Raw genomic sequence first — 112,389 nt, forward strand, 5'->3', positions numbered from 1 at the left:
CGCGATCGGGACGGCGGAGGCCGCCTATTTCGACATGATCAATGCGCGCGGCGGCATCAACGGACGCAAGATCCGCTTCATCACCCGCGACGACAATTCCGATCCGGCGGCCGCACTGGAGCTGACCCGCAATCTGGTGGAGCAGGACGACGTCCATCTCATGTTCGGCTCGTTCGGCACGCCCGGGAATCTCGCCACGCGCCGGTATCTGAACGAGAAGAAGATCCCGCAGCTTTTCCTCGCCTCTGGCGACGAGGAGCTGAGCCAGGCCAAGGCGTTTCCCTGGACCATGGGCTGGCAGCCGTCGTTCCGGTCGGAGGGGCGCATCTACGCCAACTACATCCAGGCCTATTATCCCAGGAAGAAGATCGTCGTGCTCTGGCAGAACGACCAGTTCGGGCGCATGCTCTACAAGGGCATCCAGGAAGGTCTCGGCGACCTCAACCGTCTCGTCCTCGTCGACATCGCCTTCGACATCAACGACGAGCATCTCGAAGGGCACGTCTCGATCCTGAAGCGCGCGGGCGCCGATATCTTCGTCTTTCTCGGCGTGCCGTCGACGGCGTCCAAGGTGATCAAGCTGGCGGCGTCGCTCAAATGGCGTCCGGTCTTCATCGTGAACGATGCCTCCGCCTCGATCGCCAATGCGATGGCGCCGGCGGGCCTGGAAAACTCGGCCGGCGTGATCTCGGCCGCCTTCCTGAAGGATCCGAGCGATCCCGCATGGAAAGACGATCCCGCCATGAAGGACTGGTTCGCCTTCATGGACCGGTACCATCAGATCGAAAGCACGAACAACAGCGCGGCAGTCTTTGGCTACGCCGCAGCCGAGGCGCTGACCAAGGTGCTGAAGCAATGTGGCGACGACCTCTCGCGCGAGAACATCATGCGTCAAGCGGCTTCGCTCAAGAGTTATCAGCCCTCCGTTGCGCTGCCCAACATCAGGATGAGCACCTCGCCCAACAGCTATCTGCCGATCAAGCAGATGCGGCTGGTCCAGTTTGACGGCCGCTCCTGGCAGCTCTTCGGCGAGGTGATCGAGACGGCGTTCACGGAAGGCGCGGCGCGCTAGCCTGCTCAGGCGCACCTTTTGCCTGGCTGCCCCTCTCCCCCGCCCTCCCCCGCAAGGGGGGAGGGAGCGCAGTGTGCCGAGCGGCGAGTCACCTTAGCAGCCACGCGCACAGGTGCGTTCCCTCCCCCCTTGCGGGGGAGGGTTAGGGAGAGGGGTGCCACGCGGCACACTCTCTCGATCGGAAACGACGCACGCCTCACGCCGGCTTCAGCGAGGCCAGCGCGCTTTCCAGCAGCGAGCGCACACGTGCGGCGTCGCCTGACTTCACCACCGCGGGATCGAGATAGAGCTCGAGGCCGGGCGCGCGCTCGGTGATGATGCCGCTCTTCTCCGCTGCGGCATCGTTCAGCGCGTCGACCGAATAGGGAATCACCTCGCGGCTGATGCCCTTCATCGTGATCGCCGGCAGCGCATGGGCGCGGACGATGTCGCTGACCAGCGCAAAGGTCTCGTAGCTCAGCACGATGCCGCCTGGCTCGGCGATCGATTGCAGGCGCGCGGCGAGGTTCGCTTCGGGACCGATGATGATGTAGTCCATGCGGTCGCTGCTGCCGAAATTGCCGACATTGCAATAGCCGGAATTGATGCCCATGCGCGAGCGGAACGGCTGCTCGATGCCGGAGGCGCGCCACTTCGCATTGAGCTCGGCAAGCCGCTGCTGCATCCGCCAGGCCATCTGGAGGCAGGCCTCGGCGTCGGCGCGATCGCCCCTGGTCTCGGGGTCGCCGAAGAAGATCAGCATGGCGTCGCCGATGAACTTGTCGATGGTGCCGCCATATTCATGGGCGATCGCCGACATCTCGGTGAAGTATTCGTTGAGGAGCTGGGTCAGCAATTCGGGCTGAAGGCGCTCCGCGGTCGCGGTGAAGTTCTGGATGTCGGAGAAGAAGATCGTGAGCTTCTTGCGCTCGGTGTGGATGGTGACGTCCTTCTGACCGGAGAAGATGCTCTTGTAGACCTGCGGCGGGATGTAGCGCGAGATCTTCATCGAGAGCGAGGCGAGGAAGTCGTTGGCGGATTCGAGCTCCTTGTTCATGCCCTTGATGCGGCTCGCCTGGCGGCGCTGGAGCGAGAGGAACGACAGGCCACTGCCCGCGGCGATCAGGAAATAGGCCAGCAGGAACTTGAACGAGAAGATGTTGGCGGCGATCGGCTGGGCGATGATCACCTCCTGGATGCCCCTGATATCTCCGACCTTCCAGTCCTTCTTCGGGCTTTCGGGATGACTGTTGTGGCAGCTCACGCAGGCCGGCCCCATCGTGACGGGGGCGACGAGGCGGACCTTGTCGTTGAACAGCGAGGTCTCGGTCTCCAAGATCTTCTGCTCGGGATCCCTGCGCAGCGCGTCGAGCGCGTCCTTCTCGAACTTGTCGAGCTGGTGCGGCGCACGGTTCTGGAACGGGAAGTCCGAGACGAAGCGGTAGGTGATATTCTCCTGCTGCGCGCCGATCACCCGTCCGAGCTCCAGCGACAGCGTTGCCGGGATCGGGATCGCGCCGGGGACGGATTCGTAGTTGTGGACCACCCTGGTCGTGCCGTTCGGATTGGCGATGATGCGCCCGACCACGTTGGTCGCGTAATAGCTGCGCACGCTCGTGATCACCGAATTGAGATCGGCGGCCTGCCGGCGCAGCGCCGTCTTGCTCAGCTCGGTCAGGTCCAGCCACACCGCGAGCGGCAGCGCGAGCAGCAGGAAGGCGATCGCGGCACCGGTCAGGATGCCGCTCTTGCGCTGTTCTTCGGCGATCTCTTGTTTCACTTTGTGGCTCCGTTGCGTGCGTTTTTGTCGCAACCTCTCGCGATTTGCGGCAAAGCCTGCGGCGGCACAGAGCCAACAAACGCGCCCCCGCGCAACCCCATTTTATGGTGGTCGCACCAAGCGTCTTTCCGTTTCATCACGAAGGTTTAAGATCGGGACCAACCTGCGTTGATCAATCCGGAACCAGTGCCCATGACCGAGACCGTCCGCATCAAGCGCTTCATTGCGCGGCCTGTGATCGTGCCGATGAACCTGCCGCTCCAGACCTCGACCGGGGCGGTCGCAAAGGCGCCGCTGGTGCTGATCGACTGCGAGACCGACCAGGGCGCCCGCGGGCACGCCTATCTGTTCTCGATCACGCCGTCGGCCTTGAAGCCGCTGACGGCGATGGTCGCGGAGATGTCGGAGTTGCTCGCCGGCGACGAGCTGCTGCCGTTCGAGATCGAGCGCAAGCTGACCCAGCGCTTTACGCTGCTGGGCCTCGCCGGCCTGCAGCGGCTGGCGCAGTCCGGCATCGACATGGCGGCCTGGGACGCGCTGGCCCGCACACGCGGCCTGCCGCTGGCGAGGCTGCTCGGCGGCGCGCCGAAACCGGTCAAGGCCTACAATTCGAAGGGGCTCGGCATCATGCCGGCGAGCGCCGCGGTGGAAGAGGCGCACAAGCTGCTGGCCGAGGGTTTTCACGCCGCCAAGATCCGCGTCGGCCGGCCGGATGCGCGGGAGGATCTGGCCGTGGTGCGCGCGGTGCGAAACGCCGTCGGCGACCGGATCACGCTGATGTGCGACTATAACCAGGCGCTCACGGTGACCGAGGCGATCCGCCGCGGCGAGATGCTCGACGACGAGGGGCTGACCTGGATCGAGGAGCCGATCCGCCACGACGATTACGCCGGCTGCGCCCGCATCGCGGACGCGCTGGGCACGCCGGTCCAGATCGGCGAGAATTTTGACAGCGCCTTCGCGATGCAGTCGGCGCTGTCGGCGGAAGCCTGCGATTACGTGATGCCCGACGTGCAGCGCATCGGCGGTGTCACCGGCTGGCTCCGCGCCGCATCGCTCGCGCATGCCGCCGGCATCGAGATGTCCACCCATCTGTTCTCGGAGGTCAGCGCACACCTGCTGTGCGTGACGCCGACCGCGCATTGGCTGGAATATGTCGACTGGGCCGACGCGGTGCTTTCGACGCGTTTGACGATCGAGGACGGCTTTGCGCTGCCGGGCGAGGAGCCCGGCAACGGGATTGCGTGGGACGAGGCGGCGGTCTCCAAGTATCTCGTCGGATAAGACTGACCGCCGTCCTAGGCCCGAACAGCGGCGATCATGCTCAGCTCGACCGGCGCCCCTCGCGGCAACTCGGCGACGCCGACGGACGTACGCGTGTGACGACCGCGATCGCCGAGGCGTTCGATCAGCCGGTCGGAGGCACCGTTCATGACTTGCGACTGCTGGGTAAATCCAGGCGCCGAGGCGACGTATCCCACGAGTTGCAGGACCTGGACGACCCTGTCCTCTCCGCCTGTGGCGTGGTTGATGGCGGCAATGCAGAGATCCGCGCAAAGGGCCGCAGCCTCTTGCGCGGCCGCGATGTCGACACCTGCACCGACCTTGCCCGCATATAGCAGGTCTTCGCCGCGACGCGGGAGCTGACCACTGACATACGCAATTCCAGCATGGATGATCACCGGCAGGTAGTTGCCGCCGGGCTTGTTCACACTGCTCATCTCGCCCACTTGCCTTCTCTTCGCGTCCGGCGAAGCGACACCTGTCGCCGAACGCCACAATCTGGATCTCACCACGCCCGTCGCCGTGGTGGATGACCGGACAATGGCAGGCAGGACCTCACGGATCAAGGCTGCGAAGCTTTTGCAGGCTGAAAGCGATCCAGGCCGGACGACATTCGCCTGCGCGCATTGCGCAGCCGCGGCGAGCACGATAACGATGCCCCCATGACCACATGGCGCCCCCATCCCGGCATCAGGGTTGTCGCGATCGGCCTGCACTGGCGGGCCGGGCGCCTGCTGGCGGCCGAGGTTCGCGACAATGCAGGCCGGATCAGGGGCGTCCGTCCGCTCGGCGGCGAAATCGAATTCGGCGAGAGCTGGCGGACTGCGCTGATACGGGAATTCAGGGAAGAGCTCGGCATCGACATCACCATCAAAGGCGAGCCGTTGATGATGGAGAACATTTTCGTGCACGAGGACGCCATCGGGCACGAGGTGATGTTCATCGCCGAGGTGGCATTTCCGGACGGCGCGTTCGGCGGCCAGGACCGCATCGATTTCCGCGAGGACAATGGCGAGCAGATCGTGGCGCGCTGGTTCGACCTCGCCGATCTCGACGTGGAGGGCGGACCTAGCCTCTATCCGGGCGGACTGAAGGATTTGCTGCGGGGAGCAGGAGACGGGACTGCGTGAGAGGCGCCCCTCTCATCGCGCCGCGCCGTCATCGCGCCGGTAGCGGAAGTCGCAATGATCGGCGCCTTGCATGATCGTCTGCGTGCGCGTGAGCCTGACGTCGGGGCCGAATCCTTCGGAGGTTGCAAAGTCCGCGGTGCAGACCAGGAGAAAGCCGAGTTCCGGCTCACCCAGCGCCTTGTAGAACTCGGCATAGGCGCATCGTTTGACGTCGAACGCGAAGGCGTCGTGGCTCTGCTCGATCACGTCATAGGCGAGCGCATCGTCGCGGGCATAGGTCCTGAACGCCGACGAGACGGCCTTGCCGAGATCGCTCTCGTTCTTGGCTTTCCAGAATTCCTCGCCGAAGCCGCGATAGAGATCGCCGAGCGTCTTGCGCACCAGCGCGTTGGCGCGCGCCTCACCGAGCTCGGCCTGGAGCGCCCTGACCAGCGGCACCAGCACCTGCGCCTGGATCTTTGCCTGTTCGATGACGGATGTGCTCATGGTCAGGCTCACGACTGGGATGGAATCGTAGCCCGCGAGACGATACCTCAACTTGACGCTGACGACGAGAGTTTGCCAGTTACGTCCCGCGGCATCCGACATGGCCTGAACCAACGCATCCGTGATGCCGAGGCGATCGCTGATCGCGCGATCCTGAAAAGCCGGCGAGGCGGCTGGTGGTATGATTATCGTCATCCAAAAGAGAGGTGAACATGCCCCCGTCCGAGATGTCTCCAGTCCACGTCAGGCCACGACCATTTGCACGGCGCCGTCATCTTGCCGCGACTGCCGCGGCGCTGTTTCTCGCCGTGACAGCCTGGTCAGTCGGGCCTGCACTGGCCGCAGCAAATGATGCCGAGGCCCGAACCATCTTCGAGAAGTTCATTGCCGCGCAGAATGCGCACAACGCGGACGATGTGAAGGCCATGCTGTGGAATTCGCCCGGCACGCTGCTGTTTGCGCGAGGCATCGAAACCAGAGGCCGTGATGCGGTCGCGGACCGCTTCAAGGGCTACTACGCGGGCACCTGGCACCTCGAGCCCGACATGTCGAAATTCCACGTCGCCGTGATCTCGAACGAGGTCATGCAGGTCCTCGTTCCCATCGTCTTCACGCGCGGCCTTCCCGGCAAGCCACCGCAACAGAATACGTTTCTGATCAGCCAGACCTACGTGCGGGATGCGAACGGCTGGTCCGTCGCGTCCGTCCTGCCGGTCGCGAATACGGAACTGAAATAGCTCGATTTCGCCTCGTCGGGGATTGGCTTGCCTAGCCGAAGCTCGCGGCGGCAGCCCGCCTGCGCCCGTTGGGCTTCGGCGCGGCATCCTTCTCTCGCTATCGCGAGCGAAGGATGGTGGGCACGACAGGGATCGAACCTGTGACCCCTACCATGTCAAGGTAGTGCTCTCCCGCTGAGCTACGTGCCCTAGAGGTCATTTCATCGGTGGGGTCCCTATAACGGCTCAGGGGACCCGGCGCAAGGACGGAACGGGGCCGATTTAGGCCGCCAGCATCTTGTTCACTTCGCTGACCAATTCGCGCAGATGCACGGGCTTGGACAGCACCTTGGCGTTCTTGGGGGCGTCCGAATCCGAGTTCAGGGCGACCGCGGCGAAGCCGGTGATGAACATGATCTTGATGTCGGGGTCGAGTTCCGAGGCCCGGCGGGCGAGCTCGATTCCGTCCATTTCCGGCATCACGATGTCGGTCAGCAGCATCTCAAACGGCTCTTCGCGGAGCCGCTGATAGGCGGCCATGCCGTTATCATGGGACGAGACCTGAAAACCGGCGTTTTCCAGCGCCTTGACCAGGAAACGGCGCATGTCGTTGTCGTCTTCGGCGAGCAGGATCTTTGGCATGGCAGGAAACGTCGAATCCCCAGAGGATATCAGCAGAGGTCACTAAGCCCGACAGAGGGTAAATTTGGGGTGAAAATCTTTACCCTGGACGGCTCGCGCTGCCGGCTCCTTGTGAACCGGAATGCGGCTCGAATCAATCGAAGCCGACCGAACGATCCGCCCCGCTGCCCGCACGGTTAAGACATGTTCCAGCGCCAATCACATCTTTTCGCTTGGCAGAATGGTTGCGATTCCAGACAATGACGACACATAAGAGCCGCTCGACCGGCCGAATCAATCCGTTCAAGCCGGACCTTGCAGGATCCTGCGGGGCCGGATCTTGTGGCGCGAAGGGACGAAGCCTGGGAATAAGGGACGAAGCCTGAGAAGATGACCCGGTTTGATGGCGAGATGTCGCCAGCCTTCGAGATCGTCGAGCCCGCCGAATGGCGCGCGCCGGTCATCTTCAACTCGCCCCATTCCGGCTCGACCTATCCGGACGAATTCCTCAGCGCCTCCAGGATCGACCTGCCGACGCTGCGGCGGTCGGAAGATTCCTTCATGGACGAGCTGATCGGCCATCTCAGCGCCCGCGGCTTTCCGACCGTGCGGGTCAACTTTCCCCGCTCCTATGTCGACGTCAACCGCGAGCCCTACGAGCTCGACCCCCGCATGTTCACCGGGCGCCTGCCGAGCTTTGCCAATACCCGCTCGATGCGGGTCGCCGGCGGCCTCGGCACCATTCCGCGCGTGGTCGGCGACGGCCAGGAGATCTATCGCGACCGCATCCTGGTCGACGATGCGCTGGCGCGGATCGAGACGCTCTACAAGCCCTACCATCGCGCGCTGCGCCGGCTGATCAACAAGGTGCACCAGATGTTCGGCACCGTGGTGCTGGTCGACTGCCACTCGATGCCTTCGGTCGGCGTCAGCCGAGACGAGCCGCGCCGGCCCGACATCGTGATCGGCGACCGCTACGGTACGAGCTGCACGCCGCTCTTGCCCGACCGGGTCGAGGAGACCATGGGCGGGCTCGGCTATTCGATCGGCCGCAACAAGCCCTATGCCGGCGGCTTCATCACCGAGCATTACGGCAACCCGGCGAGCGGGCTTCACGCGGTGCAGCTCGAACTCAACCGCGCGATCTACATGGACGAGCGACGGCGCGAGCGCAGTCCGCGCTTTGCGCAGGTGGCAACCGACTTCGGCGTCCTCGCCGACGTGCTGGCGAGCACGATTCCGTTCGGCGATCTCGGCCCGTTCCAGGCCGCGGCGGAATAGGCGCAAGCCGTCATCGCGCGACGACGTCGCGAATCAGGGACAGAACACACCGCGCGCGTATCGGACGCCGGATCTTCACTTCGCGTTTTCGCGCAGTCGAAACGAAACAGACGACCCAAGAAAAAAGGGCCGCTCGCGAATGACGCAAGCGGCCCAAGTCTAGGGAGGAAACGCCCAAGGAGGGCAGCGGTAACGCAGAGCGCTACCGCACCGCAACAATATGCGGCCGCGCCGCACAAAGTGCAAGGGCTTTTGAGCCGTTTCCCATGCAAAACACACATGGCTCTGTTGCTTCCAGAGAAACCCAGATTCAGTTTCTTTGATAAGGAAATTCAATGGGTTGATAGTCATTTGCATACGAACAAGGCATGTTCGGAACTAAGTTTTCAACTCAATGATCGATATTTGGCCAGCATATGGCTCGGATGAGGCAGCCGGTCTCCGCATCCAAAATACCAGGGTGCAAATCAAGACAGCGCTGCACGCGAGAGGCGAATTGAGATAGGCAGATGCGAGCTTCACCCGACTTTCGTTTTGAGGATGCGCCGTGACGGTGATCGACTTCTCAGCCTTCATCGGACGGCTCGCCACCGCCTCCGGCGAAACCATCCTGCCGTTCTTCCGCACCTCGCTGTCGATCGACGACAAGAGCAAGACCAAGGATTTCGATCCCGTCACCGAGGCCGACCGCGCCGCGGAGGCGGTGATGCGGCGGCTGATCAAGGCCAACTTCCCCCAGCACGGCATCGTCGGCGAGGAATTCGGCAATGAGCGCGAGGACGCCGACTATGTCTGGGTGCTCGATCCGATCGACGGCACCAAGTCCTTCATCGGCGGGTTCCCGATCTGGGGCACGCTAATCGCGCTGCTGCACAAGGGCGCGCCGGTGTTCGGCATGATGCACCAGCCCTTCATCGGCGAGCGGTTTTCCGGCGACAACGGCTCGGCCAACTATAAAGGCCCCTCCGGCGAGCGCCGGCTCCAGGTCCGCCGCTGCGCGTCGCTGTCTGAGGCGACGACCTACACCACCAGCCCCTTGCTGATGAACGAGCGCGACCGCGCCATTTTCGGCCGCATCGAGAAGGGCGCGCGGCTGTCGCGCTATGGCGGCGACTGCTACTCCTATTGCATGCTGGCGGCCGGCCACGTCGATCTCGTGGTCGAGACCGAGCTGAAGCCCTACGACATCGCGGCCCTGATCCCGATCGTGACCGGCGCCGGCGGCGTCGTCACCACCTGGGAAGGCAAGCCGGCCCAGGGTGGCGGCCGCATCATCGCAGCCGGCGACGCCAGGGTTCACGAAGAAGCAATGAAACTGCTCAACGGATGAACGACCCGTCGTTTGCGCATGATCCATTCGGAAAGCCGCTGCACACTTTTCCGGATCATGCTTCAGGGGGCTTGTATGAAAAACTGGCGTAAGCTCTTCCTCGCAAGCCTGCTTCTGTTTCCCGCCCTCGCCTCCGCCCAGAATTTTCCGGCCAAGCCGATCAAGCTGATCGTGCCGTTCCCGGCCGGCGGTCCCAACGACATCATCGCGCGCGTGATCGGCCAGCGCATGTCCGAGCTCTCCGGCCAGCCGGTGCTGATCGACAACCGCGGCGGCCAGGGTGGCGTGCTCGGCACCGACGCGGTCGCGAAGGCCGCGCCCGACGGCTACACCATCGCCATCTCCAGCGCGGGCGCGCTCGCGATCAGCCCGAGCATGGAGCGGGTCGCCTACGACACATTGTCCGACCTCACGCCGGTGACGCTGGTTGCGACCGTGCCGGAAATGCTGGTCGTCGCCACCAACGTGCCCGCCAAGGACATCGGCGAACTGATCGCGCTCGCCAGGGCGCAGCCCGGAAAGCTCAACTTCGCCTCCTCCGGCCCCGGTAGCCTGCCGCATCTCGCCGGCGAATTGTTCAAGCTGACGGCCAGGATCGACATCGTGCATGTGCCCTATCGCGGCGCCGCGCCCGCGGTGAACGACCTGCTCGGCCAGCAGGTGCAGATGACGTTCCTCGATCTCCCCGTGCTGCTGCCGCAGGTCAAGGCCGGCGCCTTGCGGCCGATCGCGGTCGGCTCGGCCGAGCGCGCACCGACGGCGCCTGAGGTGCCGACCACGGCGGAAGCGGGCTTTCCCGATCTGCGCATCGAGAACTGGTACGGCATGGTCGCGCCCAAGGGCACGCCGAAGGAAATCGTCGCAGCGCTGCATGGTCTGGCGACGAAGGCGATGGCGGATCCGGCCGTGAAGGAAAAGCTCGCCGCGCAAGGCGCGACGCTGATCGGCGACGAGCCGGAGCATTTTCGCCAATTCATCGCGGACGAGACCAGGAAGTGGACGAAGGTGATCAAGGACGCCGGGGTCGAGACGGCAAAGTAATCAACGCTTTGAGTCGCGACGCCGCCACGAGGTAGGTGCGTTCCCCCCTTGCGGGGGAGGGAGCGCAGTTGAGGTCGCGGCCGCGCCGCGGGCTCACATCAGCACCTGCCCTCACGCCGCCTCTGCCCGCAAATGCTCCACCAGCATCTTGGCCGGGCGCGGCAGCGTCTTGAAGCTTCGCGCGCAGATCACGAGTTTGCGGTTGGCCCAGGCATCGCGCAGGCGGACCATGGCAAGCGGCATCAGCCTGGCGCAGCGGCGGGCGGCGGCTTCGGGCACCAGGGCGACGCCGACATCGGCGGCGACCATCTGGCAGATCGCGTCGAAATCGCGCAGGCGCGCGCGGTAATGCGGCCGCATGCCGAGCCGGGCGGCGTGCTTCGAAATATGAACCTGGAGCGCGGTGGCGCTGGTCAACCCGACGAACTCGCACGTGCCCGCCTCCTGGAAATCGATCTGGCGGCGGCCGGCGAACGGGCCGCGCCTGGACGTCACCAGTGTCAGGCGGTCCTCGCTGAAGACGAAGCGCTCGATATGGTCGGGCAGCGCGTGCTCGGCGGCGAAGCCGAGATCGGCGGCGCCGGCGGTGATCGCCGCCGCGATGTCGGTGCTCTCGTGCTCCTCGATGTCGATGGCGACGTCGCGATGCTCGCGCAGGAAGCCGGCCAGCGCCTTCGGCAGATGCTCCGACAGGCCGGAGGTGTTGGCGAGGAAGTGGACGCTGGCGCGCACGCCGCTGGCAAAGCCTGCGAGATCGCCGCGCATGGCGTCGATCTGGTGAATGACGAGGCGGGCATGGTCAAGCAGGCTCTCGCCGGCCGCGGTCAATTCGACACCGCGCCGCCCGCGCTTGAGCAGCGCGACGCCGAGCGCGTCCTCGAGCCCCTTGATGCGCGCGCTGGCCGAGGCCAGCGCCAGATGCGACCGCTCGGCGCCCCGCGTGATGCTGCGCTGGTCGGCGACCGCGATGAACAGTTGGAGATCGACGAGATCGAAACGCATCCGGATTCCTCCAACCTAGCCTTCGTCCATAGCGAAGGCTGTCTCCGTAACCTCCAGATTGTGCCCGGGCGCGGCTTCGGTCAATGTGCGGGTCATGATCGACCCTCTCCTCATCGTCATCGCCGCCGTCTTCCTGATCGCCGGATTCGTCAAGGGCGTGGTCGGGCTAGGCCTGCCGACCGTCTCCATGGGCCTGCTTGCGGTGAGCATGGCCCCGAGCCGCGCGATCGCCATCGTGATCGTGCCCGCCATCATCACCAACATCTGGCAGACATTCGTCGGACCCCATCTGCGCGACATCCTCAGGCGGCTGTGGCCGCTGATGATCGGCACCGTGATCGGCTGCTGGCTCAATGCCGGCGCGCTGACCGGCCCGCATGCGCGCTATGGCACGATCGTGCTCGGTGCCCTGCTCGTGATCTACGCGGTGATCGGCCTGAACAAATTCCAGTTCCGCGTCGCACCTGAGAACGAGAAATGGGTCGGCGGCGTGGTCGGCGTGGTCACCGGCGTGATCTCCGCCTCGACCGGCGTGCAGGTGATCCCCTCGATGCCGTTCATGCAGGCGATCGGCATGGAGAAGGACGAGCTGGTGCAGGCGCTCGGCGTGTTCTTCACGACCGCGACGCTGGCGCTCGCCTTCAACCTCACTGCCGGCGGATTGCTGACGCCGGCCAATGCCGTGCCCGGCGCCGTGGGCATGGCCATGGCCTTCGCCGGCATGTTCATCGGCCAGTCGGTGCGGGCGCGGATGCCGGCGGAAGCGTTCCGCCGCTGGTTCCTGATCGCAATGATCCTGCTCGGCCTCTATCTCGCCGGCAGCGCCCTGCTGAAGGAGTTCGCCTGAGGCAGATCGTAGGGTGGGTTAGCCTCGCAGATTGCGCAAAGCGCAAGCCGCGAGGCGTAACCCACCCTACGCAGCCTCATGTCATTCGTTCGAACGAGTTACCGCGTCTCCAGCATGGCGACGCGGATGCCGAGATAGATGAAGAGGCCGCCGAGCGCGCGGTTGACCCAGGCGATCGCGCCCTCGGAGGTCCGCAAGCGATGCGCGGCCTTGGCCGCGAACGCCGCCAGCACCAGGCACCACAGCGTTCCCGTGCAGATGAAAATCAGCCCGAGCGTCAGGAAGGCGAGCGGCTTGTGCGGTGAATCGGCTGCGACGAATTGCGGCAGGAAGGCCAGGAAGAACAGCGCGACCTTGGGATTGAGCGCGTTGGTGAAGACGCCCTGGAGGAACACCCGCCGCAGCGAGCTCCGCGCCGGCTCGTCGATCGCCGATGCCAGCGTCGGCCGCGACCACAGCATCTGAAGTCCTGTGACGACCAGATAGGCCGCGCCGACCAGCTTCAGGATCGAGAAGGCGGTGGATGAGGCCATCAGCAGGGCCGAAAGGCCAATCGCCGCGCCCGCGACGTGGAAAAAACAGCCGCAACTGATGCCGAAGGCGGCTGCGGCCCCGCCCCGCCAGCCCATCTGCATGCTGCGGCCGATGACGTAGACGGAGTCCGGTCCCGGCGTGATATTGAGCAGCACGCCTGACAGGATGAAGAGCCAGATTTCATGAATGCCCAGCATGTGAGGTGCCCCGCCGCCCCGTCCGTCTCAAGAGATCGGGCTTAGTCGGTTCGGCGGCCGTCGTCCACCGCCGGGACTGCCTAGGATTTACCTTGAATTTGCAATGCGGATCATACTTTCCCGCGGCCTCATCTGTTCTATAAAGGCTGGGTTCTTGAAATGCGGGATTCGAGGCGACTGCCACGCCGTGGCCGGCCCTCGGTCCGTTGGAGCTCCGGGGCTATGGAAAGACGTCTGGCCGCCATTGTCTGCGCCGATGTCGCCGGCTATTCGCGCATGATGGGCAGCGACGAGGCCGGCACCCATGCCGCCTTCAAGGCCCATCGCACCGCGATTCACCCCATCATCCTCAATCACGGCGGCCGCGTCGTGAAGAACACCGGCGACGGCTTCCTGCTGGAATTCCCCTCGATCGTCGGCGCCACCGAGGCCGCGATCGCGATGCAGACGCTGATGGCGGAGCGCAACCACCACCTGCCGGCCGACCGCGCCATGCAATTCCGGCTCGGCATCCACATGGGCGACGTCATCGCCGACGAGGACGAGGTGTTCGGTGACGATGTCAACATTGCGGTCCGCCTGGAATCCGTGGCGAGTCCCGGCGGCTTCGCCATCTCGGCCAAGGCCTACGGGGAGGCGAGCAAGCATCTCACCGTGCCGCTGGTCGATGCCGGCAACCATCGCTTCAAGAACATCAAGGATGCGGTCGGGGTCTGGACCTGGAAGCCCGAGGGCGCGCCGGCGCTCGCACCCGAGCTGAGGGAGGCGTCCACCCTCTCGCAGCAGTACCGCACCGCCATCGTCGGCGTGCTGCCCTTCGCCAATCTCAGCGACGCCCAGGACGAATACTTCTCCGACGGCCTCACCGAGGATCTGATCCACGCGCTGTCGCTGCAATCCTTCTATCGCGTGCTGAGCCGCAACTCGACCTTCGCCTTCAAGGGCAAGAACACGAGCACCCGGCTGATCGCACGCGAGATCGACGCCACCTATCTGATCCAGGGCTCGGTGCGGCGCGCCGGGGCCAAGATCCGCGTCACCGCCGAGCTGATCGCGCCGGAGACCGGCGAGCAGCTCTGGACCGGGCGCTACGACCGCGACATCGGCGACTTCTTCGCGATGCAGGACGAGATCACCACCAACCTGTCCGCCGCCATCGCCACCGAGATCGTCCGCGCGGAGGCCTCGGCGCCGGCGCGGCTCTCGACCGACGTGACCGCGTGGGACCGTTTCCTCAAGGGGCTGTCGCATTACTACCGGCAGACCAAGGAGGATCTGGCCGCCGCCATCGACCTGTTCCGGGAGGCCATCGAGGTCGATCCCAAGCTGTCGATCGCGCACGCCTACCTTGCCACGATCCAGATCCAGAGCATCCAGTTCGGCTGGATCAAGGGCACGCGGGAGATGTGGGCCGAGGCGATGAACCTCGCCGAAACCAGCGTCCGGCTCGACCCGCGCTCCTCCTTTGCATTCTCGATCCTGTCCTGGGCCCATGCGATGGAAGGGCATTACGAGGCCGCGATGGACGCCGCCAAGCGCGCGGTCGCCCTCAACCCATACGACATGGGCGCGCGCGGCGTGCTCGGCATCTGCCATTTCGTCATCGGCGAGCACCGCGAGGCGATCGAGCTGTTTTCGATGGCCGCGCAGCGCGACAACAGCGACCCGCGCTACCAATGGGCCGCGCTGAACGCGTTCAGCCATTATCTGCTGGGGCAGTATGACGCGACCCTGTCGTGGGCCCGCGAGCAGCTCTACATCAACCCGAACCACATGCAGGCGCTGGCGATCCGTGCCGCGGCGCTGGCGCAATTGGAGCGGACCGACGAGGCCGTCGAGGCCACCCGTGTGCTCATGGGCAACTACCCGACCCTGAACGTCGACCGCCATTTGCGCAATTTCCACTGGAAGCGGCCCGAGGACCTCGCCCATTACCGCGAGGGACTGCTGAAGGCGGGCGTGCCGCTCGGCAAGCTGACCCTCGTCCAGAGCGACGTCAAACGCGCCGCCGAGTCCTGACCGGCAGCACGGCCAGCTTCGGCTCTTGTTGACACAACAGTGAATTCGGCCACACTTCGTCACACGCTGAGGTAGTATACCCTGCTGTCGGTTTGTTAGGACTTTCCGCGCTTGATCGGCGCGTCTGCATTTCACGATTCGCTGTTTTCAGGAATTTGGGCCATGAACGACCCCGCCTCGAAGCCCCCCTTCAATCCCTCGATCCAGGTCTCGCCGAACAATCCCTGTCCGTTCCTGCGCGGCCTCGTCGGCGAAGGTTTTGTCGATGGCGGCACCGTGCCTCTCCGGACGCTGTCGCAGACCATCGCGAATGCAAGCGGCGAGACGGGAGCGAAAAAGACTCTGGCCCGCATCCAGACCCGTGGCGTCGCGCTGATCGCCAACGGCGCCTGTCACATCCTGCAGAGCATCTGCTGGGGCGCACAGCTCAATGCGCTGCGCGGCGGTCCGCTCGACAAGCTCGGTGCCGGCTCGCGCATCCTCGGCGTCGACGGGCGCGTCAACGAGGACGAGATCGCGCGGCTCGCCAGTTTCGGCGGCACCTATGCCGATCCCGATGGCGGCACCGAGACCGGGCTCAACGCCTCGCAAATCCAGACTTTCATGGACGACAATCTCAAGCGCGCCGGCAAGCAATCGCGCTGGTACTACCCGATCCTGATGAAGTTCGAATGGCCGATCCTGCTCAAGATCATGGGCAAGGGCCAGGGCGATGACCGCTATCTCAGCGTGGCCGAGGTGAGGACATTGTTCAACGAGCGCAAATTCCCGGACAGGATCACCCAGCGGGTCGTCAGCCAGCCGGTCACCCCGCCCTCGCTCATATTGCGCGTTGCCGGCGGACTCGTCGCCGCGCTCCTGGTCTTTGGCGTCGTGGCGCTGCGCTTTCCGGATCAATTCCAGCCGATGCTGCCCGGTATCCTCGGGGACCTGGTGGCGCCGCCATTGCCGGAGCACGTCGAACCCCGGGCCGCGTACTGGCTTGAGCAAAACTGGGCGCTGGAGGACCGGCACTGGTTTCATCACGCCAGCCAGGGCACCGCGACCTTCCCGGTGCCCTATAACTGGTTCATGGCGCTCGAGCAGCCGCGGCTTCATTTCTTCGCAAAGCCCGGGATGCTGCACGACAGCGACCATCTGCAGCGCTTCGGCTTCATCCCCAGCCCGCAGACGATCAACACCGACGACGCCACGCTGCGCCGGTTCGGCTATGCCAACGTCTACGACAAGACGAAGCCGGTGCCGGCGCGGCTTTGGAATCCGCCGGTCAACTGGGGCACTCAGGCTGAAAACGTCGACGGCCTGCCCGTCGGCTTTGCGCGCATGACCGGCGTACCCGATCCTGCGACCGGCCAAATCGGCGAGGACCGGATCGGCCTGACCTGCGCCGCCTGCCACACCGGCCAGATCCACTACAAGGGCATCGACCTCCGTTTCGACGGCGGTCCGGCGATGACCGATTTGAGGAAGCTCGAGGTCACGACCGGCCTGTCGATCGCCTACACGCTCATCGTGCCGGGTCGCTTCACGCGCTTCGCCGACCGTGTGCTCGGCCCCTCCGCCAGCGATGCGGATCGCGATGCGCTGAAGCAGAAGCTGCGTGCGATCAGCACATTCCTGATCGACTGGGAGAAGACCTACGCGAAAACCATCGACGGCAAGACGAGGTTCAACGAGAAGACGAAGCGGGAAGAGCCGCAGCAGGACACCGAGGAAGGATACGGCCGTCTCGACGCGCTCAACCGCATCGGCAATCAGGTCTTCGCCCAGGACATGACGCTCAGCGGCCTCAGCGGCTTCGAAAAGAATCTGCATGCCAAGGACGCGCCGGTCAGCTTCCCGCCGATCTGGACCGTGCCCTGGCTCAAATTCGCGCAATATGACGCTTCCATCGAACAACCGCTGATCCGCAACGCCGGCGAAGCACTGGGCGTGACCGCGCTGCTCAATTTGTCCGACAATAGCCCCAAGGACACGCTGTTCCGCTCGTCGATGGATATCAAGAATCTGAACTGGATCGAGGATCTGCTGAAGGGGTCGGCGCCCTATCCGAAAAAGCAGCTCTCCGGACTGACATCGCCGAAATGGCCGTCGGACATCTTCGGCGACAATGCCTGGAAGATCGATGGCGAACGCGTCAAGAACGGCCGCAAGCTCTACGCGCAGATCTGCACCGAATGCCATCTCGGGCCGGTCAACGATCCCGTGTTCGACACCGAGTTTCCGGACCAGAGCATCTGGTCCTCGTCGCGCTGGGAGACCATCGGCAACGACAAATTCCTGAACGAGGTCCAGAAGAGCGTCAAGGGCATGGGGACCGATCCCGCTCAGGCCAGCGTGCTGGAGACGCGGACGGTTCAGGTCCCGGGGTTTCTCAAGCTCGATCCCACGCAGAATCTCAATGCCTGGTGGAACTGCAATCTGCCGGATATCTCCTCGACCGACATGCCGTACTCGCTCGGGCTGATGGTGATCGTCGACATCGTCAGCCGCAAAGCGATGGACGATGCGAAGATCCCCCCGAAGGTTCAGCAGGCCTGGTGGGGTGAGCGCAAGAACTGCCCGAATCCCGGTCCGCAGCCGCCCGACAAGAAGGAGCCGCGGCCCTGGTATCGCGCGCGCCCGCTCAACGGCGTCTGGGCCACCGCGCCTTACCTGCACAACGGATCGGTGCCTTCGCTCTACTGGATGCTGAGCCCCGCGGCCGAGCGCCCCAAATCGTTCTGCATGGGAGGTGGTCGCGACTACGATCCGAAGCAGGTCGGCTTCGCGGTCGTCGACGGCGAGAGCTGCAAGACCGGGCAGTCGCGCTTCTCGACGCGAGCGTCTGATGGCACCGAGATGTTCGGCAACAGCAATGCCGGCCACTCGTTCGACGGCACGCCGGGCCCAGGCAAGGACGGCACCATCGGCCGCGTGCTCAAAGAGCAAGAGCGCTACGACCTGATCGAGTATCTCAAGACGCTGTGAGTTACGCTACACCTCTCCCCGCTCTCGTCCGCCCAAACTTCAGCGAAGGCGGATGCGGGGGAGGTCGGAGTCCATCCATACGTCATTGCGAGCGCAGCGAAGCAATCCAGAATCCTTCCGCGGGGACAGTCTGGATTGCTTCGCTGCGCTCGCAATGACGGAGGATGGGGGACTCTCCGCGAGTCCAATTCTCACCGCCCACGCACAGACTGCCCCTCACTTGAACAGCGGCGTGCCCGGCACGAAGGCGTCGAAGGCGGCCCAGAACTGGGAGCGGTAGCGGTCCTGCTCCTGGAGGATCTCGTGCTTCGAACCGGCGATCACGAGATGGGAGCCGGCGCGCAGATGGTAGGCGAACTCCTCGATCGCCGCGGTCGAGACCACGGTGTCGCTGGAGGCCGCCAGCATCAGGATCGGCTGGCGGATCTCGGAGGGGTAGTTCATGCCCTTGAAGGTGTGCATGGCACGAAAGGCGGAATCGGCCCAGGCGACCGTCGGTGACGCCAGCCCGAGCGTCGAATCCTCCTCCAGGATCGCGGCATTGCGCGCATAACGCACGGGATCGCTGGTCAGGGGATTGTTGATGAAGGGATCGAGCCCGGTGATGCGGTCGCTGCCGCCGGGGACATAGCGGCCGCCCATCCCCATCAGGCGCATCGTCTTCAGCAGCGCCCGCGCCGGCAACGAGGTGGTGCGGCCGGGCAGGTCGATCATCGGCGCCGACAGCACCATGCGGTCGAACCAGCGCTTGCCCGCATGCGCAATGCGCAGCATCACCGTGCCGCCCATGGAGTGGGCGAGCGCGAAGAAGGGCGGCGGGCAATCCGGCAGCACCACCTGCTGGACGAAGGTCTCGACGTCGATTTCGAAATCGGCGAAGTCGCGCACATAGCCCTTGCGCGGATCGCGCAGGCGGCGCGAGGAGTGGCCCTGCCCGCGCCAGTCGATCATCGCCACCGCAAAGCCGCGGTCGCGCAGGTCGCGCACGGTCTCGAAATATTTCTCGATCTGCTCGCTGCGTCCGGTGAAGACGCAGACCGTGCCCTTGCGGTTCGCCGGCGGCGCCCAGCGCGCAAAGCGAAGCTCGGCGCCATCGGGCGTCTTGATGGTGCCGCTGACGACGTCTTCGGGAACGGGATTGGACGGAATCGAGATCAGCGTCATTGGACGGGAAATGCTGCAAATCAAGGGGCTGGAGCGCCGAAAAGGCGCAAGTTGCCGCCCTCTTGAACGCCGTTCCCCTGAACCCATATCACCATGGTGCAGGCCGCTACCAGTGTTTCGGAACCGGAACATCAGGCTGCACACAGACTAAAGCCCGGCCCGATTGGCGGGCGGGTTACCAACAGTCGCTCAATGGAGGACTTGACCATGCGTACCTATGATCTCACCCCCTTCTATCGTTCCACCGTCGGCTTCGACCGCCTCTTCAACCTGCTCGACCAGGCCGGTTCGGACGGCAGCCCCGGTTATCCCCCCTACAACATCGAGCGCACCGGCGAGAACGCCTACCGCATCACCGTTGCGGTCTCGGGCTTTGCCAAGGATGAGCTCTCCATCGTCGCGAAGGAAAACACGCTGACGATCAAGGGCGAGAAAGTCGCCGGCGAGAATTCGAAGTCCGAAGTGCTCTACCGCGGCATCGCCGCGCGTGCCTTCGAGCGCGCCTTCCAGCTTGCCGATTTCGTGCAGGTGAAGGACGCCTTGCTCGAGAACGGGCTGCTTCACGTCGACCTCGTGCGCGAGATTCCCGAAGCCAAGAAGCCGCGCCAGATCGCGATCAATGCCGGCACGCCCAAGGCGCAGGTGATCGAGAACTCGGCCGCGCAAGTCGCCGCGTAAACCGCACGCACGCCACTTCCGAGTTGCGAAAACGCCCCGGTGCCCCGGGGCGTTTTTTCTGTTTTGCATTCGATGTCGTCCCGGCGAAGGCCGGGACCCATAACCACAGGGAGACGTTTGGCGAAGACCTGCAGCTCGGTACTCACACCGTCTGCCCGTCGAGAGACCTCGCGGTATGGGTCCCGGCGTTCGCCGGGACGACAGTTTCCGGTTGTCCTTTTGCACCGCATCACAGAGCGGTGAAGCCGCGTAACAGCGCCGCCTCTCACTCCGTCCTTTGGACATCGACCCCAAAACAAGACGGAGAACGATCATGACACTTTGGCGCAGCCTTTTCGTCGCCGCGAGCCTGCTGGCGGCCCCTCTCAGCCTGGCTCACGCACAGACCCCGCAAACCGTGAAGGCCAAGAACGTCGTGCTGGTGCATGGCGCCTGGGCCGACGGCTCGAGCTGGTCGGAGGTGATCCCGATCCTCCAGGCAGCGGGCCTTCACGTGACCGCCGTGCAAAATCCGCTGTCGTCGCTCGCCGACTCCGTCGAGGCGACCAAGCGCGCGCTGGCCGAGCAGGACGGGCCGACCGTGCTGGTCGCGCATTCCTGGGGCGGCACCGTGATCAGCCAGGTCGGCACCGACCCGAAGGTCACCGGGCTCGTCTATGTCGCCGCGCGCGCGCCCGATGCGAACGAGGATTTCGTGGCGCTGTCGAAGCAGTTCCCGACCGGCCCGGTGCGCGCCGGCATCGTCGAGCGCGACGGCTACACAAAACTCTCGGAAGACGCCTTCCTGAAATATTTCGCAAATGGCGTGAAGCCGGAGCGGGCCAAGGAGCTCTATGCCGTGCAATGGCCGACCGCGGCCTCGATCTTCGCCGGCCGCACCACCGAAGCTGCATGGCACGCCAAGCCGAGCTGGTACGCGGTCTCGAAGAACGACGACACCATCAATCCCGATCTCGAGCGCTTCCTCGCCAAGCGCATGAACGCAACGACGATCGAGCTCGATGCCGGCCACCTCTCGCTGGTGTCGCATCCGAAGGAAGTGGCGAATCTGATCCTGGAAGCTGCGGGGTATGGGCGAAGCTGAGAGGCGATTGTCACGATGCAAAAAGGCGCCTGAAATCTCAGGCGCCTTTTGTTTTGCTCAGCTCTCTCCCCATCGTCGTCCCGGCGAAGGCCGGGACCCATACTCACAGGGAGAAGTTTGGCGAAGACCCGTCGGACTGGCATCGTCCACAACCGATGGACCTCGCGGTATGGGTCCTGGCCTTCGCCAGGACGACACTGAAGGTGTGGCGTCGGCGCCCGTCTCACGATGAGCCAATCAGCAGCAGCTTGCTATTCCAGCCCCTGCGCGGGCGGCATGTCCTGCGTCGGCGGAATTGTTGCCGCGGGCTTTGCCTGCTCCACAGTCGGCGCAGCGGCTTGCGGCGCGGCTTCGGTGGGCTTGGCCTGCACGGCCGCGGTCTGCGCAGGTTGAGGCTGCGGTGCCTGGGCCTGCTGCACCGCAGGCTCGGCCGGCTTCACAGCTGCGACCGGCGCTTGGCCCCGCGGAGGAGCCGCCTTCGGCAGCGGCACGGTGCGGCTGGCGACACGCGGGATCGGGGCGGGCGGGCGCGGCGGGCCGCTGCGGACCACGGTCGGCGGCGGCAGCGCGCTTTGCGGACCGTAAGGGGCGACCGCACGCCCCTCATAGGCGGGGGCCATGCCATAGGCGTCGGCGGCGGGCATGAAGCGCAGGATTCGTCCGTCGCGGGCATCGATCACCAACCGGCCGTCATCGCCGCGGCGGTCGATCACCGCGATGGTGTAGACGCTGCCGCGCAGGCGCGGGATGCCGAGCGGCGAGAAGCCGTTGTCGCGCAGCACCGCATAGACTTCGGTGGCCGGCAGCAGCGCCGGCGCCGGGCCGCGTTCCTCGTAGCCATAGCCATAGCCGTATCGTGGCGGCGGAGGCGGCACGGCGTCCGGCGGCCCATAGGGCCCGTCGAAATCCGACACCGCGATCGTAGCCCCTCCCACAATACCGTTCGCTGGAACTTGCGCCTCTGCCGCGGTCACGACCAGCGCCAGCGCGGCGGCGGCCACACATCCTGTGAAAAACTTCATGGTCGACACGCTCCTGTCAGGCCCCGGATGGATCGCGCTCTTTCGCTTCTTGCGGCGTGGCGCGCCTTCCGAAGGGTCGATCCGAAGCTTCATTCGGGATTCCGGCGTCTGCGGGGCCGGATCAGGGCGCGTTTGCTTCAAAACCGGGGCCGCGCGCCGTGCGGAAAGCGATGATTGACACTTTGGGAATCGGGACTTTCGCGCGCTTGTGTGATAGACAAAAATTTGGCAAGGTGATGGTTAGGACAGGACACCTGTCTCAATTTTGCTAGCGATTCCGGCATAGGGATTGCAACGAAAGTCGGTGCTTCCGAGCACCAAGAAGGCAACAGGCAAAGCCGTTCACGGGGACGTAGAACGCCTTGGCCTGAATTTAAGAAAATGCGGCTCGCAGCGGACGAGCGGTGACCCAGAGGCGGGTGCCGCGGAACGCCCAAGGTGCGCCGAAGATGGCGGTGAGACAGCTTGCCGCATGGAGAGGACGAGGACATGAACGGGTCGCAATTCGAGCGCGCAAACATCGTGGCAGAAGAACTGTCGGCGACGGTCGCCTCGAAAACGACTGATCCGATTCAGGAACACAATTCGCGCCCGCCGGCCGAAGGCCTCTACGATCCGAGCCTGGAGAAAGATTCCTGCGGCGTCGGCTTCATCGCCAACATCAAGGGCAAGAAGTCGCACGAGATCGTCTCGGACGCGCTGAGCATTCTCTGCAACCTCGAGCATCGCGGCGCCGTCGGTGCCGATCCGCGCGCCGGTGACGGCGCCGGCATCCTGGTGCAGATCCCGCACGCGTTCTTCAGCCGCAAGGCCAAGGAGCTCGGCTTCACGCTGCCGCAACCCGGCGAATACGCCATCGGCGCGCTGTTCATGCCGCGCGACACCGCCTGGCGCAACGTCATCAAGAGCATCATCGCCGACCAGATCAAGGAAGAGGGCCTGACCCTGCTCGGCTGGCGCGACGTGCCGACCGACAATTCCTCGCTCGGCGTCACCGTGAAGCCGACCGAGCCCGCCTGCATGCAGGTGTTCATCGGCCGCAACGGCACCGCCAAGACCGAGGACGATTTCGAGCGCCGGCTCTACATCCTGCGCAAGTCGATCTCGCAGGCGATCTACCAGCGCCGCGACCGCGGCCTTGCGGGCTATTACCCCTGCTCGATGTCCTGCCGCACCGTGATCTACAAGGGCATGTTCCTCGCCGACCAGCTCGGCAAGTACTATCCCGACCTGCACGAGGCGGACTTCGAGAGCGCGCTGGCGCTGGTGCATCAGCGCTTCTCGACCAACACCTTCCCGGCCTGGTCGCTGGCGCATCCCTACCGCATGATCGCGCATAACGGCGAGATCAACACGCTGCGCGGCAACACCAACTGGATGGCGGCGCGCCAGGCCTCGGTGAGCTCCGAGCTCTACGGCAAGGACATCAACCGGCTCTGGCCGATCTCCTATGAAGGCCAGTCCGACACCGCCTGCTTCGACAACGCGCTCGAATTCCTGGTGCAGGGCGGCTACTCGCTGCCGCACGCCGTCATGATGATGATCCCGGAGGCGTGGGCCGGCAATCCGCTGATGGATGAGACGCGCCGCGCCTTCTACGAATATCACGCCGCGCTGATGGAGCCGTGGGACGGCCCCGCCGCGATCGCCTTCACCGACGGCCGCCAGATCGGCGCGACGCTCGACCGCAACGGATTGCGGCCGGCGCGCTATCTCGTGACCAAGGACGACCGCATCGTGATGGCGTCCGAGATGGGCGTGCTGACGATTCCCGAAGACCAGATCATCACCAAGTGGCGTCTGCAGCCCGGCAAGATGCTGCTGGTCGACCTCGAGCAGGGCCGCCTGATCCCCGACGACGAGATCAAGGCCGATCTCGCCAAGAGCCATCCCTACAAGGAGTGGCTGGAGCGGACCCAGATCGTGCTGGAAGAGCTGCCGAAGGTTCCGACCACCGGCGTGCGCTCCAACCTGTCGCTGCTCGATCGCCAGCAGGCGTTCGGCTACAGCCAGGAAGACATCACCATCCTGATGACGCCGATGGCGGCCACCGGCGAGGAAGCCGCGGGCTCGATGGGCAACGACACGCCGATCTCGGCGCTGTCGGACAAGGCCAAGCCGCTGTTCACCTACTTCAAGCAGAACTTCGCGCAGGTCACCAACCCGCCGATCGACCCGATCCGCGAGGAGCTGGTGATGAGCCTCGTCTCGATCATCGGGCCGCGGCCGAACCTGTTCGACCTGCAGGGCATGGCCACCACCAAGCGCCTCGAAGCGCGCCAGCCGATCCTGACCGACGCGGATCTGGAAAAGATCCGCTCGATCTCGGAAGTGGCTGAATCGCACTTCAAGTCGCGCACGCTCGACACCACGTTCCACGCCGGGCTCGGCGCGGCCGGCATGGACCAGGTGTTAGATGAGCTCTGCGCGCGCGCGGAAGCCGCCGTCCGCGAGGGCGTCAACATCATCATCCTGTCCGACCGCATGGTCGGCACCGACCGGGTGCCGATCCCGGCACTGCTCGCCTGCGCCGCCGTGCATCATCATCTGATCCGCGTCGGACTGCGCACCTCGGTCGGTCTCGTCGTCGAATCCGGCGAGCCGCGTGAAGTGCATCACTTCGCCTGCCTTGCCGGCTACGGCGCGGAGGCGATCAATCCCTACCTCGCGTTCGAGACCATCATCGCGATGAAGGACCGCCTGCCCGGCTCGCTCGACGACTACGAGATCGTCAAGCGCTACATCAAGTCGATCGGCAAGGGCCTGCTGAAGGTGATGTCCAAGATGGGCATCTCGACCTACCAGTCCTATTGCGGCGCGCAGATCTTCGACGCGGTCGGCCTCAAGGCGGACTTCGTCGGAAAGTTCTTCGCCGGCACGCATACCCGCGTCGAGGGCGTCGGTCTCGCCGAGATCGCGGAAGAAGCCGTGCGCCGCCATGCCGACGCGTTCGGCGAGGCGCTGGTCTACAAGACCTCGCTCGACGTCGGCGGCGAATATGCCTATCGCAGCCGCGGCGAGGACCACGCCTGGACCGCCGAGTCGGTCGGGCTGCTTCAGCATGCCGCGCGTGGCAATTCGCTGGAGCGCTATCGCGCCTTCGCCAAGATCCTCAACGAGCAGTCGGAGCGCCTGCTGACGCTGCGCGGCCTGTTCCGGATCAAGAATGCGGACGAAGAGAAGCGCAAGCCGGTGCCGCTCGACCAGGTCGAGCCGGCCAAGGACATCGTCAAGCGTTTCGCCACCGGTGCGATGAGCTTCGGCTCGATCTCGCGCGAGGCGCACACCACGCTCGCGATCGCCATGAACCGGATCGGCGGCAAGTCGAACACCGGCGAAGGCGGCGAGGAAGCCGACCGCTTCAAGCCGATGCCGAACGGCGACTCCATGCGCTCGGCGATCAAGCAGGTTGCCTCGGGCCGCTTCGGCGTCACCACGGAGTATCTCGTCAACTCCGACATGATGCAGATCAAGATGGCGCAGGGCGCCAAGCCCGGCGAAGGCGGCCAGCTGCCCGGCCACAAGGTGGACGCGACCATCGCCAAGGTGCGGCACTCGACGCCGGGCGTCGGCCTGATCTCGCCGCCGCCGCACCACGACATCTACTCGATCGAGGACTTGGCGCAGCTCATCTACGACCTCAAGAACGTCAACCCGACGGGTGACGTCTCGGTCAAGCTCGTCTCCGAGATCGGCGTCGGCACGGTGGCCGCGGGCGTCGCCAAGGCGCGCGCCGACCACGTCACCATCGCGGGCTTCGAGGGCGGCACCGGCGCTTCGCCCCTGACCTCGATCAAGCACGCCGGCTCGCCGTGGGAGATCGGCCTTGCCGAAACCCACCAGACGCTGGTGCGCGAGCGGCTGCGCAGCCGCATCGTGGTCCAGGTCGACGGCGGCTTCCGCACCGGCCGTGACGTCGTGATCGGCGCGCTGCTGGGCGCCGACGAGTTCGGCTTCGCCACCGCGCCGCTGATCGCGGCCGGCTGCATCATGATGCGCAAGTGCCATCTCAACACCTGCCCGGTCGGCGTCGCCACCCAGGACCCGGTCCTGCGCAAGCGCTTCACCGGCCAGCCTGAGCACGTGATCAACTACTTCTTCTTCGTCGCCGAGGAAGTCCGCGAGATCATGGCCTCGCTCGGCTTCCGCACCTTCAACGAGATGATCGGCCAGGTGCAGCTGCTCGACCAGACCAAGCTGGTCGCGCACTGGAAGGCCAAGGGCCTCGACTTCTCCAAGCTGTTCGTCAAGCAGAAGGAAGAGAAGGGCCAGAAGATCTATCACTCCGAGCGCCAGAACCATCATCTGGAAGCGGTGCTCGACCGCACGCTGATCGAGAAGGCGACGCCCGCGCTCGACCGCGGCGCGCCGGTGAAGATCGAGGCCTCGATCAACAGCACCAACCGCTCCGCGGGCGCGATGCTGTCGGGTGCGGTCGCCAAGATCTACGGCCATGCCGGCCTGCCGCATGACACCATCCATGTCAGCCTCAAGGGCACCGCCGGCCAGGCCTTCGGCGCGTGGCTCGCCCACGGCGTCACCTTCGAGCTCGAGGGTGAAGGCAACGACTATGTCGGCAAGGGCCTCTCGGGCGGCAAGATCATCGTCAAGCCGCCGAAGAACTCTGCAATCGTGCCGGAAGAAAGCATCATCGTCGGCAACACCGTGATGTACGGCGCGATCCAGGGCGAGTGCTACTTCCGCGGCATCGCCGGCGAACGTTTTGCCGTGCGCAATTCGGGTGCTGTCGCGGTGGTCGAGGGCGCGGGCGATCATTGCTGCGAATACATGACCGGCGGCATCGTGGTCGTGCTCGGCAAGACCGGGCGCAACTTCGCGGCCGGCATGTCGGGCGGCATCGCCTACGTGCTCGACGAGACCGGCGACTTCGACAAGCTGTGTAACCTCAGCATGGTCGAGCTCGAACCTGTCCTGTCGGAGGAGCTGATCAATGCCGGCACCTACAATCACGCCGGTGACCTCGAGGCGCACGGCCGGGTCGACGTGTTCAAGAACCTGCTCGACTCCGACGTCGAGCGGCTGCACGTCCTGATCACGCGCCATGCGAAGGCGACCGGCTCCAAGCGCGCCGCCGACATCCTTGCCAATTGGAAGGACTGGCTGCCCAAATTCCGCAAGGTGATGCCGGTCGAGTACCGGCGTGCGCTGCGCGAAATGGCGGCCAACGCGGACGCCGAGCCGAAAATCGCGATCGGGGCGTAATAAAGAAGCCTCATGGTGAGGAGGCGCTTAGCGCCGTCTCGAACCATGAGACAACCATCCGGGCCTCTATCCTTCGAGACGCGGCGCGAAGAGCGCGCCGCTCCTCAGGATGAGGAGTGAGAGAACAAACGACTAAGCGGCAGGACTTCGGGTTTTATGGGCAAGATCACGGGTTTTCTGGAAATCGATCGGCACGACCGCAAGTACACCCCGGTCGCCGAGCGCGTGAAGCATTTCAACGAGTTCGTCGTTCCCTTGACCGAGAAGGAAACGCGCGACCAGGCCGCGCGCTGCATGAATTGCGGCATTCCCTATTGCCACGGCACCGGCTCGGTCGCGCCGGGCACGCCCGGCTGCCCGGTCAACAACCAGATCCCTGACTTCAACGATCTCGTCTATCAGGGCAATTGGGAAGAGGCCTCGCGCAACCTGCACTCGACCAACAATTTTCCGGAGTTCACGGGGCGCATCTGCCCGGCGCCGTGCGAAGCGTCCTGCACGCTCAACATCGACGACAACCCGGTCACCATCAAGACCATCGAATGCGCGATCGTCGACCGCGCCTGGGACAATGGCTGGCTGAAGCCGGAGGTCGCCTCCGTCAAGACCGGCAAGAAGGTCGCGGTGATCGGCTCGGGGCCCGCAGGCATGGCCTGCGCGCAGCAGCTCGCGCGCGCCGGCCACGACGTGCACCTGTTCGAGAAGTTCGCCAAGGCCGGCGGCTTGCTCCGTTACGGCATCCCCGACTTCAAGATGGAGAAGGGCATCATCGACCGCCGCGTCAAGCAGATGGAAGGCGAAGGCGTCACCTTCCACTACAACAGCCATGTCGGCGCGGACGGCAATGTCGATCCGCGCGAGATGCTGAACGAGTATGACGCCGTCGCCCTGACCGGCGGCGCCGAAGCCCCGCGCGACCTGCCGATCCCCGGCCGCGACCTTTCCGGCATCCACTACGCGATGGATTTCCTGCCGCAGCAGAACCGCCGCGTCTCCGAGGAGCCGCTGAACGGCGTCACCGAGATTTTGGCCGGCGGCAAGCATGTCGTCGTCATCGGCGGCGGCGACACCGGATCTGACTGCATCGGCACCTCGCTGCGCCAGGGTGCGCTGTCCGTGACCCAGCTCGAGATCATGCCCGCCCCGCCCGAGCGCGAGAACAAGGGCCTGACCTGGCCGAACTGGCCGCTGAAGATGCGCACGTCCTCCAGCCAGGCCGAAGGCGCGATCCGCGAATATGCCGTGCTGACCCAGAGGTTCTCCGGCGAGAACGGCCAGGTCAAGAAGCTGCACTGCGTCCGTGTCGACGACAAGTTCAAGCCGATTGCCGGCACCGAGTTCGAACTGGATGCCGAGCTCGTCCTGCTCGCCATGGGCTTCGTCCATCCCGTGCACGAAGGTCTGCTCAAGCTGCTCTCGGTCGAGCTCGATCCGCGCGGCAACGTCAAGGCCAACACCTTGGACTACCAGACCTCGCGCCCGAACGTGTTCACCGCCGGCGACATGCGCCGCGGCCAGTCGCTGGTGGTCTGGGCGATCCGCGAGGGCCGGCTGTGCGCCCGGTCGATCGACACATTCCTGATGGGGAAGACGGATCTGCCGCGCTAGGCGCGGCTCACTCCGCCGCCAGATTTACGAACTGTGTCATCGCCCGCCTTGTGCGCACTCGCGCACTGGAGCGGGCGATCCAGTATTCCAGAGACGTCAAACGTATGCGGATAAGCCGCGGCGTGCTGGATGCCCCGGTCAAGCCGGGGCATGACAGCTGAGCGGGTAGCGACGACAGCGCATCAAGGCGCACCTCATCGCTAATTCTGCAGCCTCACCCCCAACATCACCACCGTGCCCTGCGAGCTCGAGCCCGCCTGGTTCGAATCCAGGATGTCGTGGCGCAGCGTGCCCTTGATCCAGACGTTGCGGTTGAGCTTGTAGATCAGATTGCCTTCGAGCGAGTAGGTCTTGTCGTTGCGGTTCTGGCCCTGGTAGTCGTAGGTACCGTAGGTGAACTTGCCCACTGCTGTAAGCCAGCGGCGGAAGTCGTGGTCGACTTCGGCGGCGTAGGTGTGCACCAGCACGCCGGAGGAGCCGGCGACGGTGGTCTCGGCGATCTGCGTGTCGGTGGCGAATTTCACCGTGGTCAGCCCGCTGGCGTTCCAGATCAGCGAGCCCGAGGTGAGGAAGCCCGAGAGCTGGCTGAGGCGCGGGTCGACATAGTTGCGCGCGGAATAGCCGACCGAGACCTCGCCGGTGAGGATGCGCGAGAACTCGAAGGACGTGCCGACCTTGCCATAGCCGCCGTTTGAATCGCGGAAATAGCCGTTGCGATCGGCGGGCTGGTCGTGCACGCGGGTGTCGCCCTGGATCTCGACGAACGGCTTCAGGCCCGGCTTCAGGTCGTAGGAGAAGCGGCCGACGCCGCCATACTGGTTGAAGTCGCGATCGCCGTTGCTGGAGGTCGAGCCGTCGGTGAGCTTGGAGTCGGTGTAGGCGGTGCGATCCACGGTGGCGCCGGCCGCGACCTGGAAGCGGTTGAAGGTCTGATCGAAGCCGACGGTGGTGCCATAGGTGGCGTAGACAGGATATTTCTGAAGGCCGGTCTGCACGTTCGGGCTTCCGGGATTGTCGGTGGCGAGCCGCAGGCGGAGCTGCGAGGTCAGCTTGAGGTCGCGGTCGACGTCGATGCGGCCGTCGACATGGCCGGTGAAGTCGGGGCGGTCGATCTCGACCGGCGAGGGCGAGGGAAAGCCGTCGATCGTTACCGGCATGTTGTTGGTGTAGCCCGAGAACGAGCCGCGCAAATCGGCGACCAGCGCGTGGCGCTCCCAGTCGGACACCACGAGGAGGTCGGGCGCGACGACATAGACCGGCGAGCCGACCGGCTTGTTCAGACGCGCCGGGTTGGTGTCATAGCCGGCGGAGAGCTCGAGCCCGCCCTTGATCAGGAAGCTGCCGGCATAATCGCCGACCGCGCCGAACGGATCCTCGTCCAGCTTGAGGCGGCGGCGCAGCGGCTGGCCGGGCACGTTGCCGGCCATCGCCGGCGGCACCGGCACCTTGTGCGCGGTCTCGGACGGCGGCGACGCGATGCGCGGCGGGCCGAGCGTCCTGTCCGGCGTTGCCGGCGGCACCGGCGAGCCGGGCCCGACCGGGCGCTTCGGCTTCGGCTGCCCGGGATAGAACTTGGGCTGCTGCCGCTTGCGGTTGAGCGAGTCGTAACCCGATCCGCTGGCGCCGTTGGCGGCTGGCAGACCGTAGGTCGGGACCTGGCCGACGCGCGAAGTCGCCGGCGCCTGCTGCCGCTTGCGCGGATCGGCGTTGGGATCGGGCAGCACCGGAAGCGCGTCCGAAGGCGCCTGCGGTACGCCCGCCGTGCGGCGCGTGGGCAACGTGTCGGGCGCGGCGAAACCGCCGCGGTTGGGATTGAACAGGTCGGGCGTGAGGCTCTGGGCGGCCGCTGGGCCGCTTTGCAGGGCCGTCAGCGCAAGACACGGCAAAGCCGCGCGCAGGAAATGCGCGCGTTTGCTCCGGCCCGTGCCTGGAGACGACCCCACGATGGAATTACCCCAACGAAATCAAACACTTTCGCGATTGTCCCCGCCGACCGGCAGAAACCATCGTTAATGGACTTAAAACAATTATGGTTAATGACCCGTTGAGGGGCGGGGCGGCCGCGTCGCCTGATACGCCGAGGCATGCTAAAGCAGGCGCCAATGGGCCATCGCCCCTCCTCCCTGGACCTGTACATGCCGAGTTCGAAACCGCTGATGACCCAATCATCCGGCCCCATTCCTACAAGCGTCGAATCCGCGCTCCGCACGCTGGAGACCGAGAGCGGCGGCATCAACGCGCTCGCCGCCGCGCTGCGCGGCCCGCTGGGTGCGACCTTCGCCAAGGCGGTCGACCTGATCCGACAGGCCAAGGGCCGCGTCATCGTCACCGGGCTCGGCAAGTCAGGCCATATGGGCCGCAAGATCGCGGCGACGCTGGCCTCGACCGGCACGCCCGCCTTCTTCGTTCACACCGCTGAAGCCGGCCACGGCGACCTCGGCATGATCACCACCGACGACGTCATCATGGCGCTGTCCTGGTCCGGCGAGCAGCCCGAGATGAAGAACCTCGTGAACTATTCGGCGCGCTTTGCGATCCCCATGATCGCGGTGACGTCGAACGCGGCGTCCTCGCTCGGACAGGCCGCCGACCTCGTGATCGAGCTGCCGAAGGCCCGCGAGGCCTGCCCGCACAATCTGGCCCCGACCACCTCGACCCTGATGCAGGCCGCGATCGGCGATGCGCTCGCGATCGCGCTGCTCGAAAGCCGCGGCTTCACGGCGCTCGAGTTCGCGCATTTCCACCCCGGCGGCAAGCTCGGCGCAATGCTGAAATTCGTTCGCGACTACATGCGCACCGGCGCGGAGATCCCGCTCAAGCCGCTCGGCACCGAGATGTCGGAGGCCGTGGTCGAGATGTCGGCCAAGGGCCTCGGCTGCGTCTGCATCGTCAATGACGCGAACGAGGCAGTCGGCATCATCACCGACGGCGATCTGCGCCGCCACATGCGGCCCGACCTGCTGACGGTCACGGTCGACGACATCATGACCAGGCAGCCGAAGACCGTGCCGCCCTCGATGCTCGCCACCGAGATGATCGAGGTGCTGAACACCCGCAAGATCACGACGCTGCTCGTGACCGAGGCGGACAAGGTCGTGGGCATCGTCCACCTGCACGATCTGCTGCGCGCGGGTGTGGCGTAAGGCACGCTCTCTCCGCGCCGTCATTCCGGGGCGCACCCTCTTTGGGCGCGAGCCCGGAATCCATTCATCTCCGAGGTTGCTGCCCGATGGATTCCGGGCTCGCGACTTCGTCGCGCCCCGGAATGACGGGGGCTAGAGCTGCGGAAACCGCGCCGCCTTCTCCTCCAGCGGCAGCCTCAGGCCGTTCGCCAGATACGACACCGTGCGATAGAAGCCGCACAGCAGCATGACCTCCAGGATCTGCGCCTCGTCGTAATGCGCCGCAAGCGCGGCGAATTCCGCATTGGTGAACGTCGCGCGGTGATGCAGCGCGTCGACGGCTGCGATCAGCGCCTGCTCGCCCGGTGACCAGCACGGCGACGTCGCATCGCCCTCTACGGTAGCGCGGACCTCGTCCTCGGTGAGGCGGGCCGGACCGGCAAAGACCGCGACATGCACGCCCCATTCATATTCGCATTTGTTCAGCGCGCAGGTGCGGTCGATGACGATCTCGCGTTCACGCAACGACAGCGGCCCGGGATCGAGCAGGCCGCCGGCGCGAAACTTGTCCCAGGCGCGGCTCTGGCCCGCCATCACCCGGAACAGCAGCAGCGGCGGCGCGCCGCGCATGATGCGGTCGAACTGCGCCTGGATCTCCGGGGGATAAGGCGGCGCGAGCGGCGCAATGCGCGGTGTGGCCTGGGACATCGGCCGTCTCCCTTGCTACGATTATCGTAGCACGACGCTACATTATCTGTAGCAATAGGCAAGAGGGCGACGATGGCGAAACAGGCCGGCTCGACAACGCGCGGCGTCCGCGGCTCACGCACGGGACGGCCGATCATGGCGCTGCTCGACCTGCTCGGCCGGCGCTGGACCTTGCGGATCCTGTGGGAGTTGCGCGACGCCCCCCTCACCTCCCGCAGCTTGCGCACCGCCTGTGACGAGGTCTCGCCGACAGTGCTGCAAGCGCGGCTGGACGATTTGCGCGAGGCGGGGTTCGTGGAGCTCGGCGAAGGCGGAGGCTACGGGCTGACGCCGCTCGGGCGGGACTTGTGCGAGACGTTCATGCCGCTGCACCGGTTTGCGGAGAGGTGGAAGGGCTCTTCCCGCTTGCGGGGCCGCGACGAGCTTCGCTCGCGCTGAGAGGATCGGGGTGAGGGGGAGCCTCCGCGCAGACGGTGAGAGACGACTCGCGGAGAGCCCCCTCACCCGGATTGCATCTACGATGCAATCCGGCCTCTCCCCGCAAGCGGGGAGAGGCGAAGGGTCCTCACGCCACCGCCACCGTCAGATTCACGCCGTCGACCTGCACCACCTTCACGCGCGTCCCGGCCGGCGTATCGGGACCTGCGACGCGCCAGACCGTGTCGCCGATGCGCATGGTGCCGTTGCCGTCGATGATCGGCTTCTCCAGCGTGAACTCGCGGCCGAGCAGCGCCTCGGTGCGCTTGTTGAGGAAGGGGCTTCCGCTCGCATCCGGATTCGGCCGCGAGAGGCGACGCCACACCGGCACGGCGGCTGCCGCGAAGATCGCGAACATCACCAGCTGCACCTGCCAGGACACGGCGACGGTGAACGAGATCAGCCCGACCAGCAGCGCGGCGAGCCCGAGCCAGAACAGGAATACGCCCGGCGCCAGCACTTCAAGCCCCATCAGGATGAAGCCGAAGATCAGCCAGTTCCAGGTGCCGAGCGATACGAACATGTCGGTCATGACACGACCTCTCTCAATGGTGCGGTTACGGCACCGCTGGCGGCATCGGACCGGACGACGGCACCGAGCCGCCGCGACGGGCCGCAGCAGCGGCGGATGCCGCACTCTCGCCGAACGTCGCCTTGGCGATCTCGCCGATGCCGGCGAGCGAGCCCAGCATGCTCATCGCCTCGACCGGAAGCATGATGACCTTCTGGTTCGGCGAGTCCGCCAGTTGCCCGAACGCCTTGATATACTTGTCGGCGATGAAATAGTTCAACGCCGCGACATCGCCCTTGGCGATGGCTTCGCTGACCATCTGCGTCGCCTTGGCCTCGGCCTCGGCGGACCGCTCGCGGGCCTCGGCGTCACGGAACGCGGCTTCCTTGCGGCCTTCTGCCTGGAGAATCTGGCCCTGCTTGGCGCCCTCGGCGCGCAGGATCTCCGACTGCCGCTGGCCTTCGGCGGCGAGAATGTCGGCGCGCTTGACGCGCTCGGCCTTCATCTGCCGACCCATCGCCTCGACGAGATCGGCGGGCGGCACGATGTCCTTGATCTCGATGCGGTTGACCTTCAGGCCCCAGGGCGAGACCGCGGCATCGACCACGCGCAAGAGGCGCTCGTTGATCTCGTCGCGGTGCGACAGCACCTGGTCGAGATCCATCGCGCCCATCACCGAGCGGATGTTGGTCATGGTCAGGACAGTGATGGCCTGGGTCAGGTTGGAGACCTCGTAGCTCGCCTTGGCGGCGTCGAACACCTGGTAGAAGGCGACGCCGTCCACCGTCACGGTGGCGTTGTCCTTGGTGATCACCTCCTGCTCGGGAATGTCGATCACCTGCTCCATCATGTTGATCTTGCGCCCGACGCGATCGAAATAGGGCACGATCAGGTTGAGCCCGGGGCTCAGCGTCTGGGTGTATTTTCCGAACCGTTCGATGGTCCAGTCATAGCCCTGCGGCACCGTCTTCACGCCGGCAATCAGCGTGACGATGACGAGCAAAACCAGAACAATCGCGAAAATGTCGAAACCGCTCATATTTCCTCCAAGGCAGGAAAAAGCCCTTTCCCGCGCTGTCATTGGTCGGGATCGCAACCCTACCGGTTCAGCGGTCGCGATTCACGTCGGCATTCGGACGATTCTGCACAAGACGCAGCAGCAGGGAACGGTCACGATAAGTATTTCCGAAAGGCTCTTGAAAGCGTCCGGGCGCAAACCTAGCGGCGAAAGTTAACGAATCTGGGCATGTGTCCGTCGCGGACGACCTTATTCGATGACATCGTTCGCTGTTGCAAGCAGGCTTGGAGGAATGGTGACGCCAAGCGCCTTGGCGGTCTTGAGGTTGACCGCGAGCTCGAACTTGGTGGGGTTCTGCACCGGCAGGTCGGCAGGCCGCGCACCCTTCAGAATCCGATCGATGTAGTTGGCGGCGCGGCGGAGCTGCTCGGTGCTGTCGGTGCTGTAGGACATCAGCCCGCCCTCGTCGACGAAGGTACGGCTCCAGAACACCGCAGGCACGCGCGCCTCGGCGATCGCCGCGAGCAGATGCGCGCGGTTGGCCATGGTGTAGAAATCCGGCAGGATCAGCAGGCCGCCGTCCTTGCGCGAGGCCAGCGCCGCGATCGAGGCTGCGTCGTGGACCGGCGCGGTCTCGACGGTCACATGAAGCGTCCGTGCTGCGTCCTCGATCGTGCGCAGCATGAGGGCAGCGAACGGCGCAGTGGCGGGATTGTAGACGACGCAGACACGGGACACTTTCGGCGTCACTTGCGTCAACATCTCCAGCCATTTGCCGGCCAGCGGGCCGTCGTAATCGGTGAAGCCGGTGATGTTGCCGCCGGGATGGGCGAGGTTTTCGACAAAGCCCTGGCTGACGGGATCGGTCACCACGGCGAACACGATCGGGATCGTCGCGGTGCGCCGGCGCAGCTCTTCGACCGAGGGCGTGCCGATCGCGAGCAGGATGTCGGGCTTGAGCGCGATCAGCTCCTCGGCGAGCCCGGCGATCCGCGCCCGGTCGCCGGCGCCGCTGCGCCAGTCGATCCTGAGATTGTCGTGCTCTTTCCAGCCATGGGCGGCGAGCGCCTCGACCAGGATGGCGCTGCGCGTCTGCCCGATCGCATCGTCGGCGGCCGTGACCGACAGCACGCCGAGCCGCCGCGCCGGTTGCTGCGCCAGTGCCGGGGACGGCAGCGCCGCGATCATCCCAACAAGCCCCAACACCTCGCGGCGGTTCATGGGGAGCCCATCAAATCCAACCCTGGAGCTCGCGCAGCACCAGGGTGCGGATCACGTCCATGCCTGGTTCGCTGTCGTTGAGGCAGGGGATCGCGGAAAACTGCTCGCCGCCATTGTGCTTGAAGATCTCGGCATTCTCCTGCGCGATCTCCTCCAGCGTCTCCAGGCAGTCGGCGGCAAAGCCCGGCGTCACTACCGCGATGCGGCGTACGCCCTCTTTGGCGAGCCGCTCCATCGTCTTGTCGGTGTAGGGCTGGAGCCACTCGTCATTGCCGAAGCGCGACTGGAACGTCAGCAGCAGCTTCGTCGCGTCCATGCCGAGCCGGCGGCGCAGCGCCTCGGTCGTGGCGATGCAATGCTGCTGATAGGGATCGCCCTTGTCGACATAGGATTTCGGCATGCCGTGGAAGGAGGCGACGATCAGCTCCGGCTTGAACGGCAGGGTTGCCAGATGCGTCTCGATCGAGGCGGCGAGCGCCTCGATATAGGCCTCGTCCTCGTAGTACGGCGGCGTCACCCGCAGCGTCGGCTGCGCACGCAGGCGGGCGAGCACGCGGAACACCTCGTCGCAGACGGTTGCCGACGTCGAGGCGGAATATTGCGGATAAAGGGGAACGGCGAGGATGCGGTCGCATCCCTCCGCGATCAGCGCGTCGATGCCCGACTTGATCGAAGGATTGCCGTAGCGCATCGCCCAGTCCACGACGACGTGATCGCGATCCGACAGCGCGGCCGCGAGCTTGTCGGCTTGCGACCGCGTGATCGTCTTCAGCGGGGACTCGTTCTTCTCGTTGTTCCAGATCTTCTGGTAGTCGAGCGCCTTGGTGCGCGGACGGCTGCGCAGGATGATCCCGTTCAGCACGAACTGCCAGATCAGGCCCTGGTCCTCGATGACCCGGGCGTCCGAGAGGAATTCCTTGAGATAGACCCGCACGCCCGGCGCATCGGCCGTATCGGGCGTGCCGAGATTGACCAGGAGCACGCCGACCCGTTTCTGGCCGGACTGGACGGCTGGCTGCGTGGTCTCGTTGAGGGCGACGGTCGTCATGATCAGTTGCGTCGCGCGTTGCACCGAACTTGTCAAGATGAGCCCGGTTTCGCTAGGGTCGCACCCAAGCGGGGGAGGGAAGATGACACTCGCGGAATGGTGCGTGTTCGGAGCGCTGCTGCTCTATCTTGCGACGATCGCCTCGATCAAATGGATCCGGTTTCGCGGGTTCGACAATTCCCGACCGCGCGATCCCGCCTTCTATGCAGACGCCATCGCGCAGCGCGCGCTCGGCGCCCATCAGAACGGCATCGAGACCTTTCCGTTCTTCGCCTTCGCGGTGCTGCTCGCCGAATTCAGGGACGCGCCGCAGCGGCTGATCGACGAGCTCGCGGTGCTGTTCCTGATCGTGCGGATCGCCTACGTGCTGACCTATCTCGGCAACCGCCCGACGCTGCGCTCGATCCTCTGGAGCATCGGCTTTGCGATCAATCTCGGGATCTTCTTCATGCCGATGCTGAAGCGGTTCTTGCCGGTGTGAGCTGCCGTGTCCCGGACGCGCTGCAACGCCTTAGCTTTGCGGCGCAGAGCCGGGACCTAGGGGGCCACAGCTACAGTATGGAGAGATGGGCCCCGGCTCTGCAGCGCACCGTCGAAGGGACGCTGCGCTGCGTCCGGGGCACGAGAGCGTGCCTCAAAAACACGTCGTCCGTTCGGCGGCGATGTAGCCGAACAACAGGCCGACGCCGAACAGCAGCACGAGACCGGCGGCGCCGAATTCGACGCCGCGCATGAACAGCGCGCCGCCGCCGTCGCGCCCTGCGCTCAGGCGGGCGGCGATGTCCTTGGCGGAGACGGCGACGACGGCAATGGCCGCGACCGTGATCGCGGTGCCGAGCCCCATCAGGAAGGTCGCGGCGATGCCGGCCCAGAACAGGCCCTGGGCGAGCGCGAACACCAGCACGAGGATCGCACCCGAGCAGGGCCGGATGCCGACGGTCAGGATCGCGGCGAACCCGCGCCGCCAGCCACCGGGGCCGGCGAGTTCGCTCGGCGCCGGACCGTGGGAATGGCCGCAATGCTCGTCATGGACGTGGTCGCGCCCGTGATGGGCGTGGGCGTGACCATGATCATGGTGATCGTGGTCATGATGATCATGCGCATCATGATGGTGGTGATGGCCATGATCATGGTGCTGCGGCACGCCCGCGATCGCCGGCACCGGCTGGGCCACCTGAAGCGCGCGGATGAAGGCGCCGCCCTTGACCCAGACCAGCCGCAGGCCGAACAGCGCGATCAGGCCATAGCTCGCGATCTCGATCACGCCTTCGGCCTTGCACATGGTCTTGGCCGTCGCATTCAGCACCCAGGCCGAGATGCCGACGATCAGGATCGCCACCAGCGACTGCATCAGGGCCGAGGCAAACGACAACGCAATACCGCGCCGCGCGGTCTCGCGGTTGGCGACGAGATAGGAGGCGATCACCGCCTTGCCGTGGCCGGGTCCGGCGGCATGGAAGATGCCATAGGCAAAGGAGATGAAGAGCAGCGTCCACACCGCCGAGCCGTCGGACTTCGCGGCGCGGATGGTCGCCGACATCTGGCGGTAGAACTCCGACTGTTTTGCCAATAGCCAGCCGATGAGGCCGCCGGCCTCGGGCGCGGCCGCCTGCGCGGGTTTCGGTGCGCCGAACGGATTTTGCGCGAGGAGATCGTGAAGCGCGGCATCGGCCACGCCCAGCACGACGATAACTGCGGCACAGGCGAGAAGCCCGCGGGCAAACGGAGAATGCAGACGACCGATCAAGGGCAATCCACCGTGATCTTGTTGGCGAACATCATGCCGAAATTGGTGTTCTCGCCGCTCATGAAGGTCTGCTCGTTGAGCTTCTGCGCGGTCGCGGTGCCGTCGCTGGGACGGTCGAGCTTCATCTGGCAGCCGGCGGGTGCCCCGACCAGCTTGACCGGATTGTCCTTGGCCATCTGGAAGTCGATGAAGAAGGAGCGGTCGAACACTTCGAGCACCAGCTGCTTGGGCTTGACCGGGTTCTTCAGCGGCAGCGTGAAGTGCAGGGTCAGCACCGTATCCTTGTAGTCGAGGAAGTAGTCGACCGGCTCCTGGAATCGCTCCTTCTTGCCGTCCGCTCGCGCGAAGGTGAAGTAGGCATATTCCTTCAGCGACTCGACATTGGTCTGCGCCAGCGGCCCGAGCTCCTCGCGGGTATAGGCGCCCTTGGTCTTGCTCTCGAGCCCCTGCACCGCATAGGCCGAGAACATGTCGTCGAAGGTCCAGGCGTGACGCACGCCGGTGATGCTGCCGTCCGCGGCGTAGAGGAGTTCGCTGGTCGCGGTGATCCAGACATGGGGATGCGCGCTTGCCACGCCGGCCGCGAGCGTGAGGCCAGCGGCAAGCAGCAGTCCAAACAGGCGGCGCATGCCCATCAGGCCGCTTTCGGGGCGTCGAGCAGGCCGCGGCGGCGGAGCAGTGCGTCGGGCTCCGGCGGACGGCCGCGGAAGGCCTCATAGGCGGCTTCCGGATCGACCGATCCGCCCGAGGAATAGATGTCGTCGTGCAGGCGTTTTGCGACGGCGGGATCGAAGATGTCGCCGGCCTCCTCGAACGCGCCGAAGGCGTCGGCGTCCATCACCTCCGACCACATGTAGCTGTAATAGCCGGCGGCATAATGGTCGCCGGTGAAGATGTGACCGAACTGCGTGGGCCGGTGCCGCAGTGCAATCTCCTCCGGCATGCCGATCTTCTCCAGCTCCTTCTTCTCGAAGGCCCGCACGTCGCCGGCCGCCGCGGCCGGCTGGGTGTGGAATTCGAGATCCACCAGCGCCGAGGAGACGAACTCGACCGTGGCAAAGCCCTGGTTGAATTTTCGCGCGGCGAGGAAGCGCTGCAGCAGGTCGTCCGGCAGCGGCTCGCCGGTCTGGTAGTGGCGGGCGAATTGCTGGAGCACCTCGGGCCGTTCCTGCCAGTGCTCGTAGAGCTGCGACGGCAGCTCGACGAAATCGGTGAACACTGATGTGCCCGACAGCGACGGATAGGTCACGTTGGACAGCATGCCGTGCAGGCCGTGGCCGAATTCGTGAAACAGGGTGCGGGCGTCGTCGGGCGACAGCAGCGAGGGCTCGCCGCCGGCTCCCTTGGCAAAATTACAGATATTGAGAACGAGCGGCGCGACGTCGCCGTCGAGCTTCTGCTGGTCGCGCAGCGAGGTCATCCAGGCGCCGGAGCGCTTCGACGGCCGGGCGAAATAGTCGCCATAGAACAGCGCCTTGTGCTTGCCGTCCCGCCCCTTCACCTCCCAGACCCGGACGTCCGGGTGCCAGACCGGCACGTCCTTGCGCTCCTCGAAGGTGATGCCGAACAGGCGCGTGGCGCAGTCGAAGGCGGCGGCGATCATGTGGTCGAGCGCGAGATACGGCTTGATCGCGGCGTCGTCGAAATTGGCCCGCTGGAGGCGGAGCTTTTCGGCGTAGAAGCGCCAGTCCCACGGCGCGAGCTTGAAATTGCCGCCCTCGGCCGAGATCAGCGTCTGCATCTCGTCGCGGTCGGCGAGCGCCCGGGCGCGCGCCGGCTTCCAGACCCGCTCGAGCAGTCCCCGCACCGCTTCCGGCGTCTTGGCCATGGAGTCCTCGAGCCGGTAGGCGGCGTAGGTCGGGTAGCCGAGCAGGTTCGCGCTCTCCTCACGCAGCTTCAGGATCTCGACGATGGTCGTATTGTTGTCGTTGGCATTGCCGTTGTCGCCGCGCGCAATGAAGGCCTTGTAGACCTTCTCGCGCAGGTCGCGCCGCGCCGAGCTCTTGAGGAACGACTCGACCGAGGAGCGCGACAGCGTGACGATGGCCTTGCCGGCCATGCCGCGCTCTTCCGCCGCAGCCTTGGCACTGGCGACGAAGCTCTCCGGCAGGCCCTGGCGATCGGCCTCCCCTAACTCCATGAACCATTCCTGCTCGTCGCCGAGCAGATGATGGCTGAAGCCGGTGCCGAGCTGGGCGAGCCTCTCGTTGATCTCGGCCATCCGCGTCTTGGCCTCCTCGGAGAGGCCGGCGCCGGAACGGTGGAAGCGGGTATAGGTGCGCTCCAGCAGGCGGATCTGTTCGGGCGAAAGACCCAGATTGGCGCGGTTCTCGTGCAGCTGGGCGATGCGACCAAACAGCACGGCGTTCATCATGATCGGATTCCAGTGCCGCGCCGTCCGCAAGGAAACCTCCTTGTCGATCTCCAGGATGGCCGGGTTGGAATGCGCCGAGACGAGGTCGTAGAACACCGCCGCGACCTTGCTCAGCAGCTTGCCGGAGCGCTCCAGCGCCGTGATGGTGTTGGCGAAGTCGGGCGCGGCCGGGTCGTTGGTGATCGCCGCAATCTCGGCGGAATGGTCGGCGAAGGCCTGCTCGAAGGCCGGGAGGAAGTGCTCCGGCGTGATCTCGTCGAAGGGCGGGGTCGCGAACGGCGTCACCCAGGCCTTCAGCAGCGGGTTGGTCTCGGCGTCCGTAGTTTGGCGGAGGTCTGACATCGCAAGTCCCGGTTTTCGAGCTGGTTTGTTGCGGCCAGCTATAGCACGCGATGGGGCTTTTTTGGGCCATTTGGCCTTGCTCCCGCCCGCCTTTTCGGAGAGATTGCGGCCCTCGAAGACTAGGGATCCCTGAGCCCCATGAACGCGCCTTCCTCCTCCCGCCAGATCGTCTGGCCCAGCGTCATCACCGTCATCAGCGCCGCCATCCTGATCGGCGCGGAGGTGTTCGGCGCGGCCTTTGCCGGCGGCTGGGCCCTCGCGATCCTGTTCGGTTTAGGCGATCAGGGCGCGCACATCCTCCAGGCCGTGCTGTTCGCTCTCGGTGTGCTGGTGATGACCGCGTTCATCCGCGCAGCGCAGCGCGTCGAGCCCTTCACCAAGCGCGGCTGACGCTCGCTCGCGCGCGAGAGACACGCGCGCAAGCTTGAAAACTTAACGCACGTTCATCTTCCGCGTCGTGCGCGCCACACTGCGCAAGCAGATGTTAGGCAATTCTGTTCTCAGCCTAAAAAAATTCTTGCGAAGCAGAGTCAAAACGCTTATGTGCGGTCTTGCCCAATTTCGCACGTGCCTGTGGTCGTGTGTCAGTCGGTAGGTATCCGGACAAGAGGCCGGACAGCCGCCAAGGGGTGAAGAAGCCGAGGGGCTCTTCGGAAGCGCGGAAGTCGAGAAGACGAAGCGAACCCGAAGCGTCCAGCATCTCTCTCAAAGAGATGCCTTGTCGAAGGTGACTTCGCTCTTTGCAACCGTGACTGGCAGCCGGAGGCGAACCGGCGCACCCCGCTCTCAACGGGGGACGCGACTTAAAGCAACGACGGATCGGGCTTTTTTGGTCTCTACCGGCAGTCCAACGCCGGCGCGGGCTACTGAAAAGGCTTGTCCTTCATTGCCAGGTGTGCGGGCGGGAAATTCCCAACCAATCCACGGCAGCACAGTCTGGTTTGAGTCTTTTGGCTTCGTTGCGCCTCCATCGCGCAATCCGGCCAGAGCGCTCTTATCCGACGTCATTTTTTGAACGGATCCCCGTCGCTGGGCCGTTTGGGAGAGTGCTATGACCGAACGTATTCAGGAATTCCTGCGCAACCGCCGCAGCGAGGGCCGGGACACCGAGCCTTGCCTCGTCGTCGACCTCGAGGTCGTGCGCGACAATTACCAGACCTTTGCCAAGGCGCTGCCCGACAGCCGCGTGTTCTATGCCGTCAAGGCGAACCCGGCGCCGGAAGTGCTGGCGCTGCTTGCCTCCATGGGCTCCTGCTTCGACACAGCGACCGTCGCCGAGATCGAGATGGCGCTGGCCGCTGGCGCTACGCCCGACCGCATCTCCTTCGGCAACACGATCAAGAAGGAGCGCGACATCGCGCGCGCCTTCGCGCTCGGCATTCGGCTGTTCGCGGTCGATTGCGCCGCCGAGGTCGAGAAGATCGCCCGTGCCGCTCCCGGCGCGAAGGTGTTCTGCCGCATCCTCTATGACTGCGCCGGCGCCGAGTGGCCGCTGTCGCGCAAGTTCGGCTGCGACCCGGAGATGGCTGTCGACGTGCTCGACGTCGCCAAGCGCCTGGGCCTGGAGCCGTGCGGCATCTCCTTCCATGTCGGCTCGCAGCAGCGCAAGGTGAAGGCGTGGGACCGTGCGCTGGCGATGGCTTCGCAGGTGTTCCGCGACTGTGCCGAGCGCGGCATCAACCTGTCCATGGTCAACATGGGCGGCGGCTTCCCGACCAAGTACCTGAAGGACGTGCCGCCGGTCGTGACCTACGGCCGCTCGATCTTCCGCGCGCTGCGCAAGCACTTCGGCAACCAGATCCCGGAGACCATCATCGAGCCGGGCCGCGGCATGGTGGGCAATGCCGGCATCATCGAATCCGAGGTCGTGCTCATCTCGAAGAAGAGCGACGAGGACGAGGTACGCTGGGTCTATCTCGACATCGGCAAGTTCGGCGGTCTCGCCGAGACCATGGACGAGTCGATCCGCTACGCCATCCGCACCGCCCATGACGGCGCGGACATGACGCCGTGCGTGCTCGCGGGACCCACCTGCGACAGCGCCGACGTGCTGTACGAGAAGTCCCCGTATCCGCTCCCCGTCACGCTCGAGATCGGCGACAAGGTGCTGATCGAAGGCACCGGGGCCTATACGTCGACCTACTCGTCGGTGGCATTCAACGGCATCCCGCCGCTGAAGACGTACCACATCTGATTTGCCACATCTGACCCGCCTCTCTGTCTGAGGCCTGACGAACCCGGGAGCCGGCTTGCCGGCTCCTCCCTCACATTCCTGATTTCTGACGACGCCTTGGACCGGCGTGCTTCTGGCACGTCGGCTCAAGCGGGGACTGATGCGCCATGACTGCTTTTCGGAAGCCACAGATCGCCCTCACTTCGAAAGCCGCTCCGTTCGCAATCCGTGCGGAACGTGCCGCCGACGTCGCCGCCCGTGAAGCGCTGCTGGATGCCAGCTTTGGCGAGAACCGCCATGGCCGCACCTGCCAGCGCCTGCGCGACGGACGTGCACCTGCCGCAGGCCTCGCCCTGTCGGCTGTGCGCGAGGGGACACTCGTGGGAACCGTGCGGCTGTGGCACGTCAGCGCCGGAGGCAGGCCCGCTCTGGTCCTCGGACCGCTGGCGGTGGACCCTGCCTGCCGCGAGCTCGGGATCGGCGCCGCGCTGATGCAACAAGCGCTGGCCGCCGCCCGGGCGCGCGGGCATGCCGCCGTGATCCTGCTCGGCGACGCCCCCTACTACGCCCGCTTCGGCTTCTCGGCGGAGAAGACCGGCGCACTGATGCTGCCCGGCCCGTTCGAGCGCGACCGCCTGCTGGCGATCGAATTCCAGGCCGGCGCGCTGGATGGCGTTGAGGGGATGATCGTCCCGACCGGCGCGGCCCTGCCCAAACGGAGGGTAGTTCGCCCCCTCCAGGCGCACGCGGCCTAAGGGATTGCCCTGATGGCGACGACCGAAGCCGGATTGAACGGCAACGCCCGGCCGCGCCTGCGCTGAGCTCGATTCCTTTGGGGTTGCGCAGGCCCCGGAAACGCCCTTTAACCCCCGCGAAACACCTCTTTCAGTCGAGGTCCAAACCATGTCCCGTCGCCTGATCTCTACCGGCTCTCCCCTCGAGAAGACCGTCGGCTACAGCCGCGCCGTGATCGACGGCGATTTCGCCTTCGTTGCGGGAACGACCGGCTATGACTACACGACGATGACGATGCCGGCCGATGTCACGAGCCAGTCACGCAACTGCTTCAAGACCATCGAGGCCGCCCTGAAGGAGGGCGGATTCGAGATGGCCGATATCGTCCGTGCGACCTACTACGTCACCGACGCCAGCTACATCGATGCCCACTTCGCCGTCTGCGGCGAGGTTCTCGGTGACATCAGACCGGCTGCGACGTTGCTGGTCGTCACCGCTCTCGCCAAGCCCGAGATGAAGGTCGAGATCGAAGTCACCGCCAAGCGCCGCAGCGCCTGATCCCCCTCACCCTTTGTTTGCCAGCACGTTCCGGAGAAACCATCCCATGAGTCCCGCCTCGCAGATCTACGCGAAGATCACCGGTCCCATCGTCATGGTCGGCTTCGGCTCCATCGGCAAAGGCACGCTGCCGCTGATCGAGCGGCATCTCGATTACGACAAGTCGCGCGTCACCGTGATCGATCCCAAGGACGAGGGCCGCAAGGCGCATTGCGAGAAGCACAATGTCCGCTTCATCCAGAAGGGTGTGACCAAGGACAATTACCGCGAGTTGCTGACCCCGCTGCTCACCGAAGGCGGCGGCCAGGGCTTTTGCGTCAATCTCTCGGTCGATACCGGCTCGACCGACATCATGGAGCTCTGCAACGAGCTCGGCGCGCTCTATATCGACACCGTCAACGAGCCCTGGCTCGGCTTCTATTTCGATTCGTCGAAGGGCCCGGAAGCGCGCTCCAACTACGCCCTTCGCGAAGTGACGCTGGCCGCCAAGAAGGCGCGCCCCGCGGGCTCCACGACGGCCGTCTCCTGCTGCGGCGCCAATCCCGGCATGGTGTCCTTCTTCGTCAAGCAGGCGCTGCTCAATGTCGCCGCCGATCTGAAGCTCAATGCCCCCAAGCCGAAGACCAAGGCCGAATGGGCGGACCTGATGCGGCAGGCCGGCATCAAGGGCATCCACATCGCCGAGCGCGACACCCAGCGCTCCAAGTCGCCGAAAGAGCCTGATGTCTTCGTCAACACCTGGTCGGTGGAAGGTTTCCTGTCGGAAGGCGTGCAGCCGTCCGAACTCGGCTGGGGCACCCATGAAAAATGGATGCCCGAAAATGCGCGGACCCACGAAGCCGGCTGCGGCGCCGCCATCTATCTGATGCAGCCCGGCGCCAATACCCGCGTGCGCACCTGGTGCCCGACCCGCGGCGCGCAATATGGCTTCCTCGTCACCCACAACGAGTCGATCTCGATTGCCGATTACTTCACGGTGCGTGACGCCTCCGGCACGGCGGTCTATCGGCCGACCTGCCACTATGCCTATCATCCGGCTGACGACGCCGTGCTGTCGCTGCATGAGATGTTCGGCCGCGCCGCGAAGATGCAGGAAAAGCACCACATCCTCGATGAGAACGAAATCGTCGACGGCATCGACGAACTCGGCGTGCTGCTGTTCGGGCATGACAACAATGCCTACTGGTACGGCTCGCAGCTCTCGATCGAAGAGACCCGCAAGCTCGCGCCGTATCAGAACGCCACCGGCCTGCAGGTGACCTCCGCCGTGCTCGGCGGCATGGTGTGGGCGCTGGAAAACCCGAACGAGGGCATCGTCGAAGCCGACGAGATGGATTTCGATCGCCTGCTGGAAATCCAGCTGCCCTATCTCGGCCCGGTGAAGGGTTTCTACACCGACTGGACGCCGCTGACGGATCGTCCCGGACTGTTTCCGGAAGATATCGACACCAGCGATCCCTGGCAGTTCCGGAATATTCTGGTGCGTTGATCGCGCACCTCGCCTGATCGATCATGATGCCCGGCCTCGCGCCGGGCATCTCGTTTCACGACCTATTACTTCGCCAGGTTACTTGGCCAGGTTACTTGGCCAGGTTACTTGGCCATGTAATCGAACGCCACGCTGCCGAGCCCCAGCGTCAGGTCCGCCTTGAAATGCAGCGCCGAGACCACCTCGCGCACCGGCAGGCGGGCGACGTCGCAGAGTGCGTGGGGAAACAGGCCGAGTGCGGCAGGGCCGGTCCATGCTTCCTTCAGCACGACGTCATCGAGATGAAAACGCACCAGCTCGCAGATCCGCGGGCTGCCGTCGACATGCGGGATGATCTTCAGGATGAAGTTCGGCGACGCCATCGACTTCAGCACCGTGTCGTGGTCGACCTTGCGGTGCTTGTAACCCATCGTGGCCGAAGCGCAGAGGACCGAGCCGTAATGCAGCGAGCCGACCAGGACGTCGCTCTCGATCTCGATCTTGGGCCTCGCGAGCTTCTTCGGAAAGCCCCACAGCTCGCGGCCGCCGGCGATCGGGGCCTCGTCGTCCAGATACATCGCGTGGGTGTAGCCGCCCTCCTCGCCCTTGAAGCGGACCGGGATCACCTGCCCGGTTTCGGTGTAGTCGCCAAATCCGGTCGAGTCGGGCATGCGGATGAATTCGTATTTCACCAGCGGCTCCGCCACCTCAAGCGGCTCGGGCACGATGGCGGCGAGGGCTTCGGGATCGGTCCTGTAGGTGATGATGAAATATTCGCGGTCGAAGAAGCGATATGGCCCCGGCGGGAATGACGGGTTGGTGAGCGGCATCGAGTAAGCGGTGCGGCGGACGTCTTCGATCTTCATGGGCGGCCCCATCTGTCGTTGGCGCGACGGATTATGGAGCGGGCCGTCTGCCGAGGCGAGATCGTATAATCGGCATCGGTCGTCAAATGCGCGTCACAATACGCCGGCCGTCGGGCTACTTCTCCCTGATCGGCGGCGCGATCTTCTCCGCGGGCGCCGCCGGCAGTGCCGGCTTGGTGGCTGCGCCTTGCGTCTGCGGATCGGGGCGCGCGGGCTCGGGCGCCGGGGTGGTCGGCCGGTCGCCGCCGGGCTTGGATTCAGCCGGAGTCTTGTTCTGATCGTCGGACGGCGTGCCCTGGAGCGGCCCCGTCGCCTGCGCCGTCTGCATCCTGCTCTCGGCGCGGATTTGCGCCAGCGACAGGCCTGATACCACGACGCCGGCTGCGAACAGCGAGCAGGCGATCATCAGGTCGAATTTCAGTCTGCGCTTGTCATTTGGGCCGGGCATGTCGATCACCGCCTTTGTCCGTGGGATCAACGAAATGGTCCGACTGCGGTTCCGTGCCCGGCAAGGCGGGAACCGCACGTTTGCGCGCCAAAACGCCACGCTCAATCCGTGGTGCTGACTTCCCAGGTGGCGTGGCGCACGCCCGGCAGGTGCTGAAGATCGGTCGCCACCGCATTCAGCTCGTTCGGATCGACCGCGGTCGCGACCAGCTTTGCGACGATTTCGATCAGATCGTCCCCGGTCTCGACCACGTCGATATCGGCCACCGGATATTTTGCGCCCTCGAGCTTCTCAACGAGCCGGTCGCGCATGTCGGGCAAGGCGTCCGCCGCCACCGCGAGCTTGAAGTAGTAGGTCGCCTCCGAAGTCTTCTCGTTCAGCGGGATGCGGTTGATGGCATTGACCAGCGGGCGCAGCATGGTGTTGCCGGCGATCACGAACACGGTCAGCGCGGCCGCCTGCGCAATCATGTCGGCGCCGGCGCAGGAGCCGACCGCGGCCGAGGCCCACAGCGTCGCCGCGGTGTTGAGCCCGCGGACGTCCATGCCCTGCTTCATGATGACGCCGGCGCCCAGGAAGCCGATGCCGGAGACGACATAGGAGATCACCCGCACCGCGCCGTCGGCGCCGGTCAAGTGCATGGCGAGATCGACGAACGCGGCCGCACCGACCGCGACCAGCACATTGGTGCGCAGGCCCGCAGTGCGCTGGCGGTATTGCCGCTCGGCGCCGATCAGCGTGCCCAGCACGAAGGCCGTGAACAGGCTGACCAGCGTGTCGGCGAAATCAGCAAGCTGGAAGGTCGTCAGAAACCGCATGGCCCCCTATACGGCCGGAACGATGACAGTTCAAAGCTCCAGCAGGCCGCCATCCCCATTTTCGTCCGCAAATGCCAGCAGCGTGCCCTTGGCGTTCCAGGCGAGCGCGGCGACCGGCGGGGTGCCGTTGCGGCGGACCAGGATCTCGGCGCCGTCCTCCAGCCGCACCATCAGCACGGTGCCGTCGCTGTAGCCGGCGGCGAGGATGTCGTTTTTGGGATGGCAGGCGACCACCGAGACGCGCGCCTGCAGCGGCGCGAGCATCGCGGGCTCCTTGCCCATCGGACCGTCCTTGCTGGCGAACGGCCACAGGATGATGGTGTCGGCGCCCGAGGTCGCAAGCGCCTTGCCACCCGCGCTCCAGGACATCGAACGGACGCGGCCGGGATAGCCAGTCATGCGCATGTGCCGGTTGTCGGCAAGCCGCCAGCCGTGCAGGGCCGCCTCGTGCATCGTGGTGACCAGGAACTTGTTGTCCGGGCTGAAGGTGACGCCGAGATGCGAGCCGGCCCAGGGCAGGAATTCGGCCGATCCTTCCATATTCGGAAACCACAGCGTCGCGCCGTTGTAGTGCGCGATCGCGAGCCGCAGGCCCTTTGGTGCGAAGGCGAGCCCGCCGACGGTCGAGGGCACCTCGAGCGACTTCTCCTCTAGCTTGCCGCTCTTGACGGTCGCCGTCTTGCCGGCTGACCAGGCGAAAGCGCCGTCGGCATGCAGCGCCACTGCGTCGATCCAGCGGCGCTTCGGGTCGGTGGCGAGCAGCGTCACCTCGCCCTTGGCATCGAGTGCAACGACCTTGCCGTCGTCGCCGCCCATGATGAGGCGCTTGCCGTCGGAGGCGGCCGAGAGAATGCCGCCGCTGTGCACGGCGACGGTGGTGATCTCGCCCTTGCTGTCGACGAACGCGACATTCTCCTCGCCGCCGACGAAGGCGGCGCGGGGCCCAAGGAAATGCACCGACGTCACGCCCATGCCGAGCGCGACCGGCTTGACGCGGTCGGTAACGGAGACGATCGAGGCGGAATCGGGGGCCGGCGTAAACTCTTTCATCACGAGACGATGCAGCTCTCAAAACCCTTGCGGATGGCTTCTTCCGGCAATTCGCGGCCGATGAAGACGAGGCGGCTCTCGCGCGGCTCGCCGTCCTTCCATTTCCGCTGGTGGTTGCCCTCCAGCATCATGTGGACGCCCTGGAAGACGTAGCGGTCGTCATCGTCGTGGAAGGCGAGGATGCCCTTGGAGCGCAGGATCTTGCCGCCCTCCACCTGCACCAGATTCTGGAGCCAGGGCATGAACATGTTCGGATCGAGCGGCTTGTCGGTCTTGAGCGACAGCGATTGCATGTCCTCGTCGTGATAGTGCTTCAGGCCGTGGCCGTGATCATGGTGGTGATGATCGTGGCCATGGTGGTGATGATCATGGTCGTGGTCATGATCGTCGGCCTCCAGAAAGTCCGGCTCGATGTCGAGGATGCGGTCGAGGTCGAAAGCGCCGCGATCGAGCACGTCGGCCAGCGCCACCGAGCAGCGCTCGGTGCGGTGGAGTTTCGCATAGGGGTTGATGGCGCGGATGCGGGCCTCGACCTCGGCGAGCTCGGGCTTGGTGACGAGGTCGGTCTTGTTCAGCACGATGACGTCGGCAAAGGCGATCTGGTTCTTGGCCTCGGGCGCGTCCTTCAGACGGTCGGACAGCCATTTGGCGTCGGCAACCGTGACCACCGCGTCGAGGCGCGCGTTCTTCTGCACGTCCTCGTCGACGAAGAAGGTCTGGGCCACCGGCGCCGGATCGGCAAGGCCGGTGGTCTCGACGATGATGGCGTCGAACTTGCCCTTGCGCTTCATCAGCCCGTCCATGATGCGCACGAGGTCGCCGCGCACGGTGCAGCAGATGCAGCCATTGTTCATTTCGAACACTTCCTCATCGGCGCCGATGATGAGGTCGTTGTCGATGCCGATCTCGCCGAATTCGTTGACGATGACGGCGTATTTCTTGCCGTGGTTTTCCGACAGGATGCGGTTCAAAAGCGTGGTCTTGCCGGCACCGAGATAGCCGGTCAGAACGGTCACGGGAATTTTCTGGGAGGTCGCTTCAGACATAACTACTCCGGGGTCGGGCTTTTCCGCGCGACGCGAGGCGGGGTGGCCCCTGCCCTAGTGGTCAAGCGCGCTGGTCAGGGCCTTTATATTGTGCCTGACCATGTCAATGTAAGTGGGGGCAGGCCCCTTTTCACCCGTCAAACCGTCCGAAATCAAGGTCCCGCCGACCTTTGCCCCGGTCTCGGCGGCGATCCGCCGGATCAGGCGGTCGTCGCTGATATTCTCCAGGAAAACGGCCGGGATCCTCGCGGCCTTGATCTGACCGATGATGGCGGCGATGTCCCGCGCGCTGGGCTCGGTTTCGGTGGAGACACCGAGCGGCGCGATGAACCGGATACCGTATTCGGCGGCGAAATAGCCGAAGGCGTCATGGGTGGAGATCACCTTGCGCCGCTCGGGCGGAATTTTCGCAACGGCCTCGCGCACCTCGCGGTCGAGCGTTTCGAGCTTTTCCAGATAGGCCTTGGCCTGGGCGCGGAAGAACTCCGCATCATCAGGATCGGCCGCGGCCAGCGCGTTGGCGATATCCGTCACGTAGACCTTGGCGTTGGGGACGGACTGCCAGGCATGTGGATCTGCAGCCGAGCCGAGCTTCAGGGGCGCGATGCCCGCGCTGGCGGTGACGATCGTTGCCTTGCTGCCGGAGGATTGCACGAGGCGCGGCAGCCAGCCCTCGAGGCCGAGCCCATTGACGACAACGAACTTTGCGTCCGCGATCCGCTTCGCATCGCTTGGCGCCGGCGTATAGACATGGACGTCGCTGTCGACGCCGACCAGCGTCGTGACGCTGACCCGGTCGCCGCCGACATTGCGGACGAAATCGCCGAGGATCGAGAAGCTGGCGACGACGTTGAGCCGTTCCGCGGCTTGCAGCGGCGAGGCGATCAGCAGCAGGGCAAAGAGCGGAAGGAAGCGCATCGCCGTCACGCTTCCAGATGCCGGCCGGGAAACAACTGCCGGACGATGCCGCCGACGCGGCCGAACAGCACCGAGACGATGTAGAGCATAGTCGCGACCAGAATGATCGCAGGGCCCGACGGCACGCGGGTCTGGAACGACAGCACGAGGCCGGCATAGCCCGAGACCGCGGCAGCGACGACCGCGATGCAGATCATGACGGTGAGATCGCGCGACCAGAACCGGGCAATGCCCGCCGGCAGGATCATCAAGCCGACCGCGAGCAGCGTGCCGAGCGCCTGAAAGCCGTTGACGAGGTTGATCACGACGAGCGCGAGGAAAGCGAGATGCGCAGGTCCCCCGGCCCGGCTGACCGTGCGCAGAAACAGCGGATCGACGCTCTCGATCACCAGCGGGCGGTAGATCACGGCCAGCACCAGCAGCGTGACCGTGGCGTTGAAGGCGACCACCAGCAGCGTCTGGTCGTCCATCGCGAGGATGTTGCCGAACAGCACGTGCAGCAGGTCGATATTGGTGCCCTTGATCGAGACGATGGTCACCCCCAGCGCCAGCGAGGCCAGGTAGAAGGTCGCGAGCGAGGCGTCCTCCTTCAGCCCGGTCGAGCGCGCGACTACGCCGGCGAGGATCGCGACCGCAAAGCCCGCGATCAGGCCTCCGGCCGTCATCGCAAACAGATTGAGACCGGAGAGCAGGAAGCCGACGGCAGCACCGGGCAGGATCGCGTGCGCCATGGCATCGCCGACGAGGCTCATCCGCCGCAGCATCAGGAATACACCGATCGGCGCGCCCGCCAGCGACAGCGCGATGACGGCGGCAAGCGCCCGCCGCATGAACTCGAATTCGGTGAACGGACCGATCAGCGCGTCATGGAGCATTGGGCGTCACGCCGCCCGCGAATGGGCATCGTCGGCCGCGCAGGCCGCGGCGCTGTCGTCGAACGCCTCGCACATCCGCATTGCAACGACGAGGTTTTCCGGCGTCAGCACCTCCGCCGTCGGGCCCCAGGCCACAGGGCCCCGCGCCAGCACCAGGGTCTCGGTGAAATGGCTGCGCACCATCTCCATGTCGTGCAGCGCGGCGAGCACGGTGCGGCCCTCGCCATGCCAGTGCTTCACCAGCGCAAGCAGGTCGGTCGTGGTCTTGCTGTCGATGGCGTTGAAGGGCTCGTCGAGCACGATCAACCGCGCATCCTGGAGCAGCACGCGCGCGAACAGCACGCGCTGCATCTGGCCGCCGGAGAGCGTGCCGATCGGGCGGTTCTCGAAGCCATTGAGACCGACGGACGCGATCGCACCGAGGATTTTTCCGCGCGCGGCCTTGCCGATGCCGCCGAACAGGCCGGTGCCGCGCCACAGCCCGGTGCCGACGAAGTCGAACACCGAGATCGGGAAGCTGCGGTCGATCTCCGCGCTCTGCGGCAGATAGGCGATATCGCGGGAGTCGAGCCCGCCGAGATGGATGCTGCCGTCGAGCGGCCTGAGGATGCCGACGATGCCGCGCAGCAAGGTCGATTTGCCGGCACCGTTCGGGCCGATCACGGCGACCAGCGCGCCTGGCGCGACCTCGCCGTTGAGATGGTGCACGGCCGGATGCCGATCATAACCGAGCGTGACGTTGTGGAAATGCAGCGCCGCCATGGTCACCTCATCGCCAGAAAGACGATGCCCCAGAGCACGGCACAAACGGCGACCGCAGCGCCAAGGCGGCCCGCCATGGTCATGCGCAGGATCGACCAGGTCGCGGCCTGGGCCGGGTGCGGCGAGGCCGCATCATGGACATGGGCGTGGGTGTGGTCGTGCCCATGCGAATGCGCGTCGCCATGAGAATGGCCGTGCGCTTGGTCGTGATGGTGGGCGTGGGACGCGGCGGGAACCATGCTTCGACGTTATATTATAACATTACGCCTGTCCACGCCGGCTCAGGGCTTGCCGATCACCATCGCGATGGCGGCCGCCACGAACGGGAACGGCACCGAGACGGCGCAGCGGAACCAGACGAACCGGGCCGGCATGAACGGGATTTCCCATAAGATCACCCGCTGGAAGGCGAACAGCGCCCAGGCGACGACATAGGCGACCACCTGCGGCACACCACCGCCCGACTTCAGCGCTACGGTCCCGATGGAAAAGCCGATCACGGGGCCGCCGGGCGTGGCGGCACCGGCGACCACGGCGGTCGCGACCCCGAGCCAGCCGCTGTCCGGTCCGAGCCAGCCGGTGATCACCTCCTGCGGAATGATGGCGGCGATATAGCCCGAGCCGATCACGCCCAGCGCAATCCGCGGCACGGTGTTGATGAAGTCCATCGAGCCCTCGCGCAGCGAGGCCTTGAACACCGGGGGCCCGCGGCGGAAGGCGATCAGGCCGACGCCGAACACCGAGCCCCACAGCAGGATGTCGATCAGGAGCGCCGCGCTCAATTCGCCTCCTCGTCGCTGTCGCGCTTCGGATAGAGCCGGACATAGACGAAGCGGCCGAGGCCGCCTGCGAGCACCGGCAGCGGCAGCGAGATCACGATCCGCCACAGCGTGAAATCGGTGCCCATGATCGGGATTTCCCAGGCGACCGCCCGGCCATAGCCGATCAGGGTCCAGCTCACGACCATGGCGATGGTGGCGCCGAAATCGGCGCCGACCGCCAGCAGCGCGCTCGCCACGGGATAGGCGGTGAAGGGACCGCCGGGCAGGATCGCGCCGAAGGCGGTGCCGATCAGAAGGCCCTTCAGGCCGGATTGCGGCCCGAGCGAGCGCGAGACTTTTTCGTGCGGCAGGATCTCGGAGATGAAGGCGCCGAGCAGGCAGCCGGCCAGCACGCGCGGCAGGATGCCGCCGAACAGCGACAGATCGTGGGTGAGAATGTCGAGAACGCCGTCGGTGCCGTCACGCCGCCAGACCAGCGCCGCGCTGACCGCCACCAGGGCCGCGATGATGATCGTCGACCAGCCGATCGGCTTGCGCACACGGCCCGGCCGCGGCTCGGATTCCGCGTCCTCGGCAGGCGCCGGGTCTTTCGGGGAAGGGTCTGACAACGGGCTCGGGTCGGCTCGAGGGTGATGCCCGTTCTGATTAAGGGCGCCGTCCATGCGATGCAAACGGAACGATCACAGGCCGGTGCGCGCATGGCGCAGGACTGATTCAATCAATTCCGCACAGCAAAAAGGCGGCCGCGCATGCGACCGCCTTTTCGATTTCGTCATTCCGGGGCGCACAAAGTGCGAACTATGGTGCGCAGTTGCGCACCTGAGAATCTCGAGATTCCGGGTCTGGTGCTGAAGCACCATCCCGGAATGACGGGATAATCTCAGGCCTTGTCGAACAGGGACTCGACGTATTCCCAGTTCACGAGGTTCTCGACGAACGCCTTGAGATAGTCCGGACGGCGGTTGCGATAGTCGATGTAGTAGGAGTGCTCCCAGACGTCGCAGCCGAGGATCGGGGTGGCGCCGTGCACGAGCGGATTCTCGCCATTCGGGGTCTTGGAGATCTCGAGCTTGCCGTTCTTGACCTGGAGCCAGCACCAGCCGGAGCCGAACTGGCCAACGCCGGCCGCCTGGAAGTCGGTCTTGAACTTCTCGAAGCCGCCGAGGTCCTCGTTGATCTTCTTCTCGAGCTTGCCGGGCAGCTTGGTGCCGCCGCCATTGGGCTTCATCCAGCTCCAGAAATGGATGTGGTTGTAGTGCTGGCCGGCATTGTTGAACACCGCGGGGTTCTTGCCGAACGAGCCCTTGACGATCTCCTCAAGGGACTTGCCTTCCCATTCGGTGCCCTTGAGCGCGTTGTTGCCGTTGGTGACGTAGGCCTGATGATGCTTGTCGTGGTGGAATTCCAGCGTCTCCTTCGACATGAACTGGCCGAGGGCGTCATAGGCGTAAGGGAGTGGGGGCAGCGTAAAGGTCATGGGTTCTTGTCCGCAACTGGTGGGGAACGTTCTAACGGTCACCCCTTATAGAAGGTTCCGTCGCCGTTAAATACCGTCAATTTGCGAAAAGGCGTGATGCGGCCGCTTGGCCGGATTGCATAAAATCGTCGCAGCGTGGGGGGACGCTTCGACAGGCCGTAAAATATCATTGCCTTTGAGGCGCTTATGGCAGAACGAACGCACCACGGCGCGGAGACGCGAAAGAGAAAGCAATGAGCATCGAGATCGACATCCTGAACGGCGACGCTTCGTGGCGGATCGCACAGCCCCTGCTCAGCGCGGTCTGGGGACGCGACGCTGCCGAGAAGCCGTCGTGGAGCCGCGTCAAATGGGCCAATGCCGACCTTCGCGTGCTGATCGAGACGCCCGAAGACGGCCTCGTCTGCCACGTCGGCATCTACTTCCGCACCGTCACCTGGAATGGACAGAAGGTTCACATCGGCGGCATCGGCGGGGTCTGCACCCACGAGGACCGGCGCGGCCGCGGCTACGCCACCATGGCGATCGACGCGGCGGTACACACCATCCGGGCCAACGAGGCGGTCCGCTTCGCACTTCTGTTCTGCGAACCGCACAATTTTGCGTTCTACGAGGCCCGCAGCTGGCTGCCCTTCAAGGGCGAGGTCTATTGCGAGCAGCCAGAGGGGAGGATCCGGTTCACCCACATGGCGCCCTATGTCTTCAACATCGTCCGCGCGCCGACGCTCGGCACCATCGACCTCTGCGGCCTGCCCTGGTGAGCCCTGCGTGAGGCGCGGCTGGCGCGCCAGCCGCGCGCCTTATAATATGTCGCTTATCATTCAATATTCCGCCCGGTGAACATGACGATCGACGCCCCCATAGACGCCGCACCGCCGCGTGCACCGGTCGCCTCCCCCATCGCCAGCCTGCTGACGGCGCCGATCCTGCCGACGCTGCTGCGGCTCGCGATCCCCAACATGATCGCGATGGTCGGCTCGACGCTGGTTGCGATCGCCGAGACCTCCTACATCGGCCGGCTCGGCACCATCCCGCTCGCGGCGATCGCGCTGGTGTTCCCGTTCGCGATGCTGACGCAGATGATGAGCGCGGGCGCGATGGGCGGGGGCGTCTCATCCGCGATCAGCCGCGCGCTCGGCGCCGGGGATCGCGGCCGCGCCGCGACGCTGGCGCTGCATGCCACCATCATCGGCCTCGGTGGCGGGCTGTTCTTCACGGTGATGATGCTCGTCTTCGGCCGCTCGTTCTTCACGCTGCTCGGCGGCCGCGAGCGCGTGCTCGAGGAAGCCAGCGGCTATTCGCAGGTGCTGTTCTCCGGCGCGGTCGCGATCTGGCTCGTCAACACGCTGGCCTCGGTGATCCGCGGCACCGGTGACATGCGCCTGCCCTCGATGACGCTGATCGGGGCGAGCGTGCTCCAGATCGCGCTCGGCGGCACGCTGGGGCTCGGCCTGTTCGGCGTGAAGCAATTCGGCATGCCGGGCGTCGCCGCCGGCCAGTTGATCGCATTCAGCTGCGCCGCGATCTTCTTCCTCTGGTATCTCCTGTCCGGCCGCAGCCGGCTGCCGCTGGATTTCCGCGCGTTTCATTTTGAGCGCGCGATGTTTCTGGACATTCTCAGGGTCGGCGCGGTTGCCTGCCTCTCGCCGCTCCAGACCGTGCTCACCATCCTGATCTTCACGAAGATTCTGGCAACGTTCGGCACCGAGATGCTGGCCGGTTACGGCATCGGCTCGCGGCTGGAATTTCTGCTGATCCCGATCACCTTTGCCATCGGCATCGCGTCGGTGCCGATGGTCGGCATGGCGATCGGCGCCGGACATGTGAAGCGCGCACGGCGCGTGGCCTGGACCGCAGCCGCGGCGTCCGCCCTCACCGTCGGCCTGATCGGCCTCGTCATCGCGCTCGATCCCGCGCTGTGGGTGTCGCTGTTCACGGCCGACCCCGGCGTCACCGCCGCCGCGCACAGCTATTTCCACTGGGCCGGCCCGGCCTTTGCGTTCTTCGGCATGGGCGTGTCGCTGTACTTCTCATCGCAGGGCGCGGCGCGCGTCGGCGGACCGGTGCTGGCCTCCACCGCGCGGCTTCTGATCGTCGCGATCGGCGGCATCGGCCTCATGATGGCGCAGGCGCCGGCCTGGACCTTGTTCGCGCTGGTCGGCGGCGCCATGGTCGTGTTCGGGCTGTCGACCGCCGCCTCTGTCGCTTTCGCGCGCTGGGGCAAATGAGCGCAGGCAAATAAGCGCGGGAATGTGATTCCATCCAGGGTTGCGCTATCCCGCTAGGCTGCTATGGAGGCGCTCCACTTCGGGGCATCTCCATGAATACCAGATTCGCTACTCTCATCGTCCTTCTGGCTGCGCTGCTTGGCGCGACTGCCGCCCAAGCGCAGAGCGCCGACGGGACCTGGCTGACGCAAGCCGGCGATGCCCGCGTCAAGATCAGCAAGTGCAGCGGCGGCATCTGCGGCCATATCGTCTGGCTGCGCGAGCCCACCGACACCGCGACCGGCCAGCCCGCCACCGACAGCAAGAATCCCAATCCTGCGCTGGCGAAACGGCCGATGATCGGCCTGCCGCTGTTCAGCGGCATGCAGCCGGCGGGGCCGAACAAATGGTCGGGCCAGATCTACAATGCCGACGACGGCAGCACCTATGCGAGCAGCGTCACGGCGATATCGGCAGATTCGCTGCGGGTCGAAGGTTGCGTCGGCGCGCTCTGCGGCGGCGAGACCTGGACGCGCTCGGGACGCTAGCGCTTCAAGCCATCATGGCCTTCAGGGCCGTCGCCGCCGAGGCATAGCCGCCCCGCGCGCCGTCGATGAAGTGCACGTGGTCGCTGCGTAGCGCCGACGGCGTGAAGCAGGTCATCATCGCGGCGTCCTGCTGGTAGAGGCCGTAGCGAACGATGCCGTCGCGCGCGGCAGCCGCGAGACGATCGCTGAGGGCGCGTTCGAGCTCGGCCGTGCAGTCGAGGATCATGCGCAGGCCGTCGTCATATTTCCTGAAGTCCGAGTTCTCGACCACCTGACGCTTGTAGAGGCTCGGCACGAAGCCGCCGACCTTGATGTCGAAGCGCATGATCAGATAGGCGAACAGCGTATAGGCCAGCACGCCGGCGCGGCGCGCGAGCAGCGGGCCGCCGCGCTTGGTGCGGGCTTCATAGTCCAGCCCCTGCGGCGGCCATTTCAGCGGCGGCCCCTGCGGCGGCACCGGACGGGCGCCGTCCGGGCTGCGCTCGACGAGGTGAATGACGTCCTCGATCACCTTGCGGAACGCCAGCGGGTCCGCGCCACGCACCGGCATCACCAGAACCGACAGGATCAGGCCGCGCGCGGCCGGAATCACCTCGAAGCGGCAGGACAGGCCGGACAGATCCGGCTGCGTGCCGGCCGGCGCCTCGGCGACGGCGAACTCGCCGCGCTTCATCGCGGCATCGGCCCAGGCGAGCCCGCCGCCGGAGAACATCGCATAGGACAGGTTCGCCGACGGACCGAAGCGGGCGACGCGCACGTCGAGACCTTGCGCCCGGATCTCACTCACCGGCACCAGCGCAACACGCATCGTCAGATCGAGATCCTCCCGCACCCAGGTCGCGGTCGCAGCCAGCGCGTCGCGGGCGCGATCGAGATCGCCGGGCGCGACCGCAAAGCTGGCGCCGTCACCGCCGAACACGAAGGGAAATTCCCGTCCCTCCAGCGCATTGGTCACCGCCGCGATCACGGCGGCGCCAGCCATGTTGACCGCCTTGTAACGCTGCGCCGCGATCGCCTTGGTGGAATCGACGATGTCGGCGACACCGATGCTCCAGTCATCCGGCAGCGGCGCATAGAGCGCGGGGTCCATCAGGCTGGTGAAGCCGCGGAAGACGGGAATGCCGCCATAGAAGGATTCGCCTGATGTCATCGGGTGATGCCGAATGGTTGGGACGCGTCCAGGAGAAATACGTGGCAGGATCGATTCGGGTTCGCCGGCCGACGCGCCCCGAAGTCCCGATCATTGGCCGAAATGGAGGCGGACAACAAGATCGCACCGCGCCGCAATGCCGCAGTTCGTCATTGATCGGCATCAAACAGCCGGCCGCAAATGACGTTTACGGTTGAGCTATCTGAAATGGTTGCGCGGGATGATCGGGGTGTCTGATTTTGGCAACAAGGACTCCACTTCGCCGGTACGCCGACGCACGGGGCTCGATGCGGTCAGTGCGGTGAAAATGCCTGAGGTGCTGACCGCCAGCGTCGATGCCTGGGCCGAGGCCCATCAACTGTCGCGCTCGGATGCGATCTGCAAGCTGGTCGAGCTCGGCCTGAGGATTGCGCCTGCCGCACCGGCATCAGTGTCCACGGTCGCCTCGGACGCGACCAGGCTCGAGGAGCTCGCGGTGCACGAGATCGAGGGACTGCTCGATCCCGCATTGCCGGAGGACGAACGCGAGCGCCGCATCCGCCGCCTCACCGAAGGGCCGCCGGAATTCTCACATGAACGGATTGACCTGCCGAAGCATCGGACGTGAGCGACTAGTGCAGCTTCTCATCCTCACGCTTGCGCAAGGCCTCGACAGACGCGTCATGGCAGCCGACCAGGCGCACGAATTGCTGCGGATACATCTCGTGACCGTGATCGCCGGAATTCTGATGCGTCATCGGCGGACAACGGACGTCGTCCGGCTTCGCGCACGCCTGCTCCGTGCGGCCCTGATTTGAAGCGGTCATGTTTCGCATGGTCATGGACTGCTCCCTGTCGATTGGGGCAGATCGATTGACGTAACCCAATCGATTGCGGGGGCATCTTACGACCAAATCCGGTCGAATGTCATTGCGCCGAATCAATGCAATTGTGGCTATGAAGTTCCGCTTTACGCCGTATTCCCGGCGTCGACCGTGAACACGGTGCCCGTGACGTTGCGGCCACCCTCGCCAAGCAGATATTCCACCATGCGTGCGACGTCTTCCGTCTCCGGCAGCCGGCGCAATGCACTTCGCCCCGCGATGCGCTTGCGTCCCTCGTCGGAGAGATTGTGGGTCAGCTCGGTGTCGATGAAGCCAGGCGCGATCGCGTTCACGGTGATGCCGAGCTTGCCGACCTCGCGCGCGAGCGAGCGGGTGAAGCCGGTGGCGGCGGCCTTGGTCGCGCCATAGACGGACAGGCCGTTATAGCCGGTGGTCGCGATGATCGAGGAGATGTTGATGATGCGGCCGGAGCCATCGGCCATCATCTGCCGCGCGACATATTTGGTGAGGATGATCGGCGACAGCACGTTGAGCTGCACCAGCGCCTCGATCTCGGAATTGTGCATGGTGGCGAGCAGGCCTTCGGTGCCGAGGCCGGCATTGTTGACAAGGCCGTAGATCGGGCCGAATTCGTCACGCGCGAGCTTTGCGAAAGCGGGAATCGCGTCGATCACCGCGAGATCGCAGGCGCGGAAATGCAGGCGACCCTCGGACTCGGCGATCGCCGCCTTGAGCTCGTCGCTCTCGCGCCGCGCCGCAGCGATCACGTTGTAGCCGGCGCCGACGAGGCGCTTGCCGATCGCAAGGCCGATACCGCGGCTGCCGCCGGTGACGAGGACATTATGCATCGGTGCGCGCCAATTTTCCGGCCGGGGTGACATCAAGCGTCTCGACGAAGCGGATCACCGCCGGCACCTTGTGGGAAGCGAGCTGAGCACGACATTGATCCAGGATCTGGTCGCGAATCTCCTGCGCGCGCGCCGGATCGGTGCCGTCGGCGAGGATCACGTCGGCGACGACAATGCCGCCGGTGATCGGACTCTTCCGCGACTTGGCCCGCGACATCCGCACGTCGGAATGGCGGTTGATGACCGCCTCGATCTCTTCGGGGTGGACCTTCAGCCCACCGATATTGATGATGCCGCCGCGGCGGCCGACGAAGTAATAGCGGTCGCCGCGCAGCTCGACGATGTCGCCGCTGTCGACAAACCCGTCGTCGTCGGTGAGCGCGGTGGCGTTGCGGCCGATATAGGCATGCGCCGTGCGGGTGGAACGGATGCGCAGCGAGCCGTCCACGACCTTCATCTCGACGCCGTTGCGGTTGCCGAGATAGTCGGCCGGAAAGCCTTCGAGCCCGTCATTGACGGCGAAGCCGACGCCGGCCTCGGTCGAGGCATAGGCATGGCCGACGGAGGAATCGGGGAACGCCGCCTTCAGGCCGTCGAGCACCGCCTGGTCGGCAATCTCGCCGGAGAGACGGACGTAAGCCGGCGCGAATTGCGCGGCCGAGCCGCTCATCAGAAGCTTGCGCCAGTGCGAGGGCGTACCGGAGATGTGCGAGACGCCGCGCGCATTCAGCCGCGTAACGTGATCGGCGAGCGCCTCATGCGGATCCGACAGCACCATGGAGCCGCCGGAGAGAATGGCGCGGAGGAAGATCTGGAGGCCGCCATAACGGCGAATGTCGTAGAACGTCGCCCAGACCGGCGCCGGTCCGCGCGCGGGGCCTTCGGCGACGATCGCACCGGTCAGCGCTTCCAGCGTATGGCCGGCGATCTTGGGCACGCCTGACGTGCCCGAGGTCAGCATCAGCCATTCGGTGGCGCGCTCGGTCTGCGCGGGCACGGTGGTTTGAAGCGGCAATCGAGCGGTGACGACCAGCGGCACGCCGGTCTCGGCCCAGCGATCGGGCTCGTCGGTGACAACGGCATCGATCCCGGCATCCGCGATCAGCGCGTCCAGATAGGCCGGGTTGAGATCGGGCGGACACAGCAGCATGCGGTGGGCGATGCCGTCGAGCTCGATCATGGCGATGCCCGACCGGAGCTGGTCGGACACTTTGAGCAGCACGGCGCGGCCGGACAGCTCGCGCAGGCGGCCGCCCAAGACGGTCTGCGACAGGATGTCGGTCAGCGACACGACATCGTGCGCATCCGACAGCGTGCGGCCCTTCAGCTCCGCGCCGAGATTGTCGCGAAGCGCAAAGGTCTCACGCGGGGACATTTTCGTAGGCCCGCACGAAATCGCCGACCGTGGCGGGGAACGCTGCGTCCTCGGAAATGGTGAAGGGATCGACGCCGGTTTCGTCCTCGAGCCGGGCGACGAGGATCGCGAAGGCGAGGGAGTCGAAACCGGTCTCGTGCAGGGACAGATCGTCCGAGAGTGCGGGAAGCGCGACGTGCTGTTCCCTGGCGATCTGCTGGATCGCTTCTATGACCTTGGACCTTACCGACATGGCTGGCTTGCCCCTTGCTTTGTTGATCGATCGGATGTCATGCGGCGGCTCTTGATGACCGCCTCCCCATGGGGTCTGTTTACCCGACAGAAGTAAATGGCTTCTTGGACAATTCAGATAAAATTGGACCTATCTGGCGGATTTTGGTTCCGCTAGAGCCTCATCGTACCACCCGCGATCTGAGCATAGGCGCCGGAATCGAGTGCGACATAGGCGCCGGACTTCGGATCGAGCATGAACAGCGGATCGGAGATCGCGCCCGGGTCAAATCCCTCGCGAGCGAGCTCGCCTTTCTTCTGCTTGAACGTCTCGGTCGCATCGAGCTCGCGTGAGATGCGGATGAAGACCGGGCGGGCGTAAGCCGGCAGGCGCCGTGCGAGATGCGCAGGCAATGCCGCGACGTCAAAACCCTCGTTCACGACGATCGCGCTCATCCCGGCGCGGCCATCAGTGCCGGGGATGCTGACGCCGTAAGTGGTGGCGTCGATGACGCCGGTAAAATCGCGCATGGCGTCGTTGACCTCCGAGGTCGCGACGTTTTCGCCCTTCCAGCGAAAAGTGTCGCCGATGCGATCGACGAAATGAAAGAAGCCCTTGTCGTCGAGCCGCATCAGATCGCCGGTGCGGAACCACGCATCGCCCTTGGCGAAGACGTCGCGCAGGATCTTCTTCTCGGTCTCGCCGGTGTCGGTGTAACCCTCGAAGCGGCCGCCGCCCTGGTCCGCCGTGCCGATGCGGCCGATGGCTTCTCCCGCCTCGCCGCGGGCGGAGGCAATGCAAAGCCCCTCTTCATTGCGCAACGGCGCGCCGCTATCAGGGTCGAGCTTGACGAGGCTCGCAGGAAAGCGATGCGCGAGCAGCGGCGGGATGCGCCCGATCGCGCCCGGCTGGCCCTCGACGTTGAACAGGGAGAAATTGCCTTCGGTCGCCGCATAGAATTCGAGGATGCGGGGAATGGCGAAGCGGGTCTGAAAGTCCTCCCAGATGTCGCCGCGCAGGCCGTTGCCGCAGACGAGCCGCAGGCGATGGCGGTTCTCGTATTCCGACGGCGGCGCCTTGAGCAGATAGCGGCAGAGCTCGCCGATATACTGGAACAGCGTGCAGTCGTGCCGCACGATGTCGGGCCAGAAATTCGACGCAGAGAATTTTTCGGCTATGACCACCGAGCCTCCGGCAGCCAGCATGCTGCACGGCGCGACGATGCCGCCGACCGAGTGGAATAGCGGCAGACAATCGTAGAGCCGATCCTGTGGGCCAGCGCCAGTGAGGCCGGCGAACCAGAAGCCCCAATTGAGGATTCGGCGATGGCTGATGCTGGCGGCCTTGGGCAGGCCTGTGGTGCCGGACGTGTAGATCAGCAGCGCGCGATCATCGATGGTGACGTCGCCGTGCTCTTCGGGATCAAGCGGGCCGTCGTCGAGAGCGGCAAGGGCGACATCGATGGCACGTTCGCTGCGGGCATCGCCATGGGTCCAGACCTTGGCCTCGGTCTTCAGATGCGGCTTCGCACTCTCCAGCGTCTCCACCAGGTCGTGCGCGACGATGATGTGCTGGGGCCTCGCAACATCGAGGCAATGGGCGAGCGATTGTCCGACAAGCTTGGTATTGATCAGCGCCACCACACCGCCGACGCGGCTGATGCCGAGCCATGCGGCGACATAGTCGATGCCGTTCGGCATGATCAGGCCGACAGTGTCCCCCTTGGCGACGCCGACCGAGCGCGCCCAGCGCGCATAGCGGTTGATGCGTTTCGACAAACCTTCGTAGTCGAGCGTTGCGTCATCCGTGACCAGCGCAACGCGATCGGGCTGACGCTGCGCCCAATCGTCGATGACGTCGGCAAACAGCCGGCCCGGCAGCGTCTCGATCCGCGCGGTGAGTTCGATCGCCTTCAGCCAGATCTTTGACGCCGATGGTGCGCGCGCGGCCTTCGGTTGCTCGATGACGCCGGTGGTCATGCCGTTCATGCTTTCGGAACGTGTCTGCTGGTTCCGCCAGCTTAGTCCGCGCGCCCTGCCCAGGTGTTAAGAGACAAGGTAAAAGCCCGTTAGTGCGCGATTAACTCTGGTCATCCTTTACCAGGCCGACGGGACGATGCGGCTGATGCCGCATCACCGAGAGGCGCACAATCGAGCGATCTGTGCGGATCGCTAGTACACCTTCTTGTGGGGCCGGCGCGGCGGCGGCCCGTTAAAGGCGTAATAAGGATTGACGTCGCACGTCGCGGCGAGCCCTGACGCCGTGGCACGGCATTGCTGCAACGAAGTGAAGGTGCAGTCGTAATAATCACTGCCCCCGCCGCCGGGGCCGCCGCCAGTGTAGCGGTGCATGCAAACGGGATAGGCCGGATCGTATCTCTGCGCGCTGGCATCCGCTACGCCCAGCAGCGTGAAGATCGCGGTGAGGGTCAGGATGGGCAGGCGCATGGAGAAATCCTCGTATCGGTCGCGCCGGCAACTCTGATGCCGGCGACCTCATATGGCATAACACCGCGCCGGAGGCGACTGTTCCTGAGGACATATGACGGCAAGGTGAGTATGGCGCGCTGTAGAGACGCGACCGTCTTGCCGGTTGCCTTGCACAAGCCCGCAGGCGTCACGGCCGGGACTTGCCCCGGCCTGACGCGTAGCGGCTAGCCGAGCCCCTGCAGCACCAGCCGGTTCAGCCTCGCCGCAAACGCCGCCGGATCTTCCGGCAATTCGCCATCCAGGATCTGCGCCTGCTCGAGCAAGAGCAGGCCGAGATCGTCGACCGTCTTCGAGCCGGCCTGCGCCTTGGCGATCGCGGTGACCAGGGGATGGCGCAGATTGATCTCGAGGATCGGCTTGGTGCGCATGCCGCGGTTCTGCTGCGCCAGGATGCGCTCGAGCTCGCGGCTCGGGCCCTGGCTGTCGGCGACGAGGCAGGAGGCGGAGCTCGTGAGGCGCGTCGAAGCCTTGACGTCGCTGACGCGCTCGCCGAGCGCGGCCTTGATCAAGGCGATCGTGGCGGCTTCATCCGCCTCGGGCTCGTCCTTCTTCGCTTCGTCCTTGTCGTCGACGCGCGGGATCAGGTCGAGGTTGAGATCGCCCTGGCTCAGCGACTTCAGCGGCTTGCCCTCGAACTCCGTCGGCATCGAGGTCCAGAACGCATCGACGGGATCGGACAGCAGCAGCACCTCGATGCCGCGCGCGGTCGCCGCCTCCAGCCGCGGATTGGATTTCAGCCGCTCGATGCTCTCGCCGACCAGATAATAGATCTCGGTCTGGTTCGGCTTGAAATCGGCGATGATCTCCTTCAGCGACCGCTTCTCGCCTGACGTCGTGGTGAAGCGCGACAGCGCCAGCAGCTTCTCGCGGCGCTCGAAATCCTCGTAGATGCCTTCCTTCAGAACCGCACCAAAGGCGTCCCAGATCTTGGCAAAATTCTCGGCGTCCTTCTCGGCGAGGCTTTCGAGCTCGGACACGACGCGTGTCGCCACGGCCTTGCGGATCTGGGCCAGCTGCGGATTGTTCTGCAGCATCTCGCGGGAGATGTTGAGGGGAAGATCCTCGCTGTCGACCACGCCGCGGATGAAGCGCAAATAACCCGGCAGGAGGTCGGCATCGTCGGTGATGAAGACGCGGCGGACGTAGAGCTTCACCCGGCCCTTGCGGTTCGGCTCGAACAGGTCGAACGGCTTGGTCGACGGCGCGAACAGCAGCACGGCGTAGGAGTAGCGGCCCTCGGCGCGGTAGTGCAGCGTCATCGCGGGATCGTCGAAGGCGGACGCAATCTGCTGATAGGCCTTCTTGTAGTCTTCTGCCGAAAGCTCGGATTTCGAGCGCTGCCACAGCGCGCTCGCCGAGTTGATCTGGCGCGGCTCGCCCTCTTCCGGCACGAGCTCGATGGGAAACAGGATGTTGTCGGAATAGGCACTGACGATGCGCTCGATCTCGTAGGCCTCGAGATATTTCTTGGCGTCGTCCTTCAGGTGCAGGACGATCTCGGTGCCGCGCACGACGCGCGCCGCTTCCTCGTCGCCCGCCCGGGCGATCTCGAAGCCGGAGCCGCCGGAGGACGACCAGCTCCAGACGTCGCTCTCGCCGGCGCGGCGGCTGACGACGACGATCTTCTCGGCGACCATGAAGGCGGAATAGAAGCCGACGCCGAACTGGCCGATCAGGCCGAGGCCGTCCTTGGCCTCCCTGAGTTTGGACACGAAGGCCTTGGTGCCGGAGCGGGCGATGGTGCCGAGATGGTCGATCAGCTCCTGCCGCTCCATGCCGATGCCGTTATCGGCGATCGTGAGCGTGCCGGCCGTCTTGTCCGGGATGATGCGGATCTTGAGCGCGTCGCCCTCGCCCAGCAGCGCCGGACTGGCGATCGCCTCGTAGCGCAGCTTGTCACAGGCATCCGAGGCGTTGGAGACGAGCTCGCGCAGGAAGATGTCGGTCTCCGAATAGACGGAGTGCACCATGAGGTGCAGCAGCTCGGAAACTTCGGCCTGGAATGGCTGCGTATGCACAGCCGTATCTGACGTCGTCATGCGTTTACCCGGTCAATCGAAAAGGGGAAAACCGGGATATAACGCGATGAGACAGCGGATCAAGAGGACGTGAGGAGCCGCCCCTGCCCGTGACAGAGGCACCTGCCCCTTGGCCCCAGTGCGATCAGGTCACGCAGCGGCCCGGCTGGAGCAGCTTGGCGACCTCGGTCAGGGAGCTGACCATCGGCTCGCAAGCGATGGTCGGCTTGTTGCGGCCCTGCTTCTGGTTCTGGTTCTGGAGCGCCGCGGGCGGCTTGGCGTTGCCGGTCTCGATCACCGCGGGGACCCGCAGCAGCACCGAGGTATCGGCAAGGTCGTTCAGCCGCATCGACACGGTGCGGGTGGAAACCACTCCCGGCTTGATCTCGGCGAGCCGGTCGGCCTTACCGGCCCGGTTGACGTCGTGGCCGGGCTTGTCGGCGACCGCCTGCCAGCGGTCGGCCAGATCATGGCCGGAGGCCAGTTGTACCTGCACCGCGCCGAGCGTTGCGACAATCGCGACGGCGCCCAAAAATACCTTTTGAATCTGTGACATGGCTGTCGATCCCTCGCCCCATGGCGATCGCGGGAACAACGCGGCCGGAGGAGCGGGGGTTCTCGGCAGAAACGATCACTTAACCGTGTGCAAAAAAGTCGCGCCCCGAAAAATATTTCCGGAGCCCTGGAACGACTTTCGCGGCTGGGAGTCATCTCAGCAGCCGGCTATTCCCCCCTGCCCCATAAGCCGGCGACGTAGGGCGCGACTGTGGTGATGCCAGTCGCGCCTTACTTTTGTCTGGGGTTCACTTCGCCTTCCCAGCCAGCCACGCCCGCCCCTCGCCATAGAGCTTCTCGACCTCGGCGCCGGTCAGGCCCGGCATGTCGCGCTTGACCTTGTAGCCGATCAGCTCCTGCATGTAGGCGAGATGGCGGTAGCCTTCGGGCAACGCGGCGAGCGCTGTCTGGTCGAGGCGGAGCGTCGCAGCGGGATCGACCGGGTCGATCCGGTCCTTCTCGTAGATCGGCTGGCGGCGGACGATGCCCCATTTGTCCTGCCGCTTCTCCAGGAAATCGTAGAAGCGCCCGGTGCAGACGACGTCGCAGAGCACATCGTGCACGAGCGCCCGCTGCGAGATCGTCATCTTGGTCTGCGCAATGGCGCGCTCGCCGGACAAATCGATGCTGGTGCCGCCGAGGAAATGCAGGATGCGGACACCCTTGGCAAAGCCCTCCTGGCTGACGCGGATGAAGTCCCGCGCCGGTCCCTGAAACCAGGTGGCGGACATCCAGCCTTCCTCGTGCCAGACGGTCACAAAGCGCTCCCAGTCGCCGGCATCGCGCCACACCGCCCAGTTCTCGACGAGATCGCGGATGGCGAGACGATCGAGCAGCGCTTGGTCCATGGGCACATCTCCGGTTGCGGGCCGCAGCGGGGGCCGCCGCAGAGGTATGAGCGGCGAAATCGACGGCCGTCAAGCGCGGGAAGGCGCCCCAGGAAATCGCGGCAAGAAATCGCTGTAAGAAAAATCCGGCGCACCTTGCGGTACGCCGGATCGGATCATCGTCAACCAATCTCAGGCCGCAGCCACCCTGATTACGCCGCCGGCGCCTTCGGGGCGCGGTTGCGCGAGTTGCGCTGGAAGAACAGCGCCTGGCTCGCCACCGCCGACACCATCGCCGGCTGGAACGGCTTCGAGATCAGGAACGCCGGCTCGGGGCGCTCGCCGGTGAGGAAGCGCTCCGGATAGGCCGTGATGAACACCACCGGCACCTCGAAGGTGCGCAGCAATTCGTTGACCGCATCGAGACCCGACGATCCGTCGGCGAGCTGGATGTCGGCGAGGATCAGGCCGGGCCGCCTGTTCTTGGCCAGCGCCACAGCATCGGCATGGGTGCGCGCGACGCCGACGACGTTGTGGCCGAGATTCTTCACCAGGCTCTCGAGATCCATGGCGATGAAGGTCTCGTCCTCGATGATCAGCACTTCGGTGGCGATCTCCGCCGCCATCTCGCGTCCCGCGGCGTCCGCGAGCCGCCGCGTCTCGGCGACATCGGTGCCGAGGATGTAGCCGACCTCCTCTTCCGAGAATCCCTCGAGCGAAAGCAGCAGGAAGGCTTGCCGCGGCAGCGGCGTGATGTTCGACAGCCGCCGCTCCGGCGGCATCGGCAGGGTCGTCACCTCGGCGTCGTCGTTGACGGAGACGGAATTCCATATCTGGGTGAACAGCCGGAACAGGCCGGCCCGTGGCCCATGGCTCTCGTCGAGCACGGCGGGATCCCCGAGCATGGCTTCCAACATGGCTGCGACATAGGCGTCGCCGGAAGCCTGGCTGCCCGTCAGGGCGCGTGCATACCGGCGCAACAACGGCAAGTGTTCAGCGACAAGCTGTGAACGGGACATCCCCACTCCATTCATCTTCGGACCGACCTTAGAAGACTTAGAGAGATCACGAGGGGAGGCCCGGGTTCCCCTGCTCGGGCTGACTACGCCTCAGCGCAAGAAAAGTTCCGTAGCTGGCGGAACTTTTTCTCGAACCTGGAATTGAGCCTATCCAGGGAACGGCTCCCGGTTGAGAAAACTTCTCGAATTTACAGTCACTTAACTCGGGGAAACGTGGAACAGGTCATGAAAGATCTCAAGTCTCAAGCCAGCAAAAGCACGACCCCCGGCAAGGGAGGGCTCACTCCGGAGATCCAATCCCGGATCGGGCATCAGCTCCGCGCCATGTACGACGACGTCGTCCGGCAGGGGGTTCCGGATCGGTTCGCGGAACTGATCAAGAAGCTTGATGCGCCGGGAGCGACACCCCACGTGGAAAATGAGGGCGGATCCAACGACAACAACAATGGGAGGGATTAATGCCTCTCACGGACTCCCTGCGTAACGACATCCTCGCGGCCGTGCCAAGTCTGCGCGCGTTCGCGATCTCGCTCAGCGGCAACGCCGACCGCGCCGACGATCTGGTGCAGGAAACGCTGTTGCGTGCGCTGGCCAACATCGACTCATTCCAGCCCGGCTCCAACCTGCCGGCCTGGCTGTTCACGATCCTGCGCAACCTGTTCCGCTCCGACTATCGCAAGCGGCGGCGCGAGGTCGAGGACGCCGAGGGCAATTATGCGAAGACGCTGAAGACACAGCCCTCGCAGAACGCGCATCTCGAGTTCGAGGAGTTTCGCACCGCGCTCGAAAAGCTCCCGCAGGACCAGCGCGAAGCGCTGATCCTGGTCGGCGCCTCCGGCTTCTCCTATGAGGACGCAGCGTCGATCTGCGGCTGTGCGGTCGGCACGATCAAGAGCCGGGTCAACCGTGCACGATCGAAACTCGCCGCGCTGCTCTATGTCGACGGCGCCGAGGATTTCGGGCCCGACGAGACCGTGCGCGCCGTGATCGGCGGCAGCGGCGGATAACGGCAGGCCGTCATCGGACTGAGGCGACAAATGGAAAGGCGGCCGTTCACGCGGCCGCCTTTCCGTGCGTCTGATGGCGCTGCTTGAGCCGCTAGATCACTCGTCCGCGAAGGTCACGGTCTCGGCGACGCTCGCCCGCGAGGTGCGGTAGCTGTTGACCTTGTGGGCGTGGTCGGCATAGCCGAACGAGATGCCGCAAACGACGCGGCGGTCATCGGGCAGATTGAAGTGACGGCGGATCAGGCCGGAGTGCCGCGCCAGCGCCGCCTGCGGAATGGTGCCGAGCCCGAGCGCCTGGGCGGCCAGCATGAAATTGGAGACATAGGCGCCGCAATCGATCGCGCCGTAGATGCCGAGCGGTTCGTTGGTGTGGATGACAGCGACATGCGGCGCGCCGAAGAAATTGTAGTTCTCCAGCGCCTGCTTGGCGTAGCCGCTTCTGTCGCCGCGGGGGATCCCGAGCGTGTTGTAGAGCTGAAACCCGCTTTCGCGGCGGCGATCGAGATAGACGCCGACATATTCGCGCGGCGGGATGAAATCGTAATCGTCGCCGAGTCCGCCGGAGGCTTCCTTGTAGATCAGCTGGCGAAAGCGCTCCTTGGCCTCGCCGCTGGCGATGATGACCTGCCAGGGCTGGCTATTACACCAGGACGCGGTGCGCTGCGCGGTCTTCAGCACATGCTCGATGGTGGCGCGATCGACCTCCCTGGGCAGGAAGGCGCGCACCGAGTAGCGCTCGCTGAGGAGCTCTTCGAGCACGCCGATGCGGTCTTGGGTTTGGCTCACTTTTGCATCCATGTTTAGCTCGCGCTCTTTGCTTCGTAGGGTGGGTTAGCCGAAGGCGTAACCCACCTCTTCTGTCTCCACGGAAATTAAAGAGGTGGGTTACGCTTCGCTAACCCACCCTACAATCTGAGATCAGCGCCCCTTGGTCGGGATCTTGTTATACGGCACGTCCTTGTCGACGCGGATGTCGCCCGGCAGGCCCAGCACGCGCTCCGCGATGATGTTGCGCAGGATCTCGTCGGTGCCGCCGGCGATGCGCATCGAGGGCGAGGACAGCAGCATCTGCTGGAACTGGCCCTGCACCGTCTCCTCGTCGCTGCCGGTGAGAACGCCGGCCGCGCCCTGGAGGTCCATGGCGTAGCTCGCGATGTCCTGGAGCATCATGCCCGAGACCAGCTTGCCGATCGAGTTCTCCGGGCCCGGCCGCTCGCCTTTCGACAGCGCCGAGATCGCGCGGTAGCTGGTATATTTCAGCCCGCTCGACTTCACCGCCCAGCTCGCAAGCTTGGAGCGCACCGCGGGATCGTCGATGGCGAGCCCGTCCTCGAGCGTCAGATTGGAGCAGAACTCGAACATTTCAGGGACGCCGGTCGCAAGCCGCGAACCGATCGACATCCGCTCGTTCATCAGTGTCGTCAGCGAGACGCTCCAGCCCTCGCCGACGGCGCCGAGGCGCTGGCTGTCCGGGATCACCACGTCGGTGAAATAGACCTCGTTGAACTCCTGCATGCCGTTGGCCTGCTTGATCGGCCGCACCTCGACGCCCGGGCTCTTCATGTCCAGGAAGAACATGGTGAGGCCCTTGTGCTTGGGCACGTTCGGATCGGTGCGCGCGATCAGAAGGCCGAAGTCGGAATAATGCGCGCCCGAGGTCCAGATCTTCTGGCCGTTGACGACCCAATTGTCGCCCTTCTTCTCCGCGCGCGTGCGCAAGCCCGCGACATCAGAGCCGGCCGAGGGTTCGGAGAACAGCTGGCACCAGATCTCCTCGCCCGAAGCGAGCTTCGGCAAGTACCGGCGCTTGGCGTCCTCGCTGCCGAAGGCCATCACGGTCGGGCCGCACATGCCTTCGCCGATCTGGAACGGCTGCGTCAGCTTGCCGTAGACGCCCTCCTCCTGCTGCCAGATCACGCGCTCGATCGGCGTGGCGCCGCGGCCGCCATATTCCTTCGGCCAGTGCAGGCAGGCCCAGCCGCCCTCCGCCTTCTTCTTCTGCCAGGCCTTGCCGACATCGACGATGTCGTGCTGGGCGAGCCGGATGCGGCCGAGCGAGGATTTGGACAGCTCCGCTAAAAACTCCTTCGGCGCGTTGGCCTCGACCCATTTGCGCGCGGTCTCGCGGAATGCGGCTTCCTGCGGGGTGTCGTCGAAGTTCATTTTCGAGCTCTCCTCTCTCGTGCCCCGGCTCTGCAGCGCAGCGCCTAAGCGGTGCGCTGCAGAGCCGGGGCCCATTGTGGCTTTCTGGGTCCCGGCTCTGCGAAGCAGCGCGGCGCGCTGCATCGCGTCCGGGACACGATCAGTTTCTTCCCTTCGTCGGGATCTTGTTGAACGGCACGTCCTTGTCGACGCGGATGTCGCCGGGCAGGCCCAGCACCCGCTCGGCGATGATGTTGCGCATGATCTCGTCGGTGCCGCCTTCGACACGGGTGCCCGGCGCACGCAGCAGCATGGCCTGGAAACGGCCGGCGACTTCGGCATCCTCGGGGCCGCTGATGACACCGCTCGCGCCCTGCAAGTCCAGCGCATAGGTCGCAACGTCCTGGATCATCGACCCCGCAACGAGCTTGCCGATGGAGTTCTCCGGCCCCGGCCGCTCGCCCTTCGACAGTGCCGAGATCGCGCGCATGCTGGTGTAGCGCAGGCCGCTCGCCTTCACCGCCCAGTTCGCCAGCTTCGAGCGCACCGCCCGATCCTCGATCGCCGGACCGTCCTCCAACATCAGGCTGGAGCAATAGTCGAACAGTTCGGGGAAACCGGTCGAGACGCCCGCGCCGATCGACATGCGCTCGTTCATCAGCGTGGTCAGCGAGACGTTCCAGCCGTCACCGACCTCGCCGAGACGCTGATGGTCGGGGATACGCACGTTGGTGAAATAGACCTCGTTGAAATCGGAGGCGCCGCTCGCCTGCTTGATCGGCCGCACCTCGACCCCCTCGCTCTTCATGTCCAGGAAGAACATGGTGAGGCCCTTATGCTTGGGCACGGTTGGATCGGTGCGGGTGAGCAGGATGCCGTAATCGGAATAATGCGCGCCCGATGTCCAGATCTTCTGGCCGTTGATGACCCATTCATCGCCGTCCTTCTCCGCCCGCGTGCGCAAGCCCGCAACGTCGGAGCCGCCGGCCGGCTCGGAGAACAGCTGGCACCAGACCTTTTCGCCTGATGCGAGCGGCGGCAGATAGGTGCGCTTATGCTCCTCCCGCGCGAACGCCATCACGGTCGGCCCGCACATGCCGTGGCCGATGATGAACATATGGGAGAGTTTGCCGAACGGCCCCTCTTCCTGCTGCCAGATCACGCGCTCGATCGGCGACGATCCACGGCCGCCATATTCCTTCGGCCAGTGCAGGCAGGCCCAGCCGGCATCGGCCTTCTTCTTCTGCCAGGCCTTTGCGACCTCGAGAATGTCAGCGTTCTTGAGCTGGGTGCGGCCGAGCGAGGATTTGCGCAGCTCGTCCTCGTACTGCCTGGGCGCGTTCGCTGCGATCCAGGCGCGTGCGGTGGCGCGGAATTCGGCTTCTTGCGGGGTGTCGTCGAAGTTCATGGTCTTGTCTCTCGGTTCGTTCCCCGGACGCTGCGCAGCACGAAGTGATGCGCTGCAGATCCGGGGTCCATTGCGGCCCCTGGGTCCCGGCTCTGCGGCGCTTCGCGCCGCGTCCGGGACACGATCAACATCAAGCCGCGTTCTTCTTCCGCATGCGGTCGATCAGCTGATCTTCCCAATAGGACAGGCTGCCGAGGGCCAGCGCCATCGCATTCGCCCGGCGGTAGTACATGTGACAGTCGAACTCCCAGGTGAAACCCATGCCGCCGTGCACCTGGATGTTGTTCTTGGCGCAGTGCTGGAACGCCTGCGTCGCGCTGATGCGCGCGGCGGCGGCGGCTTCCGGCAATTCGGATGCGTTGGTCGAAAGCGCCCAGGCGCCGTAATAGCTGTTGGAGCGCGCCAGCGTCGCCGACACGTACATGTCGGCCAGCATGTGCTTCACCGCCTGGAACGAGCCGATCTGGCGGCCGAAGGCGATGCGGTCGAGCGCGTAATCGCGGCCCATCTCCAGCGCGCGGTCGGAGCCGCCAACCTGCTCGAAGGCGCACAGCACCGCGGCGCGGTCGAGCACCTGGGTGAGGATGCTCCAGCCCTCGCCGGCCGCGCCCAGCGGCTCGGCCTTGCAGTCCTTGAAAGTGATCTCCGCCTGGCCACGCGTAGGATCAAGGTTGGTCAGGCTTTTCACCTCGACGCCGCCGCCCTTGAGATCGACCAGGAACAGCGAGATGTCGCTCTCACGCCCGCTCGACCCCGTGCGCGCTGCAACGACGGCGAAGTCGGCGATCGCGCCATCGGCCACGGGCTTCTTGACGCCATTGAGCGCGCCATTCGCAGCAGTCAGCTTGATGGACTTCGGCGACGGATTGCCCTTGCCCTCGAACAACGCCAGCGTCCCGATCGCCTCGCCCGAGGCAATCGCCGGCAGCCACTTCTTCTTCTGCGCGTCGCTGCCGGCGATCAGCAGCGCTTCCGCGGCAAGATAAACGGTCGAGGAGAACGGCACCGGCGCATTGGCCCGGCCCATCTCTTCCGCGATCACGCAAAGCTCGAGATGGCCGGCGCCCGCGCCGCCGAATTCTTCGGGGATTGCGACGCCGAGGAAGCCCATCTCGGCGAGGCCCTTCCAGAGTTCCTTGTCGTAGGGTGCCTTGCCGTCGAGCACGACGCGCACCGCCTTGGGCGAGCATTTTTCGGTGAGGAATTTGCGCGCCTGGTCGCGGAGCTGCTTCTGGTCGTCGGAGAAGTCGAAGTTCATGGCGGGCTACCCTTGTTTATTCGTCTTCATTTGTTGATGCCGTCATTCCGGGGGCGCAGAGCGCGAGCCCGGAATCCATAACCACGAGCCGGGGTTATGGATTCCGGGCCTGCGCCTTCGGCGCATCCCGGAATGACGAGGTGAGAGAGTTGCGCACTCATCGCAGCACGATCACATCCTGATCCGGTTTGTCCGCATAGAGCCGCTCCACCAGCCCAGCCCGACGCTCCAGGCCGGCGCGCTGGTTGATGTAGCCTTTGTCGGTCAGCTCATTGCCGTCGATCGAGGGCGGCTCGACCATCAGCATGGCGCGCGCGATGATGCGGCTGCTGGCGCCTTCGCACTCCCTGTTGTGCGCTTCCAGACCGTGCCTGAAGCAGGCGATTACCTCGGGATGTTTCACGGCCTGCTCAAAGCTGAGATCGGGATTACCGACGAGCTGGCGGCAGGCATGCAGGTTCGGCCAGGCGAGCAGGCCGATGAAGGCGCGATCCTGCCCCGCGACCAGCGCGTCATGCACGACGGGCGTTGCGGCTGCGATGGTGTCGGTGCGGAGCGAGCCGACATGGACGAACGTGCCGGTGGTCAGCTTGAAGTCTTCGACGACGCGCCCGGCGAAGATGATGCCCTTCACCGGATCGGCGTCATCGACGAAGATGCCGGCATCGCCGATGCAGTAGAAGCCTTCCTCGTCGAACATCTTCCTGGTCAGCTCCGGCTGGCCGAAATAGCCGGGCGTGACGTTGACGCCGCGCAGGCGCAGCTCGTATTTCGAGCCGCACGGCACCATCTTCAATTCGACGCCGGGAAACGGCAGGCCGATCAGGCCGACGCGCTCGGTGTCCCAATAGGTGCCGGTCGAGGTCGGCGCCGTCTCGGTGGAGCCCCAGCCGGTGTAGAACACGATGCGCTCGCCGGTGGTCTTCACCGCGAGGGCCTGCATGCGGTCGTAGAGATCGTCCGGCAGCCGTGCGCCGCCATAGGCCATGATCGACAGGTTCTTGAAGAAGGAGCGGCACAGCGCATCGTCCTTCTCCATGGCAGCGGCGAGCGCGGCATAGCCGGCGGGCACGTTGGCGTAATAGGTCGGCGAGATCTCGCGCAGATTGCGCAGCGTCTCCTCGAACTGGCCCGGCATCGGCCGGCCGTCGTCGATATAGAGCGTGCCGCCATCGACCAGGATAGGATGGAACGCGGCATTACCGCCCATCGTGTGGTTCCACGGCATCCAGTCCAGCATGGTCGAGATCGGACCGCCCGGATCGCGTGGCCGCACCTGCATCATCATCGCGGCATTGGCGCACATCATCGCTTGCGTGTTGATGACGGCTTTTGGCATGCCGGTCGAACCGGAGGTGAAGAGCAGCTTGCCGACGGTGTCGGGCGTGATCTTGGCAATCGACTCCGCGACGGCGGCGGTCACCGGCGTTGCCGCAAGCTCAGCAAAGCTGACGCTCTTGATGCCGTCGCAGGGACGCAAGACGTGGACCACGGTGACGCCGGTAAGATCGAGCGCTTTGAGTGCCTTCTCGAAGGTCGGCCCGTCCTGCACCATCACCACGGCCGGCTTGATCAGGTCGAACAGGTATTTCAGCTTGACGTGATCGTGGCTCATCAACGAGTAGGCCGGCGACACGGGAGCCGCCGGAACGCGCGCCTGCATCGCGGCCTGCGTCAGCAGCGCATGCTCGATCGAGTTGCCGGACAGGATCGTGACCGGGCGGCCATCGAGGCCGAGATTGAGCAGGCCTTGCGTCAGCGAATCCACGGTGCGCTTGGCGTCGCCGTAAGAGACCTTCCGCCATTCGCGGTTCGGGCCGCCGCGCTGGGCGAGCCAGACGCGCTCGGGTGCTTCCTTCGCCCATTTGGCGAGCGAGGCCGGTATGTTCCTCTCGTGAGGTTGCAGCGGAATGCGCGACTTCAGCACCACCGTGCCGTCGCCGCGGCGCTCGACGTCGATGTCGCGTGCCAGCCACTCGACCTTGCGAAAGGCGGGCTTCGTCATCACCGCCGCCGCGCTGCCACTCATTTTGCGTCTCCCGGAATTACTGTCCTTTGCGGATCTTCGTCGTTCAGCGCCTGATATAGACAGGCTTTCGCTTCTCAAGGAAGGCCCTGATGCCTTCCGAAAATTCCTCGGAGCGGCTGCACAGGACCTGGTTGCGGTCTTCCATCGCGATAACAGCTTCCAGCGATCCGGCATCGACGCTCATGTTGAGGCACTCTTTCGAGAGGCGCAGACCTACCGGCGAGGCCGTGATCATCGCATCGATGTAAGGCTCGGCCGCGTCATCGAGCTTGTCTTCGTCGACGACCTCGGAGACGAGACCGACCGCTAGCGCCCGCTCGGCGCCGATGAAACGCCCCGTGAGGATCAGCTCGGAGGCGACGGAGACACCGACGAGGCGCGGCAGAAAATAGCTGGTGCCGATATCGCAGCCGCCAAGGCCGAGCTTGATGAAGGCGCAGTTCATCCGCGCCGACTTCGTCGCGATGCGGATGTCGGCCGCAAGCGCCAGCGCAAAGCCGCCGCCGGCCGCCGCGCCCTGCACCAGCGCCAGGATCGGTTGCGGACAGCGCCGCATCAGCATCACGATGTCGGCGATGCGCCGCTGCGAGTCCAGGGATTCGGTGACGCCGGGCGGCTCCTGCTGCCCGGCCCGGCGCGCCATCGCGGCCTTGAGATCGAGGCCCGCGCAAAAATTCTTGCCGGCGCCCTTCAGCACCACCACGCGCGTCTCGCGGTTGCGCTGCAGCCCCTGGAAATAGGTGTTGAGCGCATCGATCAGCGCGGGATCGAGCGCGTTGAGGCTGTCGGGACGATTGAGCGTCACCCGGTCGACGCCGTCGTCATGCTCGATCAGCAGCGGTTGGGACATGCGCGACTTCCTTCATCCGCAACAATGGTGCCGATTGGTGCGCCCTCTCCCCTTGTGGGAGAGGGCATGTACGTCGCTCGCCGCGCATTCACTCGGGTGAGGGGTCTGCCTCCACAGGTGAGATCGCGGAGAGAACCCATCATCCGGCGCGCTGCGCGCGCCACCTTCTCCCACAGGGGGAGAAGGGAAGAGAGCTTTACCGCGGCGCCATGCGGATGGCGCCGTCGAGGCGGATGGTCTCGCCGTTCAGCATCGGGTTCTCGACGATGTGCACCGCGAGCATGCCGTATTCGTTGGCGTCGCCGAGCCGCGCGGGATGCGGCACCTGGGCGCCAAGGCTCTTGCGGGCCTCTTCGTTCAGGCCCATCAGCAGCGGCGTCAGGAACAGGCCGGGCGCGATGGTGTTGACGCGGATCTTCTGGCTCGCGAAGTCGCGCGCGGCCGGCAGCGTGAGGCCGACGACGCCACCCTTCGACGCCGCATAGGCGATCTGGCCGATCTGGCCTTCATAGGCCGCCACCGACGCGGTGTTGATGATGACACCGCGCTCCTCGCCAATCGGCTCGACGGTGACCAGGCGCTCCGCGAACAGCCGCAGGCAGTTGAAGGTGCCGATCAGGTTGACGTTGATGATGCGCGCGAACTTCTCCAGCGGATAGACGCCGTCGCGGCCGACGATGCGCTGCGAGCCGCCGATGCCGGCGCAGTTCATCAACACGCGAGCGACGCCATGCGCGGCTTCCGCCTTGGCGATCGCCGCCTTGATCTGCTCCTCGCTGGTGACGTCGGCATGCAGCGCGACGCCCTTCACTTCGGCCGCGACCTTCTCGGCGTTTTCCTTGCTCTGGTCGATCACGCCGATCCTGGCGCCCTTGGCGGCCATGGCGCGGGCGGTCGCGGCACCAAGGCCCGAACCACCGCCGGTGATGAGAACGGCTACGTCTTTCAACTGCATCGCTTGTACCTTTCCTCTACCTTTTCCTTGGGCGTTTCTTCTCTGGACTTGAAGAGTTCGGCCGGATCATCCGGCCGCGGCAGCTTCCTCGACGTTGGTGAGGATGCCGCCGCAGATCAGCGTTTCCATGTGCTTGATGTATTGCCGGCAGACTTCGTCGGTGACCGGGCCGACGCCGGTCGCGCGGGACATCGCGTGCCGGCCGAAGAACAGATGATCGCAGGCCCCGATCAGGCTGGTGTAGAACAGCACCGGATCGGTCTGGCGGAATTCGCCGCTGCTGACGCCTTCGGCGAGCAGGCGGCGATGAAAATCCAGCAGCGGCGCGACGAAGAATTTCGAGACTTCGTCGGCAGAACCCGCATTGGTTTCGTGCAGGAGATAGTGGATCAGCCGGTTCATATAGGGGAACCGGTGATAGGCCCGGATGATGCCGCCAATATGCAGCTTCAGCTTCGCGGTCGGCGTGATCGGCTGGGCCAGCAGATATTCGAGGTTGGAGAGCTCCGTCCCCGCGTCGCGCTCGAGCAGCGCCAACAGCAGGCCGTCCTTGTTGCCGAAGTGATATTTGACCAGCGCGGCGTTGGCGCCCGACTTCTGGGCGATGTCGGAGAGCGAAATCTCGATCGAGGAACGTTCGATCATCAGCTCACTTGCGGCCACGAGCAATTTCTCTGCCGTGGAATTCTTTCCGCTGGGGAGCTTGGTCGGTACGCTGGTAGCCACGGAGTTCCCTGTTCTCGCCGCTTGAAGCGGGGCGCAGATAAGCCCAAGCAGCGCCTCATCACAAGAGTTAATTGATCGATTGACTAAATGATGTCGCGCCCTTTTAATCCGCCCCCGACAACCAACCCGATCCAGAAAATTCAGGGAGAAACCGAAATGGCCGAGGCTTACATCGTCGCCGCTGCGCGTACCGCCGGCGGGCGCAAGGGGGGCCGCCTCGCCGGCTGGCATCCGGCCGATCTCGCCGCCAAGGTGCTGGACGAGCTGATCGATCGCACCAAGGTCGATCCGGCCTTGGTCGAGGACGTGATCATGGGCTGCGTGATGCAGGTCGGCGAACAATCCAACAACGTCGCGCGCAATGCGATCATGGCCTCGAAGCTGCCGGAAAGCGTGCCGGGCACCTCGATCGACCGCCAGTGCGGCTCCTCGCAGCAGGCGTTGCACTTCGCCGCGCAAGCCGTGATGTCCGGCGCGATGGACGTCGTGATCGCCGCCGGCGTGGAGTCGATGACGCGCGTGCCGATGGGCCTGTCCTCGCAGCTTCCGGCCAAGAACGGCTTTGGCAATTACAAGAGCCCGGGCATCGAGGCGAAGTACCCCAACATCGTGTTCAGCCAGTTCACCGGCGCGGAGATGATGGCCGAGAAGTACGGCCTCTCCAAGGATGAGCTCGACGAATATTCCTACAACAGCCATCAGCGCGCGATCGCGGCGACGCAAGCCGGTCACTTCAAGAAGGAGATCGTCCCGCTCGAGATCACCCGCGCCGACGGCAGCAAGGATACCCACCACATCGACGAGGGCATCCGCTTCGACGCCACGCTCGACGGCATCAAGGGCGTCAAGCTGATCGCCGAGAACGGCAAGCTCAGCGCGGCCAGCGCCAGCCAGATCTGCGACGGCGCTTCCGGCGTCATGGTGGTGAACGAGCGCGGGTTGAAGCAGCTCGGCGTCAAGCCGCTCGCACGCGTCCATCACATGACCATGATGGGCGGCGATCCCGTGATCATGCTGGACGCGCCGCTGCACGCCACCAGGCGCGCGCTGGAGAAGGCCGGCATGACGATCGGCGACATCGACCTGTTCGAGGTCAACGAGGCCTTCGCCTCGGTGCCGACCGCCTGGCTCAAGACCACCGGCGCCGATCCGGAGCGGCTCAACGTCAATGGCGGCGCCATCGCGCTCGGCCATCCGCTCGGCGGCTCCGGCACCAAGCTGATGACGACGCTGGTCCACGCGCTGCACCAGCGTGGCAAGCGTTATGGCCTGCAGACCATGTGCGAAGGCGGCGGCATGGCGAATGTGACGATCGTGGAGCGGCTGTAAGCTGTCTTCCACACAGATGGTGTCGTCCCGGACAAGCGCGCCTCAAGCGCGCGCCGATCCGGGACCCATAACCCCAGGAGTCTGTGGTTATGCCGCGCTGGAGCTCCATCTCGTTTCAAAAGTCGAGGCCTGTGGTTATGGATCCCGGCCTTCCCGGGATGACACCTTTTTTGTTGCGAGACCTTCCCGATGACTCACCCCTCAATCCACGCGCGCACGAATCCCGACAAGATCGCCTACCAGATGGCCGGCACCGGCAAGGCGATCACCTATCGCGAGCTCGACGAGCTCTCGAACCAGGGCGCACACCTGTTCCGCTCGCTCGGCCTGAAGGCCGGCGACCACATCGCGCTGTTGATGGAGAACCGGCTCGCCTTCATGGAGATCTGCTGGGCCGCGCAGCGCAGCGGGCTCTATTACACCGCGATCAGCCGCTATCTGAAGCAGGATGAGATCGACTACATCATCGCCGATTGCGGCGCCAAGGTCGTGATCACCACGCCGAAATGCGCCGACCAGATCAAGGCCCTGATCAAGGGCACGCCAGGCGAGCCGATCTTCTACATGATGGACGAGCCGCTGTCCGGATTCCGTTCCTACGACAAGGAAGCCGCAGCGCAGCCAACGACGCCGATCGCCGACGAGGTCGCCGGCTACGACATGCTGTATTCGTCGGGCACCACCGGCCGACCCAAGGGCATCAAGAAGGCGTTCGAGGGCAACAGGATCGACGTGCCGAACGCCTTCCTGCGCGTGCTCTGCGCCGACATGTGCGGCATGAATGCGGAGAGCACGTATCTCTCGCCGGCGCCGCTCTATCACGCGGCGCCCCTGCGCTTCAACATGATGGCGATCGTGCTCGGCGGCACTTCCATCATCATGGAGCGTTTTGACGCCGAAGAGTTCTTGGAGCTGGTCGAGAAGTACAAGATCACGCAGTCGCAGCTCGTGCCGACCATGTTCGTGCGCATGCTGAAGCTGCCGGACGAGGTCCGCACGAAGTACAACGTCTCGACGCTCAAGGGCGCCATCCACGCCGCCGCCCCCTGCCCGGTCGACGTCAAAGCAGCAATGATCGAATGGTGGGGACCGATCCTGATCGAGTACTACGCCGGCTCCGAAGGTAACGGCGTCACCGTGTGCAATTCGAAAGAATGGCTGGAGCATCGCGGCAGCGTCGGCCGCGCCGTGGTCGGCAAGATCAAGATTCTCGACGAGAACGACGAGGAGCAGTCGCTAGGTGAGATCGGCACGGTCTATTTCGCCGACGCGCCTGCGTTCACCTATCACAATGATCCCGAGAAGACCAAGAAGGCCTACAACGCCAAGGGCTGGTCGACGCTCGGCGATGTCGGCTATCTCGACAAGGGCGGCTTTCTCTATCTCACCGATCGCAAGTCCTACATGATCATCTCGGGCGGGGTGAACATCTACCCGCAGGAGACCGAGGACGTGCTCATCACCCACCCCGATGTCGCCGACGTCGCCGTGTTCGGCGTGCCGAACGAGGAGATGGGCGAGGAGGTGAAGGCGGTGGTGCAGCCGCACGACATGACGCGTGCGGGCAAGGCGCTGGAGGCCGACCTGATCGCCTACTGCAAGGGCCGCCTCTCCGCGATCAAGTGCCCGCGCTCGATCGATTTCGAGGCCGAGCTGCCGCGCACGCCGACCGGCAAGCTGGTGAAGCGTCACCTGCGCGACAGATATTGGCCGAAGGTAGCGGCGAAGATTTAAGGCGCTTCGTAGGGTGGATTAGCGAAGCGTAATCCACCTCTTCTGTTTCCGCAGAGACAAACAGTGGTGGGTTACGCCTTCGGCTAACCCACCCTACGATTTCGGCGCAAGCATCCTCAATCGAACAGACTCGGCGTGTGGTTCACCAGCGCGCCTTCGATCTCGAGCATCTTCAGCTTCGTCACCACGCCGCCATTGGCCGAGAAGCCGCCGGGCTTGTTGCCGGCCGCCAGCACCCGATGGCAGGGCACGACGATCGGACACGGGTTGCGGCCCAGCGCCTGGCCGACGTCGCGCGACAGCTCGACACCGCCAAGCTGCTTGGCGATGTCGCCATAGGTGATGGTCTTGCCGGGCGGGATGGTACGGGCGATCTCGTAGACGCCGCGGTTGAAGTCGGGCACGCCGTCGAGATCGAGCGGGATGTCGGTGAGGTCATCCGGCTCGCCGGCGAGCAGCTTGACGATGCGATCAATCGCCTGCTGCACCTCCGAAGTCGGTTCCGCCTCGCTGGCATCGGCATGGCGCTGGCTGATGCGGGTGCGGATCTTCTGCTCGCCGCCCATCGGCAGCTGCGTGCCGTTGATGCCGCGCGGGCCCCAGGCGATGGCGCAGAGGCCGATCCGGGTGTCGAACAGGGCAAAATGCTGGTCGGTCATGGCTTGGTTCCTGGCTGCGTCCTTGTCGCATGCCCCCAATGTGATCTCTGGCCAAATCTAGGCTTGGAAATAGTTGCGATCCACCCGGTTTCCGGGAATCTTGCACAGGAGTTCCGCCCCTCTATCGCGAGCCCAGAATGCAAAGCCTCCACGTCAACGGATACGACATGCCCTATCTCGACGTGGGTGAAGACAGGGGTAGACCACCACTGGTCTGCGTGCATGGATCGCTCTCGGACTTCCGCATCTGGGGCTGCGTGCTCGGACCGATGACGCAGCGGCACCGGGTGATCGCCGTCAGCCTGCGGCACTTCTTCCCCGAGCAGTGGGACGGCCTCGGTGACACCTACTCGATCGCGCAGCATGTCGACGACGTCATCGCCTTCATCGAGAAGCTCGACCTCGGTCCGGTCGATCTGATGGGTCACTCCCGCGGCGGGCACATCTGCTTTCGTGTGGCGCAGGCGCGCCCCGACCTGTTGCGGCGGCTGATCCTGGCCGAGCCCGGCGGCGAGCTCGATGCGAGCCTCGATCCCGATTACGTCGGTGGCCCCTCGCCGCTCTTGGCGCGGTTCACGGCCTCGGCCGAGAAGATCGCGGCCGGCGATGTCGACGGCGGCCTTGCCGTCTTTGTGGACACGCTGGAGGGCGCCGGCACCTGGCCGCGGCTGCCGGCGATGGTGAAGCAGAATCTGCGCGACAACGCCTATACGCTGATCGGGCAGGTCCGCGACAACCGCCCGCCGTTCTCGAAGGCGGATGCGGAATCGATCAAGATGCCGACGCTGTTCATCCTGGGCGCGCGGACCAAGGGCCTGCTGCCGAAGGTGCTGCATGCGCTGGCCGCGCACGTGCCCTATTCGAAGACGGCAATCATCCCGAACGCGACGCATCCGATGTTCGAGCAGGCGCCGCAAAAATACTCCGAAGTTGTCCTGGACTTTCTGGCGGGCTGAGCATGCAGACCTTTCACGTCAACGGTTACGACATGGCCTATCTCGAAGTCGGGGAAGGCCCGCCGCTGGTCTGCGTGCACGGCACGCTCGGGGATTTCCGCACCTGGTATTCGGTGCTCGGCCCGCTGTCGAAGAGCCATCGGGTGATCTCGGTCAGCCTGCGGCATTTCTTTCCCGAGCATTGGGACGCCATCGGCGACGACTACAAGATGGCGCAGCACGTCGCTGATGTGATCGCCTTCATCGAGCAGGTGAGGCCCGCACCCGTCGATCTGATGGGACATTCGCGCGGCGGCCACATCGCCTTTCGCGTGGCGCAGGCGCGGCCTGATCTGTTGCGCAAGCTGGTGCTGGCCGAGCCCGGTGGCGATCTCGACGCCAGCCTGTCGGTCCCTGAAGGCACGCCCGCGCATCCGCCGCTGGCGGCGCGCACGGCGCGCTCGGTCGAGATGATCCGCGCCGGCGACATCGAGGGCGCGCTGCAGCACTTCTACGAGGGGATCGAAGGCGACGGCTCGTGGCGGCGCGTGCCGGCGGCGGCGAAGCAGCAATTGCGCGACAACGCCGTCACCTTCCTCGGCCAGATCAACGAGCAGCGCAGGCCCTATACGCTCGCGGATGCGCAGGCGATCAGGACGCCGACGCTCCTGATCGGCGGCGGCGCGACGACGGGAAGCCTGTCGGTGATGTGGCGCGTGCTGGCGGAGCACATCGCAGGAGCCAAGACGGCCGTGATCGCGAATGCCGGCCACTGGATGTTCGAGCAGGCGCCACTGGAATATGGTGAGGTGGTGAACAGGTTTTTGGCGGAGTGAGTGCGTGTAAGGAGCGCACCGCCGTTGATCTCCCTCGCCCCGCTTGCGGGGAGAGGGTGCGGTGAGGGGGAGCCTCCGCGCAGACGGTGACAGCGAGTCTCGCGGAGACTCCCCCTCACCCGGAATTTGCTGCGCAAATTCCGGCCTCTCCCTGCAAGCGGGGAGAGGCGAAGGAAGAGCCTCACACCTTCCACACGCCGACCGGCATCTTGATCGTCGCGTTGAGGCGGTTCCAGACGTTGATGGTCGCGATCGAGAGGATCAGGGTTGCGAGCTCGCGCTCGTCAAAATGCTTGGCGGCCTCGTTCCAGATCGCATCGGGCACCGGATCCTCACGGTCGGCGATACGGGTGACCGCCTCGGTCAGAGCCAGCGCGGCGCGCTCGGCTTCGGTGAAATAGGGGGTATCGCGCCAGGCCGAGACGGCGAACAGGCGCTCGTCGGTCTCGCCGACCTTGCGGGCGATCTTCGGGTGCATGTCGACGCAGACGCTGCAGCCATTGATCTGGCTGGCGCGCAGATGCACCAGTTCCAGGAGCTTTTCCGGCAGGCCCTGCTTGGTCAAATTGCCGAGAGATTGCAGGACATTCATGGCCTCGGGCAGGACCATGACGGGGTGATTCATGCGGGCGTGCATCATTGTCGTCTCCATCTGTCGAATTTCGAAAGTTCCGGTCACATTGGCCGGATTGCCTTCGTCATGGGCATGACGGATCGCGATGAGGGAATGTGACCGATGACCCCAAAAAACTTTGAAGACGATTTTCTCAGCCAACAGTTCGAGGCCAGCAGGGACCATTTGCGCGCGGTCGCCTACCGGATGCTGGGCTCCCGCGCCGAGGTCGACGATGCCGTGCAGGAGGCCTGGCTGCGGGTCAGCCGCTACGATACGTCCGATGTCGCGAACCTGCGCGGCTGGCTGACCACCGTGGTCGCGCGCATCTGCCTCGACATGCTGCGCGCGCGCAAATCGCGCCGCGAGGACCCGATGGGCCCACATGTGCCGGAGCCGGTCGACGAGACGCAGGAGCGCGAAGCGGAGATGGCCGATTCCGTCGGCGCGGCACTGCTGATCGTGCTGGAAACGTTGCAGCCGGCGGAGCGGCTCGCCTTCGTGCTGCACGACATGTTCGCGGTGCCCTTCGAGGAGATCGCGCCGATCGTCGGGCGCTCCGTCGATGCCTCGCGCCAGCTTGCTAGCCGTGCGCGGCGGCGCGTGCAGGGTGCGCCGGTGCCCGAGACGGACCTGTCGCGTCAACGCAAGATCGTCGATGCCTTCCTCAAAGCTTCGCGCGAAGGCAATTTCGAGGGGCTGCTTGCCGTGCTCGATCCCGACGTCGTCTTTCGCGCCGACCAGGCCGCGGTGCGGCTCGGTACGCTGCCGGAGATCCGCGGCGCGGATGCGGTCGCGCGGCTCTACAAGGGCCGTGCGCAAGCTGCACGGACGGCGCTGGTCGATGGCGAGATGGGTGTTGCGGTCATCCTCGGCGGGCAATTGCGCATCGCGCTGCGCGTGAGCTTCAGCGGCGACCGGATCGCGGCGATCGAGGCGGTGGCCGATGCAGAAGAGATCGCGGCGATCGAGGTCGAGGTGCTGGAGCGCTAGGCCGGCGTGGCATCGCACCTGTCCGGATGCTAGGCTTTCCGCACAATCGCGCGCTGCCGGCGCTCAAGACGCGAAAGGACGCAAGTCATGACATCCCGCCTCATTCCCCTGCTCGCACTATCCCTGCTCGGCCTCGCTGCCGGCGCCACGACTGCGCTCGCCGCCGCCGACGAGAAGCTGAAAGCCGCCGCCGAGCAGGAGAAGGCGCCGCTGATCGAGACCTTGCGCGACATGGTGATGATCGAGAGCGGCAGCAGCGACGCCGAAGGCCTTAAGAAGATGGCCGACTTCACGGAAGCCCGCCTGAAGGCGCTGGGCGCAACCACCGAGCGGCGCAAGACCACCGCGGGCACGCGCGCCGACATGGTGATCGCAACGTTCGAAGGCTCGGGCACGCGAAAACTGATGCTGATCGCGCATATGGACACGGTCTATCAGCGCGGCATCCTCGGCAGCGAGCCGTACCGTGTCGACGGCAACCGCATCTACGGCCCCGGCATCGCCGACGACAAGGGCGGCATCGCCGTGGTGCTGCATGCGCTCAAGATCCTGAAGGACGCCGGCTGGAAGGACTACGCGACGCTCACCGTGTCGTTCAATCCGGATGAGGAGGTCGGCTCGATCGGGTCGGGCGAGATCATCGCCGAGCTCGCCGATCAGCACGACGTCGTGCTCTCCTGCGAGCCGACGGTGGCTGCGCCCGTGGCCAAAAACGACGGGCTGCTGCTCGGGGCCAGCGGCACTGCGACGGCGAAAATGGAAGTGAAGGGCCGGGCCTCGCATGCGGGTGCCGCTCCCGATCTCGGCCGCAATGCGCTGATCGAGCTCGGGCACCAATTGGTGCAGACCAGGGATGTCGCCAAATCGATTCCCGGCACGCAGCTCAACTGGACCACTGCGCAGGCCGGCACCGTGCGCAACCAGATCCCGGAGAAGGCCGAGGCCGGCGGCGACATTCGCCTCACCATCCCCGACGGCATCGCCAAATTGCAGGCAGCGCTCGACGCCAAGCTGAAAGAGAAGCTCGTTCCCGACACCGAGACGACGGTGACGATCACGCCGGGCCGCCCGCCCTTCGTCGCCAGCGATCGCGGCCGCGCACTCGCCGAGATGGGCCAGGCGGTCTATGCCGAGATCGACCGCAAGCTCGACATCGCCGAGATGACCGGCGGGGCCACCGACGCCGGCTACGCCAATCGCAGCGGCAAGGCGGTCGTGGTCGAGAGCTTCGGCCTCGCCGGCTTCGGCTACCACGCCCGCGACGAATTCATCGACACCAACTCGATCGTGCCGCGGCTCTATCTGATGAGCCGGATGCTGATCGAGCAGGGCAAGAAAAAATAGGCGCCAAACCGGGCCAGATCATTGTCGCGAAAACAACCCCATGCACAGTAGACGGCCCTAGCGATATCAATGGCTTAGTGGACCCCCAAATAGCGCCTGTGGCGGCGTCCGGCCGTGCTTGACGCCATCGGCCTCCCGCAGTACGTTCGATTACGGAATTCCGTATTCCCTCTCAAGTTTCGGAGTCGCCGGCGTGATCCCCCTCGACCCGCTCCCGAACCTGATCGACCAGGTCTATGTGCGCATCCTGGAGGCGATCTCCGATCGCACGCTGCGGCCGGGCCAGCGCATCCGGCAGAACGAGCTCGCCGACAAGCTCGGCGTGTCGCGCCAGCCGGTGTCGCACGCGTTGCATCTGCTGCATCGGCAGGGTCTCGTCGCCGAAAGCGGCCGGCGCGGCTTTGAGGTCACCCAGCTCGATCCCGCGCGCATCCGCCAGCTCTACGAGGTGCGCGGCGCCCTCGATGCACTCGCCGCCAGGCTCGCCGCGACGCGCGCCGCAAGCGACGCGGCAGGACGCACGCGGCTTGAGGCGGCGCTCGCCGCCGGGCGCCGCATCGATCGCAACACGTCGCTTGCCGAGCTCATCACCCTCGACGTCGATTTTCATCGCGCGATCTACCAGCTCGCCGGCAATCCCGTGATCGAGGAGACGATCGCGCCGCAATGGCCGCATATGCGCCGCTCGATGGCGACGGTGCTGTCGGAGCTCGACTATCGCGGCAGCGCCTGGGCCGAGCATGCGACGATCGCCGGACACATTCTCGCGGGCGAGGCGAATGCCGCCGAACGCGCGGCACTCGCGCATGCGCAGACGGCGGGACGGATGACCGAGGAGAGATTGAGGGCGACGGACGAGGCGGCGGCGTAGCCGTTTGCGCCGTCATTCCGGACGCGCGAAGCGCGATCCGGAATCTCGAGGTTCCGGGTTCGGTCCTGCGACCGCCCCGGAACGACAACAAAAACAAAACAACAGGAGGACGACCCATGAAACTGTCGCAGGAGCAATTGGAGTTCTTCCACCGCGAGGGCTGGCTGTTTTTGCCCGAATTGTTCAGCCAGGAGGAGGTCGATCTGCTCGCGCGCGAGGCGGTCGGCATCTACGATGCCAACCGGCCGGAGGTCTGGCGCGAGAAGAGCGGCGCGCCGCGCACGGCGTTTGCCGCGCATCTCTACAACGAGGCCTTCCGCATCCTGGGCGCGCATCCGCGCATGATCGACCCGGTCGAGCAATTGTTCGGCGAGCCTGTCTACATGCACCAGTTCAAAATCAACGCGAAATCGGCCTTCACCGGCGACGTCTGGCAATGGCACCAGGATTACGGCACCTGGAAGCGCGACGACGGAATGCCGGAGCCGCGCGCGATGAACATCGCGATCTTCCTCGACGAGGTGATGCCGATCAACGGTCCCCTGATGCTGGTGCCGCGCAGCCAGAATGCCGGCGATCTCGAAGCCTCGCATGACCTTGCCACCACGTCCTACCCGCTGTGGACGCTGGACGAGTCAACAGTGACGCGCCTCGTCGAGCAGGGCGGCATCGTGGCGCCCACTGGCAAGCCCGGCGGCATGCTGATGTTCCACGGCAATCTCGTGCACGGCTCGGCCGGCAACATCACGCCCTACCCGCGCAAGATCGTGTACCTGACACTGAACGCGGTCTCGAACCATATCCGCACCCCGACGCGGCCCGAGTACATCGCCCACCGCGATTTCGCGCCGATCAAGACGGTGGACGACGACGCCCTGCTGCGGCTCGCACGTGCCCCGCGGCAGGCGGCGGAGTAAGCTGTCATTCCGGGGCGACGCGTAGCGTCGAGCCCGGAATCCATTGAGCCGCAGAAACCGCGGATAAATGGATTCCGGGCTCGCGCTTCGCGCGCCCCGGAATGACGAACGCTGATAGTTCGCATCGCCCATTACACTCTTGGACATTTCCCATGAACCTCTTCCGCCTCCTCCAGGCCCGCGCGTCCGCCGGCAAGCCTGTGCGTGTCGCGCTGATCGGCGCGGGCAAATTCGGCTCTATGTTTCTGGCTCAGGTGCCGCACACGCCGGGGCTGGAGGTGCCCATCATCGTCGACATCGACCGCGAGCGCGCGCGCGAGGCCTGCCGCACGGTCGGCTGGGATGCGGCGCGCATTGCCGCGACCGTGTTCACCGATGACGGCGCACGCGCGATTGCCGGCGGCGCAATGGACGTGGTGGTGGAAGCGACCGGCAATCCGGCCGTCGGCATCAAACACGCGCGCGCCGCGATCGCGGCGGGCAAGCATATCGTGATGGTGAATGTCGAGGCCGACGTGCTGGCAGGCCCGCTGCTCGCCGAGGAAGCGCGCAAGGCGGGCGTGGTCTATTCGCTCGCCTATGGCGACCAGCCGGCGTTGACGGCGGAGATGGTCGACTGGGCCCGCGCCACCGGCTTTCGCGTCGTCGCCGCCGGCAAGGGCACGAAATATCTGCCGGCCTATCACGACGTGACGCCGGACGGCGTCTGGCAGCATTACGGCCTGACCGCCGGCGAAGCGCAGTCCGCCGGCATGAATCCGCAGATGTTCAACTCCTTCCTCGACGGCACCAAGTCGGCGATCGAGATGGCCGCAATCGCCAATGCCTGCGGCCTCGACGTGCCGACGGAGGGACTGTTGTTTCCGCCCTGCGGCGTCGACGACCTGCCGCATATCATGCGGCCGCGATCGCGCGGTGGCGTGCTCGAGCGCTCCGGCGTGGTCGAAGTCGTCTCCTCGCTCGAGCGCGACGGACGGCCGGTGTTTCGCGACCTGCGCTGGGGCGTCTATGTCGTGCTGGAGGCTCCGAACGACTATGCCGCGGACTGCTTCAAGCAGTACGGCCTCAAGACCGATGCGAGCGGACGCTTTGCTGCGATGTACAAGCCCTATCATCTGATTGGGCTCGAGCTGAACATCTCGGTGCTGTCGGCCGCGTTGCGGGGCGAGCCGACCGGCCAGCCCTACGGCTTCCGCGGCGACGTCGCGGCGGTGGCAAAACGCGATCTGCGCGCCGGCGAGATGCTGGACGGCGAAGGCGGCTACACGGTGTGGGGCAAGCTGGTGCAGGCCGCCGCGAGCCTCAAGGCGGGCGCCCTGCCGATCGGCCTCGCGCATCGCTTGAAGCTGAGGCATGACGTCGCGCACGGCGCGGTCGTGCGCTGGAGCGACGTCGAATTCGACGCCGCCAACGAGACGGTGAAGATCCGCAAGGCCATGGAGGCCGCCTTCGCAGTGCAGCATTGAACGGCTGCGCCGGTAGCGCAACCAAAGTGCGCTTGATTTGCGGAACCCCTTTCGTCATCCTGAATGGGATCCGGGAATACTGAATTTCGGACACCAGGAAACGTCGGCCTGCGGCGAACATCAAAGCGGCAACAAGACCGCGATCCCTCGTCGAGGACTCGACAACACCCAGAGGGGAAACGAATGGAACGTCGTAAATTCCTGACGGCAGGCGGATTGGGCCTTGCCGCGAGTGCCGTTGCTGCGCCGGCGATCGCACAATCGATGCCGGAGGTGAAGTGGCGGCTCGCCGCGAGCTGGCCCAAGGCGCTCGACACGCTCTATGGCGGCTGCGAATATTTCTGCAAGCGCGTCGCCGAAGTCACCGACAACAAATTCCAGATCCAGCCGTTCGCTGCCGGCGAGATCGTCCCGGGCCTCCAGGTGCTCGACGCCGTGTCGAACGGCACCGTCGAGATGGGCAATACGGCGCTGTATTACTATTGGGGCAAGAACCCGGCCTTCACCTTCGGCACGTCGCTGCCGTTCGGCCTGAACACGCGCGCGCATATCTCTTGGCTGCTGTTCGGCGGCGGGCAGGACCTGCTCAACAATCTCCTCAAGGAGCATAACACGATCGGCGTTCCAACCGGCTCGACCGGCGCCCAGATGGGCGGCTGGTTCCGGAAGGAGATCAAGTCGATGGAGGATTTCAAGGGCCTCAAATTCCGCGTCGGCGGCTTCGCCGGGACCATCATCGCCAAGGTCGGCGGCGTACCGCAGCAGATCGCGGGCGGCGACATCTATCCGGCGCTGGAGAAGGGAACGATCGACGCGGCCGAATGGGTCGGGCCCTATGACGACGAGAAGCTCGGCTTCGTGAAGGTCGCGAAATTCTACTACTATCCAGGCTGGTGGGAAGGCACCGGCCAGGGCCACAACATCATGAATCTCGACAAGTGGAACACGCTGCCCAAGCACTACCAGGCCGCGATCGAGATGGCCTCACGCGATACCTTCACGTGGGTCACCGGGAAATACGATTACGTCAACCCGCCGGCGCTGAAGCGCCTGCTGGTGGCGGGCGCAATCCTGAAGCCGTTCCCGCAGGAGGTGCTGGAGGCCTGCTACTCCGCCGCGAACGAGATTTACGCGGATCTCTCCAAGACCAACCCGCACTTCGCCAAGATGTACGCGAGCCTGTCCGCGTTCCGGAACGAATCGCTCGCCTGGATGCAGGTCGCCGAGCTCAGCTACGACAGCTTCATGATGCGGATGCGCACGCGGACGTGAGGCAGTGAGCCGATAGGTCGAACCACGCTGAAGGTGTCATCGCCCGGCTCGACCGGGCGATCCGGTATCTCAGAGACTGTGGTGGAACGGCAAGATCAAAACGACGAAAGCCCCGGAGATCTCTCCGGGGCTTTCGCTTTGGTCTATCAATGCGTCCACGCGCGAGGCGGCGACTAGATCAACCCGCCCGCGTCGGCGACGCGGCGCTGGTGATAGTCGGTGTCGCCGAACGTGTTCTCGATCATGGTCAGGCGCTTGAAGTAGTGGCCGATCTTCGCCTCCATGGTCATGCCGATGCCGCCGTGGAGCTGGATCGACTGCTGGCCGACGAATTTCAGTGACTTGCCGATCTGCACCTTGGCCGCGGCGACCGCGTTGGAGCGTTCCTTGGCGTTCTCGAAGTCGTTCGCCATGGTTGCGAACATCGACATCGAGCGCGCCTGCTCGGCCGCGACGAACATGTCGGAGGCACGATGCTGGAGCGACTGGAACGAGCCGATCGCGACGCCGAACTGCTTGCGCGTCTTGATGTACTCGACCGTGGTCTTGAGCGACTCGTCCATCAGGCCGACCGCTTCGGCGCAAAGCGCGACGCGGGCTTCGTCGACGACGCGTTCGATCAGCGCGAGCGAATCCTCGGGATTGCCGATCGCGGCATCCGCGCCCACCTCGACACCGGTGAAGGTGATATCGGCGGCGTGCAGGCCGTCCTGGGTCGGGTAGGATTTCCTGGTGACGCCCTTGGCATTCGCGGGCACCAGAAACACGCCGATCCCGGCCTTGTCGCGGCGGTCACCCCTGGTGCGGGCGGTCACGATGAGCGTGGCGGCGTTCTCGCCGTTGAGCACGACGAATTTTTCGCCGTCGATGATCCAGCCGTCGCCCTTCTTCTTCGCGGTCGTCGACACATCGAACAGATCGTAGCGGGAGTTCTTCTCGAGCTGGGCAAACGCAAGCGTCTTGCTGCCGTCGATGATCCCGGGCACATGCGCAGCCTTCTGCGCATCGCTGCCGGCGTGGCGCAGGAAGCCGCCGCCGATCACGACGGTTGCGAGATAGGGCTCGAGCACCAGCGCTTTGCCGAGCGCTTCCATCACGATCATGGTCTCGACACCGCCGCCGCCGAAGCCGCCATCGGCCTCCGCGAACGGCAGGCCGAGCAGGCCCTGCTCGGCGAGCTTGCCCCAGACGGCCTGGCTCCAGCCGCCCTTCTCCTTCATGTACTTCTTGCGGCTCTCGAAATCGTAGGAATCGGTCAGCAGGCCGTCGATGCTTTCCTTGAGAAGCCGCTGCTCCTCGGACAGATCAAAATCCATTTTTCTCTCCAAATCGGCGGGAATTGCCCTGCCGTCGCCTCACCCTCAGACGTCATCCCCGCGAAGGCGGGGATCCAGTAAACGCAGCCGCCTGCCGTACTCACGACCGCCGCGGCGTACTGGGTCCCCCGCCTTCGCGGGGGACGACACCGTCATTGTTGACTCACAGCCCCAGCACCGCCTTGGCGATGATGTTGCGCTGGATCTCGTTGGAGCCGCCGTAGATCGAGACCTTGCGGTTGTTGAAGTAGCTCGGCGCGATCTGGGCGGTCCACTCCATGGCTTCGTTGGAGCCGTCGTCGCCGTGCACGTCGTAAGGCGCGGCGAACGGGCCGATCACTTCCATCAAGAGCTCGGTGGTGGTCTGCTGGATCTCGGAGCCCTTGATCTTCAGCACGGACGAGGCCGGATTGGGCTTGCCCTTGCCGTGCTTGCCTTCGTCGGCGACGACGCGGAGCTGCGTCAGCTCGAGCGCCTTCAGCTCGATCTCGCACGCGGCCAGCTTCTCGCGGAAGGCGGCGTCCTGGATGATCGGCTTGCCGCCGGATTCGACCTTGGAGGCCAGATCGCGGATGCGGCGCAGCCGCTCCTTGGAGACGCCGACCCGCGCGATGCCGGTGCGCTCATTGCCGAGCAGGAATTTGGCGTAATCCCAGCCCTTGTTCTCCTCGCCGATGAGGTTCTCGTACGGCACTTCGACGTCGTCGAAGAACACCTCGTTGACCTCGACGCCGCCGTCGATGGTCTGGATCGGGCGCACGGTGACGCCCTTCGACTTCATCGAGAACACGATGAAGGAGATGCCCATCTGCTTCTTGGCGCCGGGATCGGTGCGGCAGAGGCAGAAGATCATGTCGGCGTGCTGGGCCAGCGTCGTCCAGGTCTTCTGGCCGTTGATGATCCACTTGTCGCCCTTGCGCTCGGCTTTCGTCTTCAGCGAGGCGAGATCGGAGCCGGAGCCGGGCTCGGAGAAGCCCTGGCACCACCAATCGTCAACGTTGGCAATGCGCGGCAGATACTTCTTCTTCTGCTCCTCGTTGCCGAAGGTGTAGATGACGGGGCCGACCATGCTGACGCCGAAGGCGAGCGGCTGCGGCGCCGGATAGGACTGCAGCTCCTCGTTGAAGATGTAGTGCTGCACGGATGTCCAGCCGGTGCCGCCATATTGCTTGGGCCAGTGGCTGACGCCCCAGCCCTTCTTGTTGAGGATGCGCCACCACGTCACCATCTCGTCCTTCGAGAGGTGACGGCCCTCGACCAGCTTGCGCCGCGTATCCGGCGGCACGTTGTCGCGGAAGAATGACCGTACTTCCTCGCGAAACGCCTGCTCTTCTTTCGTGAATGCGAGATCCATCGGATCCTCCTGTGAGCTTCTTTTGTCGTCCCGGCGAAGGCCGGGACCCATAACCACAACTCTTCATTGTCCTGCACAGGCCATTATCGTCTGTGCCCCATACTCCTGCCGCGGAGTATGGGTCCCGGCTCCCGTGCGCAATTGCGCACTAGGCCGGGACGACAACTACTGCAGCACCTCGAACAATCCCGCCGCGCCCATGCCGCCGCCGACGCACATGGTGACGACCGCGTACTTGGCCTTGCGGCGGCGGCCTTCGATCAGGGCGTGGCCGGTCAGGCGCGCGCCGGACATGCCGTAGGGATGGCCGACCGAGATCGCACCGCCGTCGACATTGATCTTCTCGGGATCGATGCCGAGCTTGTCGCGGCAATACAGCACCTGCACCGCGAAGGCTTCGTTCAGCTCCCAGAGGCCAATGTCGTCGACGGTGAGGCCGTGGCGCTTGAGCAGGCGCGGCACGGCGAAGACCGGGCCGATGCCCATCTCGTCCGGCTCGCAGCCGGCGGAGACGAAGCCGCGGAAGATGCCGAGCGGCTGCAGGCCGCGCTTCGCCGCTTCCTTGTCGCTCATGATGACGGAGGCGCTGGCGCCGTCCGAGAGCTGGCTGGCGTTGCCGGCGGTGATCGAAAAACCTTCGCCGCGCACGGGCTTGAGGCCGGCGAGGCCCTCGGCGGTGGTCTCGGGGCGCGGACCCTCGTCCTGCGAGAGCGTGACGTCCTTGAAGGAGACCTCGCCGGTCGCCTTGTCCGTGACCGCCATTTTGGTGGTGATCGGCGCGAGCTCGTCCTTGAACTTGCCGCCCTGCTGGGCTGCCGCGGTGCGGCGCTGGCTCTCCAGCGAATATTCGTCCTGCTTCTCGCGCGAGATGCCGTAGCGCTTGGCGACGATTTCGGCCGTGTCGATCATGGGCATGTAGACCTCGCCCTTGATCTTGAGCAGTGCCGGGTCCTGGGCGTGGAAGCCGTTCATCTTGTCGTTCTGCACCAGCGAGATCGACTCGCCGCCGCCGCCGACCGCGATCTCGACGCCGTCGAAGATCACCGAGCGCGCGGCGAGCGCGATGGCCTGGAGGCCCGAGGCGCATTGCCGGTCGATGGTGGTGCCGGCGACGGTGACGGGAAGGCCGGCCCGGAGCAGCGCCTTGCGCGCGATGTTGCCGCCGGTCGCCCCCTGCTGGAGGGCGGCGCCCATCACGACGTCCTCGACCTCCTTCGGATCGACCTTGGCGCGGGCGACGGCTTCGCCGATGGCGTGGCCGAGCAGCGTGGCGCCCTCGGTGGCGTTGAGCATGCCGCGATAGGCCTTGCCGATCGGCGTGCGGGCGGTGGAAACGATGACGGCGTCGGTCAAGAGCGACCTCCTGATACGGTTTTGGTGGATTGTGACGATTTCTGCTGCTGGCGCAATTCGTGACGCGACAGCTTTCCGACCGGTGTGCGCGGCAAATCGTCGACGAAGGCGACCTCGGCCGGCAATTCGTGCTTACCGAGCTTGCCGGCGAGCTGGGTGCGCAGCTCCTCGAGCGAGAACGGTTTGGCGTCGGGCCTCAGCTTGATGAAGGCCTTGGCGGCCTCGCCGCGATACTGGTCGGGAATGCCGAGCACGATCACCTCGTGCACGCCGGGAATGGTGTAGATCGCCTGCTCGATCATCTGCGGATAGACGTTGAAGCCGCCGGAGATGATCATGTCCTTCTTGCGGTCGACCAGGAAGAAATAGCCGTCGGTATCGACATAGCCGATGTCGCCGGTGAGGAAGCGGCCGTCGATGAAAGCCTCCGCGGATCCCGCTGGCTTGTTCCAGTACCCCTTGGTGACGTTCGGGCCCTTGATGCGGATCTCGCCGACTTCGCCAGGCGGCAGCACTTTTGTCGGATCGTCCAGCGACACCACGTCGAGCTCGATGCCGGGCAGCATCAGGCCGATCGAGCCGGGCTTGTCCGGTCCTGTCGGCGGATGGCCGGTGCCGGGCGAGCAGGTCTCGGTCATGCCCCAGCCGCTGCGCAGCTTCTTGCCGACCTTGCGCTCGAAGAAGCTGGCGATCTCCACCGGCAGCGGCGCGCCGCCGGAGCCGATCGTGGCGAGCGAGGAGAAATCGCGCTTGTCGAGATCCGGCAACGCCGCGATCGCGATCCACATCGTCGGCACGCCCGGAAAGTATGTCGCGCGCTTGACCTCGATGTCGCGCATCACGGCCTCGACGTCGAAACGCTGGTGCAGCGAGATCAGGTTGCCGCGGTGGAGCGAGGACAGCAGCACGACGGTGAGCGCATAGATGTGAAACAGCGGCAGCACGCAGATCACGCGCTCGATGACGTCGCCGCGCGTCGCGCGCGACGGCTTGCCCCAGACGTCGTAGATCGACACCGCCGAGGTGAGGTTGCCGTGCGTGAGCATCGCGCCCTTGGGCAGGCCGGTGGTGCCGCCGGTATATTGCAGCAGGGCGACGTCGTCGGCTGTCACTTTCGGCCATTCTGCCGGCGCGGCCGCGCCCTCGACGAAGGCTTTGAACGTGACGATGCGGGGATCGTCGGGGATCGCCGCCTGCGGCGTGCCGACCTTGCCCCAATTGTCGTCCTCGCAGACGACGAGGCGGTCGATCAGGCCCTTCTCCAGGAATTTCAGCGCGGTCGGCAGCAGCGCGGCGAGGTTGGAGGTGACCAGAACGCGCGAGCCGGAGTCGGACACCTTGTGCGTCAGCGCGATCTCGCCGTCGAGCGGAGAAAGGTGCGCGACGCGGCTGCCTGCCTTCAGCGCACCGAAGAAATTGACGGGGTGATCAGGCGTGTTGCCGAGGAACAGCGCGACGGAGGTGTTCTTGCCGCAGCCGGCGCGGAGGAACGCCGCCGCTGCGCGCTCGGCCATCGCGGCGAGCTCGGTGTAGGTGATCGGACGGTCGCGGAATTCCAGCGCCGTGCGCGGGCCGTAATCGGCGGCGGCTTTCGACAAGAGGTCAGGCAGCGAGCCCTGGACGATGGTGTCGTCCCAACGCACGCCCTCGGGATAAAACTGTTCGCCGGGATGGGTCATTTCAGTTCGTTACTCTGCGACGCTAGCAGCGATTCCAAGTGAGGTGAGCACACTGCCCGAGCTCCCTTCCCCCTTGCGGGGAAGGGTTGGGGAAGGGGGTAGCCACAAACTCTGACCTCGCCCGGGGCTACCCCCCTCCCTGCCCCTCCCCCGCAAGGGGGGAGGGAACGGAGAGGGAGTCGCCCGGAGCCGGATTTCGCGGCCACTGCGCCCAATTCGATCACGCCGCTTTCGACGCCGCCGCCAGCGAGGCGAAGGTCTTGCCCTCCGCCGCGAGCTTCTTCAGCAGCGGTGCGGGCTCGAGGCTGGGGTCGTTGGTCTCCTTGGCGTAGAACGACAGGCGATCGGCGATGTGCTTGAGGCCGACGGTGTCGGCCCAGAACATCGGGCCGCCGCGATAGATCGGCCAGCCGTAGCCGTAGAGCCAGACCACGTCGATGTCGGAGGGGCGCGCCGCGATGCCCTCTTCGAGGATCTTCGCACCCTCGTTGATCATCGGATACATCATGCGCTCGAGGATCTCCTCGTCGCTGACGGCGCGCTTCTTGCGGCCTAGACGCAGCAGCGTCTCGTCGATCAGCTTCTCGACTTCAGGATCGGGCAGCGCCGAGCGCGAACCGGCTTCGTACTTGTAGTAGCCCTTGCCGGTCTTCTGGCCGAAACGGCCGGCTTCGCAGAGTGCGTCCGCGATCTCCGACTTGATGCCGCGGTCCTTGCGCGAGCGCCAGCCGATGTCGAGGCCGGCGAGGTCGCCCATCGCAAACGGGCCCATCGGCATGCCGAACTTGGTGACGACGGCATCGACCTGCTGCGGCAAGGCGCCTTCGAACAGCAGCTTCTCGGACTGCTTGCCGCGCTGGGCCAGCATGCGGTTGCCGACGAAGCCGTCGCAGACGCCGACCACGGCCGGCACCTTTGCGATTTTACGCGCGATCGTGACGGCCGTGACGAGGGCATCCGGCGCGGTCTTGTCGGCGCGCACGATCTCGCACAGCTTCATGACGTTGGCCGGCGAGAAGAAGTGCATGCCGAGCACGTCCTGCGGACGCTTGGTCGACTTCGCGATCTCGTCGATGTTGAGATACGAGGTGTTCGAGGCGAGCACCGCGCCCGGCTTGACGTACTGGTCGAGCTTGCCGAACACTTCCTTCTTCACCGCCATGGTCTCGAACACGGCTTCGATCACCAGGTCAGCATCACCGACGTTCTCGATGCCGACGACGCCGTTGATCAGCGCCATGCGCTTGGCGGGCGCGTCAGCCGGGATGCCGCCGCGCGCCGCGGTCGCTTCCCAGTTCTTCTGCATGATACCGAGGCCGCGCTTGAGCTGCTCCTCGCCGGTCTCGATCAGGGTGACGGGAACGCCGGCATTGGCAAAGGACATCGCGATGCCGCCGCCCATGGTGCCGGCGCCGAGAATGGCAACACGGTTGACGGGACGCGACTTGGTGCCTTCAGGGACGCCCGCGATCTTGCTGGCCTCGCGCTCGGCGAAGAAGGCATAGCGCTGCGCCTTGGACTGGTCGCTGGCGACCAGCTTGAGGAAGCCCTCGCGCTCCTTCTTCAGGCCCTCGTCGAACGGAAGATCGATGGCGTAGCCGACCGCGTCGGCAGCCGCGAACGGCGCTTCCAGGCCGCGCGACTTCTTGGTCATGGCGGCAACCGCATTGGTGAAGATCGAGCGGTCGGCCTTGGCGGCCGCGATCTTGGAATCGTCGTCGCGCAGGCGGCGCAGCGGACGCTTCTCGGCGAGCAATTTGCGGACGAAGGCCTCGCCGCCGGAGGCCGGACCTTCGATGATCTCCTCGATCAGGCCGTTCTTCAGCGCTTCCGCCGCGCCGATCGGATCACCGCCGACGATCATCTTGACCGCGAGCTCGGGGCCGACCGCGCGCGGCAGGCGCTGGGTGCCGCCGGCGCCCGGCAGCAGGCCGAGCTTCACTTCGGGCAGGCCGAGCTTGGCCTCTTTCACCGCAACGCGGAAATGGCAGGCCAGCGCGACCTCGAGGCCGCCGCCGAGCGCGGTGCCGTGAATTGCGGCAACGACCGGCTTCGGCGAGTTCTCGATCTCGGACAGCACGTCGTTGAGGGCGGGCGGCTTCGGCGGCTTGCCGAATTCGGTGATGTCGGCACCGGCGATGAAGGTGCGGCCGGCACAGGTCAGCACGATGCCCTTGATCGCGGGATCGGCGATTGCGGCCTTGATGCACTCCAGAATGCCACCGCGGACTGCGGCACTCAGCGCATTGACCGGAGGGCTGTTGACCGTGACGATCCCGACTTCGTCATGACGCTCAAGCTTGACCACTTCGCTCACGGTTTCCCTCCTTGGTGGGGATTTACTTTTGTTCGATTTCGCGGTGCGGAATTTAATTCCGCATCTTGACGGCAGGGTTATTTTGAAGCACGCACGTTGTCAACGACTCCGCGCAAGAAGCAGATCAGGGATGAAGCGTACAGGAAAGAAGACTGCGACCGATCGGAATTTCGTCGTCGCGCTTTCCCGCGGACTTGATGTATTGCGCGCATTCCAACCCAGCGACGGCCTTCTCGGCAACCAGGAGATCGCGGCCCGCACCAACCTGCCCAAGCCGACCGTTTCGCGCCTGACCTACACGTTGACGAAGCTCGGTTATCTGACGCCGGTTCCCCGCTTCGAGAAATATCAGCTCGCGCCGGCCGCGATGGCGCTCGGTTATGCGGCGTTGTCCAATCTCGGTGTTCGACATTTGTCCGAGCCGTTTCGCGAGGAAGTGATGCGCGCGACCGGCGGCGCGGTCGCGATCGGGGGCCGCGACCGTCACAGCATGATCTATTTCGGGCAGAGCCGTGGCAGCGAGACGGTCGGCGTTCAACTCGACGTCGGCTCCCGCGTGCCGATCGCAACCAGCGCAATGGGCCGCGCCTATTTCTGGGCGCTGGCCGAAGAAGATCGCGCCGAGCTGTCGCGCGTCCTGCGCGAGCATTACGGCAGCCGCTGGCCGAAGATGCGCGATGGCCTCGAACGTTCCGGCGAGACCGTCGCGAAATACGGCTTTGCGATTTCCGTCGGCGACTGGCACGACGACATCGGCGCCGCCGGCGTCGCGCTCAAGCTCAACGATGGAACCGGACCTTACGCATTCAATTGCGGCGCGCCCGCATTCCGCTTCACGGAAGAGCGTTTGATCAACGACATTGGACCGCGTCTGCTTGCGATGGTAAGGAACATCGAAGCGGCACTCGGGGGTCTGATGCCGCATTCCAAAAAAGAAGTCAGCAAAAAGCTGAAATCAGGAGGAAAAGTTGCGCGTGTGGCCGAGGGGTTCAGATAGCCTTTGTCATGATCGGGAGCGGTTCGCATCGCCCCGTCGCCCACTGAAATTCGCGGGCGAGACGAGATGACGCAGGCACAGCTCGCGCAGGGGACATCGCCCCTGCTCGCGGTTCGCGACGTCAGCGTCGTGTTCGGCGGCATCATTGCGCTCAACGGTGTGTCCTTCGACATGCACAAGGGCCAGATCCTCGGATTGATCGGCCCCAACGGCGCCGGCAAGACGACGCTCTTCAACTGCCTGTCGCGGCTCTACCAGCCGTCGTCCGGCGACATCCTGATGGAGGGCGCGAGCATCCTGTCGCGGCCGCCGCACCGGATCGCCGAGATCGGCATCGGCCGCACCTTCCAGAACGTGGCGTTGTTTCCGAACCTGTCGGTGATGGACAACGTCCGCGTCGGCACGCATGCGCGCACCTCCAGCGACATCATCAGCGACTCGCTGCGCCTCGCCTGGATTCGCCGCAGCGAGACCGACGTCAACAAGAAGGTGCACGAGATCCTCGCCTATCTCGACCTCGAGGACGTCGCCCACACCGTGGTGTCCGGCCTGCCCTTCGGCACCCAGAAGCGCGTCGAGCTGGCGCGCGCGCTGGCGGCGGACCCGAAGATCCTGCTGCTCGACGAGCCGGCCGGCGGCCTCAACCACGAGGAAGTCCACGTGCTCGGCGACCTGATCCGCCGCATCCGCGACGACCGCCACATGACCGTGCTGCTGGTCGAGCATCACATGGGCCTCGTGATGTCGATCGCCGACCACGTCGTCGCGCTCAATTTCGGCAAGAAGCTCGCGGAAGGCACGCCCGCGCAGGTGCAGGCGGACCCCGACGTCATCAAGGCCTATCTCGGGAGCAAGGACCAATGACGACGCTGCTCAACGTCAAGGACCTGCGCGCCTATTACGGCCAGGTCCAGGCGCTCCATGGCCTCTCCTTCTCGCTCAACGAGGGCTCGCTGACGACGCTGCTCGGCGCCAATGGCGCCGGCAAGACCACCACCTTGCGCGCGATCTGCAACATGGTGCGTTCCACCGGTGCGATCGAGTTCGAAGGCAAGCCGCTCAACAACCGCTCCACCGAGAGCATCGTGCGGTTCGGCATCGCCCACGTGCCGCAGGGCCGCGGCACCTTCACGACGATGACGGTCGAGGAGAACCTCCAGCTCGGGGCCATCACCCGCAAGGACAGCGCCGGCATCGTTTCCGACATCGAGCGCATGTATGCGCATTTCCCGGTGCTGAAGCAGCGCCACACCCAGCAGGCCGGCACGCTCTCGGGCGGCGAGCAGCAGATGCTCGCGGTCGCCCGTGCGCTGATGCTGCGACCCCGGCTGATGCTGCTCGACGAGCCGTCCTTCGGCCTCGCGCCGCTGGTCGTGCGCGACCTGTTCGGCATCCTCGGCAAGATCAACCGCGAGGACAAGGTGTCGATCCTGGTGGTCGAGCAGAACGCCCAGCTCGCGCTCGAGCTCGCCGATAAGGCCTACGTGATCGAGACCGGACGCATCGTGATGTCGGGCAATGCCAAGGACATCGCGAACAACGAAGAAATCCGCAAATCCTATCTGGGTTACTGAGGAGCCGGCACGATGGAGCTGTTCACCAACCAAGTGCTGGCCGGCATCGCCACGGGCGCGATCTATGCCTGCATGGCGCTCGCGGTCGTCATGATCTACCAGGCCATCGACCATCTCAACTTCGCGCAGGGTGAGATGGCGATGTTCTCGACCTTCACCTCCTGGCAGCTGATGCAGTGGGGCATCCCCTACTGGGCCGCTTTCGTCATCACGCTGGCGCTCTCCTTCGTCGCCGGCATCGCGATCGAGCGCATTCTGTTCAAGCCTCTGGCGAAGGCGCCGGTGCTGACCAACGTCGCCGGCTTCATCGCGCTGTTCGCGATCATCAACTCCTCGGCCGGCCTGATCTGGGACTTCACCATCAAGCAATATCCGACCCCGTTCGGCTCATCGCCGTTCCTCGGCAGCCAGCTGATCTCGACCCACCAGGCCGGCATGATCGGCGTCACCGTGCTGCTGCTGCTCGGCCTCTACTTCTTCTTCCAGTACACGCGCATCGGCCTCGCCATGCGCGCGGCCGCCTCGGTGCCTGAATCGGCCCGCCTCGTCGGCATTAACACGTCCTGGATGATCGCGCTCGGCTGGGGCATGGCGACCGCGATCGGCGCGATCGCCGGCATGCTGATCGCCCCCGTCGTGTTCCTGGAGCCGAACATGATGGGCGGCGTGCTGATCTACGGCTTTGCCGCCGCAGTGCTCGGCGGTCTCACCAGCCCGTTCGGCGCCGTGGTCGGCGGCTTCCTGGTCGGCATCTTCGAGAACCTCGCCGGCACCTACATCCCCGGCGTCGGCAACGAGCTGAAACTGCCGATCGCGCTCGCGCTGATCATCTCCGTCCTGGTCGTCAAACCCGCTGGCCTGTTCGGCCGGCACATCGTCAAGCGAGTTTGATCATGAGCGCAGCAGAAGAAGTCGTCGCCGAAGGCCACCAGGCGGTCGAGGCTGTTCCGAAGCGGGCCATGACGCTGGGCACCGGCACCTCGCTGGTGGTGCTGGCGGCACTGCTGATCGCGCCCGTCTTCGTCAAGAACTTCATCATCTTCCAGATGACGATGCTCCTGATCTACGGGCTCGCGGTGCTGGCGCTGAACATCCTGACCGGCGGCTCCGGCCAGTTCTCGCTCGGCCAGAGCGCGTTCTACGCGGTCGGCGCCTATACGACCGCGGTGCTGATGGAGCACTTCAACGTCAATTACGCGCTTACGCTGCCGATCGCCGGCGTCGTCTGCTTCGGCTTCGGCTTCCTGTTCGGCCAGCCGGCGCTGCGGCTCTCCGGCGTCTACCTCGCGCTCGCGACCTTCGCGCTCGCCACGGCCATGCCGCAGCTCCTCAAGCTGAACTTCCTCGAGCACTGGACCGGCGGCGTGCAGGGCCTCGTCGTCACCAAGCCCGATGCGCCGTTCGGCCTGCCGATGTCGCAGGACATGTGGCTGTACTACTTCACGCTCGTGGTCGTGATTGCGATCTACATCTTCTCGGTGAACCTGCTGCGCTCCCGCTCGGGCCGCGCCTTCATGGCGATCCGCGACAACGAGATCGCGGCCTCCGCCATGGGCGTCGACGTCGCGCTGTACAAGACGCTGGCCTTCGGCGTGTCCGCCGCCATCACCGGCGTCGCCGGCTCGCTCGGCGCCATCGCGGTGCAGTTCGTGGCCCCGGACAGCTACACCATCACGCTGGCGATCTCGCTGTTCCTCGGCATGGTCGTCGGTGGCGTGGGCTGGCTGCCCGGCTCGATCGTCGGTGCCGCCTTCATCATCTTCGTGCCGAACATCGCGGAGGGCATCTCCAAGGGCCTCTCCGGCGCCGTGTTCGGCGTGCTCCTGTTCGCCGTCATCTACCTCGTGCCGCACGGCGCAAGGCAAGTCGCAATCATGGGCCAGCAACTCGCCGGAAGGCTCAGGAAGAACTGAAAACCTCATTAAGGAAGGAGACTAAATTGTTTCTTGGAAGAATACTGCGAACCACCGCACTCGTAACGGCGGTCGCGACCCTCGGCTCCGGCGCAGCACTCGCTCAGAAGAAATACGACACCGGCGCGTCCGATACCGAGATCAAGATCGGCAACATCATGCCGTACAGCGGTCCGGCGTCGGCCTATGGCATCATCGGCAAGACCGAAGAAGCCTATTTCAAGATGATCAACGACAAGGGCGGCATCAACGGCCGCAAGATCAACTTCGTCACCTATGACGACGGCTATTCGCCGCCGAAGGCCGTGGAGCAGGTCCGCAAGCTGGTCGAGAGCGACGAAGTGCTGGCCGTCTTCAACCCGCTCGGCACGCCTTCGAACAGCGCGATCCAGAAATACCTGAACGCCAAGAAGATCCCGCAGCTCTTCGTCGCCACCGGCGCCACCAAGTGGAACGACCCGAAGAACTTCCCCTGGACCATAGGCTGGCAGCCCTCCTACCAGAGCGAAGCGCAGATCTACGCGAAATGGCTGATGAAGGAAAAGCCGGACGCCAAGGTCGCGATCCTCTACCAGAACGACGATTTCGGCAAAGACTACCTCAAGGGGACCAAGGATGGGCTCGGCGCCAAGGCGGCGTCGACCATCATCATGGAGGAGAGCTACGAGGTGTCCGAGCCGTCGATCGACGGCCACATCGTCAAGATCAAGGCCGCCAATCCCGACGTGCTGCTGATCTATGCGACCCCGAAGTTCGCGGCCCAGACCATCAAGAAGACCGCCGAGCTCAGCTGGAAGCCGCTCCAGATCCTCACCAACGTGTCGATCTCGGTCGGCAGCGTGATGAAGCCGGCCGGCTTCGAGAATGCGCAGGGCGTGCTGTCGGCAGCCTATGCCAAGGACTCGACGGATCCGCAGTGGAACAACGACCCCGGCATGAAGAAGTGGAACGAGTTCGTCGACAAGTACATGCCGGGTGCCGACAAGTCCGACACCAGCATGGTCTACGGCTATGGCGCCGCGTCGACGCTCGCCAAGGCGCTGGAAATGTGCGGTGACGATCTCACCCGCGCCAACCTCATGAAGCAAGCCGCTTCGTTGAAGGATTTTGCACCGGACACCCTGCTCCCCGGTGTCAAGATCAACACCGGCGCCACCGATTTCGCCCCGATCGCGCAGCTCCAGATGCAGCGCTTCAAGGGCGAGAGGTGGGAACTGTTCGGCGAGATCATCAGCGGCGACGTCGCCTCCGAGTGACACGCTGACGCAATAGTCCAACCGCAAGGAAGCCCCCGCGATCGCTCGCGGGGGCTTTTTGTTGACGTCGGGCGTCAATCTTGTTCAATGCGGCCCTGATCCAGCTCGGGGTAGGAGAACAATGACTGCCGGTCGTTTTCAGGTTGCGGCCCTTTCGGCTGCACTCGCGTTGTGCACTGCGATGACTGGCCCGGTGCTGGCGCAAAAGAAATACGACAGCGGCGCTTCCGATACCGAGATCAAGATCGGCAACATCATGCCCTATAGCGGGCCGGCCTCCGCCTATGCCGCGATCGGCAGGACCGAGGAAGCCTATTTCAACAAGATCAATGCCGAGGGCGGCGTCAACGGCCGCAAGATCAAGTTCATCTCCTACGACGACGGCTATTCGCCGCCGAAAACGGTGGAGCAGGCGCGCAAGCTGGTCGAGAGCGACGGGGTGCTGCTCATCTTCGGCTCGCTCGGCACCTCCACCAACGGCGCGATCCGCAAATACATGAACGAGAAGAAGGTGCCGCAATTGTTCGTGGCGAGCGGCGCCTCGAAATGGAACGATCCCAGGCAATATCCCTGGACCATGGGCTGGCAGCCGAGCTACGCGAGCGAGGCGCGCATCTATGCCAAGTACATCATGAAGGAGAAGCCGGACGCGAAGATCGGTGTGCTCTACCAGAACGACGATTTCGGCAAGGACTATCTGAAGGGGCTGAAGGCCGGCTTGAGGGCCAAGGCGTCGATGATCGTGATGGAAGAGGCCTACGACACCTCGGAGCCCGCGGTCGACGAGCACGTCGTGAAGCTGAAGGCCTCGGGCGCCGACGTCCTGATCAGCATCACCACGCCGAAATTCGCCGCGCAAGCGATCAAGAAGGCGGCCGAGATCAGCTGGCATCCGACCCACATCCTCTCCAACGTCTCGGCCTCGGTCGGCGGCGTGCTGGAGCCGGCGGGGCTCGAAATCTCGCAAGGCATCCTGTCGGCCAGCTACACCAAGGACGGCTCCGACCCGCAATGGAACGCCGATGAGGGCATGAAGAAGTTCTATGACTTCCTCGCGCACTACGATCCGAAGGCGAACAAGCTCGATACCGGCGTGGTGTTCGGATACGCCGCGGCCCAGACCATGGTGAAGGTGCTGCAGATGTGCGGCGACGACCTCACCCGCGAGAACGTCATGAAGCAGGCCGCCAGCCTGAAGGATTTCGCGCCGGACACGCTGCTGCCCGGTATCAGGATCAACACCGCACCGGACAATTTCGCCCCGATCGAACAGCTCCAGATGATGCGGTTCAAGGGCAGGAAATGGGAGCTGTTCGGCGACATCATCTCGAGCGAGATGGGCAACTGAATCAGCTCAACTCAAAATCGCTCTGTACGAATTAAGCAACTCAAGACAGCCGTGCTGTCTCGCACTCGCACACGAGACCGCGCCCGTCCTTGACTACTAAAGAAGCAGCCCCTGCGACGCCGTTGCAGGGGCTTTCTGTTGAAGGCACAGGACAAATCGTATTGAATTGCGGCCGCGTCGCCAAAAACAATCAAGACAAGAAACGGGGCGCACACACCAAGAAAATAGGGAGATAGGAATGCCCGCTGTCACCGGCAAACTTGCGGCCGCGTCACTGGCGCTTGCGCTCATTGCGGCCTCGGCCTCCACTGCATCGGCCCAGAAGAAATACGATACCGGCGCGACCGACACCGAGATCAAGATCGGCAACATCATGCCCTACAGCGGACCGGCCTCCGCCTACGGCATCATCGGGCGGACCGAAGCCGCCTATTTCAAGAAGATCAACGAAGAGGGCGGCATCAACGGCCGCAAGATCAACTATATCAGCTATGACGACGCCTATTCGCCGCCGAAGACGGTCGAGCAGGCGCGCAAGCTGGTCGAGAGCGACGAGGTCCTGTTCATCTTCAACTCGCTCGGCACGCCGCCGAACTCGGCGATCCAGAAATACATGAACTCGAAGAAGGTGCCGCAGCTGTTCGTCGCCACCGGCGCCACCAAGTGGAACGATCCGCAGAACTTCCCCTGGACGATGGGCTGGCAGCCCAACTACCAGAGCGAGACGCAGATCTATGCGAAGTGGCTCTTGAAGAACAAGCCGGATGCCAAGATCGCCGTGCTCTACCAGAACGACGATTACGGCAAGGACTATCTGAAGGGCCTGAAGGACGGCCTGGGCGCCAAGGCGGCCTCGATGATCGTGATCGAGGAGAGCTATGAGACCTCCGAGCCGACCATCGACAACCACATCGTCAAGCTGAAATCGACCGGCGCCGACGTGTTCATGAACATCACGACGCCGAAATTCGCCGCGCAGGCGATCAAGAAGAATTCCGAGATCGGCTGGAAGCCGCTGCACTTCCTCAACAACGTCTCGGCCTCCGTCGGCAGCGTGATGAAGCCCGCCGGCTTCGAGAACGGCCAGGACATCATCTCGGCCGACTATCTGAAGGACGTGTCGGATCCTGCGTGGAACAACGATCCCGGCATGAAGGAGTTTTTGGCATTCATGACCAAATACTTCCCCGAGGGCGACAAGCTCGATAAGGGCACCATCGTCGGCTATGCCGTGGCACAGACGCTGGTCCAGGTGCTGAAGCAGTGCGGCGACAATCTCACTCGCGAGAACGTCATGAAGCAGGCGGCGAACCTGAAGGACTTCCGCACCGAGGCGCTGCTGCCGGGCGTGAAGATCAACACCTCGCCGACCGATTTCGCACCGATCAGCCAGCTGCAGCTCGAGAAGTTCAAGGGCGAGAAGTGGGAGCTGTTCGGCGACGTGATCAGCGCCGACGTCGGCGGCTAGCCGCCAGCAGGATCCAAATATGCGAAAGCCCCCTGCGAGCCTCTCGCGGGGGGCTTTTTGCTGCACGGCGATTATGATCACGCGATTGCACAATCGAATGATGGTAAACCCTGCTTACGCTTTCGCGCATGATACGGTAGGCAGGTGAACGGCGAATTCGCCACCATCGCTTCAGTCTGCTCAAGGCCATCGTCATGACCGACCGACGTCCCCTGCTCCGCGCGCTCTACGACGCCGCCGTTGCCGCCGCGCATCCGAATACAATTCTGGCGCCGCATCTGCGGCCGGCCCCAAAAGGACGCGTGATCTGCCTCGCCGCCGGCAAGGGCGCCGGCGCGATGGCCGCGGCCGCCGAGCGGCATTATCTCGACGTGCTGAAGCTCGCGCCGGAGCGGCTGGTCGGCATCGCCACCACACGCCACGGCTACGGTGTGCCGACCCGCCGCATCCGCGTGGTCGAAGCCGGCCATCCCGTGCCCGATGAAGCCGGCCTCAAGGGCGCGGCCGACACGCTCGCGCTCGCGGGCGAGGCCGGGCCCGACGATCTGCTTCTGGTGCTGCTCACCGGCGGCGGATCGGCGAACTGGATCGCGCCGGTGGACGGCATCAGCTTTGTGCAGAAGCAGGCGGTCAACAGGGCGCTCTTGCGTTCGGGCGCGCCGATCGGCGAGATGAACGTCGTGCGCAAGCATCTGTCGCGGATCAAGGGCGGCCGGCTGGCGCGCGCCGGCAGCAACGCCGCCGAGATCGTGACGCTCGCGATCTCCGACGTACCGCATGACGATCCCTCCGCGATCGCCTCCGGCCCCACCGTGCCCGATCCGACCACGCTGGCCGATGCGCGCGCGATCGTGGCCAGGTACAAGCTCGATATCGACGATGCCGTGCGCCGCGCGCTCGACGATCCCAACAACGAGAGCTGCAAGCCTGATGATGCCGCCTTCGCGCGCGCGTCGTTCGAATTGATCGCGCGGCCCAAGCAGTCGCTCGACGCCGCGGTGAAGCTCGCGAAAGAGGCCGGCTACGAGACGATCGATCTCGGCGCCGATCTCGAAGGCGAGGCGCGCGAGGTCGCGGCCAGTCATGCCGAACTGGCGTTGCAGGCGCGCGCGCAGGGCAAGCGCATCGCGATCCTCTCCGGCGGCGAGCTTACGGTCACCGTGCGCGGCCAGGGGCGCGGCGGTCCGAACCAGGAATACGCGCTGGCTCTCGCCGCCCTGCTGAAGGACACGGCCGGCATCTCCGCGCTCGCGGGCGACACCGACGGCGCCGATGGTGGCGCCGGCCACCCCACCGACCCCGCAGGCGCGCTGATCGACGCGGCGACGTTTGCGAAGATGAAGGCGCTGGCGCTCCAGCCGCAGGCCTATCTCGACAACAACGACGCGACGGCGTTCTTCGAGGCGACCGGCGATCTGCTGATGCCCGGCCCGACGCTGACCAACGTGAACGATATCCGGGTGATCCTGGTGGATTGAGAGAGCGCGCTCCGCGCTCCGCGCTCCGCTGCGTTCCCTCCCCCCTTGCGGGGGAGGGCTAGGGAGAGGGGTGCCACACGACGCGCTCTCTCGATGGAGTGCGCACCAAGTGTCCACCGTTGTCGGCCGCGCGCTAGACGTCGCGTACCTTTTGCTGGGCTACCCCCCCTCCCCTGCCCTCCCCCGCAAGGGGGGAGGGAGCGGAGAGAGCGTGCGGTTAAGCCCCCTCAAAATTCGTTGGCGATCTTCGAGAGCATCTCGATCAGGGCTTCGCGATTGGCCTGGCCGAGCAGGTCGTTCAGCCGCGCCTCGTGCTTGGTGGCGACGAGCTTTTTCGCCCGCGTCAGCACGGCCTTGCCCTTGTCGGTCAGAACCAGGATATGCGAGCGGCGGTCGTTGGTGGAGCGGATCCGCGCGCAAAGGTCGCGGCTTTCGAGATTGTCGAGCAGGGCCACGAAATTCGGGCGCAGGATGCCGAGGGTGGAGGCGATCTCGGTCTGGTTACGCCCCGGGTTCTTCTCGACCAGCAGCAGCACCGAGAACTGCGCGGGCGTGAGCTGGAGCGAGGCCATGCAGCGCAGGAAGTTCTCGAACACCTTGAGCTGCGCCCGCTTCAGGACGTAGCCGAGCTGTTCGGAGAGCTCGCCGAGCTGGAGGGCTTCGGCTGCCCCCTGGGCCTCGGCCGCGTCCTTGCGGCCCTTGGCCGTGTCGGCAGGCTTTTCAGAGGACTTTTCGGCGGTTTTGTCAGCGGTTTTGGAAACGGTCATCGCCTCGTGCTCGTAATCCCGCTAAATTCGGGACGGGTCGCCCCGCCACCCTTGAAGTTATATTTGATAATTGTTATGGACCATATCAAATATAGTCAGCGCATTTCAATGGCTGTGAGCGGACCGTCCACCGCAATTGCGGAGACCGGTCCTTAATCTTTGAGGGGGAGCGTCCGGTCTTGAACACCACTATCATGCTGTTCCTGGTGCAGGACGGCATCACCAATGGCGCGATCTATGCGCTGCTCGGCCTCGCGCTGGTGCTGGTGTTCGCCGTTACCCGCGTCATTCTCATTCCCCAGGGCGAGTTCGTCACCTATGGCGCGCTGACCTATGCCTCGCTGGCCGCGGGCCAGATGCCGGGCACGGCAAAACTCGCGCTCGCCCTCGGCATCGGCGCCTTCGCCTTCGACCTGTTCGCGGCCCGCAAGGCGCTGCATGGCCGGCTGATCCTGCGCAGCGTCCTCACCAATATCGTGCTGCCCGGCATCGTGCTGGCGCTGACCGTCTACTTCGCCGCCCAGAAGCCGCCGGTGGCGATC

104 protein-coding genes and 1 tRNA gene (2 of these 105 running past the window's edge) are annotated in these 112,389 nt (G+C 65.1%); 48 read left to right on the plus strand and 57 right to left on the minus strand.

The genetic code is table 11. The features are described from left to right. Window positions 1–1,072: the 3' portion of an ABC transporter substrate-binding protein gene (locus E4K65_RS18825; protein ID WP_135175442.1), read on the plus strand. 152 nt of this gene lie to the left of the window's left edge; only the last 1,072 of its 1,224 coding nucleotides appear in the window; the start codon falls outside the window, past its left edge; its stop codon occupies window positions 1,070–1,072. A gap of 196 nt (window positions 1,073–1,268) precedes the next feature. Here E4K65_RS18825 and E4K65_RS18830 read toward each other — a convergent pair whose 3' ends face one another. Further along, entirely contained in the window at window positions 1,269–2,831 is a 1,563-nt protein-coding gene (locus E4K65_RS18830) for an adenylate/guanylate cyclase domain-containing protein (RefSeq protein WP_135175443.1), read from the minus strand. Between the two features lie 192 nt (window positions 2,832–3,023). Here E4K65_RS18830 and E4K65_RS18835 point away from each other — a divergent pair, with 192 nt between their 5' ends. Next, on the plus strand, window positions 3,024–4,115 hold the full coding sequence (locus tag E4K65_RS18835) for an enolase C-terminal domain-like protein (RefSeq protein WP_135175444.1): 1,092 nt from the start codon (window positions 3,024–3,026) through the stop codon (window positions 4,113–4,115). A gap of 14 nt (window positions 4,116–4,129) precedes the next feature. Here the strand turns inward: E4K65_RS18835 and E4K65_RS18840 are convergent, their stop codons facing one another. After that, window positions 4,130–4,552, minus strand: a complete 423-nt coding sequence (locus tag E4K65_RS18840; protein ID WP_027547420.1) for a RidA family protein — start codon at window positions 4,550–4,552, stop codon at window positions 4,130–4,132. A gap of 225 nt (window positions 4,553–4,777) precedes the next feature. Between E4K65_RS18840 and E4K65_RS18845 the strand changes: the two genes are divergently transcribed. Continuing rightward, window positions 4,778–5,245 (plus strand): NUDIX hydrolase, encoded by a 468-nt coding sequence (locus E4K65_RS18845; protein ID WP_135175445.1) that lies wholly within the window; start codon window positions 4,778–4,780, stop codon window positions 5,243–5,245. 12 nt (window positions 5,246–5,257) lie between these two features. On the opposite strand, the gene E4K65_RS18850 is transcribed toward E4K65_RS18845, so the two are convergent. After that, a complete protein-coding gene (locus tag E4K65_RS18850; RefSeq protein ID WP_135175446.1) occupies window positions 5,258–5,731 on the minus strand; it encodes an L-2-amino-thiazoline-4-carboxylic acid hydrolase in 474 nt (157 codons plus the stop codon). A 212-nt stretch (window positions 5,732–5,943) separates the two neighbouring features. Here E4K65_RS18850 and E4K65_RS18855 point away from each other — a divergent pair, with 212 nt between their 5' ends. After that, window positions 5,944–6,468, plus strand: coding sequence for a Cif family virulence factor (locus tag E4K65_RS18855; RefSeq protein ID WP_135175447.1), 525 nt, complete (start codon window positions 5,944–5,946; stop codon window positions 6,466–6,468). A gap of 114 nt (window positions 6,469–6,582) precedes the next feature. Here the strand turns inward: E4K65_RS18855 and E4K65_RS18860 are convergent. Together E4K65_RS18860 and cpdR are read right to left on the minus strand one after the other, a co-directional pair. Continuing rightward, window positions 6,583–6,657: transfer RNA gene (locus E4K65_RS18860), tRNA-Val, on the minus strand. 72 nt (window positions 6,658–6,729) lie between these two features. Then, window positions 6,730–7,089 carry a cell cycle two-component system response regulator CpdR gene (gene cpdR, locus E4K65_RS18865; RefSeq protein ID WP_007597092.1) on the minus strand — a complete coding sequence of 120 codons (360 nt, stop codon included), beginning with the start codon at window positions 7,087–7,089 and terminating at the stop codon, window positions 6,730–6,732. Between the two features lie 369 nt (window positions 7,090–7,458). On the opposite strand from cpdR, the gene E4K65_RS18875 reads away from it, so the two are divergent. From E4K65_RS18875 to E4K65_RS18885, 3 genes are all read left to right on the plus strand, one after another. Further along, on the plus strand, window positions 7,459–8,349 hold the full coding sequence (locus E4K65_RS18875) for an N-formylglutamate amidohydrolase (protein ID WP_092187440.1): 891 nt from the start codon (window positions 7,459–7,461) through the stop codon (window positions 8,347–8,349). 547 nt (window positions 8,350–8,896) lie between these two features. Further along, window positions 8,897–9,679, plus strand: coding sequence for a histidinol-phosphatase (gene hisN / locus E4K65_RS18880; protein WP_027545664.1), 783 nt, complete (start codon window positions 8,897–8,899; stop codon window positions 9,677–9,679). 75 nt (window positions 9,680–9,754) lie between these two features. Then, complete coding sequence (locus tag E4K65_RS18885) at window positions 9,755–10,720, plus strand: Bug family tripartite tricarboxylate transporter substrate binding protein (RefSeq protein WP_135175448.1); 966 nt, start codon at window positions 9,755–9,757, stop codon at window positions 10,718–10,720. Between the two features lie 111 nt (window positions 10,721–10,831). Here the strand turns inward: E4K65_RS18885 and E4K65_RS18890 are convergent, their stop codons facing one another. Next, entirely contained in the window at window positions 10,832–11,722 is an 891-nt protein-coding gene (locus E4K65_RS18890; RefSeq protein ID WP_135175449.1) for a LysR substrate-binding domain-containing protein, read from the minus strand. 94 nt (window positions 11,723–11,816) lie between these two features. On the opposite strand from E4K65_RS18890, the gene E4K65_RS18895 reads away from it, so the two are divergent. Continuing rightward, window positions 11,817–12,569 carry a sulfite exporter TauE/SafE family protein gene (locus E4K65_RS18895; RefSeq protein WP_135175450.1) on the plus strand — a complete coding sequence of 251 codons (753 nt, stop codon included), beginning with the start codon at window positions 11,817–11,819 and terminating at the stop codon, window positions 12,567–12,569. Window positions 12,570–12,667: 98 nt separating this feature from the next. Here E4K65_RS18895 and E4K65_RS18900 read toward each other — a convergent pair whose 3' ends face one another. Continuing rightward, window positions 12,668–13,300, minus strand: coding sequence for a LysE family translocator (locus tag E4K65_RS18900; RefSeq protein WP_135175451.1), 633 nt, complete (start codon window positions 13,298–13,300; stop codon window positions 12,668–12,670). A gap of 222 nt (window positions 13,301–13,522) precedes the next feature. On the opposite strand from E4K65_RS18900, the gene E4K65_RS18905 reads away from it, so the two are divergent. Together E4K65_RS18905 and E4K65_RS18910 are read left to right on the plus strand one after the other, a co-directional pair. Beyond that, complete coding sequence (locus E4K65_RS18905) at window positions 13,523–15,319, plus strand: adenylate/guanylate cyclase domain-containing protein (RefSeq protein ID WP_167770940.1); 1,797 nt, start codon at window positions 13,523–13,525, stop codon at window positions 15,317–15,319. Window positions 15,320–15,481: 162 nt separating this feature from the next. Next, the gene (locus E4K65_RS18910; protein ID WP_135175453.1) at window positions 15,482–18,289 is read left to right on the plus strand and encodes a di-heme-cytochrome C peroxidase; all 2,808 of its coding nucleotides are present in this window, start codon (window positions 15,482–15,484) and stop codon (window positions 18,287–18,289) included. A gap of 216 nt (window positions 18,290–18,505) precedes the next feature. Here the strand turns inward: E4K65_RS18910 and E4K65_RS18915 are convergent, their stop codons facing one another. Continuing rightward, window positions 18,506–19,453 (minus strand): alpha/beta fold hydrolase, encoded by a 948-nt coding sequence (locus E4K65_RS18915; protein ID WP_135175454.1) that lies wholly within the window; start codon window positions 19,451–19,453, stop codon window positions 18,506–18,508. Window positions 19,454–19,660: 207 nt separating this feature from the next. On the opposite strand from E4K65_RS18915, the gene E4K65_RS18920 reads away from it, so the two are divergent. Then, complete coding sequence (locus E4K65_RS18920) at window positions 19,661–20,131, plus strand: Hsp20 family protein (RefSeq protein ID WP_167770941.1); 471 nt, start codon at window positions 19,661–19,663, stop codon at window positions 20,129–20,131. 313 nt (window positions 20,132–20,444) lie between these two features. Next, window positions 20,445–21,215 (plus strand): alpha/beta fold hydrolase, encoded by a 771-nt coding sequence (locus E4K65_RS18925; RefSeq protein ID WP_135175456.1) that lies wholly within the window; start codon window positions 20,445–20,447, stop codon window positions 21,213–21,215. A gap of 251 nt (window positions 21,216–21,466) precedes the next feature. Here E4K65_RS18925 and E4K65_RS18930 read toward each other — a convergent pair whose 3' ends face one another. Further along, window positions 21,467–22,237: a hypothetical protein gene (locus tag E4K65_RS18930; RefSeq protein ID WP_135175457.1), complete on the minus strand. Its 771-nt coding sequence runs from the start codon at window positions 22,235–22,237 to the stop codon at window positions 21,467–21,469. A gap of 489 nt (window positions 22,238–22,726) precedes the next feature. Between E4K65_RS18930 and gltB the strand changes: the two genes are divergently transcribed. Beyond that, a complete protein-coding gene (gltB, locus tag E4K65_RS18935) occupies window positions 22,727–27,460 on the plus strand; it encodes a glutamate synthase large subunit (protein WP_135175458.1) in 4,734 nt (1,577 codons plus the stop codon). A gap of 156 nt (window positions 27,461–27,616) precedes the next feature. Continuing rightward, window positions 27,617–29,068, plus strand: a complete 1,452-nt coding sequence (locus E4K65_RS18940) for a glutamate synthase subunit beta (protein ID WP_135175459.1) — start codon at window positions 27,617–27,619, stop codon at window positions 29,066–29,068. A 200-nt stretch (window positions 29,069–29,268) separates the two neighbouring features. Here the strand turns inward: E4K65_RS18940 and E4K65_RS18945 are convergent, their stop codons facing one another. Continuing rightward, complete coding sequence (locus E4K65_RS18945) at window positions 29,269–31,011, minus strand: outer membrane beta-barrel protein (RefSeq protein ID WP_135175460.1); 1,743 nt, start codon at window positions 31,009–31,011, stop codon at window positions 29,269–29,271. 192 nt (window positions 31,012–31,203) lie between these two features. Here E4K65_RS18945 and E4K65_RS18950 point away from each other — a divergent pair, with 192 nt between their 5' ends. Further along, window positions 31,204–32,211 (plus strand): KpsF/GutQ family sugar-phosphate isomerase, encoded by a 1,008-nt coding sequence (locus E4K65_RS18950; RefSeq protein ID WP_167770942.1) that lies wholly within the window; start codon window positions 31,204–31,206, stop codon window positions 32,209–32,211. A gap of 132 nt (window positions 32,212–32,343) precedes the next feature. Here E4K65_RS18950 and E4K65_RS18955 read toward each other — a convergent pair whose 3' ends face one another. Next, on the minus strand, window positions 32,344–32,898 hold the full coding sequence (locus E4K65_RS18955; RefSeq protein WP_135175462.1) for a carboxymuconolactone decarboxylase family protein: 555 nt from the start codon (window positions 32,896–32,898) through the stop codon (window positions 32,344–32,346). Between the two features lie 72 nt (window positions 32,899–32,970). On the opposite strand from E4K65_RS18955, the gene E4K65_RS18960 reads away from it, so the two are divergent. Further along, window positions 32,971–33,336, plus strand: coding sequence for a winged helix-turn-helix transcriptional regulator (locus E4K65_RS18960; protein WP_135175463.1), 366 nt, complete (start codon window positions 32,971–32,973; stop codon window positions 33,334–33,336). Window positions 33,337–33,463: 127 nt separating this feature from the next. On the opposite strand, the gene E4K65_RS18970 is transcribed toward E4K65_RS18960, so the two are convergent. The 4 genes from E4K65_RS18970 to hemH all read right to left on the minus strand — a co-directional run bounded on the left by E4K65_RS18970 (window position 33,464) and on the right by hemH (window position 37,173). Continuing rightward, on the minus strand, window positions 33,464–33,907 hold the full coding sequence (locus tag E4K65_RS18970; RefSeq protein WP_135175465.1) for an NfeD family protein: 444 nt from the start codon (window positions 33,905–33,907) through the stop codon (window positions 33,464–33,466). A 25-nt stretch (window positions 33,908–33,932) separates the two neighbouring features. After that, window positions 33,933–34,925: an SPFH domain-containing protein gene (locus E4K65_RS18975; protein WP_135175466.1), complete on the minus strand. Its 993-nt coding sequence runs from the start codon at window positions 34,923–34,925 to the stop codon at window positions 33,933–33,935. A 228-nt stretch (window positions 34,926–35,153) separates the two neighbouring features. Continuing rightward, window positions 35,154–36,125 (minus strand): ABC transporter substrate-binding protein, encoded by a 972-nt coding sequence (locus E4K65_RS18980; RefSeq protein ID WP_135175467.1) that lies wholly within the window; start codon window positions 36,123–36,125, stop codon window positions 35,154–35,156. Window positions 36,126–36,135: 10 nt separating this feature from the next. Further along, complete coding sequence (gene hemH, locus E4K65_RS18985; RefSeq protein ID WP_135175468.1) at window positions 36,136–37,173, minus strand: ferrochelatase; 1,038 nt, start codon at window positions 37,171–37,173, stop codon at window positions 36,136–36,138. A gap of 82 nt (window positions 37,174–37,255) precedes the next feature. Between hemH and E4K65_RS18990 the strand changes: the two genes are divergently transcribed. Continuing rightward, window positions 37,256–37,654 (plus strand): MAPEG family protein, encoded by a 399-nt coding sequence (locus E4K65_RS18990; protein WP_135175469.1) that lies wholly within the window; start codon window positions 37,256–37,258, stop codon window positions 37,652–37,654. A 153-nt stretch (window positions 37,655–37,807) separates the two neighbouring features. Here E4K65_RS18990 and E4K65_RS18995 read toward each other — a convergent pair whose 3' ends face one another. From E4K65_RS18995 to E4K65_RS19005, 3 genes are read right to left on the minus strand one after another with little or no spacing between them, the layout of a single operon-like run. Further along, entirely contained in the window at window positions 37,808–38,926 is a 1,119-nt protein-coding gene (locus E4K65_RS18995; protein ID WP_135175470.1) for a nickel/cobalt transporter, read from the minus strand. Continuing rightward, entirely contained in the window at window positions 38,917–39,555 is a 639-nt protein-coding gene (locus tag E4K65_RS19000) for a DUF1007 family protein (RefSeq protein WP_135175471.1), read from the minus strand. Before E4K65_RS19000 ends, E4K65_RS18995 begins: the two co-directional genes overlap by 10 nt. Then, the gene (locus E4K65_RS19005; RefSeq protein ID WP_135175472.1) at window positions 39,555–41,636 is read right to left on the minus strand and encodes a M3 family metallopeptidase; all 2,082 of its coding nucleotides are present in this window, start codon (window positions 41,634–41,636) and stop codon (window positions 39,555–39,557) included. The genes E4K65_RS19000 and E4K65_RS19005 overlap by 1 nt, the downstream gene beginning before the upstream one ends. 138 nt (window positions 41,637–41,774) lie before the next feature. Between E4K65_RS19005 and E4K65_RS19010 the strand changes: the two genes are divergently transcribed. From E4K65_RS19010 to E4K65_RS19035, 5 genes are all read left to right on the plus strand, one after another. After that, window positions 41,775–42,026: a hypothetical protein gene (locus E4K65_RS19010; RefSeq protein ID WP_135175473.1), complete on the plus strand. Its 252-nt coding sequence runs from the start codon at window positions 41,775–41,777 to the stop codon at window positions 42,024–42,026. 661 nt (window positions 42,027–42,687) lie between these two features. Next, on the plus strand, window positions 42,688–43,830 hold the full coding sequence (locus E4K65_RS19020) for a type III PLP-dependent enzyme (RefSeq protein ID WP_027543278.1): 1,143 nt from the start codon (window positions 42,688–42,690) through the stop codon (window positions 43,828–43,830). A 146-nt stretch (window positions 43,831–43,976) separates the two neighbouring features. Further along, window positions 43,977–44,564: a GNAT family N-acetyltransferase gene (locus E4K65_RS19025; protein WP_135175474.1), complete on the plus strand. Its 588-nt coding sequence runs from the start codon at window positions 43,977–43,979 to the stop codon at window positions 44,562–44,564. 148 nt (window positions 44,565–44,712) lie between these two features. Next, window positions 44,713–45,102, plus strand: coding sequence for a RidA family protein (locus E4K65_RS19030; protein WP_027543280.1), 390 nt, complete (start codon window positions 44,713–44,715; stop codon window positions 45,100–45,102). A gap of 46 nt (window positions 45,103–45,148) precedes the next feature. Next, entirely contained in the window at window positions 45,149–46,591 is a 1,443-nt protein-coding gene (locus tag E4K65_RS19035) for a homospermidine synthase (protein ID WP_135175475.1), read from the plus strand. Window positions 46,592–46,695: 104 nt separating this feature from the next. Here the strand turns inward: E4K65_RS19035 and E4K65_RS19040 are convergent, their stop codons facing one another. From E4K65_RS19040 to E4K65_RS19095, 12 genes are all read right to left on the minus strand, one after another. Further along, complete coding sequence (locus tag E4K65_RS19040; protein WP_167770944.1) at window positions 46,696–47,436, minus strand: acetoacetate decarboxylase; 741 nt, start codon at window positions 47,434–47,436, stop codon at window positions 46,696–46,698. 115 nt (window positions 47,437–47,551) lie between these two features. Further along, the gene (locus tag E4K65_RS47345; RefSeq protein ID WP_167770945.1) at window positions 47,552–47,884 is read right to left on the minus strand and encodes a hypothetical protein; all 333 of its coding nucleotides are present in this window, start codon (window positions 47,882–47,884) and stop codon (window positions 47,552–47,554) included. A 101-nt stretch (window positions 47,885–47,985) separates the two neighbouring features. Then, window positions 47,986–48,702: an MgtC/SapB family protein gene (locus tag E4K65_RS19050; RefSeq protein ID WP_135175477.1), complete on the minus strand. Its 717-nt coding sequence runs from the start codon at window positions 48,700–48,702 to the stop codon at window positions 47,986–47,988. Between the two features lie 30 nt (window positions 48,703–48,732). Beyond that, window positions 48,733–49,752, minus strand: coding sequence for a WD40 repeat domain-containing protein (locus E4K65_RS19055; protein ID WP_167770946.1), 1,020 nt, complete (start codon window positions 49,750–49,752; stop codon window positions 48,733–48,735). After that, window positions 49,752–50,798: a CobW family GTP-binding protein gene (locus E4K65_RS19060; protein ID WP_135175479.1), complete on the minus strand. Its 1,047-nt coding sequence runs from the start codon at window positions 50,796–50,798 to the stop codon at window positions 49,752–49,754. Before E4K65_RS19060 ends, E4K65_RS19055 begins: the two co-directional genes overlap by 1 nt. 54 nt (window positions 50,799–50,852) lie before the next feature. Then, window positions 50,853–51,716 carry a metal ABC transporter solute-binding protein, Zn/Mn family gene (locus E4K65_RS19065; protein WP_167770947.1) on the minus strand — a complete coding sequence of 288 codons (864 nt, stop codon included), beginning with the start codon at window positions 51,714–51,716 and terminating at the stop codon, window positions 50,853–50,855. Window positions 51,717–51,721: 5 nt separating this feature from the next. Next, window positions 51,722–52,591 (minus strand): metal ABC transporter permease, encoded by an 870-nt coding sequence (locus E4K65_RS19070; protein ID WP_135175481.1) that lies wholly within the window; start codon window positions 52,589–52,591, stop codon window positions 51,722–51,724. A gap of 6 nt (window positions 52,592–52,597) precedes the next feature. Next, window positions 52,598–53,353 carry a metal ABC transporter ATP-binding protein gene (locus tag E4K65_RS19075; RefSeq protein ID WP_167770948.1) on the minus strand — a complete coding sequence of 252 codons (756 nt, stop codon included), beginning with the start codon at window positions 53,351–53,353 and terminating at the stop codon, window positions 52,598–52,600. Window positions 53,354–53,355: 2 nt separating this feature from the next. Then, the gene (locus E4K65_RS19080; protein WP_135175483.1) at window positions 53,356–53,592 is read right to left on the minus strand and encodes a hypothetical protein; all 237 of its coding nucleotides are present in this window, start codon (window positions 53,590–53,592) and stop codon (window positions 53,356–53,358) included. 42 nt (window positions 53,593–53,634) lie between these two features. Further along, a complete protein-coding gene (locus tag E4K65_RS19085; protein WP_135175484.1) occupies window positions 53,635–54,135 on the minus strand; it encodes a hypothetical protein in 501 nt (166 codons plus the stop codon). Continuing rightward, the gene (locus E4K65_RS19090) at window positions 54,132–54,743 is read right to left on the minus strand and encodes a permease (RefSeq protein WP_167770949.1); all 612 of its coding nucleotides are present in this window, start codon (window positions 54,741–54,743) and stop codon (window positions 54,132–54,134) included. The genes E4K65_RS19085 and E4K65_RS19090 overlap by 4 nt, the downstream gene beginning before the upstream one ends. Window positions 54,744–55,015: 272 nt before the next feature. Next, window positions 55,016–55,612 carry a superoxide dismutase gene (locus E4K65_RS19095; RefSeq protein WP_014491764.1) on the minus strand — a complete coding sequence of 199 codons (597 nt, stop codon included), beginning with the start codon at window positions 55,610–55,612 and terminating at the stop codon, window positions 55,016–55,018. Between the two features lie 233 nt (window positions 55,613–55,845). Between E4K65_RS19095 and E4K65_RS19100 the strand changes: the two genes are divergently transcribed. The 3 genes from E4K65_RS19100 (at window position 55,846) to E4K65_RS19110 (ending at window position 58,367) form a co-directional block, all read left to right on the plus strand. Continuing rightward, on the plus strand, window positions 55,846–56,373 hold the full coding sequence (locus tag E4K65_RS19100) for a GNAT family N-acetyltransferase (protein WP_135175486.1): 528 nt from the start codon (window positions 55,846–55,848) through the stop codon (window positions 56,371–56,373). Between the two features lie 81 nt (window positions 56,374–56,454). Continuing rightward, complete coding sequence (locus E4K65_RS19105) at window positions 56,455–57,840, plus strand: MATE family efflux transporter (protein ID WP_167770950.1); 1,386 nt, start codon at window positions 56,455–56,457, stop codon at window positions 57,838–57,840. Between the two features lie 92 nt (window positions 57,841–57,932). After that, the gene (locus tag E4K65_RS19110) at window positions 57,933–58,367 is read left to right on the plus strand and encodes a DUF2147 domain-containing protein (protein ID WP_135175488.1); all 435 of its coding nucleotides are present in this window, start codon (window positions 57,933–57,935) and stop codon (window positions 58,365–58,367) included. A gap of 4 nt (window positions 58,368–58,371) precedes the next feature. Here the strand turns inward: E4K65_RS19110 and E4K65_RS19115 are convergent, their stop codons facing one another. After that, window positions 58,372–59,517: a DUF3095 domain-containing protein gene (locus E4K65_RS19115; RefSeq protein ID WP_135175489.1), complete on the minus strand. Its 1,146-nt coding sequence runs from the start codon at window positions 59,515–59,517 to the stop codon at window positions 58,372–58,374. A gap of 220 nt (window positions 59,518–59,737) precedes the next feature. Between E4K65_RS19115 and E4K65_RS19125 the strand changes: the two genes are divergently transcribed. Beyond that, window positions 59,738–60,124 (plus strand): hypothetical protein, encoded by a 387-nt coding sequence (locus E4K65_RS19125; RefSeq protein WP_135175590.1) that lies wholly within the window; start codon window positions 59,738–59,740, stop codon window positions 60,122–60,124. Between the two features lie 4 nt (window positions 60,125–60,128). On the opposite strand, the gene E4K65_RS19130 is transcribed toward E4K65_RS19125, so the two are convergent. The 10 genes from E4K65_RS19130 to E4K65_RS19175 all read right to left on the minus strand — a co-directional run bounded on the left by E4K65_RS19130 (window position 60,129) and on the right by E4K65_RS19175 (window position 69,683). Continuing rightward, entirely contained in the window at window positions 60,129–60,338 is a 210-nt protein-coding gene (locus E4K65_RS19130; protein ID WP_135175490.1) for a hypothetical protein, read from the minus strand. Between the two features lie 128 nt (window positions 60,339–60,466). After that, window positions 60,467–61,189, minus strand: a complete 723-nt coding sequence (locus tag E4K65_RS19135; protein WP_135175491.1) for an SDR family NAD(P)-dependent oxidoreductase — start codon at window positions 61,187–61,189, stop codon at window positions 60,467–60,469. Further along, complete coding sequence (locus E4K65_RS19140; RefSeq protein ID WP_167770951.1) at window positions 61,182–62,564, minus strand: class I adenylate-forming enzyme family protein; 1,383 nt, start codon at window positions 62,562–62,564, stop codon at window positions 61,182–61,184. The genes E4K65_RS19135 and E4K65_RS19140 overlap by 8 nt, the downstream gene beginning before the upstream one ends. Next, a complete protein-coding gene (locus tag E4K65_RS19145; RefSeq protein WP_131869025.1) occupies window positions 62,551–62,796 on the minus strand; it encodes an acyl carrier protein in 246 nt (81 codons plus the stop codon). The genes E4K65_RS19140 and E4K65_RS19145 overlap by 14 nt, the downstream gene beginning before the upstream one ends. 152 nt (window positions 62,797–62,948) lie before the next feature. Further along, window positions 62,949–64,763, minus strand: coding sequence for a long-chain-acyl-CoA synthetase (locus E4K65_RS19150; RefSeq protein ID WP_135175493.1), 1,815 nt, complete (start codon window positions 64,761–64,763; stop codon window positions 62,949–62,951). Window positions 64,764–64,946: 183 nt separating this feature from the next. Beyond that, window positions 64,947–65,222: a DUF3551 domain-containing protein gene (locus E4K65_RS19155; protein WP_135175494.1), complete on the minus strand. Its 276-nt coding sequence runs from the start codon at window positions 65,220–65,222 to the stop codon at window positions 64,947–64,949. Window positions 65,223–65,428: 206 nt separating this feature from the next. After that, the gene (gene htpG / locus E4K65_RS19160; protein ID WP_135175495.1) at window positions 65,429–67,303 is read right to left on the minus strand and encodes a molecular chaperone HtpG; all 1,875 of its coding nucleotides are present in this window, start codon (window positions 67,301–67,303) and stop codon (window positions 65,429–65,431) included. Between the two features lie 124 nt (window positions 67,304–67,427). Then, a complete protein-coding gene (locus tag E4K65_RS19165) occupies window positions 67,428–67,838 on the minus strand; it encodes a hypothetical protein (protein ID WP_135175496.1) in 411 nt (136 codons plus the stop codon). 247 nt (window positions 67,839–68,085) lie between these two features. Then, a complete protein-coding gene (locus E4K65_RS19170; RefSeq protein ID WP_135175497.1) occupies window positions 68,086–68,685 on the minus strand; it encodes a nuclear transport factor 2 family protein in 600 nt (199 codons plus the stop codon). A 191-nt stretch (window positions 68,686–68,876) separates the two neighbouring features. Beyond that, entirely contained in the window at window positions 68,877–69,683 is an 807-nt protein-coding gene (locus E4K65_RS19175; protein ID WP_167770952.1) for a response regulator, read from the minus strand. Window positions 69,684–69,908: 225 nt separating this feature from the next. On the opposite strand from E4K65_RS19175, the gene E4K65_RS19180 reads away from it, so the two are divergent. Together E4K65_RS19180 and E4K65_RS19185 are read left to right on the plus strand one after the other, a co-directional pair. Beyond that, window positions 69,909–70,142, plus strand: coding sequence for a NepR family anti-sigma factor (locus E4K65_RS19180; RefSeq protein WP_027543308.1), 234 nt, complete (start codon window positions 69,909–69,911; stop codon window positions 70,140–70,142). Continuing rightward, window positions 70,142–70,690: a sigma-70 family RNA polymerase sigma factor gene (locus tag E4K65_RS19185; protein WP_011090521.1), complete on the plus strand. Its 549-nt coding sequence runs from the start codon at window positions 70,142–70,144 to the stop codon at window positions 70,688–70,690. The genes E4K65_RS19180 and E4K65_RS19185 overlap by 1 nt, the downstream gene beginning before the upstream one ends. 96 nt (window positions 70,691–70,786) lie before the next feature. Here E4K65_RS19185 and E4K65_RS19190 read toward each other — a convergent pair whose 3' ends face one another. The 8 genes from E4K65_RS19190 to E4K65_RS19225 all read right to left on the minus strand — a co-directional run bounded on the left by E4K65_RS19190 (window position 70,787) and on the right by E4K65_RS19225 (window position 80,001). Next, the gene (locus tag E4K65_RS19190; RefSeq protein WP_135175499.1) at window positions 70,787–71,488 is read right to left on the minus strand and encodes a nitroreductase; all 702 of its coding nucleotides are present in this window, start codon (window positions 71,486–71,488) and stop codon (window positions 70,787–70,789) included. Window positions 71,489–71,608: 120 nt separating this feature from the next. Then, window positions 71,609–72,853: an acyl-CoA dehydrogenase gene (locus E4K65_RS19195; RefSeq protein WP_135175500.1), complete on the minus strand. Its 1,245-nt coding sequence runs from the start codon at window positions 72,851–72,853 to the stop codon at window positions 71,609–71,611. A 139-nt stretch (window positions 72,854–72,992) separates the two neighbouring features. Beyond that, window positions 72,993–74,240 (minus strand): acyl-CoA dehydrogenase, encoded by a 1,248-nt coding sequence (locus tag E4K65_RS19200; RefSeq protein WP_135175501.1) that lies wholly within the window; start codon window positions 74,238–74,240, stop codon window positions 72,993–72,995. Window positions 74,241–74,370: 130 nt separating this feature from the next. After that, window positions 74,371–75,498 (minus strand): acyl-CoA dehydrogenase family protein, encoded by a 1,128-nt coding sequence (locus tag E4K65_RS19205; protein ID WP_135175502.1) that lies wholly within the window; start codon window positions 75,496–75,498, stop codon window positions 74,371–74,373. Window positions 75,499–75,655: 157 nt separating this feature from the next. Further along, window positions 75,656–77,527, minus strand: a complete 1,872-nt coding sequence (locus E4K65_RS19210; RefSeq protein WP_135175503.1) for an AMP-binding protein — start codon at window positions 77,525–77,527, stop codon at window positions 75,656–75,658. A 43-nt stretch (window positions 77,528–77,570) separates the two neighbouring features. Further along, window positions 77,571–78,377, minus strand: coding sequence for an enoyl-CoA hydratase/isomerase family protein (locus E4K65_RS19215; protein ID WP_135175504.1), 807 nt, complete (start codon window positions 78,375–78,377; stop codon window positions 77,571–77,573). A 196-nt stretch (window positions 78,378–78,573) separates the two neighbouring features. After that, on the minus strand, window positions 78,574–79,332 hold the full coding sequence (locus E4K65_RS19220) for an SDR family NAD(P)-dependent oxidoreductase (protein WP_135175505.1): 759 nt from the start codon (window positions 79,330–79,332) through the stop codon (window positions 78,574–78,576). 66 nt (window positions 79,333–79,398) lie between these two features. Further along, window positions 79,399–80,001 (minus strand): TetR family transcriptional regulator, encoded by a 603-nt coding sequence (locus tag E4K65_RS19225; RefSeq protein ID WP_049812211.1) that lies wholly within the window; start codon window positions 79,999–80,001, stop codon window positions 79,399–79,401. A gap of 213 nt (window positions 80,002–80,214) precedes the next feature. Here E4K65_RS19225 and E4K65_RS19230 point away from each other — a divergent pair, with 213 nt between their 5' ends. Beyond that, window positions 80,215–81,387: an acetyl-CoA C-acetyltransferase gene (locus tag E4K65_RS19230; protein ID WP_135175506.1), complete on the plus strand. Its 1,173-nt coding sequence runs from the start codon at window positions 80,215–80,217 to the stop codon at window positions 81,385–81,387. Window positions 81,388–81,576: 189 nt separating this feature from the next. Continuing rightward, window positions 81,577–83,121: an acyl-CoA synthetase gene (locus tag E4K65_RS19240; protein WP_135175508.1), complete on the plus strand. Its 1,545-nt coding sequence runs from the start codon at window positions 81,577–81,579 to the stop codon at window positions 83,119–83,121. A gap of 116 nt (window positions 83,122–83,237) precedes the next feature. Here E4K65_RS19240 and E4K65_RS19245 read toward each other — a convergent pair whose 3' ends face one another. Next, window positions 83,238–83,780, minus strand: coding sequence for a methylated-DNA--[protein]-cysteine S-methyltransferase (locus E4K65_RS19245; protein ID WP_025576217.1), 543 nt, complete (start codon window positions 83,778–83,780; stop codon window positions 83,238–83,240). 137 nt (window positions 83,781–83,917) lie between these two features. Between E4K65_RS19245 and E4K65_RS19250 the strand changes: the two genes are divergently transcribed. Together E4K65_RS19250 and E4K65_RS19255 are read left to right on the plus strand one after the other, a co-directional pair. Continuing rightward, window positions 83,918–84,736, plus strand: coding sequence for an alpha/beta fold hydrolase (locus E4K65_RS19250; protein ID WP_135175509.1), 819 nt, complete (start codon window positions 83,918–83,920; stop codon window positions 84,734–84,736). 2 nt (window positions 84,737–84,738) lie between these two features. Continuing rightward, window positions 84,739–85,551, plus strand: a complete 813-nt coding sequence (locus tag E4K65_RS19255) for an alpha/beta fold hydrolase (RefSeq protein WP_135175510.1) — start codon at window positions 84,739–84,741, stop codon at window positions 85,549–85,551. A gap of 181 nt (window positions 85,552–85,732) precedes the next feature. On the opposite strand, the gene E4K65_RS19260 is transcribed toward E4K65_RS19255, so the two are convergent. Then, a complete protein-coding gene (locus tag E4K65_RS19260; RefSeq protein WP_135175592.1) occupies window positions 85,733–86,188 on the minus strand; it encodes a carboxymuconolactone decarboxylase family protein in 456 nt (151 codons plus the stop codon). A gap of 99 nt (window positions 86,189–86,287) precedes the next feature. On the opposite strand from E4K65_RS19260, the gene E4K65_RS19265 reads away from it, so the two are divergent. The 6 genes from E4K65_RS19265 (at window position 86,288) to E4K65_RS19290 (ending at window position 93,027) form a co-directional block, all read left to right on the plus strand. Beyond that, entirely contained in the window at window positions 86,288–87,157 is an 870-nt protein-coding gene (locus E4K65_RS19265) for a sigma-70 family RNA polymerase sigma factor (RefSeq protein ID WP_135175511.1), read from the plus strand. Between the two features lie 87 nt (window positions 87,158–87,244). Beyond that, on the plus strand, window positions 87,245–88,501 hold the full coding sequence (locus E4K65_RS19270) for a M20/M25/M40 family metallo-hydrolase (RefSeq protein ID WP_135175512.1): 1,257 nt from the start codon (window positions 87,245–87,247) through the stop codon (window positions 88,499–88,501). Window positions 88,502–88,694: 193 nt separating this feature from the next. Continuing rightward, a complete protein-coding gene (locus E4K65_RS19275; RefSeq protein ID WP_135175513.1) occupies window positions 88,695–89,372 on the plus strand; it encodes a GntR family transcriptional regulator in 678 nt (225 codons plus the stop codon). 116 nt (window positions 89,373–89,488) lie between these two features. Further along, window positions 89,489–90,289 (plus strand): phytanoyl-CoA dioxygenase family protein, encoded by an 801-nt coding sequence (locus tag E4K65_RS19280; RefSeq protein WP_025576205.1) that lies wholly within the window; start codon window positions 89,489–89,491, stop codon window positions 90,287–90,289. Between the two features lie 152 nt (window positions 90,290–90,441). Next, window positions 90,442–91,755, plus strand: coding sequence for an NAD(P)H-dependent oxidoreductase (locus tag E4K65_RS19285; protein ID WP_167770953.1), 1,314 nt, complete (start codon window positions 90,442–90,444; stop codon window positions 91,753–91,755). Between the two features lie 183 nt (window positions 91,756–91,938). After that, on the plus strand, window positions 91,939–93,027 hold the full coding sequence (locus E4K65_RS19290; protein ID WP_135175515.1) for a TRAP transporter substrate-binding protein: 1,089 nt from the start codon (window positions 91,939–91,941) through the stop codon (window positions 93,025–93,027). A 173-nt stretch (window positions 93,028–93,200) separates the two neighbouring features. Here the strand turns inward: E4K65_RS19290 and pimD are convergent, their stop codons facing one another. The 5 genes from pimD to E4K65_RS19315 all read right to left on the minus strand — a co-directional run bounded on the left by pimD (window position 93,201) and on the right by E4K65_RS19315 (window position 101,046). Next, a complete protein-coding gene (gene pimD, locus E4K65_RS19295) occupies window positions 93,201–94,343 on the minus strand; it encodes a pimeloyl-CoA dehydrogenase small subunit (RefSeq protein ID WP_135175516.1) in 1,143 nt (380 codons plus the stop codon). Window positions 94,344–94,506: 163 nt separating this feature from the next. Then, window positions 94,507–95,697: a pimeloyl-CoA dehydrogenase large subunit gene (gene pimC, locus E4K65_RS19300; protein ID WP_025575782.1), complete on the minus strand. Its 1,191-nt coding sequence runs from the start codon at window positions 95,695–95,697 to the stop codon at window positions 94,507–94,509. A 165-nt stretch (window positions 95,698–95,862) separates the two neighbouring features. Beyond that, complete coding sequence (locus E4K65_RS19305) at window positions 95,863–97,050, minus strand: acetyl-CoA C-acyltransferase (RefSeq protein WP_025575811.1); 1,188 nt, start codon at window positions 97,048–97,050, stop codon at window positions 95,863–95,865. Then, window positions 97,047–98,729 carry a dicarboxylate--CoA ligase PimA gene (gene pimA, locus E4K65_RS19310; RefSeq protein WP_025575810.1) on the minus strand — a complete coding sequence of 561 codons (1,683 nt, stop codon included), beginning with the start codon at window positions 98,727–98,729 and terminating at the stop codon, window positions 97,047–97,049. Before pimA ends, E4K65_RS19305 begins: the two co-directional genes overlap by 4 nt. 220 nt (window positions 98,730–98,949) lie before the next feature. Further along, window positions 98,950–101,046, minus strand: a complete 2,097-nt coding sequence (locus E4K65_RS19315; RefSeq protein WP_135175517.1) for a 3-hydroxyacyl-CoA dehydrogenase NAD-binding domain-containing protein — start codon at window positions 101,044–101,046, stop codon at window positions 98,950–98,952. Between the two features lie 130 nt (window positions 101,047–101,176). Between E4K65_RS19315 and E4K65_RS19320 the strand changes: the two genes are divergently transcribed. The 9 genes from E4K65_RS19320 (at window position 101,177) to E4K65_RS19360 (ending at window position 111,080) form a co-directional block, all read left to right on the plus strand. Beyond that, window positions 101,177–102,043, plus strand: a complete 867-nt coding sequence (locus tag E4K65_RS19320) for an IclR family transcriptional regulator (protein ID WP_025575806.1) — start codon at window positions 101,177–101,179, stop codon at window positions 102,041–102,043. Between the two features lie 66 nt (window positions 102,044–102,109). Continuing rightward, complete coding sequence (locus tag E4K65_RS19325; RefSeq protein ID WP_025575804.1) at window positions 102,110–102,907, plus strand: ABC transporter ATP-binding protein; 798 nt, start codon at window positions 102,110–102,112, stop codon at window positions 102,905–102,907. After that, a complete protein-coding gene (locus E4K65_RS19330) occupies window positions 102,904–103,617 on the plus strand; it encodes an ABC transporter ATP-binding protein (RefSeq protein ID WP_135175518.1) in 714 nt (237 codons plus the stop codon). Before E4K65_RS19325 ends, E4K65_RS19330 begins: the two co-directional genes overlap by 4 nt. Before the next feature lie 12 nt (window positions 103,618–103,629). Further along, window positions 103,630–104,508 (plus strand): branched-chain amino acid ABC transporter permease, encoded by an 879-nt coding sequence (locus tag E4K65_RS19335; RefSeq protein WP_135175519.1) that lies wholly within the window; start codon window positions 103,630–103,632, stop codon window positions 104,506–104,508. A gap of 2 nt (window positions 104,509–104,510) precedes the next feature. Next, window positions 104,511–105,530, plus strand: coding sequence for a branched-chain amino acid ABC transporter permease (locus tag E4K65_RS19340; protein ID WP_025575799.1), 1,020 nt, complete (start codon window positions 104,511–104,513; stop codon window positions 105,528–105,530). Window positions 105,531–105,556: 26 nt separating this feature from the next. Next, window positions 105,557–106,786, plus strand: a complete 1,230-nt coding sequence (locus E4K65_RS19345) for an ABC transporter substrate-binding protein (RefSeq protein WP_025575796.1) — start codon at window positions 105,557–105,559, stop codon at window positions 106,784–106,786. A gap of 121 nt (window positions 106,787–106,907) precedes the next feature. Beyond that, window positions 106,908–108,134 (plus strand): ABC transporter substrate-binding protein, encoded by a 1,227-nt coding sequence (locus tag E4K65_RS19350; RefSeq protein WP_135175520.1) that lies wholly within the window; start codon window positions 106,908–106,910, stop codon window positions 108,132–108,134. Between the two features lie 238 nt (window positions 108,135–108,372). Beyond that, window positions 108,373–109,602 (plus strand): ABC transporter substrate-binding protein, encoded by a 1,230-nt coding sequence (locus E4K65_RS19355; RefSeq protein WP_025575793.1) that lies wholly within the window; start codon window positions 108,373–108,375, stop codon window positions 109,600–109,602. Window positions 109,603–109,796: 194 nt separating this feature from the next. Beyond that, entirely contained in the window at window positions 109,797–111,080 is a 1,284-nt protein-coding gene (locus E4K65_RS19360; protein WP_135175521.1) for a glycerate kinase type-2 family protein, read from the plus strand. Window positions 111,081–111,307: 227 nt separating this feature from the next. Here the strand turns inward: E4K65_RS19360 and E4K65_RS19365 are convergent, their stop codons facing one another. After that, window positions 111,308–111,847, minus strand: coding sequence for a MarR family winged helix-turn-helix transcriptional regulator (locus E4K65_RS19365; RefSeq protein WP_135175522.1), 540 nt, complete (start codon window positions 111,845–111,847; stop codon window positions 111,308–111,310). A gap of 179 nt (window positions 111,848–112,026) precedes the next feature. Here E4K65_RS19365 and E4K65_RS19370 point away from each other — a divergent pair, with 179 nt between their 5' ends. Beyond that, window positions 112,027–112,389, plus strand: partial view of a branched-chain amino acid ABC transporter permease gene (locus tag E4K65_RS19370; RefSeq protein ID WP_167770954.1) — the start only. Its footprint extends 678 nt past the window's final position; the window shows 363 of its 1,041 coding nt (coding positions 1–363); it begins with the start codon at window positions 112,027–112,029; the stop codon falls past the right edge of the window.

This window comes from Bradyrhizobium niftali (assembly GCF_004571025.1).
Lineage (GTDB): Bacteria > Pseudomonadota > Alphaproteobacteria > Rhizobiales > Xanthobacteraceae > Bradyrhizobium > Bradyrhizobium niftali.

Excerpts from the sequence above, each read along its gene's own strand:
- E4K65_RS19250 (WP_135175509.1), top strand. The coding sequence starts at position 83,918 with ATGCAAAGCCTCCACGTCAACGGATACGACATGCCCTATCTCGACGTG.
- E4K65_RS47345 (WP_167770945.1), bottom strand. The coding sequence starts at position 47,884 with ATGCCCGGCCCAAATGACAAGCGCAGACTGAAATTCGACCTGATGATC.
- E4K65_RS19180 (WP_027543308.1), top strand. The coding sequence starts at position 69,909 with ATGAAAGATCTCAAGTCTCAAGCCAGCAAAAGCACGACCCCCGGCAAG.
- E4K65_RS19220 (WP_135175505.1), bottom strand. The coding sequence starts at position 79,332 with ATGCAGTTGAAAGACGTAGCCGTTCTCATCACCGGCGGTGGTTCGGGC.
- E4K65_RS19215 (WP_135175504.1), bottom strand. The coding sequence starts at position 78,377 with ATGTCCCAACCGCTGCTGATCGAGCATGACGACGGCGTCGACCGGGTG.
- E4K65_RS18835 (WP_135175444.1), top strand. The coding sequence starts at position 3,024 with ATGACCGAGACCGTCCGCATCAAGCGCTTCATTGCGCGGCCTGTGATC.
- E4K65_RS19285 (WP_167770953.1), top strand. The coding sequence starts at position 90,442 with ATGAACCTCTTCCGCCTCCTCCAGGCCCGCGCGTCCGCCGGCAAGCCT.
- E4K65_RS19075 (WP_167770948.1), bottom strand. The coding sequence starts at position 53,353 with ATGGCGGCGCTGCATTTCCACAACGTCACGCTCGGTTATGATCGGCAT.
- E4K65_RS18960 (WP_135175463.1), top strand. The coding sequence starts at position 32,971 with ATGGCGAAACAGGCCGGCTCGACAACGCGCGGCGTCCGCGGCTCACGC.
- E4K65_RS19025 (WP_135175474.1), top strand. The coding sequence starts at position 43,977 with ATGACTGCTTTTCGGAAGCCACAGATCGCCCTCACTTCGAAAGCCGCT.
- E4K65_RS18900 (WP_135175451.1), bottom strand. The coding sequence starts at position 13,300 with ATGCTGGGCATTCATGAAATCTGGCTCTTCATCCTGTCAGGCGTGCTG.
- E4K65_RS19185 (WP_011090521.1), top strand. The coding sequence starts at position 70,142 with ATGCCTCTCACGGACTCCCTGCGTAACGACATCCTCGCGGCCGTGCCA.
- E4K65_RS18955 (WP_135175462.1), bottom strand. The coding sequence starts at position 32,898 with ATGTCCCAGGCCACACCGCGCATTGCGCCGCTCGCGCCGCCTTATCCC.
- E4K65_RS18845 (WP_135175445.1), top strand. The coding sequence starts at position 4,778 with ATGACCACATGGCGCCCCCATCCCGGCATCAGGGTTGTCGCGATCGGC.
- E4K65_RS19010 (WP_135175473.1), top strand. The coding sequence starts at position 41,775 with ATGAACGCGCCTTCCTCCTCCCGCCAGATCGTCTGGCCCAGCGTCATC.
- E4K65_RS19175 (WP_167770952.1), bottom strand. The coding sequence starts at position 69,683 with ATGTCCCGTTCACAGCTTGTCGCTGAACACTTGCCGTTGTTGCGCCGG.
- E4K65_RS19350 (WP_135175520.1), top strand. The coding sequence starts at position 106,908 with ATGACTGCCGGTCGTTTTCAGGTTGCGGCCCTTTCGGCTGCACTCGCG.
- E4K65_RS19150 (WP_135175493.1), bottom strand. The coding sequence starts at position 64,763 with ATGAACGGCATGACCACCGGCGTCATCGAGCAACCGAAGGCCGCGCGC.
- E4K65_RS19070 (WP_135175481.1), bottom strand. The coding sequence starts at position 52,591 with ATGCTCCATGACGCGCTGATCGGTCCGTTCACCGAATTCGAGTTCATG.
- E4K65_RS18940 (WP_135175459.1), top strand. The coding sequence starts at position 27,617 with ATGGGCAAGATCACGGGTTTTCTGGAAATCGATCGGCACGACCGCAAG.
- E4K65_RS18915 (WP_135175454.1), bottom strand. The coding sequence starts at position 19,453 with ATGACGCTGATCTCGATTCCGTCCAATCCCGTTCCCGAAGACGTCGTC.
- E4K65_RS18850 (WP_135175446.1), bottom strand. The coding sequence starts at position 5,731 with ATGAGCACATCCGTCATCGAACAGGCAAAGATCCAGGCGCAGGTGCTG.
- E4K65_RS19020 (WP_027543278.1), top strand. The coding sequence starts at position 42,688 with ATGACCGAACGTATTCAGGAATTCCTGCGCAACCGCCGCAGCGAGGGC.
- E4K65_RS19205 (WP_135175502.1), bottom strand. The coding sequence starts at position 75,498 with ATGAACTTCGACTTCTCCGACGACCAGAAGCAGCTCCGCGACCAGGCG.
- E4K65_RS19135 (WP_135175491.1), bottom strand. The coding sequence starts at position 61,189 with ATGCATAATGTCCTCGTCACCGGCGGCAGCCGCGGTATCGGCCTTGCG.
- E4K65_RS19290 (WP_135175515.1), top strand. The coding sequence starts at position 91,939 with ATGGAACGTCGTAAATTCCTGACGGCAGGCGGATTGGGCCTTGCCGCG.
- E4K65_RS18990 (WP_135175469.1), top strand. The coding sequence starts at position 37,256 with ATGACACTCGCGGAATGGTGCGTGTTCGGAGCGCTGCTGCTCTATCTT.
- E4K65_RS19035 (WP_135175475.1), top strand. The coding sequence starts at position 45,149 with ATGAGTCCCGCCTCGCAGATCTACGCGAAGATCACCGGTCCCATCGTC.
- E4K65_RS19260 (WP_135175592.1), bottom strand. The coding sequence starts at position 86,188 with ATGCACGCCCGCATGAATCACCCCGTCATGGTCCTGCCCGAGGCCATG.
- htpG (WP_135175495.1), bottom strand. The coding sequence starts at position 67,303 with ATGACGACGTCAGATACGGCTGTGCATACGCAGCCATTCCAGGCCGAA.
- E4K65_RS19195 (WP_135175500.1), bottom strand. The coding sequence starts at position 72,853 with ATGAACTTCGACGACACCCCGCAGGAAGCCGCATTCCGCGAGACCGCG.
- E4K65_RS19265 (WP_135175511.1), top strand. The coding sequence starts at position 86,288 with ATGACCCCAAAAAACTTTGAAGACGATTTTCTCAGCCAACAGTTCGAG.
- E4K65_RS19240 (WP_135175508.1), top strand. The coding sequence starts at position 81,577 with ATGACTCACCCCTCAATCCACGCGCGCACGAATCCCGACAAGATCGCC.
- E4K65_RS19145 (WP_131869025.1), bottom strand. The coding sequence starts at position 62,796 with ATGTCGGTAAGGTCCAAGGTCATAGAAGCGATCCAGCAGATCGCCAGG.
- E4K65_RS18890 (WP_135175449.1), bottom strand. The coding sequence starts at position 11,722 with ATGCGTTTCGATCTCGTCGATCTCCAACTGTTCATCGCGGTCGCCGAC.
- E4K65_RS19110 (WP_135175488.1), top strand. The coding sequence starts at position 57,933 with ATGAATACCAGATTCGCTACTCTCATCGTCCTTCTGGCTGCGCTGCTT.
- E4K65_RS19130 (WP_135175490.1), bottom strand. The coding sequence starts at position 60,338 with ATGACCATGCGAAACATGACCGCTTCAAATCAGGGCCGCACGGAGCAG.
- pimD (WP_135175516.1), bottom strand. The coding sequence starts at position 94,343 with ATGGATTTTGATCTGTCCGAGGAGCAGCGGCTTCTCAAGGAAAGCATC.
- E4K65_RS19210 (WP_135175503.1), bottom strand. The coding sequence starts at position 77,527 with ATGAGTGGCAGCGCGGCGGCGGTGATGACGAAGCCCGCCTTTCGCAAG.
- pimC (WP_025575782.1), bottom strand. The coding sequence starts at position 95,697 with ATGGATCTCGCATTCACGAAAGAAGAGCAGGCGTTTCGCGAGGAAGTA.
- E4K65_RS19245 (WP_025576217.1), bottom strand. The coding sequence starts at position 83,780 with ATGACCGACCAGCATTTTGCCCTGTTCGACACCCGGATCGGCCTCTGC.
- E4K65_RS18855 (WP_135175447.1), top strand. The coding sequence starts at position 5,944 with ATGCCCCCGTCCGAGATGTCTCCAGTCCACGTCAGGCCACGACCATTT.
- E4K65_RS19065 (WP_167770947.1), bottom strand. The coding sequence starts at position 51,716 with ATGCGCTTCCTTCCGCTCTTTGCCCTGCTGCTGATCGCCTCGCCGCTG.
- E4K65_RS18895 (WP_135175450.1), top strand. The coding sequence starts at position 11,817 with ATGATCGACCCTCTCCTCATCGTCATCGCCGCCGTCTTCCTGATCGCC.
- E4K65_RS19165 (WP_135175496.1), bottom strand. The coding sequence starts at position 67,838 with ATGTCACAGATTCAAAAGGTATTTTTGGGCGCCGTCGCGATTGTCGCA.
- E4K65_RS18930 (WP_135175457.1), bottom strand. The coding sequence starts at position 22,237 with ATGAAGTTTTTCACAGGATGTGTGGCCGCCGCCGCGCTGGCGCTGGTC.
- E4K65_RS19115 (WP_135175489.1), bottom strand. The coding sequence starts at position 59,517 with ATGACATCAGGCGAATCCTTCTATGGCGGCATTCCCGTCTTCCGCGGC.
- E4K65_RS19170 (WP_135175497.1), bottom strand. The coding sequence starts at position 68,685 with ATGGACCAAGCGCTGCTCGATCGTCTCGCCATCCGCGATCTCGTCGAG.
- cpdR (WP_007597092.1), bottom strand. The coding sequence starts at position 7,089 with ATGCCAAAGATCCTGCTCGCCGAAGACGACAACGACATGCGCCGTTTC.
- E4K65_RS18975 (WP_135175466.1), bottom strand. The coding sequence starts at position 34,925 with ATGAGCGGTTTCGACATTTTCGCGATTGTTCTGGTTTTGCTCGTCATC.
- E4K65_RS19330 (WP_135175518.1), top strand. The coding sequence starts at position 102,904 with ATGACGACGCTGCTCAACGTCAAGGACCTGCGCGCCTATTACGGCCAG.
- E4K65_RS19365 (WP_135175522.1), bottom strand. The coding sequence starts at position 111,847 with ATGACCGTTTCCAAAACCGCTGACAAAACCGCCGAAAAGTCCTCTGAA.
- E4K65_RS19190 (WP_135175499.1), bottom strand. The coding sequence starts at position 71,488 with ATGGATGCAAAAGTGAGCCAAACCCAAGACCGCATCGGCGTGCTCGAA.
- E4K65_RS18910 (WP_135175453.1), top strand. The coding sequence starts at position 15,482 with ATGAACGACCCCGCCTCGAAGCCCCCCTTCAATCCCTCGATCCAGGTC.
- E4K65_RS19230 (WP_135175506.1), top strand. The coding sequence starts at position 80,215 with ATGGCCGAGGCTTACATCGTCGCCGCTGCGCGTACCGCCGGCGGGCGC.
- E4K65_RS19155 (WP_135175494.1), bottom strand. The coding sequence starts at position 65,222 with ATGCGCCTGCCCATCCTGACCCTCACCGCGATCTTCACGCTGCTGGGC.
- E4K65_RS19340 (WP_025575799.1), top strand. The coding sequence starts at position 104,511 with ATGAGCGCAGCAGAAGAAGTCGTCGCCGAAGGCCACCAGGCGGTCGAG.
- E4K65_RS19140 (WP_167770951.1), bottom strand. The coding sequence starts at position 62,564 with ATGTCCCCGCGTGAGACCTTTGCGCTTCGCGACAATCTCGGCGCGGAG.
- E4K65_RS18840 (WP_027547420.1), bottom strand. The coding sequence starts at position 4,552 with ATGAGCAGTGTGAACAAGCCCGGCGGCAACTACCTGCCGGTGATCATC.
- E4K65_RS19320 (WP_025575806.1), top strand. The coding sequence starts at position 101,177 with ATGAAGCGTACAGGAAAGAAGACTGCGACCGATCGGAATTTCGTCGTC.
- E4K65_RS19355 (WP_025575793.1), top strand. The coding sequence starts at position 108,373 with ATGCCCGCTGTCACCGGCAAACTTGCGGCCGCGTCACTGGCGCTTGCG.
- E4K65_RS19200 (WP_135175501.1), bottom strand. The coding sequence starts at position 74,240 with ATGAACTTCGACGACACCCCGCAAGAAGCCGAATTCCGCGCCACCGCA.
- E4K65_RS19360 (WP_135175521.1), top strand. The coding sequence starts at position 109,797 with ATGACCGACCGACGTCCCCTGCTCCGCGCGCTCTACGACGCCGCCGTT.
- E4K65_RS19280 (WP_025576205.1), top strand. The coding sequence starts at position 89,489 with ATGAAACTGTCGCAGGAGCAATTGGAGTTCTTCCACCGCGAGGGCTGG.
- E4K65_RS19100 (WP_135175486.1), top strand. The coding sequence starts at position 55,846 with ATGAGCATCGAGATCGACATCCTGAACGGCGACGCTTCGTGGCGGATC.
- E4K65_RS19325 (WP_025575804.1), top strand. The coding sequence starts at position 102,110 with ATGACGCAGGCACAGCTCGCGCAGGGGACATCGCCCCTGCTCGCGGTT.
- E4K65_RS19060 (WP_135175479.1), bottom strand. The coding sequence starts at position 50,798 with ATGTCTGAAGCGACCTCCCAGAAAATTCCCGTGACCGTTCTGACCGGC.
- E4K65_RS19105 (WP_167770950.1), top strand. The coding sequence starts at position 56,455 with ATGACGATCGACGCCCCCATAGACGCCGCACCGCCGCGTGCACCGGTC.
- E4K65_RS19255 (WP_135175510.1), top strand. The coding sequence starts at position 84,739 with ATGCAGACCTTTCACGTCAACGGTTACGACATGGCCTATCTCGAAGTC.
- E4K65_RS18950 (WP_167770942.1), top strand. The coding sequence starts at position 31,204 with ATGCCGAGTTCGAAACCGCTGATGACCCAATCATCCGGCCCCATTCCT.
- E4K65_RS19005 (WP_135175472.1), bottom strand. The coding sequence starts at position 41,636 with ATGTCAGACCTCCGCCAAACTACGGACGCCGAGACCAACCCGCTGCTG.
- E4K65_RS19270 (WP_135175512.1), top strand. The coding sequence starts at position 87,245 with ATGACATCCCGCCTCATTCCCCTGCTCGCACTATCCCTGCTCGGCCTC.
- pimA (WP_025575810.1), bottom strand. The coding sequence starts at position 98,729 with ATGACCCATCCCGGCGAACAGTTTTATCCCGAGGGCGTGCGTTGGGAC.
- E4K65_RS19000 (WP_135175471.1), bottom strand. The coding sequence starts at position 39,555 with ATGGGCATGCGCCGCCTGTTTGGACTGCTGCTTGCCGCTGGCCTCACG.
- E4K65_RS18875 (WP_092187440.1), top strand. The coding sequence starts at position 7,459 with ATGACCCGGTTTGATGGCGAGATGTCGCCAGCCTTCGAGATCGTCGAG.
- E4K65_RS18920 (WP_167770941.1), top strand. The coding sequence starts at position 19,661 with ATGCGTACCTATGATCTCACCCCCTTCTATCGTTCCACCGTCGGCTTC.
- E4K65_RS19080 (WP_135175483.1), bottom strand. The coding sequence starts at position 53,592 with ATGGTTCCCGCCGCGTCCCACGCCCACCATCACGACCAAGCGCACGGC.
- E4K65_RS19030 (WP_027543280.1), top strand. The coding sequence starts at position 44,713 with ATGTCCCGTCGCCTGATCTCTACCGGCTCTCCCCTCGAGAAGACCGTC.
- gltB (WP_135175458.1), top strand. The coding sequence starts at position 22,727 with ATGAACGGGTCGCAATTCGAGCGCGCAAACATCGTGGCAGAAGAACTG.
- E4K65_RS18925 (WP_135175456.1), top strand. The coding sequence starts at position 20,445 with ATGACACTTTGGCGCAGCCTTTTCGTCGCCGCGAGCCTGCTGGCGGCC.
- hemH (WP_135175468.1), bottom strand. The coding sequence starts at position 37,173 with ATGACGACCGTCGCCCTCAACGAGACCACGCAGCCAGCCGTCCAGTCC.
- E4K65_RS19040 (WP_167770944.1), bottom strand. The coding sequence starts at position 47,436 with ATGAAGATCGAAGACGTCCGCCGCACCGCTTACTCGATGCCGCTCACC.
- E4K65_RS19335 (WP_135175519.1), top strand. The coding sequence starts at position 103,630 with ATGGAGCTGTTCACCAACCAAGTGCTGGCCGGCATCGCCACGGGCGCG.
- E4K65_RS18905 (WP_167770940.1), top strand. The coding sequence starts at position 13,523 with ATGGAAAGACGTCTGGCCGCCATTGTCTGCGCCGATGTCGCCGGCTAT.
- E4K65_RS19095 (WP_014491764.1), bottom strand. The coding sequence starts at position 55,612 with ATGACCTTTACGCTGCCCCCACTCCCTTACGCCTATGACGCCCTCGGC.
- E4K65_RS18885 (WP_135175448.1), top strand. The coding sequence starts at position 9,755 with ATGAAAAACTGGCGTAAGCTCTTCCTCGCAAGCCTGCTTCTGTTTCCC.
- E4K65_RS19125 (WP_135175590.1), top strand. The coding sequence starts at position 59,738 with ATGATCGGGGTGTCTGATTTTGGCAACAAGGACTCCACTTCGCCGGTA.
- E4K65_RS19055 (WP_167770946.1), bottom strand. The coding sequence starts at position 49,752 with ATGAAAGAGTTTACGCCGGCCCCCGATTCCGCCTCGATCGTCTCCGTT.
- E4K65_RS19050 (WP_135175477.1), bottom strand. The coding sequence starts at position 48,702 with ATGCGGTTTCTGACGACCTTCCAGCTTGCTGATTTCGCCGACACGCTG.
- E4K65_RS18970 (WP_135175465.1), bottom strand. The coding sequence starts at position 33,907 with ATGACCGACATGTTCGTATCGCTCGGCACCTGGAACTGGCTGATCTTC.
- E4K65_RS18980 (WP_135175467.1), bottom strand. The coding sequence starts at position 36,125 with ATGAACCGCCGCGAGGTGTTGGGGCTTGTTGGGATGATCGCGGCGCTG.